Below are 115343 nucleotides of genomic sequence, written 5' to 3'. Positions count from 1 at the left end.
GCTCGGCGCGGATGCCGATAAATATCAAAAAGTGACTGATACTCTCGATGTATGGTTCGATTCCGGTGTGACCCATTACGCCGTGCTTGCACAGCGCGCCGGTCTGCGTTTTCCCGCCGATTTATATCTCGAAGGTTCAGACCAGCATCGCGGTTGGTTCCAATCATCGCTCAAAACCTCCATGGCGATGCATGCGGTTCCACCTTACAAAACCGTGTTGACCCATGGTTTTGTAGTGGATGCGCAGGGTCGCAAGATGTCCAAGTCGATTGGCAATGTAATCCCGCCGCAAAAAGTGATGAACGATTTGGGTGCAGATGTGTTGCGCCTGTGGGTTGCTGCTACAGATTTCAGCACCGAGATGAGTGTGTCGGATGAAATTCTGAAACGCACTGCCGATTCTTATCGACGTATCCGCAATACTGCGCGGTTTATTTTGTCCAATCTCACTGGATTTAATCCGGCAGCTGATACTGTGCCAGTTGGAAATATGCTGCAACTGGATCGCTGGATTGTGGCGCGCACTGCGCAGTTGCAGCAAGAAATTATCGCTGCTTACGATAGCTACCAATTACATTTGATCTACCAAAAATTGCACAATTTCTGTGTTGTAGAATTAGGTGGTTTCTATCTCGATATTATTAAAGATCGTCAGTACACCGTAAAAGGCGATGCGCTTGCGCGCCGTTCGGCGCAAACTGCTTTGCAATATGTAATTGAAGCAATGGTGCGCTGGATCGCGCCGATTTTAAGTTTCACTGCCGATGAAATCTGGAAAGAAATTGCGGGTGAGCGCGAAGCGAATGTGTTTGTTGCTGAGTGGTATCAGTTGCCCACAATGCCAGCGGACTCCTTTGCTGACAGCTACTGGGAATTGATCGCGCAAGTGAAAGATGCCGTAAACAAAGTGCTGGAAGCAAAACGTACTGCGGGTGAAGTGGGTGGTTCATTAGGCGCGGAAGTGATTTTGTATTGCGATGAAAAATTGCAAATCGAATTACAAAAACTCGCCAATGAATTGCGTTTTGTGTTGATCACCTCCACAGCGGTAATTCGTCCACTTGGCGAAGCGCATAATGCAGTTGCAACCGATGTTGTTGGTCTGCAGGTGGCAGTGAAAAAATCCGAACACGCGAAATGCGAACGCTGCTGGCATCATCGTGCAGATGTGGGTGCAAATACAACGCACCCAACTATTTGCTTGCGCTGTGTGGAAAACGTGGATGGTGCGGGCGAAACCCGCCAGTTCGCGTAATTACTTTTGCAGGGGCGCTGCTTGCCGCGCCCTGTCTGTGCAAATATTTTTATTGGATGTTTATTGGGCTCAGCAAGCGGGGCCCCATAGGTGTTGTCAATAATCAATCATGGTGAAACGAAAATAATGGCAGACAAAATCTACCAAAAATCTTGGTTCTGGTATCTCGTTGCACTGGTGATAGTGGCACTGGATCAAGCCAGTAAACATGCCATAGAAGCAGCGTTTGAATATGGCGAGACGAAAGTCTTTACCTCATTTTTTAATTTCACCTTGGCTTACAATCCTGGTGCAGCGTTTAGTTTTCTTGCCGGTGCGGGTGGTTGGCAGCGCTGGTTTTTTGCCGTTATCGCTATTGCCGCTAGCGTGCTGTTGAGTGTGTGGATTTCACGCACGGCGCAGCAAAAACCGCGCGAGGCTTTTGCGTTGGCATTTATTCTTGGTGGTGCATTAGGCAATCTCTATGATCGTATTGTGCTCGGCCATGTAGTGGATTTTATTGTGGTGCATTATCACGATAATTATTGGCCAGCATTCAATATCGCAGACTCAGCGATTACTTTGGGTGCGGCGGTATTGATTATCGATATGTTATTTAGCAAAGAGAAACCAGCGAATGCGTGAATTAGCAATTGGTCCCGGCACAAAAATCACCTTGCATTTTGCCTTGCAGTTGGACAATGGCGAATTGGTGGATACCAATTTCGAGCGCGACCCAGCGACCTTTACTGTTGGTGATGGCAATCTATTACCTGGTTTTGAGAAGGCATTGTTCGGCATGCTCGAAGGTGAGCATAAAACGGTGGTAATCAAACCGGAAGACGGATTTGGTCAACGCAATCCGAATAATATTCAAGAGATTGCACGCAGCCAGTTCAGCCCGGATTTAGAGTTGAGCGAAGGCCTAATGCTGTCTTTTGCTGACGCGCAAAAAACCGAGCTTCCCGGTGTCGTTGTACGCTTTGATGAAGATGTAGTGGTGGTTGATTTTAACCATCCCTTGGCGGGTCGCGATATCTTATTTGAAGTCGCTATTCTCAAAATCGAACCGGTTCAGGTGCACTGATCATGACTCAAATCAAACTCGCCAATCCCCGTGGTTTTTGTGCGGGTGTCGACCGCGCAATTGATATAGTGAACCGCGCGCTTGATGTTTTTGGTGCCCCAATTTATGTGCGTCATGAAGTTGTGCATAACAAATTTGTGGTGGATTCTCTGCGCGAGCGCGGTGCAATTTTTGTCGACGAAGTGGATCAAGTTCCTGATGATGTGATTCTTATTTTTAGCGCCCATGGTGTATCGCAAGCGGTACGGCAAGAAGCAGAGGCGCGCGGCTTGCAGGTGTTTGATGCGACCTGTCCACTGGTAACCAAGGTGCATATCGAAGTGACACGCTACAGTCGCGAAGGTCGCGAATGTATTTTGATTGGTCACGAAGGTCACCCGGAAGTTGAGGGCACCATGGGGCAGTACAGTACCAGTAACGGCGGTGCAATTTATTTGGTAGAAGATGAGGCTGATGTTGATGCACTTGTAGTGCATGACCCGGAAAACCTTGCCTACGTTACCCAGACCACGCTTTCTATGGATGACACTGCCAAGGTAATTGAAGCGCTACGCAATAAATTCCCCAAGATTCAGGGGCCGCGCCGCGATGATATTTGCTATGCAACTACCAATCGCCAGGATGCTGTGCGTCAGCTCGCGTTAGAGTGTGATTTGGTTCTTGTTGTTGGCTCACCTAACTCGTCCAACTCAAATCGTTTGCGCGAATTGGCCGAGCGCTGTGGAACGGAAGCTTATTTAATCGATGGACCTGAAGATATTAATCCGGAGTGGATTAAAAATCGCACCAGCATTGGTATTACCGCTGGTGCTTCTGCGCCAGAAATTTTGGTGAAACAGGTCATCGACAAATTAAAAGCCTGCGGCGCACAAGTGCCAATCGAAATGGACGGCACTCCTGAAAATATCAGCTTTTCTCTACCTAAAGCGCTGCGGCAATAAAACTGCAGCAGCGCAGTTATTTATTATTTAGTTAATTTCATCGCATTCTGTTTTTGTCAGCGTTTTAACTCTGGTTCTTCCTCCACGCGATAGTACCAGTGCATAACCACTACCCTCTGTGTATGGACAAATTTTGATGGTTCCCACCTGAAATGCGCCGGTGTTATTTATTCCCAGTTTCCTTCCTTCACCGGTGCCAATGAAGGATACATATTTTTCCACATGGGTATTGGCATCGATTTTTACTTTTGTCAGCGCGCTCTTCTCCTGCTTTAAGGTCTCTTCCCCGTTTAGCTCCCCGTCATCATTCTCATCAATAAATAGAGTCCACCCTTGTTTCCAATCTTCCTGGTTTGCAAGTAATACCGTACGTTTATTGCTGGTCACTGCGAGAGTTCGTGCTGACTCTATTGCGCGCAATAGATCGTGCATCGCTACTTTGGTTTTGATGTTTTTGAACTGCTCTGAAAAGCTGGGAATGCCCAGAGCGAGGATGATTGCTAACACTAGCAGGCAAATCATTAATTCAATCAGAGTAAAACCTTGCGGTTTCATGGGGGGACCCTCCGTGGTTGGTTGTCATGACTAAATAAACATAGCATGAGGTTGTAGCCGTTCATGCTTCCTTGTTGACCGGATATCGCACCCTTGCTCGAGGTATAGAGAGGATGTGATACCTTGAAAGGAATATAAAGTGGTAGAAGTTAATTGTCTAGAGCGACATCAGCCATGGGCGACAACTTTACTTTTGTCTCGGTATTTATCGTAAATAGGCATAGATGATGGGGAAAATAAAAGGTTTCACTCTTGTTGAGTTAATGGTCACCTTGGCTGTTGCTGCGATTGCCCTAGGTATAGCGATCCCAAGTTTTAATCAAACTATGCGCAACAATAGCTCCAGTGCTCTTGGTTCTGAATTGGCGGGCGCGCTTAACTATGCTCGATCTGAAGCAGTGAAGCGGGCCAAACGGGTTTCTATTTGCGCTTCTAATGATGGCGCCACTTGTTTGGCAGCGAACAATTGGAAAGAGGGATGGCTGGTATTTATTGATGATGCGGCGGCAGACAGTACAGCCGCAGTAACCGTGGGGACAGTTTTGCGTTATTGGAGCGATCTTAACCCCTTGGCGGTGATCAGTGCCCGGAAAACCGGTACCGCCACCGATGTCAGTTTTATTCGTTTTAACAGTACTGGGGCGCTCGCTCGGGTGGATCAACTGGGGCGTCGCTTTACCGCTCGGGTGACGGATTGCAAAGGTAATGCCGCTACCCAAATTGATGTAGGTTTGGCGGGAATGTTAAGCACCACCAAACAAGCATGCCCATAGGTGAGGAAGGGTTATGGTCAATAAAAAAATACAATCAGGCGCCACACTTATCGAAGTGGCTATTACTGTGCTAGTGCTTGCAACTTCACTGTTGGCAATGGCGACTTTGCAGACTCGCTCATTACAGTTTAATCAGAGCGCATTTATGCGCTCACAGGCCAACATTCACGCTTACGACATTATGGATCGTATGCGCATCAACCGCGGTACCGACGGCGATAACCGGTTATCCGCTTATACTGCTGATTATGAGGCTGATCCAGCCGGTAACGCTGTCGCGTCTGCAGACGTTGCAGATTGGCGCGCAAGGCTTGAGAAAGATTTGCCTGAAGGCAAAGGTAAGATTGCCTGTGTGCAGGCAACCCGTATTTGTACCGTCTCTATTAAATGGAAAGACTCTTCGTTATTCGATGAGAACGATGATGATGAGGATGTCGCTGCAGAGGCAACCAGTGAATTTGAATTTACGTCGGTTATTTGAGAGCTGATCTATGAAGAAGCAGAAAGGTTTATCACTGATTGAGCTCATGATTGCCATCACATTGGGTTTGATTTTGATCACCGGTGTGTTGCAAGTATTTATCTCCAGCAAAACGGTTTACACAACCCAGCAAGCGCTGTCCCGCATACAAGAAACTGGGCGCTTGGCTATCGATTTTTTGGCGCGCGATATTCGCATGGCCGGTTATATGGGATGTGCTACGCGCTCATCGGAAATGAAAGTAAGCAATATGCTCAATAACAGCTCCAGTTATAAATATGATTTCAATACGGCCATCATGGGCTACACCGCAGGGACTTTGCCTGTTGGCCATGGATTGGTTCCTGCACCAAAGGTGAATACCGATTTATTTGTGTTGCGCGGTGCTTATGGTTCGGGTGTTTCCGTTACTAAAAATAATATGTCTGGAACATTGTTTGCCAACAACACAGGCATAGAGGATGGTGCATGCTCTGACGGTGGTGATCGTGTGAGTGGTATTTGCGAAGGTGATATTTTGGTGGTCACTGATTGTACCAAGGCTCGTGTTTTCCAAGTGGTGAATCTTCAGACCGTTCAGGGGAGTACCGAAATGAATGTCGTTCACAGTGGGAATAATAGTTACTCACCCGGCAATGCTAATGCCAGTTGGGGGGGGAACTCCGGTAGTGACGACGAAAAGTTCAAACCGGGTTCAGAAATTTTATCTGCTACAAACGTTACCTATTTTATTGCCGATGGTACCTCGGGTCGCCCTAGTCTTTGGCAAAACATCAATGGTGTGAACCTTGAGTTGTTGGAAGGTGTAGAGGATATGAGTGTCCGCTACGGGGTAGATAGCAATGAAGACTATGTACCTGATAATTATCGATTGGCGGGTGAAATTATCAATGTGGCGGATTGGGAAAAAGTGGTTGCTTTGCGCGTTGAGCTATTGGTCGCCAGTATTGATGATGGTGTACTCCCGGAAATGCAGAAATATAGCTTTGAAGGTGTAGACAATATAGAGCCGGATCCAGCGGATAGACGTTTACGCCAAGTTTTTAGCACGACAATTGGTATTCGCAGTCGCTCTTTTTAAAACAAATTAGGTTCTGGACATGCTTATGAAACCGCAAACAATTGTTATCAAGCAGCAAACTGGTGCCGTGCTTATTGTCGGCTTGGTGCTCCTGCTGATCCTCACCGTGATTGGTCTTGCCTCAATTCGCGGCAGCGATTTACAAGAGCGTATGGCGGGCAATATGCGCGATAGAAATATTGCGTTCCAGTCTGCTGAGGCTGCCTTGCGGCGCGGTGAGGCCAAGCTTAGTTCGGGATTGTTGCCCAGTTTTACCGGGAGTGAAATCGGTTATTGGCCAGATTTAAATAAACAACCGGCGCTCAAGACGCGACCAACAACTTGGGATAAAGACGAATGGGAAGCTAACAGTGTGTTGTTGCCGGACGATACCGTGAGTGGTGTAGTTGAGCAGCCTCGCTATACCATCGAAAAGGTAATAGTTACCGGGCTTGCTGCTAGTCAAGGTAGTGCGGTCGATCACGAAAGCTTGGAAAAAATGAATGAGGCTGAATATTTCCGTATCACCTCCCGAGCGCTTGGTTTAACGGAAGACACCGAAGTGATTTTGCAAACTACTTTTGCTCGCTAACTATTTATTTATGCGTTGGAGAATATCATTCATGCGAATTTCTAATCTATTTGCCAAATTGCATAAACACGCTTTGATTGCTCTTTCGGCGGGCAGTGTGGCTTTGGCTGTTACACATTCTGCACAGGCTGAGCCTTTTCAGATGCCGCTCTTTCTTGTGTCACAAGTAAAGCCGGTAACCATGTTAAATATGTCGCGAGATCATCAATTATTTTTCAAGTTATATGATGATTATTCTGATATTACCGATAGCAGGGCAACCATAAATAACGTAGTGAATGCCAATTATGGTAAAGACCCTGATGGCGCCCCTGATACAACTTATGTACATGGCTTTGATTATTACGGCTACTTTGATAGCTATAAGTGTTATACATACAGCACAACGGATAACCGTTTTAATCCCGCCTCTTTTGCTGCTAACAAATATTGTAATTCCTCGGCGTCCAATCAGTGGAGTGGAAATTTCCTCAACTGGGCATCCATGACCCGAGTTGATGCAATTCGCAAGATGCTTTACGGCGGAATGCGTTTTATTGACACTACTTCGGCTACAGTATTAGAGCGTGCATATTTACCAACCGATGCGCACTCTTTTGCCAAATACTATGCAGGAGCTGATCTGCCACAGCTTACGCCTTTCGCGGTTAATACCGGCTCAACAGTGGCAAGGGAGCAAGGCATCACCATTTGTAATACTTCTGACCCCGGTACTGCGACCCTCTCACAGGCGGCAACAAGTACTGCTGGTGCTCGGCCTTTACTCCTCGTTGCACGTGGCAACTATAGTCTTTGGGCAAGTAACGAGCGCTGGCAGTGCCGTTGGCAATCTTCGATAAATGATACAAGTGTTGGCGTAAACGGAAACAGCTCCGCTCTTAGTGGAATAGATGCCTATTCCGACAGCCCAATTGATGCTCATAAGTTGGGCACAGGCTCTGCAGCGGGGGAATATGTGGCGAGAGTTTCAGTGTGCGTTACTAACCTCCTGGCGTTGAGCGCAGACAAAAATAATGAAAAGTGCCTTGGTTATGCGGGTGACACAGTCTACAAACCGACTGGCTTGCTGCAAGAGTATGCAAGTACCCAGCATTTTGGGTTAATTACGGGCTCTTACGGTAAAAATAAATCCGGCGGGGTGTTGCGCAAGCAGGTTGGTTCAATTACCGATGAAATCAATTCAAACGGTATTTTCCAGGTTCCTACCGGCGGCAAAAGCATTATTAAAACCTTGGACTCCTTGAGAATATATGGCTATCGCTATGGACAGGGGCTTGGTCTCTATCACAACAACAGCCACGTAGTGAATACGCCAGGTGCTTCCCAGAATGATGGTTGCTTATGGGGTACCAGCAGCTTCAGTAATGGTCAGTGTGTTAACTGGGGCAACCCTCAAGCTGAAATTTACCTTGAATCACTGCGCTATTTAAGCGGTACCGCCTCTCCGCAATTTGATTCGGATGACTCAGCGTTTATTCCTGGACTAGATAGGGTTGCTACCTGGGTAGACCCTATCACTCCAGCACCTGCCGGAAATTACTGTGCGCCAATTAATATTATCCAGTTTGATGCATCCATGACGTCTTATGATTCTGACAATCTGGATAATGTTCCTGCAACGATAGGCGACCTGGATACAGCAACTAACTTTATTGGTACATCGGAGAGTATTCATAACAATAGTTACTTTGTCGGTGAAAATGGAACCAATAATAATCAGTTGTGTACACCAAAATTGATCACCAGTCTGGCCTCTGTCAAAGGCTCATGCCCCGAGGCACCGCGGCTGGAAGGAAGCTATAAAATCGCAGGTTTGGCTCACAAAGCTCGCTCTGCTGGTATAGGTTCAGACCGCAAGAAACCAAAAACATATGGGGTATCACTGGCGGCAGCTGTACCAAACGTTGTCGTACCCGTGCCTGGCTCGACTCAGAAAATATCTATATTGCCTGCTTGTAGAAATATCGATTTTTCTCCAAACGGCAACTGTGCAATTGTTGATTTCAAAGTGGTTTCCCAGATTTCTGATTCAGCAACCGAAAACTCAGGAAAGCTTTATGTTAGCTGGGAGGATACGGAGCAAGGTGGTGATTATGATCAGGATATGTGGGGAGTAATTGATTATAAAATCACAGCAAATAAGGTTACTGTGACTACAGATGTAGTGGCTGAATCTACCATATACGACATGGGTTTCGGTTACATCATTGGCGGAACCACTAATGATGGCTTTCATGTTCACTCTGGGATTGAAGGTTTCTCAAGCGGTGATTGTGTAAATTGTCAAACCGGTGATACCGCGACATCTAAACAATTCACCGTTGGAACTTCCAATGCGAAGCTCCTGGAGCCGGCATTAAAATATGCAGCCAAGTGGGGTGGCTACAAAAACGATAACGCCACTGCTGCGAGTATTGCTACCTCAAATCCAGAAACTTATTTCAAAGCTGTTGACCCTCGCAAGTTAGAGGAGAGTCTTCGTGCAGTTTTTGATGCTCTTTCAAGAACAGGGTCCTCTACAACCGTAGCCTCCAACTCTACCCGTATCGATTCTGATACCAATATCTTTCAGGCGTTGTTTGATAGCCGTGATTGGAGTGGTAGTTTGCAGGCATTTCCAATAAAGGATGATGGCACTATAGACGCAGCCAATAAAGCCTGGGATACAAACGATACTCTGAAGCCAAGTGAAAATATTTCGCGGAATATCTATACCTACAATGGTACAGCTGCTGTAGCACTTACTGCTTCTGGTTTTGATACAGCCCCTACAGCTCTGCGCAATGCATTCAAGTTAGCCGCGGAAGCGGATTACACCAAAGCGACTTTGCGTTATCAGTGGTTAATTGGTAAGCCCATAGAGAGCTTGCGCCCTCGCACTTATTTATTGGGCGATATTATTAATTCTGATCCTGCTTACGCCGGCGCAAACAATCAGCGTTACAATCTATTACCCGCTGCTTATGGGGCATCTACATATGAAAATTATTTGTTGGGCACAGAAGATCCAAGTGATTCGCCAGGTAAAGCGGAGAGAACCAAAGCGGTATTTGTTGGCGCTAACGACGGTATGCTGCATGCTTTCAATGCAGCCAATGGGCAGGAATTGTTTGCATTCATTCCTCGCGGCGTTTACAGCAAGCTAGCGTCTCTCTCAAAGACAGACTACCAACATGCTTACACTGTTGATGGTCCTGTCTACGTTGGTGATGTCTTTATTGAGCACAATGGCGTCAAAACCTGGCGCACTCTGGTAGGCGGAACTCTGGGGGCTGGTGGGCGTGGTGCGTATTTGCTTGATGTTACTGATGTGCTGAATGGATCCAGTAACGCCCCGAGAGTGATCTTTGACATTTATGCTGGAGACTCCAATCCGCTACTCAGTAATGACTTGGGTTACAGCACGTCCAAAATGTTGATCGTACCAACGGCGGATGAAAGTTGGACGGCAATTTTTGGTAATGGCACCGAGAGTGTGAATGGTATTGCCAAGTTGATTGCTATCAATGTTCAAAATCCAAGTGTCTTCAACGCCATAACAACCAAAAATACTATTACTGGTAATGGCCTTTCGGGTGCAGCTTTACTGCCGAATGGTGATGGTGTGAGCACTTATGCGTATGCCGGTGACATAAAGGGAAATATGTGGAAATTTGATCTAACAAGTTCTAATCAAAGCCAGTGGAAAGCAAGTTTTAATGGAAATCCGTTGATCAAAGTAATCGATGGAAGTGGTAACCCGCAGCCCATTACCGGCACTCCAACGTTGGGTCGTAACGCTAAAAAAATGGTTGGTAATGGTGCTAATGCTGTTCCATCGGTAATGGTGTACTTTGGTACTGGTAGGTATTCGGAGTTGAATGACTTGAGTAGCCTTGCAGTGCAAAGTATCTACGCGATTGCTGATACGAATAACGCAATTTCGTTGACGGTGGCGAATCGCAATTCTGTTCTAGTTCGGAAAAGTATTGATACTGAATCAGCCACCCAGAGAACCGTTTCTCCTGATGCGACCACTGTGACAACATTAAACGGAGTAACCACTGAAACGCCAGCAGTTGATTGGACTTCATCGACTCCCTCACGGAGCGGTTGGTATTTGGATCTTATATTCTCAAATATAGCCAAGGGTGAGCGTGTAATTGCCAAACCGTTGTTATTATTTGATCGCTTGATTGTTAACACATTTATCCCAGAAGCTTACCAATGCTCCAATGGTGGCTCTGGATGGTTGATGGAATTAACGGGCGTTGGTGACAGATTTATTGGTTTAACGGTGCTAAAAAATAACAAGAATGGTCGTTTGCTCGAACCTATTGTAGGTGACCTGTTGCCGATCATGTCTGGAGAAAATGTATTTATTGTTGGTAGTAGCTTAACGTCAGAGGCTGAAAATCCAGGCTCCGCGCTTGAGGTTTTTGAGGGGCAGGCGGGCGCAGGCTCTCGCGGTCGCATGTCCTGGCGTCAAATAAAATAAGGGGTTTTTATGCGCAAAGATGTTAGTGGTTTTACCTTGATTGAGTTGATGATAGGGGTGGCGATTATTGGCATTCTTGCTGGTATTGCTTATCCCTCTTATTTGAAACAAGTGCAAAAAAGCAATCGCTCGGATGCAAAGGTCGCATTGAGTGATGTGGCCCAACGCCTGCAGCGCTGCTTCACTGCTCATGGTCGGTATAATCCTGCTCCTGGAACTTGCACCGTGGTAGATGAGATACAGGGCGCAGGAGGAATTACTTCTACAGAAGGTTTTTATTCTGTGCGCATCGCGGCTGCGGGAGATTTGGCTGCTGCGACTTATTTGCTGACGGCAACGCCAGTTGCCGGTGGGCGTCAAGATAGCGATGACGACTGCGACCGATTTACTCTTAATCAGCTTGGTGTAAGAGCGGCCTTTACATCAGGTAATGCGGATAATACAGATAATTGTTGGTAGCTTTAGTTATCCATTTAGCTTAAAACTACCTTTATAGAAGCGCTGCAGGTAAAACAGTGGCGCTTTTTATTGAATAATAGCTTCCTTCTCCCCCGCTTTTACTCATCATCCAATCCCAGCTTTTGCAGCCGGTACCTCAGCGAGCGAAAGCTGATTCCCAAATGTTTTGCCGCGAGTGTTTTGTTCCACTTGGCTTGTTCCAGGGCGTGACAGAGAATTTCTTTTTCAACATCTTGCAGATATTCATCCAGTGATGAGTACTCTGCGCAGCGAGCTGGATAGTCAACGCCTATGCGTTCCTGCTGATTGGTTTTGTTGCCGTTAAAGTTGCTGCTAAATGATTTTTCAGCCGCAAAGGATAAGCCTTGCGCTGCACTGCGCAGTTGCAAATCATCTGCATCAATCCGATTGCTTTCACACAGTGTAAATGCGCGCTCAAGAATATTTTCCAGCTCACGCACATTGCCGGGGAAGTGGTAATTGTTTAGTGCGTTTTGTGCTGCTGGTGAAATACTGGGGCTAGGCAAATTTATTTCGGTGGCGAGTTTTCGCAGCAAGTGTTGGGTGAGTAGGGGAATGTCTTCCCGTCGCTCACGCAGCGGGGCGACTGCTAATTGAATTACATTCAGGCGGTAAAATAAGTCCTGACGAAAACGTCCTTCTTTGACCTCTTCTTCAAGATTTTTATGAGTCGCACATAAAATACGAACATCGGTATTAATTTCTTCCGCCGCACCCACGGGGCGAACCGATTTCTCCTGAATGGCGCGCAGAAGTTTGACTTGCATGTCCAGCGGTAAATCGGCGACTTCATCGAAAAATAATGTGCCGCCCTCGGCTGCTTGGAACAAACCAATTTTGTCTTGATGCGCGCCGGTGAAGCTGCCTTTTTTGTGACCAAAAAATTCGCTCTCCATCAATTCGCGCGGTATCGCGCCGCAGTTGACGGCGATAAACGGATTGTTGGCGCGCGGCCCCAGGTCGTGAATAGAGTGGGCGACTAATTCCTTTCCTGAGCCTGATTCACCGCTGATATAAACCGGCGCTTGCGAGCGGGCTAATTTTTCAATACTGCGGATTAAATCCTGAATTGCTTTTGAGTCACCAATAATTGGTGTGAGTTTGGGGACTGGTTGTGGTGCTAACTGGCTGGCTTCAATTGCCGTATTCACCAGTTTGCGCAAGGTGGCGAGATTCACCGGTTTGGAAATGAAATCAAACGCCCCTGCTTTCATGGATTCTATCGCGGCATCCACACTGCCGTGAGCAGTAATCACCGCTACAGGGAGCTGTGGGTAACGCTGTTGAATGAGTTCAACAATCTCCAAGCCTTTGCCGTCGGGCAGGCGCATATCGGTCAAGCATAAATCATATTGGTGATTGGCCAACATTTGTTTGGCGTTGGCAACTGAGTCTGCGGTGTCGGTGCAAATTTGCATGCGACCGAGCGTAATTTCCAACAGTTCACGGATGTCCGGTTCGTCATCGATAATTAGAGCGCGTTTTTCTGTCATTTGTTATTGCTCGCAAACGGCATTCAAGAAAGTGTTATTCAAGTTAGGAAGCTTTATCAGGGTGGGCGAGTTGTAAGTGAAAACAACTTTCACCCTGCGGTGTGCGCTTGTAGGAAATGATTGCCTGATTGGCTTCGCATAGCTCTTTGCAAATATAAAGCCCTAAACCGGAGCCAGTGTTTTCGGTGGTAAAAAATGGCTCGAACAAATGCTTGATGTTTTCATCACTAATGCCAGGGCCATAATCAATCACACGAATATAGGGTTGGTGTTGGCTGATGTCCACCCCAATTTCCAGGCGTAAATCAGGGCGCCCGGTTTTTTTATTGCTATAGCGCAGTCCGTTGTCGCACAGGTTACTTAGCACTTGAGTCAATTGGCTGGTGTCGAACTTGGCTTCCAGCGCTCCATCACTATTTACAGTGCCTGTGCCATTGTTACGATTATTGCGCAGATTTTTCTCCAGTAACGCAATTTCCAATTGCGGGCCATTAGTCTTACTCGCCTTATAGTCGTTGATAAAAGTTGGAATCCATTCCCGCAAGTTAATCGGTAAGGTTTGTGTTGGCCGACGGCGGGAGAGCTGCAAAATATTTTCAATAATTTGGTTCACGCGCGTGCTGTGATTGTTGATGATATCGAGCAGTCGCACATCGCTCTGTGGCAGCTGCGGTGACTCTGCCAGTAATTGACTGGCGTGGCTAATGGCGCCGAGTGGATTGCGAATTTCATGGGCGATACTGGCGGTTAATCGCCCCAGCGATGCCAGTTTCAATTGTTGTGCCTGTTGATTGAGCGAGCGCACATCTTCCAAAAAGATTAATACTTCATTGGTTTTGTCGGCTTCAAGGTAGGCAAAGTTGACTTTAATTTCATTGCTGGTTTCACCTTCAATTTTTAAAAAAGGTGAGTGATCGCTGCTATTGCGCTGCCAGGATTGGTGTTTTTTATAGAGGTCGGGAAACTGACTGAGTGGAATATTCTCAACACTGTCGCTGTTGATGCCTAGCAGTTTGAGAGCTGCATGGTTGTGTAATTCAATAGTCAGTTGGTTGTTGAGTACCAATATCCCTGTGCGCATTCTTTCGACAATCAGCTGCGCCAGTTTTTGCAAATGCGCCGCCTGTTTGGCTTGGCTTTCAGCTTCGGCATAGGAGAGGCGGATTTTTTTCGTGAGATGTTGAAATAGGAGTGCGGTAAGAAAGGCGAGGGCACTGAGTGTGCCCGAGGTAAATACCGCTTTGTTGTCTTGCGTGAGAATAATAAATCGATAGGCTCCTTCGCTAATCACGACAATCGTGGTGATGGCTGCGAGGAAGAATGATATACGCTCGCGCAACATAATGCCGCCGGCCGCAATCGCAATCAGTAGCAAATAACCCAAACCGCTGGTCGCACCACCGCTGGCATGCATCAACAAACTGATAGCGATTACATCGATCAGCAGTGAGCTAAAGAGTTTGGTTTGTGAGGGCGCGTATTTAACCCGCCACATCACAATCAGGGTCATAAAGTTAATCGCGGTGTAACCGATGGAGCTGTAGAAAAAGAGCTGCGGATTGTCGTTCCCCAGAATTTTCGGGGCAAACTCGATTTGGAACATCAACAACAATACGCTACCGAGCAGGGTGCGGTAATAGGTATAGATACGCAGCAGGTCGTAGGGGTTATAGCCCTGTGGGCTGGCGAGCGGCGCGTGGGACATGATGTATGGAGGTTCCTTTTTCGGTAGCTGACAAAATCCGCTTGGCTTTAACGGTTTATTTCACGGACAATGCACGTCTGTAACAATTGAACCTGAATGAGCGTGTCATCTTGCTGGTGGCGCACAAGTGGATTGTCAGGTTCGGTGCGAGTGCGCTAATTCTGCCATTTTTCCATAACTTCTGCTGCCGCCCCTGACAGTTATTCGCACGATATTATCGCGTCAGTTTTTTTTACTCTTTGATAATCATGAATTCCTATGTCGCATTTATATTTGACGCTTGCCCAAATTAATACCTTGGTTGGGGATATTCCCGGTAATACCGCCAAGGTATTGGCCTCTGCCCGCGCTGCGCTGGCACAAGGACCGGTGGATGCGGTGATATTTCCCGAACTAACCCTCACGGGCTATCCACCTGAAGATTTACTGCTGCGCCCGAGTTTGGATTTGCGTATTGAGCGCGCACTTAACGAAATTATTGCTGCCAAGCTGCCTGTGGCGTTGATTGTGGGCTATCCGCGCAGCAAAAATGGCCAGCTATTCAATATGGCGGGTGTCATTGCTGATGGCCAGTTGATCGCGGAATATGCCAAGCAGCAGTTACCGAACTACCAGGTATTTGATGAAAAACGCTATTTTGCTGCGGGGGATTCCGCCGTTGTTTTCAACTTAAAAGGGGTCCCGACGGCGCTCAGTGTGTGTGAGGATATTTGGTATCCGCAACCTATGGCACAGGCCAAAGCCGCAGGTGCGCAGTTGATGATTAGTCTCAACGCATCACCTTACCATCAGCGTAAACAGCTTGAGCGCGAAGCCATAGTTGCGCAGCGCGCCCGCGAGGGGGCGATGCCGGTTGTTTACGCCAATTTGGTCGGTGGGCAGGACGAGTTAGTGTTTGATGGTGGCTCAGTGGTGGTGGACGCCAGTGGTGCAACCCAATTCCGTGCGCCAGCGTTTGATGAAGGTGATTTCCCGGTGGTGCTCGATTGCAGTAGCACTGGCGTTGCTGTATCTCCCCAATCGCTCGCACCTATTCCCGAGAATACAGCTGCTGTATATCAGGCGCTGGTGCTGGGTATGCGCGATTATGTCAATAAAAATCGCTTCCAAGGCGTGGTGCTGGGTTTATCCGGCGGTATCGATTCCGCATTAACCCTGGCGATGGCGGTGGATGCATTGGGCGCTGACCGTGTCGAAGCCGTGATGATGCCCTTTCGCTACACCTCTGACCTGAGTAAAAACGATGCAGCCGATGAAGCTGCTCGGCTCGGTGTGCGCTACAGCTCAATCAGTATTGAGCCCATGTACGAAGCCTTTATGGCAGCACTCAGTGATGAGTTTGCGGGCACCAAACGTGATACTACCGAGGAGAATCTGCAGGCGCGCTGTCGCGGTGTATTGTTGATGGCAATTTCCAACAAAAAAGGTTGCCTGGTACTGACTACCGGCAATAAAAGTGAAATGGCGGTGGGTTACTCCACACTGTACGGCGACATGGCTGGTGGTTTTGATGCGCTGAAAGATGTGCCTAAAACCCTGGTGTTTGCGCTGTCGCGCTATCGCAATACCCTTAGCCCGGTAATCCCCGAGACGGTGATCACCCGTCCACCCTCAGCGGAGTTGGCGCCTGATCAAAAAGACGAAGACAGCCTGCCACCCTACGATGTGCTCGACCGTATTCTGGAACTTTATGTGGAACAGGACTTTAGCGCGGAAGCGATTATCTGTGAGGGTTTTGTGCGTGAGCAGGTAGAGCGTGTAGTGCGCTTGGTGGATATCAACGAATACAAGCGTCGTCAGGCGCCGGTGGGAGTGCGTATTAGCCAGCGCGGTTTTGGTCGCGATCGCCGCTACCCGATCACCTCGGGCTGGAAATTGGGTGATTAGGTAATCATCGTTAATCGTAAAAACAATAAAGGCCGCAGTGCGGCCTTTATTATCTGGCTTTATGACTCTGGTGTGGCGCGTTAATTAGTTGGCGCGCGCAACACTAGTATCGGGTCTTTTGAATTGCGGGTCGTATAGGGCGCGGGTATCAAAACCGGTAATGTCATCTTTGCTGAATAGACCAAGAGTCAGGTAGGCGAGCCAGCGTGAACGACCATTGTTGAACATGTACTCCTGATCAAAGCGGCCGTTGTTATCCAGTGCCGGGTAATCTGCGTAGTTGAGCTTAAGGATTTCCAGCATTTCCTCTGCCTGGCTATCCATCTTCATCAGGTAATAACCCTGCACCATGACTGCCAATGCATCAGGAATGGCCGGGGTTTGCGGGAAATTTTCCAGTACATAGCGGCCGCGTGCTACCGCTGCCAGATAGGCACCGCGCTTGAAGTAATAGTTAGCGACGTGAATTTCATAGCGCGCCAAGTGGTTGCGCAGGTGTAACATGCGCTTCTTGGCATCGGCGGCGTAGGCGCTATCGGGAAAACGATTGAGTAATTGGGTAAAATTGGCGAGTGATTCCCGCGCCGCGCCCGGGTCACGTTTAGACGTATCCACCGGCATCACCCGCTCAAACATGCCTTTATCTTTGGTAAAGGAGCTCATGCCCAGCATGTAGTAGGCATAATCAACATTGCGATGTTGGGGGTGCAAGCGAATAAAACGGTTGGCGGTGGCGATGGCTGCATCGGGTTCACCCGAGCTGTACTGGGCGTAGATCAGCTCCAATTGCGCCTGTTCTGCATAGGTGCCAAAGGGAAAGTTTTCTTCGAGCGAGTTAAGGTTCCGAATGGCGGATTCCCACTGGCTGCGTTCAAGTTGCTGTTCGGCGGCATTGTACAAATCCGCTTCGGTGGTGTATTCGGGCTCTTTGGAGGAGCAGGCAGTCAGCAATACCAGGGTGCTGAGCATCAAACAGGGCAGGACGCGCATAGGGTTATAGACTCTTATCTCAATAAACAAAGGCCCCTTTGGCGGGGCAGGGTATTTAAACACAGAGCTTGGCGGATACCAATCTGGCAGCAAGAAAAGCTCCCAATTTCCGGTTTTTGGCAAATCATCAGTAGCCAGAAACACATCACTAGAGGTTTTTTAATGAAAGATGTTTTTGACCTGAGCGCACAGGTGCCGATCCAGATGAGCGGCATGCGCTTCGACCAGATCGCCTCCGAGTTGTTCCCTGACTTTTCCCGTTCGCGTTTGCAGAGCTGGATTAAAGACGGCCAACTCAAGGTGGATGGTCGCATCGCCAAGCCGAAAGACAAGTTGATCGGCGGCGAGCAGTTGGAATTAAAGGCGGAGCTTGAGGCTCAGGGCGAGTGGGAGCCGGAAGAGATTACGCTGGATATAGTTCATGAAGATGATGACCTGATTATCATCAATAAGCAGGCAGGCTTGGTGGTTCACCCGGCGGCGGGCAATTATACCGGTACGCTGGTGAATGCATTGCTCAACCATATTCCCGGGCTAATTAACCTGCCGCGCGCAGGCATAGTGCATCGTCTCGATAAAGAAACCACGGGTTTGATGGTGATTGCCAAAACCCTGGAAGCCCATACCGATCTGGTTGAGCAGTTGTCCGATCGCACTGTGAGCCGTGAATATGAAGCGGTGGCGGTAGGTGCGATGACCGGCGGAGGTACAGTGGATGCTCCCATGGGGCGTCACCCCATCCAGCGCAAGTTGATGGCTGTGCTCAGTGCTGGCGGTAAACGTGCAGTCACTCATTACCGTGTGGCCAAGCGCTACCCCCATCACACCCATATCCGCGTAAAACTGGAGACCGGGCGCACTCATCAAATTCGCGTTCACATGGCGCATATCGGCCACCCGCTGGTGGGCGATCAAACCTACGGCAACCGTTTTAAAATTCCCAAAGGCGCCAATCAGCATTTGATTGATACCCTCAAAGGTTTCCCGCGTCAGGCACTGCATGCGTTCAAGTTGGGGTTAGAGCACCCCGGCACCGGCGAGTACACCGAATGGACGGCGCCAATTCCGGAGGATTTCCGCAACCTCCTCGACGCGTTGAACAAGGGTTATATTCGCGACGATGAATAAACCGACGGGCAGCAACACGGAATCCTGGCATGCATTGGGGTGGATCGCACCGGATTGGCCAGCGCCAGCGAATGTGCGCAGCTGTATCACCACCCGTCATGGCGGAATTAGCCTGCCACCTTATGCGAGCAATAATCTCGGTTTGCATGTAGGTGATAATGCGCAGGCCGTCGCTCACAATCGCCAGCATTTGAGTGAACAGCTGGGCTTGTCGCAAAGCCCGCAATGGCTGGAGCAAATCCACGGCATAAAAGTGGTGGATGCGCAAAACGATGGTTTGGTGCGTACCGCCGACGGTAGCTATACCACCCAGCATGGGCTGACCTGTCTGGTGATGACGGCGGACTGTCTACCCATTTTGTTATGCGACAAGCAGGGCACTCAGGTAGCAGCCTTACATTGCGGTTGGCGCAGTTTGGCCGGCGGTATTTGTGAGCGTGGGTTGGATAAGTTCAGCGGTGCGCGCAGTGAGCTGCTTGCCTACCTCGGCCCGGCAATTTCACAGGCCCATTTTGAAGTAGGTATCGATGTGCTTGAGGCGTTTTTTACTGTAGCGCGTAATACCCTCCATGCCGATGAGATCGCCGCCGCATTTATTCCCGGTGCGCGCCCCTTACATTTTTATGCGGATATTTATGCACTGGCCCGCGCAGAACTCAACGCGTTGGGGGTGACCGCCATTTACGGTGGCGGCGACTGTACCTTTATTGAGGCGGAGCGTTTTTACTCCTATCGGCGCGACAAAACCACCGGACGCATGGCCAGCTTGATCTGGCTCGAATAAAAATAAGCATCTCGTGAATCTGTTTTGCTCCCTCGCTCGTCCAATGAGTTAATGGAGGATGTTTCAACCTGAGGCTATGCTGTTGACTCATCTGCCGTCCGCTTGTTCAACCAATTCATCATCAGGAGTTTTTTCATGGATCTCGAACAAATCGAAAAGCTGAATGACCTCAAACAAAAAGGATTAATCAGTGAAGAGGAGTATCAGCAAGCCAAAGCGCGAATTCTGGGTGGGCAAAACGACAAGGTTGTACAACCGCATACCATTTTGCAGACCAACAATTACGACTACGCCATGGTGTTACACCTCACCCAGTTTTGCTCCTGGTTGTTCCCCTTTTTGGGGTTGGTGGTACCGCTTATTATGTGGCAATCCAAAAAGGAAGATCCCTACGTGGATGAGCAGGGTAAGGTGGTCATGAACTGGGTATTCAGCTCGCTAATCTACGCCATCGTTTGTTTGATACTCTTTGTGGTGCTGATTGGCATCCCCATGCTGGCGGCACTGGCGATTTGTTCGGTGGTGTTCACTATTATGGGCGCGATGGATGCGAATAAAGGCGTTATTAAAAATTATCCACTTACCATCAAGTTTTTTGATGTGAATGAAACTCCGCGGGTGATTTCCCCTCCACTTTGATCCTCTGCACTGTTTGCTTAACACGCTTTTGAACTGATGTACTTTTGATTTAACGCAAATGGTTTCCATCTTGCCGCATTAAAACCTTCAAGCAGGTCGCCGCCTGCTTGAAATCACCTCGCTTGCCCCCACGTCTGCTTCAATCGAGTCACTGTCACGACCCGTTTTTTTATTCGCAGAGGTAAATCATGCGTATCGACCGTTTAACCAATCAATTGCAAGTTGCACTTTCCGATGCCCAGTCCATCGCGTTGGGGCAGGATCACAGCCAGCTGGATACCAGCCATTTACTGCTCGCCATGATCGACCAAAAAGGTGCGGCAAGTGTTCGTTCGCTACTCAGTCAAGCGGGTTTTGATGTCGCCGGTTTGCGTACCGCCTTAAATGAGTTGGTCGAGAATTTGCCGCAAATTAAAAACCCCACGGGCGAAGTGACTATGTCGCAAGATTTGATCAAGGTGCTCAACCTTGCCGATCGCCATGCGCAAAAAGTGGGTGATAAATTTGTCTCCAGCGATTCAGTACTACTGGTGTTAATGAGTGAAATGCAGGGCGCCGTTCCCGAGTTGCTGAAAAAATTCGGTAACGCCCAACGCTTGCAGCAGGCGATTCAGAAAGTACGCGGTGGTGAAAAAGTAGAGGACGCAGACTCCGAAGGCAATCGCCAAGCTTTGGAAAAATACACTGTGGATCTAACTGCACGCGCCGAAGAGGGCAAGCTCGATCCAGTCATTGGTCGCGACGATGAAATTCGCCGTACCATTCAAGTGCTGCAGCGCCGCACTAAAAATAATCCGGTGCTCATTGGTGAGCCGGGTGTGGGTAAAACTGCCATCGTAGAAGGCCTTGCCCAGCGCATCGTCAATGGCGAAGTGCCTGAAGGGTTGAAAAATAAACGCTTGCTGTCGCTCGACTTGGGTGGCTTGCTCGCCGGTGCAAAATTTCGCGGCGATTTTGAAGAGCGTTTGAAATCTGTCATCAATGAATTGAGCAAGCAAGAAGGGCGCGTCATTTTATTTATCGACGAAATCCATACCATGGTTGGCGCCGGTAAAGCCGAAGGTGCGATGGATGCGGGCAATATGTTAAAGCCAGCGCTGGCGCGCGGTGAATTGCATTGCGTGGGTGCAACTACGCTCGATGAATATCGCAAATACATTGAAAAAGATGCTGCACTTGAGCGTCGCTTTCAAAAAGTACAAGTGGATGAACCGAATGAGTCCGATACCATCGCCATTCTGCGCGGGTTGAAAGAGCGCTATGAAGTTCACCACGGTGTGGACATTACGGATTCCGCCATTATTGCCGCAGCAAAATTATCCCAGCGCTACATTACCGATCGTCAATTGCCCGATAAAGCCATCGATTTAATTGATGAAGCGGCGAGTCGTATCCGGATGGAAATTGATTCCAAACCGGAAGAAATGGATCGCCTTGAACGCCGCTTAATTCAATTTAAAATTGAACGCGAAGCGGTGAGAAAAGATGAAGATGAAGCGAGCAAAAAACGCTTGGCGAAACTCGATCAGGATATTGATAAGTTCGAGCGTGAGCTAAACGATTTGGAAGAAATATGGCGCGCCGAAAAAGCCGCGCTGCAGGGGTCGCAGGAAATAAAAAGTCAATTAGAGCAGGCGCGTCTGGAGTTGGAAGAAAAACGCCGCAAAGGCGATTTGGCGCGTATGTCAGAACTTCAATATGGCATTATTCCGCAGCTTGAAAAACAATTGGACATGGCCGGTCAAGCAGAAATGATGGAAATGAAACTGCTGCGCAATAAGGTTACCGAAGAAGAAATTGCCGAAGTGGTTTCCAAGTGGACCGGTATTCCCGTATCCAAAATGCTGGAGGGTGAGCGCGATAAATTATTGCGCATGGAGGAGGCATTACACAAACGTGTTATCGGTCAACACGAAGCGGTAGTTGCTGTTGCCAATGCCGTACGCCGCTCCCGCGCCGGGCTTTCGGATGCCAATCGTCCCAATGGTTCGTTTTTATTTTTAGGCCCAACCGGTGTGGGTAAAACCGAGTTGTGTAAATCGCTGGCGGAGTTTTTGTTTGACACGGCCGATGCCATGGTGCGGATTGATATGTCGGAATTCATGGAAAAACATTCGGTAGCGCGTTTAATTGGCGCGCCACCGGGTTATGTCGGTTATGAAGAGGGTGGCTATTTAACGGAAGCGGTGCGCCGCAAACCCTATTCGGTATTGTTGCTGGATGAGGTGGAAAAGGCGCATCCGGACGTATTTAATATTTTGTTGCAAGTATTGGATGACGGCCGCTTAACTGATGGTCAAGGGCGCACGGTAGACTTCCGCAATACGGTGATTGTGATGACCTCCAACTTGGGTTCTGATCGCATTCAGGAGCTGGCAGAAGACCGCTCGTTTGATACCGTGAGTTTTGATACCTCGGTGAGTGAAGACATGAATAACTCACTCAATAATGAAAATCGCTACAACGCCATGAAAGATGCAGTGATGGAGGTAGTGGGCAGCCATTTTCGCCCGGAATTTATCAACCGTATCGATGAAGTGGTGGTATTTCATCCGCTGGGTCGCGAACAAATTCGCGGCATTGCCGACATCCAATTGGAATTGTTGCGCAAACGTTTGGGGGAGCGCGAATTGAGTCTGGAGTTGGATGATGCAGTGATGAATAAACTTGCCAATGTCGGTTTCGATCCGGTCTATGGTGCACGCCCGCTAAAACGCGCTATCCAGCAGCTGATTGAAAACCCGCTAGCGCAGGATATTCTCAGTGGTAAATTTATGCCCGGCGCAATCATTCACGGTAAATTATTAGGCGATAAAATTGTGTTTGATCCAAAGCGTTTAAATTGATTTGGAATACTCTTGTGTCTGAATAAAAAAACGGCCATCAAATAATTGATGGCCGTTTTTTATGTCCAGCAGTCAATAAAAAATTATTTTGCTGCCTTGCGACGGCTCCAGCCCAGTGCCGCCAGCATCAAGCCCAGCAGGGTTAATGAGGATGGCTCAGATACGCCAACAGGAGTATCGGCAAACGATTTGGCTTCAATAAAAATCCAGGAATCCAGAATGCTGTCGCCAGCATCGGCAATTGCAAATTCCATGGTGTGCAGGCCCGCGCTCAAACCTTTCAGTGTGATCTGCAAGCTTTTGGTAAAACCATCCATTTGGGTGTTGTAAACAGCGGATGTGTTATCCACAAACAGACTGCTATTTTGTGAAGTGTTAATTGTGTTGATAGTGATTGGGTCGCCCGAGCCTGGTGTTAAAGCGACATTCACGCCGTCAACAAAAAAGCCAAATACATCGTTAAATTGGCTTCCAACATATTCCAGATATTCTTCTGAACCAAATACAAAGTTGAAGAACAGATCGCCACCATTGCCACCATTAAATTCAAAATCGAATTTGAGGACACTGGCATCAAAAGTGTTGAATCCGGCAATCGCGGTGAGAGGAGCGTAACCCGCAGTTCCATTGCTGCTTCCTGCGCCGCTGCTGTTGTTAGTGCCAAGCGCGTTGGTTGCCTGACCGGTAGAGAGCACAATTCCCTTGTCGATGCTGATGCCTGCACTATTGCCATTTGTGAAGGTACCTGAAGCGCCATTAGCACCGTTGTAATTTACATTGCTGATGCTAATACCGGAGCCCAGAATTGTGTTGGCCAGTGAGCTGCCATTATTTTCGGGGGTGATAACCAGTGCGTTAGCAGCACTGCTGAGTGCCATAGCGGCGATAAAACCTGCAGTAATCAATGAAGTTTTCATGGGTATTTTCCTTTAATAAACAAATTGTATGCTGGAGTTGTCCCTAGCAGCCGTGGCTTAGCAGTTTCTGTGCCTATCCGATTTTTTATTTATAAATCATGGGCTTAATCTATTTGTAATGTCGTGTAATTGTAAAAATATCCGACGAGTGCTAGCTCACCGGGCGGTGAGCGCTGGAGGTGGTTTTTTGGGGAGGAGGGAAGTGGCTGGGAGTGTTCCCAGCCTGAAAAAAATGAGTGGATTATTCGCAGGCTTGATTGATGACTGCTTGCATTGCGGTGCGTTGTGCTTCTTTTTCTTCTTCAGTTAGCAGTCGTTGAACACCGTCTTCACCGGCAATTTTGATACGTGCAACGGTATTGAGTAGTTCCAGATTTTTTTGTGCCATTGTGCAGCGTTCCGGATCTTTCAATGAATCCGCGACAGCATCTGTAGTTGTATTGGCTGGGGTAGTTGGTGCTGCAGGTGCAGGTGTCGGCTCGCTATGCCCGGTGCGTGTTTTAATTTGGCGAGCTTGTGAATCTTTGGGTGGGCGCTCCCCATAGTGAACTACCCCTTTTTCATCAGTCCAGGTAAAAACATTGTCTTTGGCTGCAAAGGTATTGCTGGCAGAGAAAGCCACAACCCAAGCACCAAGAATACTAATCAGGAGTTTTTGTTTCATTTGTCGCGCCCTTGTTTCAGCTATAGCCGAGAGATGCCTTCAACTATAGCGCTTATGGTCTGCGAGCGAAACCGCGGCCCCGAAAACTGTGAGCAAGCGCAAGCGGTTAGGGAAGTCTTCGCCAGAACTGGTTGGGCTAGTTAAAAAATGAACAAAAAGGTATCTAATTTCTTGACTTTGCTGGTTATCTTGGGAGAATTGCCACTCCGCTAGATGGCTGCAGATGCCCCTAAGCTTGGGCGTTACTCTGCTCCCCGCCAAGTCACCCTCTTGGCGACCCATCTACTGGCCGGGTTCCTACCAGAATCCCGCCTGAGAAAGCCGCTGTTTACCTGCACGGTTTTCGCTGATCCGATCTTGGCCTTGCCGGGTCTTGTTCGTGGATCATTCATTGCGCTTGTCCGCCTCTGTGCGCTGGCGCCTGTTTTGTGTGATGCCCCGTGTCTTGTTTCTGCTGAATACTGCGGCACACACTCGCTTTTGCGACTTACATATCCTAAAAGGGGAATTATTGTGGAAATGCTTTCAGGCGGAGATATGCTCATCCGCGCGCTGAAAGACGAAGGCGTTGAGTACGTTTTCGGCTATCCGGGCGGCGCGGCACTGCATATTTACGATGCCATCTTTCGTCAATCTGACGTTAAACACATTCTCGTTCGCCACGAACAAGCAGCCACCCATGCTGCCGACGGTTACGCGCGTGCGACCGGCAAAGTGGGTACAGTACTGGTGACTTCCGGCCCAGGTGCGACCAATGCCATAACCGGTATTGCGACGGCCTATATGGATTCTATTCCGATGGTGGTGATCTCCGGCCAGGTGCAAAGTCACTTGATCGGTGAAGACGCCTTTCAGGAAACCGACATGGTGGGTATCTCCCGCCCGATCGTAAAACACAGTTTTATGATCAAACACGCGAGCGAAATTCCTGAAGTCGTGAAAAAGGCCTATTACATCGCCGCGACCGGTCGCCCCGGCCCGGTAGTTATTGATGTGCCTAAAGACCTGACGCATCCGGCGTATACCTTTCCCTATGCTTACCCAGAGAAGGTAAAGCTGCGCTCTTACACGCCGGCGACACGCGGCCACTCAGGTCAGATCAAAAAAGCAGTGCAATTGCTGCTCGGCGCCAAGCGCCCGATGATCTATTCCGGCGGCGGTGTAGTGCAGGGCAACGCCTCGCATTTGCTGAAAGAGTTGGTTGATCTGCTCAACTATCCAGTGACTAATACCTTGATGGGCTTGGGTGCTTATCCCGGTACCGGCAAGAACTTCCTCGGTATGTTGGGCATGCACGGCACCTATGAAGCCAACACCGCAATGCATCACAGCGATGTGATTCTTGCTGTGGGCGCGCGTTTTGATGACCGCGTAACCAACACCGTTAGCAAGTTCTGCCCGAACGCCAAAATTATCCATATTGATATTGATCCCGCATCAATTTCCAAAACCGTTACTGCTGATGTGCCTATCGTTGGTGCGGTAGATAATGTGCTCAGCGAAATGCTCAGCCTGATTAAAGACAGCGATGAAAAACCCGATGCGCAAGCCATTGCCAGTTGGTGGGAGCAAATCAACGAATGGCGCGAGCGCCACGGTATTTACACCCAAAATCGTTTTGATACCTCTGGCGATAAAATCAAACCGCAAGAAGTTATCCAAGCAATTTGGGAAGTCACCAAAGGCGACGCTTATGTCACCTCTGATGTTGGTCAGCACCAAATGTTTACCGCCCAATATTATTTGTTCGACAAACCGCGTCGCTGGATCAACTCCGGTGGTCTCGGCACTATGGGCTTTGGTTTGCCGGCGGCGATGGGTGTGCAAATGGCAGAGCGCGATGCAACCGTGGTGTGTGTAACCGGTGAAGGCTCAATTCAAATGTGTATCCAGGAATTGTCCACCTGTACCCAATATCACTTACCCGTCAAAGTGATTTGTTTGAACAACCAGGCGCTCGGTATGGTTCGCCAGTGGCAAGACATGCAGTACTCCAGCCGCTACGCGGAAAGTTTGTATGAAGATTCGCTGCCGGATTTCATCAAACTCGCGGAAGCCTATGGTCATGTTGGTATTCGTGTCACCAAACGCGAAGAACTCAAGGCGAAACTGGAAGAGTGTTTTGCATTGAAAGATCGCGTGGTCTTTATGGATATCATGGTGGATCAATCCGAACACGTTTACCCCATGCAAGTTGCGCCCAACGGTTCCATGCGCGACATGTTGTTAAGCAAAACGGAGCGCACCTGATATGAGACGTATTATTTCTGTATTAGTTGAAAACGCTCCCGGTGCCTTGTCGCGTGTAGTAGGTTTGTTTTCCCAGCGCGGCTACAACATTGAGAGCCTCACTGTGGCACCAACCGAAGATGAAACCCTGTCGCGTTTGACCCTGACCACCATTGGCGATGATCACAAAATCGAACAAATCACCAAACACCTCAATAAATTAATTGATGTGGTTAAGTTGGTGGATTTAACCGAAGGTTCGCACATAGAGCGCGAACTTATGCTGATCAAAGTCAAAGCATCCGGTGCACAGCGCGCAGAAGTAAAACGCTGCGTGGATATTTTCCGCGGTCAAATCGTGGATGTCACCAGTACGCTCTACACCATCCAAATCACCGGCGCGAGCGATAAACTCGACGCGTTTTTACAAGCGGTGGGTGATGCAGCAATTATCGAAGTCGTGCGTACCGGTGTGTGCGGTATTTCACGCGGCGAGAAAGTGTTGAGTTTGTAAGTGTTTTTGTTTGTATGATGAAGGCCGATGCTTGCATGAGCATCGGCCTTTTTTATGAAAAATTATTTGCTGGATTCAGGTTGATGCGCGACTTTATTTTAAATTGCAATATTTTTGAGATTGCCGGTGCGGGGCTCGCATTTTTTGGTGGGATTTATCTGTTGTTTGGCATACTCAACCTGATTCTTACCCAACAGTTATTGCCGCGCTGGCGTTTGGGCGCCAAGCTTGATCCTCGCCCGATTGGCGATGGCCAGTTGGAGCGCGAATTATTATTGTCTGCCAGCTCTATCGGGATTTTTGGGGTAGGCATGATTTTTCCGTGGGGCTTGTTGCAGTTGGGGTGGGCGAAGCTCGCGGTAAATCCTTCAGTGCTGCAAACCTTGATCGAAATTTTGGTCTTGGTGGTGTGGAATGAAATCCATTTTTATGCCAATCATTGGTTGCTGCATACTCGCTGGTTGCGTCGCTTTCATTTGCCTCATCATCGCTCGGTGGTCACTACTCCTTGGTCGACCTATGCGTTTCATCCAGTAGAAGCATTAATGTTGGGCAATGTAATTTTATTGCCGATGTTGGTACATGATTTTAGTGTGTATGCACTTTTCTCTGTGCCGTTATTTAGCCTGTTGTTCAACAGTATTGGTCACTCCAATTACGATTGGAAAACCACCGGGCATAGCGTATTTCACAATGCAAGTCGCCGCCATCATTTGCATCACGCTTGTTTTAATGGCAATTACGGTTTTATGTTTCCATTTATGGATAAGCTTTTCAAAACTGCATTGCCTGCGGATGCCGCCGACAAACAAATTAATCGCTGGCGAGTGCGCTAAACGCTATGCGTAACTGGCGCGATTGGCAAAGCCTACTGTACTTGCTGGTTTTACCATTGTTGGTGTTATGGCAATGGCAACAGGGATTTAGTTGGCCACTCTATTTGCTGGAATTATTCTTAACCTTAGGCGTAGGCGTGATCCACCATAATCACACGCATTTGCGTATCTGGACTTCGCGTCGGTTAAATCGCCTTACCGATTTATGGATTACCCTGTTGCAGGGGCATCCCACCTTTGTGTTTTATCCTTCCCATATTGCTAATCATCACCGCTATCAACATGGTGAACAGGATATAACACGCACCTATCGCTTTAATACACCCGGTGCACGCGGCGACACTAATCATTTGCTGGGATATTTGTTGCATCCGCTACAGGCAATTTCAGTGTTATATCCGGAATTTATTGCTTACCTAAAACGTCGTTATAAATTCCAGCGCGCCTATTTTTATTATTGTGTATTGCAGTATCTTCTCGTTATTGGTTTGTGGCTGGTGCTGGCCGTGATCGATTGGGAGAAATGGTTAGTGCTGGTATTGATTCCGCAGCTACATGGTCTTCATTGGTTGTTGGCGACAAATTATCTTCAGCATGCGCATGCCGATGGCTCTGGCAAAAATTTACACTTTGCACGCAATTTTTATGGTTTGCTTAACCCGCTGTTATTTAATATCGGGTTACATACCGCGCATCACCAGCACCCGCGCGACCATTGGTCACAGTTGCCGGAATTGCATCAAGTCTATGCTTTCCAAGTTCATCCTGCGTTGCATGAAAAAAGTTTGTTGCGTTATATGCTGCGCACTTATCTATTGGCGTTGCTGCACCCGCGTTGGTGCAGCCGCTCGTTACATCACAAGGACTAATTTATGCCTACCCGTTTTAATCGTGTTTACATCCAATCCGCCGGTTATCACTTGCCGGGTGAACCGGTCAATAATCAGGAGATGGATGATTTTATTGCACCGATTAATCGCATATCGTTGCGCATAAAAAATAAAATTCTGGCGGAAAATGGTATTCAAACCCGCCATTATGCGATTGATAAAAATGGCGAGACAGTAACGTCGCATACACAGCTTGCGGCTAATGCCATTCACGATTGTTTGGCGCGCGCTAACGCGAGTTTACTTGATGTGAGTTTGCTCGCGGTTGGCTCATCGGGTAGCGATGCCTTAATTCCCGGTTTTGCGGCTATGGTGCAGGGTGAGCTGGGTGCGCCGCCGATGGAAACCTTGTCGAGCCTTGGTGTGTGTGCTGCTGGCATTTCTGCCTTGGCTTATGCAGCCCAATCGGTGGAGCTGGGGGCGCATCAGCAAGCATTGGTTGCAACCGCTGAAATGCCGTCGCGCATTTTCAAAAAAAGTCGCTTTGCACCGCGCGGTTACAGCAGCGATTTTGATGCACATTTTTTGCGTTGGATGTTATCTGACGGCGCTGGTGCAGTATTGCTTACCGATGCACCACAGGCAAAAAATGGTGTGCGCTTAAAAATAAACTGGATACACCAAAAAAGTTTTGCCGGAGATTATCCTGTTTGTATGCAGCTTGGTTTAACCGAAGATCGCAGCAAATCCTTTCTCGATTTTCCGTCATCCAGCGAGGCGGAAGCGGCGGGTGCGCTTTCGCTGCGACAGGATATTCGCTTGCTGCCGCATTTGTTTGATATAAGTATCCACGAATACGTAAAACTGGTGCGCGATGGTTGGGTGACCTCGGGCGAGATTGACCATTTTCTCTGCCATTACTCATCTGCCCGTTTTATTCCGGTGGTAGAGGAGTTGTTAGATAAAGCGGGCTTAACGATTCCGCGCGAGCGCTGGTACAGCAATTTAACCACGCGCGGCAATACCGGTTCGGCATCAATTTTTATTATGCTCGCTGAATTTCTCGATACGCATCAGGTTAAGCCGGGCGAGAAAATATTTTGTTTTATTCCCGAGTCAGGCCGTATGACCGCGGCCTATATGTTGATAGAAGTGGAAGCGGCCAATGCCCCTTTGGCTGCTAATCTTGCTCCCATAAATAATTCGATAACGTCAGAAAAAACCGCGCTGCCGGATATTGCAGCACCTCATGATCCACGCTCCGCTCCACAACATTTACAAAGCGTATTAACGACGCTTGCGGGTATCTGGCATGACTATCGTTCGCAAGTATGGCGTAGCCCGGTTATCCACAAATTGGTGAGCCAGCAATTTGCATTGGAAGATTATCGACATTGGACTGCGCAATGGGTGCCACAAGTGCGCGAGGGCAGTAAGTGGATGCGCGAAGCCGTTGCATCGCTCACGGGTAGCTATGCTGATCTGGCTGCGTTAATCGAAACCCACGCCGGCGAAGAACAAAACGATTTTAAAATTTTGTATAAAGATTATTGCGCGGCAGGTGGAACTGAAAAGCTGGATAATTTGCGCCGCAATCCCGGTGGCGAAGCCTTGAATAGCTATTTGCATTCGCTGGCAGCGACGAAAAACCCCATCGGATTATTGGGTGCGATTTATATTATTGAAGGTACTGGCCAGCGTATCGTGCCCGCGCTCTTGCCTTTGCTGCGCAAACAAGTGGATTTGCCCGCAAGTGCATTTCGCTTTTTGGAATACCACGGTGCGAATGATGAGCATCATCTCGCGCGTTGGTTGGCGGCGGTTGAACTGGTGTTGGCGATTGATCCAAAGGCTGCAAGCGCGATTATCGCTACGGCCAAACGCTCTGCCCAACTTTATCTCATGCAGTTTGAACATATTCTGGAGTCATAGCGGATGGACAATTTAGACAAGATAGAAAGGGAGCCAAAATTTTTGCAATCCGAATTTGATCCGCGCGATCCCAGCCCTTGGTTGGCGCTCTATCTGGATCAAAGCACGCCGCTGCCGGATCATGTTAAAAAAGCCTGGCTCGCTGATTCGGAAACACCATCACGCCAATTTCTATTGCCCTTTGTGCGCCCGATTGCGCGCACGCTGATTGTATTAATCCAGATTGTTAAAGTGGTGGTGCCGCGCAACTGGGCCGCCTCCAAACTGCTGCATTGGATTCTTGCTACGGGTTTGAAATATTTTGTGCGCCCTGAAGCCAACTGGTTAGTTCTGCGCCATTTCCACATGGGCGCGCAGATTCTGGAATTTATCGCCGCCAACGCGCCAGTGGCAGTGGAAACCTCTCCGCTCAAACCAATGAATCTGGATGATTTGAAAGATGAGCTGTTTTTAAAGCACGATTTGAATTTATTTAATTTTGTGATTCGCCTGGGCAAGGCACTGCGCGCTGCGGATAAAAAATTAGCGCCAGTCGCGAACCCTGATTTCAGTATGATCAAAGAGCCGGAGCTAGCATTGGATTCTATGCCGCGTGGAAAACTCAATGGAATCGACCTGCAAACCGCCATCGAAATGTTCACGCCTACTTATCAATTGTTTTTAACCGACAACGATTTCTGGCGCGCATCCAATTCTTTGCAGCTGGATGAAACTATCGGTTTGTATGTGGCGACCATTTTAAATTCGCCCCAGCATTTGGTATTGCTTAACAACAAACATCCACTAGTGCCGATGAGTACCTTGCGTGCTGGCTATCGTTTGGTGTTGCACGGTTTATCAACGGAAATGCTGCATGCCTTGTTAATGGATTTGAAAAAAGCACAAGCTGAACATCATGCACTTGATTACAGTATTAACCAATCCACCTCGGTTGTAGATGCAAACGAAACTGGAATCTAATGAGCGATATTTTTTCGATAATTGATTTTTCTGCTCCATCGCACGAAGTTGCGCCGCAGTTGATCGGTGCGCAATTTTTTGTGAATGGCGTAGGTGGAATTATTGTTGAAGTAGAAGCTTACGATCAGTCTGAGCCTGCATCCCACACATTTTCCGGCCCCAGTGCGCGTAATGCCTCTATGTTTGGTGCACCCGGTTGCGCCTATGTTTATCGCTCATACGGTATTCATTGGTGTTTGAATTTTGTTTGTTCTCCTGAAGGTCATGGTGCGGGTGTTTTAATTCGCGCGATCCAGCCGACACATGGGTTGGATATTATGCGCGCGCGTCGCGGTGTGGAATCTGAAAGGTTACTTTGCTCTGGGCCAGGGCGCGTGGGGCAGGCGTTGGGCATTATCCATACCTTTACTGGTCGCTCCCTTAGGAAAAGGCCTTTCAAGCTATTGCCTGCAGTTGCGTCGGTTGATGTTATTCATGGCCCACGCATTGGTATTTCCAAAGCCATGGATTTGCCATGGCGTTTTGGTTTGGCGGGCTCGCCTTTTCTCAGTAAACCTTTTCGTTAATCGATTAATTATTTGGCTCGCGTAGCTGGCTCCAAAACGCATTCACAATCGGGCTTTTCAATCGTTTCTCCATCACACAAATCCCCGTGTCGTAAGGGCCGAGATCCGGTTGTGGGTTAAAACGTTTTACCTTGTCAGCAAGCGGACTATTATCCACTACGATTTGCGGTGCAACGCCGACACCGAATCCCAGGCTCACCATGCTCACAATTGCCTCGTTGCCTTTTACTTCTGCATAAATATTGGGCTTGATGCCGAGTGAATCGAACCAGATATTTAATCGCTCACGCGCTAAACCTTCCTCGGGAATGATTACTGGAATTTCATCCCATCCTTTAGCTTGCCAGTCTTCATTATTCGCGGTGATAAAAATCAGTGGTGAACTGTTTATAGGTTTGAAGCTGATGCCTGCGGGAAGTTTGTCGGGTTTGGCGGCGATGGCGATATCCTCATCACCCGCCAGAATTTGCTCGATCGATTGTGCTGGGTCGCCGGTGTGGAGTTTGATCGCAATGCCGGGATGTTTAACGCGGAACTCGGTGAGGATTTCATAAAGGAAGCTGTAGCTTGCCGTTACCGAACAATAAATGCTGAGTTGGCCGCGCAGCTGATCGGCCTGCGCCAGTAGGGATTCTTGATATGTCTCCCACTGTTGGATCACTTCTTTGGCAAACCCCAGAAATTGTTCGCCTTCGTGAGTGAGGATCACCGAGCGGTTGTCGCGTACAAAGAGGCTCACGCCTAAATCGTCTTCAAGCTGCTTGATGTTGCGGCTTAGTGTCGATGGGCTGACATGACTGGCATTGGCGGCGCGACCAAAGTGGAGGCTATTGGCGAGATTGCAAAACAACCGGAGTTTGGTGATATCCATGATCGGGGATTAATAACCTCGTTGCATAAACTGAAATATTGAATTGCGAATATATCATTTTACGCGATGCGGGTGTTTCTCTACACTGGCGACCTTTTATCCAAGTCGCCTTGTGATTTCTCATCGGGCGGTAATCATCCCAACAGGAGTCTGTTATGCACGTTTATTACGATAAAGATGCCGATCTTTCTATTATCCAAGGCAAAAAAGTGGCCATCATTGGTTATGGTTCACAAGGTCACGCGCACGCTTGCAACCTGAAAGATTCAGGTGTTGATGTGGTTGTTGGTCTGCGCGCTGGCTCTGCCACCGTTAAGAAAGCTGAAGCTCACGGCCTGAAAGTGACTGACGTTGCGACTGCGGTTAAATCAGCTGACGTAGTGATGATCCTCACTCCGGATGAGTTCCAATCAAAACTCTATAAAGAAGAAATCGAGCCAAACATCAAGCAGGGCGCTACCTTGGCTTTCGCTCACGGCTTTGCGATTCACTACAACCAAGTAGTTCCGCGCAAAGATTTGGACGTGATCATGATCGCTCCAAAAGCACCAGGCCACACTGTGCGTTCTGAATTCGTGCGCGGCGGCGGCGTTCCTGACCTGATCGCGATTTTCCAAAACGCATCAGGTAAGGCGAAAGATACTGCTCTGTCATACGCATCAGGCGTAGGCGGTGGCCGTACCGGTATTATCGAAACCACTTTCAAAGACGAAACTGAAACCGATTTGTTTGGCGAGCAAGCTGTTCTTTGTGGCGGTGCGGTTGAGTTGGTAAAAATGGGTTACGAAACTCTGGTTGAAGCAGGCTACGAGCCTGAAATGGCTTACTTTGAGTGCTTGCATGAACTGAAGCTGATCGTTGACCTGATGTTCGAAGGCGGTATCGCCAACATGAACTACTCCATCTCTAACAACGCTGAATACGGCGAATACGTGACTGGTCCTAAAGTGATCAACGAAGAATCGCGCAAAGCTATGCGTCAAGCGCTGAAAGATATCCAAACTGGCGAATACGCCAAGAAGTTTATCCTTGAGGGTGCAACTAACTACTCATCAATGACTGCTGCGCGTCGTAACAACGCGGCGCACGGTATTGAAGTGGTTGGTGCCAAATTGCGTGCGATGATGCCTTGGATTCAAGCCAACAAAATCGTTGACCAAAGCAAAAACTAATTCCTGCAGTTAATAATGTAGTGAGTTATGTGTAAAAAACCCGCTTCGTGCGGGTTTTTTTATGCTGCGATTGTGCGTTCACCAGAGATTGAGCATTTCGGCGCAAGCTTCATCCATATCTGTGGAGAGTGCGGTATAGCGTGGATCTTTCAATTCGAGCGGCTCCTGCAGGTTTGGTAGGTCAAGTTTCTGTATTTCACTAAATCCCCCGGCAAACAGATTGGCGATATACACAATTTCAGACAAATTGCGTGGCTGGGTAATTTGCACCCTGGGGATGTCGATTTCCTGCACTGCATTAATAATCTCGGTGGGTAGGCCGAGAGCATCCAGCAAAATCGTTCCAATACTTTCATGCCACTGCGCAACCAGATAGCTAACGCTCTCCGGGCGCTCAACCAACTCCGGGTAACGAGTCACGCGATGCAGAATAAAAAACGCGCCAAGATCGTGGATCAATCCTGCCAACATGGCGGTTTCCGGTGCCACGCGCGTTAGCTTTAACGCCAGTACTTTGGCTATGGCTGCTGTTTTAAGGCTGTGTATAAGCAGCTGTTTTAGCTCGGGCGCAAAAATGCTTGTTTCGTGGGTTTGTGCAAGCTGGGTCAATGCGCAGGCAAGGGCTACAGACCGGGCAATTTCCAGTCCTGTGCGATTCAGGGCCTTTTCAATATCGGTAATACTGTGCCCGGATGGGTTATAGCTTGCTGAATTGGCAAGTTGCAGGATTTTGCTGGTGACTAGTGGATCGTGTTGTATTTCCTGAGCAATTTGTCGAAGGCTTGCAGAATCGCTGCGCATAATTTCCGAGATTCGCGCGGATACATCAAAACAGGTTGGAAATACAATATCGCCTTGCAGCTCCTTGGCAATATCTTCAAGTAGTTGAAAGCGTTTGTTTTTCAGTTCCGTGGCAGATATGTCGGTCATCTCATCCAACCCCACAATGCAAACTAGCAACCTTATCCTGAGTTGAAACTATATCGCAAAGCGCGTGTGCCTGCAGAATATTGCGAGGTGTGAGCATTGCTTTGATTGAGTGAAAATAGATGCGGGAATGATTTGATGTGTACAATGTCGCCCCCGGCTACTACCGATCTATGAGGTTGATCATGAACAATAAGCAGGAACAGCATAAGCCCAGCGAGGCGGCTGACCACGAAGGTCCTTTGCCTTTTGGTGACTTGGTTGAAGAGGTCTCCGAAGGGGGCGAAAAAGTTCGGCACCGTGGTGTTTATTTGCTGCCCAATCTATTTACCACCGGGGCACTTTTTTGTGGTTTCTATGCCATTGTTTCATCGATGAATGGAAATTTTTCTCACGCTGCCATCGCCATATTTGCCGCTATGTTTCTTGATGGAATGGATGGTCGCGTGGCGCGAATGACTAATACGCAGAGTGCATTCGGTGAGCAGTACGACAGCTTGGCAGATATGGTTTCTTTTGGGGTGGCACCGGCATTGGTGGTTTTTAGCTGGGTGTTGCAGGATCTGGGGCGTTGGGGTTGGGCAGCGGCCTTTATTTATATTGCCTGCGCCGCTTTGCGTCTTGCGCGGTTCAATACCCAAATTGGTGTGGTGGATAAAAAGTACTTTATGGGATTGGCGAGCCCTGCTGCTGCATCGATTATCGCTGCAACTGTCTGGGTTTGGTTTGATAGTGCACCTACCGGTATTTGGGCGGCGGGTATTGCATTGCTGACCGCGCTTGCTGGATTGCTGATGGTGTCGAATTTTCGTTATACCAGCTTCAAAGGTTTGAACTTCCGGGGGCGTGTTCCGTTTGCCTTCATGTTATTGGTGGTGCTGGTTTTTGCGTCCCTGATTATTTATCAGCAGCAAGGTGTGTTGGCTATTGCTGTTATTTATGGGTTGTCTGGGCCAGCGGCTTGGTTATATGGCCGCATCGTTAGTGCAGGAAAAGTGCAAAATCTGGATAAATAAAAGTCGAACTGATTGGCAAATATTCGGATTAATTGTTTTTGCGAAATAGCCCCAAAAAATGCTTGCTTCAATGGCTGTCGATTCGTATAGTGCGCGCCCTGTCGAGCAGTAGCTGATTCAAATAAGCGAAGCGCGAAAGAGTTGTAAATGATTAATAAAATTAATGGTTTACAAAGGTTAGAAGGTGCGTATAATGCGCCTCCCACGGTTGAGCCGAAGCGCCAACCGGTTTTTTAACAAGACAGATCAAGCAATGCGTGTGGGCACTTGCGGATGGTGATTGGCAACAAGCAAATTATCAGATGAAGTGAACACACAAACAGTAATGTATTTGTGTTTAATAATTCTGAGCACGTTTTAGTTGTTCTATTCGGTTCGCCGACTAGACGACACCTGATTTTAAACTGAAGAGTTTGATCATGGCTCAGATTGAACGCTGGCGGCAGGCCTAACACATGCAAGTCGAGCGCGAAAGTTCTTCGGAATGAGTAAAGCGGCGGACGGGTGAGTAATACATGGGAATCTGCCTGGTAGTGGGGGACAACGTTTCGAAAGGAACGCTAATACCGCATACGCCCTACGGGGGAAAGGGGGGGATCTTCGGACCTCTCGCTATCAGATGAGCCCATGTCGGATTAGCTAGTTGGTGGGGTAAAGGCTCACCAAGGCGACGATCCGTAACTGGTCTGAGAGGATGATCAGTCACACTGGAACTGAGACACGGTCCAGACTCCTACGGGAGGCAGCAGTGGGGAATATTGGACAATGGGCGCAAGCCTGATCCAGCCATGCCGCGTGTGTGAAGAAGGCCTTAGGGTTGTAAAGCACTTTCAGTGGGGAGAAAGGTCATTCACCTAATACGTGAGTGAATTGATGTTACCCACAGAAGAAGCACCGGCTAACTCCGTGCCAGCAGCCGCGGTAATACGGAGGGTGCAAGCGTTAATCGGAATTACTGGGCGTAAAGCGCACGTAGGTGGTTTGTTAAGCTAGCTGTGAAATCCCCGGGCTCAACCTGGGCACTGCAGTTAGAACTGGCAAGCTAGAGTAGGGTAGAGGGGTGTGGAATTCCAGGTGTAGCGGTGAAATGCGTAGATATCTGGAGGAACATCAGTGGCGAAGGCGACACCCTGGACTCATACTGACACTGAGGTGCGAAAGCGTGGGGAGCAAACAGGATTAGATACCCTGGTAGTCCACGCCGTAAACGATGTCTACTAGCCGTTGGGAGCCTTGAGCTCTTAGTGGCGCAGCTAACGCACTAAGTAGACCGCCTGGGGAGTACGGTCGCAAGATTAAAACTCAAATGAATTGACGGGGGCCCGCACAAGCGGTGGAGCATGTGGTTTAATTCGACGCAACGCGAAGAACCTTACCAGGTCTTGACATCCAGAGAACTTTCCAGAGATGGATTGGTGCCTTCGGGAGCTCTGAGACAGGTGCTGCATGGCTGTCGTCAGCTCGTGTCGTGAGATGTTGGGTTAAGTCCCGTAACGAGCGCAACCCTTGTCCTTAGTTGCCAGCGCGTAATGGCGGGAACTCTAAGGAGACTGCCGGTGACAAACCGGAGGAAGGTGGGGATGACGTCAAGTCATCATGGCCCTTACGACCTGGGCTACACACGTGCTACAATGGGCGGTACAAAGGGTTGCCAAACCGCGAGGTGGAGCTAATCCCGTAAAACCGTTCGTAGTCCGGATTGGAGTCTGCAACTCGACTCCATGAAGTCGGAATCGCTAGTAATCGTAAATCAGAACGTTACGGTGAATACGTTCCCGGGCCTTGTACACACCGCCCGTCACACCATGGGAGTGGGTTGCAAAAGAAGTAGCTAGTCTAACCGCAAGGGGGACGGTTACCACTTTGTGATTCATGACTGGGGTGAAGTCGTAACAAGGTAGCCCTAGGGGAACCTGGGGCTGGATCACCTCCTTAAACGATATGCCAACCCGTCTGTAAGTGCTCACACGCATTGCTTGATCGACTGGAATCAATAAAAGATTTGTTAGTCGCTAGTCCCCTAGTGCTTGTCGCTAGACGCCGCGAGTTACTTTGAAAGGTAAGCGGCCGACAACTAGTGTCTACAGACCAGGATATAGGCCTGTAGCTCAGCTGGTTAGAGCGCACCCCTGATAAGGGTGAGGTCGGCAGTTCGAGTCTGCCCAGGCCTACCAACTTCTGTGTTTTGAAGTTCCCTCGAAAAAGGGGCTATAGCTCAGCTGGGAGAGCGCCTGCCTTGCACGCAGGAGGTCAACGGTTCGATCCCGTTTAGCTCCACCACTCTTTTGTTGATTAAAGAAGAAGTCAGTCAATTAATGTCTGCTCTTTAAATGCTTTACATTCCTGCTTAAGGAATTAAAAAGCTTCTAAAAGAAAAGAAGTTAATTGACTGGTTTTTACGCCAGATGTTCTTTAACAAGGTGGAATGTAAAGTAATAAATTGCTGATTTATGGATGTCTTGTGTATCTCTACACAAAAGTCCGGCGAATCATACTCATACGATGCGCTTATTATCGTGAGCGTATCAATGTTGTAAATCGTTAAAGCAGTCGCTTGTGTTATATGGTCAAGCGACTAAGCGCACACGGTGGATGCCTAGGCAGTTGGAGGCGATGAAAGACGTAGGAGCCTGCGATAAGCTCAGGGGAGCTGGCAAACAAGCTGTGATCCTGAGATCTCTGAATGGGGGAACCCACTTACTTTTAGTAAGTATCCTGCAGTGAATACATAGCTGCTGGAAGCGAACCCGGGGAACTGAAACATCTAAGTACCCGGAGGAAAAGAAATCAACCGAGATTCCCTTAGTAGCGGCGAGCGAAAGGGGACCAGCCCTTAAGTGGCTTTGGTGTTAGTGGAAGGCTCTGGAAAGTGCCGCGATACAGGGTGATAGCCCCGTACACGAAAATGCCTTAGTCATGAAAACGAGTAGGACGGGACACGTGATATCCTGTTTGAATATGGGGGGACCATCCTCCAAGGCTAAATACTCCCAACTGACCGATAGTGAACCAGTACCGTGAGGGAAAGGCGAAAAGAACCCCTGTGAGGGGAGTGAAATAGATCCTGAAACCGTGTGCGTACAAGCAGTAGGAGCAGACTTGTTCTGTGACTGCGTACCTTTTGTATAATGGGTCAGCGACTTATTGTCAGTGGCAAGGTTAACCGTATAGGGGAGCCGTAGCGAAAGCGAGTCTTAATAGGGCGTCTAGTCGCTGGCAATAGACCCGAAACCCGGCGATCTATCCATGTGCAGGTTGAAGGTTGGGTAACACTAACTGGAGGACCGAACCCACAAATGTTGAAAAATTTGGGGATGACGTGTGGATAGGGGTGAAAGGCTAATCAAGCCGGGAGATATCTGGTTCTCCCCGAAAGCTATTTAGGTAGCGCGTCATGTCTCACCCAGGGGGGTAGAGCACTGTTTGGGCTAGGGGGTCATCCCGACTTACCAAACCCATGCAAACTACGAATACCCTGGAGTGCAATCATGGCAGACAGACAGCGGGTGCTAACGTCCGTTGTCAAGAGGGCAACAACCCAGACCGCCAGCTAAGGTCCCCAATGTTAGTTAAGTGGGAAACGATGTGGGAAGGCTTAGACAGCTAGGAGGTTGGCTTAGAAGCAGCCACCCTTTAAAGAAAGCGTAATAGCTCACTAGTCGAGTCGGCCTGCGCGGAAGATGTAACGGGGCTAAAACTAGCAACCGAAGCTGCGGCTGCATACTTTGTATGTGGGGTAGGGGAGCGTTCTGTAAGCCGTCGAAGGTGTGTTGAGAAGCATGCTGGAGGTATCAGAAGTGCGAATGCTGACATGAGTAACGATAAGGGGAGTGAAAAACTCCCCCGCCGGAAGATCAAGGGTTCCTGTCCAACGCTAATCGGGACAGGGTTAGTCGGCCCCTAAGGCGAGGCGGAAACGCGTAGTCGATGGGAAACAGGTTAATATTCCTGTACCTCTTTTTACTGCGATGGGGGGACGGAGAAGGCTAGAGCAGCACGGCGTTGGTTGTCCGTGTTTAAGGTCGTAGGCTGGTGTCTTAGGTAAATCCGGGATGCTAAGGCTGAGAACTGATGACGAGTGTTCCTCGGAACATGAAGTGCTTGATGCCATGCTTCCAAGAAAAGCCTCTAAGCTTCAGGTAAAAAGAGACCGTACTCCAAACCGACACAGGTGATCAGGTAGAGAATACCAAGGCGCTTGAGAGAACTCGGGTGAAGGAACTAGGCAAAATGGCACCGTAACTTCGGGAGAAGGTGCACTGCTGATGGTGAAGGGCTTGCCCCGTAAGCTATTGGCAGTCGAAGATACCAGGCCCCTGCAACTGTTTATTAAAAACACAGCACTCTGCAAACACGTAAGTGGACGTATAGGGTGTGACGCCTGCCCGGTGCCGGAAGGTTAATTGATGGGGTTAGCGCAAGCGAAGCTCTTGATCGAAGCCCCGGTAAACGGCGGCCGTAACTATAACGGTCCTAAGGTAGCGAAATTCCTTGTCGGGTAAGTTCCGACCTGCACGAATGGCGTAATGATGGGGGCGCTGTCTCCACCCGAGACTCAGTGAAATTGAAATCGCGGTTAAGATGCCGTGTTCCCGCGGCTAGACGGAAAGACCCCGTGAACCTTTACTATAGCTTTGCACTGAACTTTGAACCTATCTGTGTAGGATAGGTGGGAGGCTTTGAAGTCGAGACGCTAGTTTCGATGGAGCCGTCCTTGAAATACCACCCTGGTATGTTTGAGGTTCTAACGTCGGCCCCTTATCGGGGTTACGGACAGTGTATGGTGGGTAGTTTGACTGGGGCGGTCTCCTCCCAAAGAGTAACGGAGGAGCACGAAGGTGTGCTAATCATGGTCGGAAATCATGAGGTTAGTGTAAAGGCAAAAGCACGCTTGACTGCGAGACAGACATGTCGAGCAGGTACGAAAGTAGGTCTTAGTGATCCGGTGGTTCTGTATGGAAGGGCCATCGCTCAACGGATAAAAGGTACTCCGGGGATAACAGGCTGATACCGCCCAAGAGTTCACATCGACGGCGGTGTTTGGCACCTCGATGTCGGCTCATCACATCCTGGGGCTGAAGCCGGTCCCAAGGGTATGGCTGTTCGCCATTTAAAGTGGTACGCGAGCTGGGTTTAGAACGTCGTGAGACAGTTCGGTCCCTATCTGCCGTGGGCGTTGGAGATTTGAGAAGAGTTGTTCCTAGTACGAGAGGACCGGAATGAACGAACCTCTGGTGTTCGGGTTGTCATGCCAATGGCACTGCCCGGTAGCTATGTTCGGACGGGATAACCGCTGAAAGCATCTAAGCGGGAAGCCTCCTTCAAGACTAGATCTCCCTGGGGCTTTAAGCCCCCTAAAGAGCCGTTGAAGACTACGACGTTGATAGGTCAGGTGTGGAAGCGCTGCGAAGCGTTGAGCTAACTGATACTAATTGCTCGTGCGGCTTGACCATATAACAGAAACGACTGTTAGACGGTTTACGATTCAGGCAGAAAGTAAAACTTATCTGCAACCGGACTTGTACGATACGCAAGCATCCAAAAAATACATACAGCAAAACTTTGCATTCCATCGCCCTATTTGAGTCAATCGAGGCTGATGTACTACACATCCTAAGACCTCCGAACTCATACCGAATTGCTTGACGACCATAGCAAGTTGGAACCACCTGATCCCATTCCGAACTCAGAAGTGAAACGACTTAGCGCCGATGGTAGTGTGGGGTCTCCCCATGTGAGAGTAGGTCATCGTCAAGCTCTTAAATACAGAACGCCCTGCAGATATCTGCAGGGCGTTTTTTTTGCTGATTTTTTTCATGGTCTTTTGCCTCCAATAAAGCTTTTGCTAATGGCTTTTATCGTGCGGCTCTGCTTATATGCGCGATAAGTTTTTTGATCCTTGAGAGATTGTGCGTGTTAACTATTGATCTGAACGCTATTCAGCATAACTGGTTAAAGTTATCGTCTTTAACGCAGTCAAATGTGGCCGGAGTCATTAAAGCGAATGCTTACGGCTTAGGGGCAGCAGAAGTTGGTCTCGCCTTGCATGCTATTGGCTGTAGAGAGTTTTTTTTGGCGTCTGTAGATGAGGCGATTGCAGCCCGATCATACTTGCCTGGCGATGCGGTAGTTTATGTTTTGGGGGGGCTTCGAAACGTAGATGTTTCGGAGCTTTATGCGAGAAATATTATCCCTGTAATTTGTTCAGCCTATGATGTTGAGCGATGGCTGAAATTTAAGACTGATTGTGGAATAAATGCGGCTGCCGCACTGAAAATCAATACTGGGATGACGCGTTTTGGTCTTGATGAGCGTGATTTTTATTTACTCTGTGGCGATGAGTCCCGTTTAAAAGCTATTAATCCTCTGATGCTCATGAGTCATCTTGCTTGCGCGGATGACTTTGTGCATCTACAAAATAATTTGCAATTTGATCGTTTTTTAAAATCCTTTCAGTACATCAAAAAATTATTGCCTCAGATTAAGGCTAGTTTAGCTAACTCCTCAGGAATTTTTTTAGGCAAGCAATGGCATTTTGATTTGGTGCGTCCTGGTGCTGCACTTTATGGGATTAATCCCACACCTTTAGAAAAAAATCCAATGCTTCCTGTTGTTCGTCTCTCATTGCCAATATTGCAGATTCGCAGATTGGATGCGACTGAATTGATTGGTTATGGCGCCACAGTAAGTTTATCTGCTGGTGCAAAAGTAGCCGTAGTAGCTGGAGGTTATGCCGATGGGGTTAACAGAACTTTAGGGGCTCAGCCTGAAGGTATGTTATTAGGGCAGCGAGTAAAATCAATAGGCAGAATATCAATGGATTCAATGATATTTGATGTGTCCCATATCGCTGCATCAGATGAGGATTTGATGTGTTCTTCGATAGACGTTGTTGGCGAGCAGTTTCCGCTAGATAAGCTTATCAAAGATAATCAATCGCTGGGTTATGAGGTGCTTACTAGTATTGGCTCACGATACAAGCGCACATATTTGTCTGGAGTGATATGAGCCTTAATCTATTTGATTCAAATTCATTAGGCCAGGCGCTGAAATTATTGTCTGATGGAGAGTTTCATTCTGGAGAAGAGTTGGGCGCTTTACTTGGTGTTAGTCGTGCGGCAGTGTGGAAAACATTAAAAAAGTTTGAGTTGCTTGGCATTGATCTTATCTCGGTGAAAGGAAAAGGTTACTGTATTGGCGGTGGACTGGATTTACTCGATCAGTCCAAAATATTCTCGGGGCGATGTGAGTCCTTAAATATCAATGTGTTTGCGCAGGTGGATTCAACCAATTCTTATCTTTTGCGCCAAAATAAGCCGGAGCGTCATGTTTGTTTGGCTGAAAATCAGACGGCTGGCCGAGGAAGGAGAGGTCGAATTTGGGTTAGCCCTTTTGCGCAGAATCTTTACCTTTCAATTGGGTGGGGATTTGATGGCGGGGTCGCTGTCTTAGAGGGGCTTAGTTTGGCAATTGGTTTGGCTGTGGTCAGGTCTCTGCGTCATTACGGTATTTCCGGGCTGAAATTGAAGTGGCCAAACGACATATTATATAAAGACAAAAAACTGGGTGGTGTTCTAATTGAAATGAATGGCGACCCTTCTGGTTATTGTTTGGTGGTGGTTGGGGTCGGTCTTAATGTATCAATGCATGACGGTCATGCCTCTTCAATTAATCAGCCCTGGATTAATCTGAATGATATTTTAGCGGAGCAAGGCGCTCCTCTAATTACCAGGAATCAACTCGCATCATCCTTGCTGGATGAATTGGTGCTCATTCTATCTGATTACCATCGCATTGGTTTTGCGGCTTATAAAGAAGAGTGGGCACTGTCTGCGGCGCACATGAATCAGGCTGTTAGTATTCATAGCGGAAATACCGTGCGAACGGGTGTTATGCGTGGAGTTGATAGTACAGGAGCTCTCCGGCTTGATGTTGATGGCAAAGAGCAAATCTTTCATGGAGGAGAATTGTCCTTGAGGGGGGATTATGCGTCTTGAGGTCGATATTGGGAATACGCGAATTAAATGGAGGCTCAAGGAAGGGGACGATATGTTTGAACGAGGTTTTCTTGTCACTGGCTCCTCGTTAGCCTTGATGGAGCCGGCGCTTGATCGTTATTTGGGTAAGGTTAAGGCGATATGGGTTGCCAGTGTCGTGGATGAAGAGTTGGAGAGAGGTTTTGCCATATGGGCTAAGCGGGTTTTCTCGATAGAGCCGTTATTTGTAAAAAGTTGCGCATCGATCGGTGTGGTGAGAAATGCTTATATTTCCCCCGAGTCACTGGGCGTTGATCGCTGGTTGGGAATTTTAGCTGCATACCATTTAGAAAAAAGAGCGTGCATTGTTTTATCGCTGGGAACCGCGGCGACGGTTGATGTGGTTGATAAAAGTGGAGCTCATCTGGGTGGATTTATCGCCCCAGGTCTTTCTTTAATGATTGGCTCGCTCACTGCTGGTACTCGACGCCTATCTGTTGTGCCTGCAGAAATGGTTCAGTTGGATGACGGCTTGGGCGTGTCCACTTTTTCAGCTATTTGCGGTGGTTGCACATCTATGTTGATTGGTTTGGTTAATAATGCAATTGCTCAGTTGTGTAAGTGTATCGGAAATGATGATTTTGGGCTGGTGTTTGCTGGTGGTGATGCGATTCAGTTGATCCCCTATTTCCCCTCTGCGCGATTGATGAATGATCTGGTTTTGGATGGTCTTGTGTATGCAATGCAGGGCTTAGAGCCACTGGAGGAGTAAATGAGATCGATTTTTTTTCTGGTTCTTGCTGCAAATATATTTTTCTTTGTCCGGCAATACTTTTTTGTGAATGGCGTGACCAAAAGCGACGAGCAGTATGTTGCTCAATCAAGTGAGAATGCTGGTTCTTCGGGGGCACTATTATTGCTATCTGAGCGCTCCGGAGGGAAGGTAGATGCTGAAAAAGATTTTACTCAAGTGTCTTCGCTGAGTAATCAAGTAGAAGGTGTGCAAAAAGAAGGTGCGCCTCTTTGTACCATGATTGGTCCTTATGAGCAGCTGCTCCAGGCAGAGTACGCCGTTGAGCGCCTTGCAGCCTTGGGGGCTGATGTTCATGTGGTGCCAGTCGAAATCAAGGAGGGTGAGTCATTTTGGGTTTACCTTGTGCCAGAGGTTTCTGAGCGGGAGGCGCTGAATAGGCTCCATGAGCTGCAGAGGAAAAATATTGAGAGCCACATAATATCAAAAGGGGATCTCACCAACGGTATCTCGTTTGGTCGCTTCTCTCAATATGAGGATGCAGAGGCGTTGTCGTTAAAGATTAAAAATAACGGTTATGACGCGCAGATAAAAATTATGCCTAAAACAATTCAAGAGACGTGGGTTGTTATTGGAGAGGGTTTTGCTGAGAAAATAGACGATTCGGTGTGGGAAGAGCTTATAAGAAAACAAAAAGGGCTCGAAAAGAGACAAAATTATTGTTTGGGTGTTGCTTCTCATTAGAACTTTCAATAGAATTCCGCCTCCACAAACGGCGGTGGTCAAAAAGCTGGCGTAGCTCAGTAGGTAGAGCAGCTGACTTGTAATCAGCCGGTCGGGGGTTCGATTCCTCTCGCCAGCTCCAATTTGGAGTATGCTTTTTGACATAACTGTGTGAATTTATTGAAAAAATAGATTGACAGTTGCAAGTTTGGGCCGGAAAATGCCGGCGGTTTTCGGCAGGGGTTCCCGAGTGGCCAAAGGGATCAGACTGTAAATCTGACGCGCAAGCTTCGATGGTTCGAATCCATCCCCCTGCACCATATTCGCCTTAAGTGCGCTTAAGGTATTAAGTAAAGTGGCAAGCCCAGTATCTGATTAAAGCGGGTATGGTTCAATGGTAGAACCTCAGCCTTCCAAGCTGATGGCGCGGGTTCGATTCCCGCTACCCGCTCCAAATATTTTAGGTTAAGGCTCATATAGCTCAGTTGGTAGAGCACACCCTTGGTAAGGGTGAGGTCAGCAGTTCAAATCTGCTTATGAGCTCCAAAATAATGCTGCGAGAGAGTGCCTCTCGCAGCTTTTTTATCTGTGTGATTGTTATTAACGTCTGAGGAGGCGCTCGCAATGGCGAAGGAAAAGTTTGAACGTAACAAGCCCCACGTCAACGTGGGCACCATTGGTCACGTTGACCACGGTAAAACCACTCTGACTGCAGCGCTGACTCGCGTTTGTGCAGAAAGCTGGGGTGGCGCGTTTGTTGGTTATGATGGTATCGATAACGCACCTGAAGAAAAGGCGCGTGGTATTACCATTAATACCTCTCACGTGGAATATGACTCACCAACTCGCCACTATGCGCACGTTGACTGCCCAGGCCACGCCGACTATGTGAAGAACATGATCACCGGTGCTGCCCAGATGGATGGTGCAATCCTGGTGTGTGGTGCAACTGATGGTCCAATGCCACAAACTCGTGAGCACATCCTGCTGTCTCGTCAGGTAGGTGTTCCTTACATCGTGGTATTCCTGAACAAGGCTGACTTGTTGGCGGAAGACTGTGGTGGTGTAGGCACTGAAGAGTACAACGAAATGTTGGAGTTGGTAGAAATGGAGCTGCGTGAGCTGCTGTCTACCTATGACTTCCCCGGTGATGACACCCCAATTATTGCTGGTTCTGCGCTGATGGCGTTGAACGGTGAAGATGAAAACGGTTTGGGTACCTCTGCGGTACGTAAACTGGTTGAGTCATTGGATAGCTACATCCCTGAGCCAGTGCGTGCTATCGATCAACCATTCCTGATGCCAGTAGAAGATGTGTTCTCTATCTCTGGTCGCGGTACAGTAGTAACTGGTCGTGTAGAGCGTGGTGTTGTTAAAGTTGGTGAAGAGATCGCGATTGTTGGTCTGAAAGACACCGTTAAAACCACCTGTACTGGTGTTGAAATGTTCCGCAAATTGCTCGACGAAGGTCGTGCAGGTGAGAACGTTGGTGTTCTGTTGCGTGGTACCAAGCGTGATGACGTTGAGCGTGGTCAAGTTCTGTGTAAGCCAGGTTCAGTGACTCCACACACCAAGTTTGAATCAGAAGTGTACGTATTGTCTAAAGAAGAAGGTGGTCGTCACACTCCATTCTTTAAAGGTTACCGTCCACAGTTCTACTTCCGTACCACTGACGTAACTGGTGCGGTGGAATTGCCGGAAGGCGTAGAAATGGTAATGCCAGGCGACAACATTAAAATGGTTGTTACCTTGATTCACCCAATCGCGATGGAAGATGGTTTGCGTTTTGCTATCCGTGAAGGTGGTCGTACTGTTGGTGCTGGCGTTGTAGCCAAAATCATTCAGTAATTAATATGGAGGGCGGTTTCTCCGCCCTCTATTTGCTTCTGTTATGTTAGGCCAGTAGTTCAATTGGTAGAGCACCGGTCTCCAAAACCGGGTGTTGGGGGTTCGAGTCCCTCCTGGCCTGCCAAATTTCATGAAGGTTTCCTGCGATAATGAATGCAAATACCGAAGAAAAAGTTTATCGACTTGACGCATTAAAATGGCTCTTGGTTTTTGCAGTAATTGCTGTTGGTGTAGTTGGTAATTCTCATTTTTCTGCTGAATCGATTCTCTATCGTGCATTAGGTCTTATAGTGCTTGCAGCTATCGCTGTTGCAATTGCGTTGCAGACTGCAAAAGGTGCTGCGATATCAGATGTTGTGCGTGGTGCGCTTGTTGAGCTGCGTAAAGTTGTTTGGCCTACTCGCCAAGAAACCAATCAAACAACCCTTATTGTATTGGCTGTTGTTTTTGTAATGGCAATCATTCTCTGGTTGCTTGATACTCTATTTGGTTTTGTTGCCTCAAGTATCATAGGATAGATTGGTATGGCTAAGCGCTGGTATGTTGTTCATGCTTATTCTGGGTATGAGAAAAAAGTTGCGCTTTCCTTGCGTGAGCGCGTCGCGTTGTATGGCATGGAAGAAAGTTTCGGTGAGATTTTGGTTCCCACTGAAGAAGTAGTTGAAATGCGGGGCGGCCAAAAACGCAAAAGTGAGAGAAAGTTTTTCCCTGGTTATGTTTTGGTACAAATGGAATTGAACGATGATACTTGGCACTTGGTAAAAGATACGCCACGAGTCATGGGTTTTATTGGTGGTAAAGCTGACCAACCTGCACCTATTACTGAAAAAGAAGCGGAAGCCATCTTGCGTCGTGTAGACGATTCAATGGAGAAGCCGAAGCCAAAAACAATTTTCGAGCCGGGTGAAATGGTTCGTGTGATTGATGGGCCTTTTAATGATTTCAATGGCGTTGTCGAAGAAGTAAATTACGATAAAAACAAGCTTCGTGTTGCGGTGTTGATATTTGGCAGATCTACACCAGTTGAATTGGAGTTTGGTCAGGTAGAAAAAACTTAATGGTCTGAAGTTTTAATGCCCCTCTTCATCTTGTTGTGAAGAGGGGTTTTCGTGTCTCAGTCAAAGGCTGAGGCGGGGAGCCTGAGACGCTAGTTTTTGCCAAAAAGCTAGTCGAGGCGCTAATACCCATAGGGGAGTTATATCATGGCAAAGAAAGTAACCGCTTACGTTAAGCTGCAAGTTGCAGCTGGTAAGGCAAACCCAAGTCCTCCAGTAGGTCCGGCTCTTGGTCAACACGGCGTAAATATCATGGAGTTCTGTAAAGCATTTAATGCTCAGACTCAAGGTATGGAAGTTGGTTCTCCTGTCCCTGTGATTATCAGTGTGTACAGTGATCGTAGCTTCACGTTCGTAATGAAAACACCGCCAGCATCTTTCTTGTTGAAAAAAGCTGCAGGTATTACCAGTGGTAGTGGTCGTCCTAACACAAACAAAGTTGGCAAAGTAAATCGTGCTCAGCTCGAAGCTATTGCAACTACAAAACTGGCCGATTTGACTGCTGCTGATATGGATGCTGCTGTGCGTACTATCGCAGGTTCTGCGCGTTCAATGGGTCTGGAAGTGGAGGGCGTATAACATGGCAAAAATTACTAAGCGTCAACGTGCAATCAACGAGAAAGTTGATTCCAGCAAGCAGTATTCAATTGAAGATGCTGTTGCGCTGTTAAAAGAGTTGTCTACTGTGAAATTTGCAGAGACAGTAGATGTATCCATAAGCTTGGGCATTGATCCTCGTAAATCAGATCAGTCTGTGCGTGGTGCAACTACGCTGCCTCACGGTAACGGCAAGTCTGTGCGTGTTGCTGTATTTACTCAAGGTGCAAATGCTGAAGCGGCAAAAGCAGCTGGAGCAGAGTACGTAGGTATGGATGATTTGGCTGCAGAAATCAAAGCTGGCAAAATGGATTTTGATGTTGTTATTGCTAGCCCGGATGCAATGCGAGTTGTTGGTCAGCTTGGTCAGGTTTTGGGGCCACGTGGTCTGATGCCTAACCCAAAAACCGGCACAGTAACCCCGGACGTATTAACTGCTGTTAAAAATGCTAAGGCTGGTCAGGTTCGTTATCGCGCCGAGAAAGGCGGTATTGTACATGGTGGCTTGGGTAAAATTTCTTTTGATACTATCGCGATCAAAGAAAACCTTGAGGCATTGGTTGCTGATTTGAAAAAATCCAAACCAGCCACATCGAAAGGTATTTACCTGAAGAAAATTTACTTGAGTACGACTATGGGCCCAGGCTTGGTAATCGACCAAGCATCACTTGCCGTTTAATTTGCGAGTGGAAAGAACTTTGGGGTCCACTATTTTAGTGGGCCGTCAAAGACCGTAGGTGTCTGGACAACAAGTTCATACTTAATACCCTACGCAGATGGTGAGACCCTATTTGCTGCAATTAATTGCAATAAATGACATCACCGAATAGTGGTTCTGATGTGTTTATCAGGGCCGGTAGTTAACGATAATCAATGGCGCAACATCCGAGTTGCAATTGATTGTCCATGCAGGAGAAATCCCGTGGCATTAGGACTTGAAGGCAAAAAAGCGATTGTCGCTGAAGTCCAAGAAGCTGCAAAGAGCGCTCTGTCTGCTGTTATCGCTGATTCTCGTGGCGTAACCGTTGGCAAGATGACCGCTCTGCGCAAGCAGGCCCGTGAAGCTGGCGTCTGGGTAAAAGTCGTCCGCAACACATTGGCCCGTCGCGCTGTGCAAGGTACAGCTTACGAATGTCTTGCTGATAAATTCGTAGGGCCAACTTTGATTGCATTTTCCACCGAGCACCCAGGTGCTGGTGCGCGTATCCTTCAGGATTTCGCCAAAGAAAATGACAAATTTGAGTTGAAAGCTGCTGCCTTTGAAGGTGAGTTAGTGAACATCGCAATGTTGGCAACACTGCCAACTTACGACGAAGCTATTGCTCGCCTGATGAGTGTGATGAAAGAGGCTTCCGCTGGCAAACTGGTTCGCACTATTGCGGCCGTTCGCGATCAAAAAGAACAGCAAGCTGCTTAATCTTCGGATTGGCACTTACTTTAGATTTAACGAGCAAAGTTGCTCCATTAATTAGGAATTGAGACATGTCTCTGACTAAAGACGATATCATCAATGCCATCGCAGAAATGTCTGTAAAAGATGTTGTTGAGCTGATCACTGCAATGGAAGAAAAATTCGGTGTTAGCGCTGCTGCTGCTACTGTTGCTGTAGCTGCTGGCCCAGCTGCTGCTGCTGAAGAGCAAACTGAATTTGACGTTATCCTTTCTTCTGCTGGTGATAAGAAAGTTAACGTAATTAAAGCAGTTCGCGAACTGACTGGTCTTGGCTTGAAAGAAGCTAAAGACTTGGTGGAAAGTGCACCAAAAGCAGTTAAAGAAGCTGTTTCTAAAGCTGATGCCGATGCAGCCAAGGCTAAATTGGAAGAAGCTGGCGCACTCGTAGAAGTTAAATAATTCTACGCTTGTGTCACAGCGTCCATTTACAGTGTGGACACAGGGCTGGTGAGCAATATGCTCGCCAGCCTTTTTCTGTTTTCAGAAATCCTATTGCTCTACTGTGAATTGAGGCGTCAATGGCTGGCTTGAGCTATGCCATTGGGTTACTCCTGAAGTAATCGTAAAGTTATCGAATTTAAGCAAGTTTTTACAAAGAAACGCACGTGCGTTTTCATGGCTGCGATCAAGCCCGATCCGCGAACAAGCTGGGGAATACAGATGGCTTACTCATATACTGAGAAAAAACGTATCCGTAAGGATTTTGGCAAACTGCCACATGTAATGGATGTACCTTACCTCTTGGCGATTCAGTTAGATTCCTACAGAAAGTTTACCCAGGCAGATACTTTGCCTAGCAAGCGTGATGATATGGGTTTACACGCCGCTTTCCGTTCCGTTTTTCCAATCGTCAGCTACTCAGGTAATGCGGCCCTCGAATACGTGAGCTACAACCTTGGTAAAGCCGCTTTTGATGTGAACGAATGTATTCTGCGTGGTGTTACCTACGCAGTTCCCCTGCGCGTAAAAGTTCGGTTGATTATTTACGATCGCGAATCTTCCAATAAAGCCATTAAAGATATTAAAGAACAAGAAGTGTACATGGGTGAAATTCCACTCATGACCGACAATGGTACTTTTGTTATTAACGGTACCGAGCGCGTTATCGTATCGCAATTACACCGTTCTCCTGGTGTATTCTTTGACCACGATAAAGGTAAGACTCATTCATCCGGAAAGTTGCTCTTTTCTGCGCGTATTATTCCTTACCGCGGTTCATGGTTGGATTTCGAGTTCGATCCCAAAGACTTGCTTTATGTCCGTATTGATCGTCGTCGTAAACTGCCGGCAACCATTTTGCTGCGTGCACTTGGTTTCAGTTCTCAAGAAATGCTGGCAATGTTCTTTGAAACCAGTACGTTTATTCTTGGGAAAGATGGTCAGTTCAGCTATGAGGTTGTTCCATCTCGTCTGCGTGGTGATGTAGCTACGTTTGATATTAAAGATGACAAGGGCAATATTATTGTTGAAGAGGGGCGCCGTATTACTGCGCGTCATATTCGTCAATTAGAAAAAGCTGGCGTTAATCAAATGGATGTACCTGCAGAGTATCTGCTGGGGCGCTCGCTTGCTAAAGATATTATTGATACTCGCAGCGGTGAATTGCTGTTTGAATGCAATACCGAAATTACTGCCGATGTATTGTCAAAGCTTGGCGCCGCTGGCGTAGAGCAAATTGAAACGCTCTATACGAATGAATTGGATTGTGGTGCATTTATCTCTGATACTTTGCGCGTTGATCCAACTCGCACAGCACTGGAATCACTGGTAGAAATTTATCGCATGATGCGCCCCGGTGAGCCGCCAACCAAAGAGTCTGCGGAAGCGCTGTTCCAGAATTTATTCTTCTCACAAGAGCGCTACGATCTATCTGCAGTCGGTCGCATGAAGTTCAACCGTCGTCTTGGTCGTGAAGCCGAGACGGGCGAAGGTACTCTATCGAATGACGATATCGTTGATGTGATGAAGACATTGATCTCCATCCGCAATGGTAAAGGCGTTGTGGATGATATCGATCACTTGGGTAACCGCCGTGTGCGTTCCGTAGGTGAGATGGCCGAAAACCAATTCCGTGTTGGTTTGGTACGTGTAGAGCGCGCAGTAAAAGAACGTTTATCTATGGCAGAAAGCGAAGGTTTGATGCCGCAAGATTTAATCAATGCCAAGCCGGTTGCGGCTGCGGTCAAAGAGTTCTTTGGCTCATCTCAGCTTTCACAATTTATGGATCAAAACAACCCGCTGTCAGAGATCACGCACAAGCGTCGTGTTTCTGCGCTTGGCCCAGGTGGTTTGACTCGTGAGCGTGCAGGCTTTGAAGTGCGTGACGTACATCCGACTCACTATGGTCGTGTATGTCCTATCGAAACACCTGAAGGTCCAAACATTGGTTTGATTAACTCTTTGGCTACCTATGCCCGCACTAACAATTACGGTTTCCTTGAGAGTCCGTATCGCAAAGTGATTAATGGCAAGGTAACCAATGAAATTGATTTCCTTTCGGCAATCAATGAGTCTGATTATGTCATTGCACAGGCTTCTGCAACATTGGATGACAAAGGCAATCTAACTGAAGAGTTGGTGTCGGTTCGTCACCTGAACGAATTCACCTTGAAAGCACCTGCCGATGTTCAATATATGGACGTGTCTGCGCGTCAGGTGGTTTCTGTTGCAGCGTCATTGATTCCATTCCTCGAGCACGATGACGCCAACCGTGCGCTTATGGGTTCAAACATGCAGCGTCAAGCTGTACCAACTCTGCGCTCGCAAAAGCCGTTGGTTGGTACTGGCATGGAGCGGAATGTTGCTTCTGACTCTGGTGTGTGTGTGGTTGCCAAGCGTGGCGGCGTTATCGATAGCGTTGATGCTGGCCGTATAGTAGTTAAAGTACATGATGCAGAAGTTGAAGCTGGTGATGCCGGTGTAGATATCTACAACCTGATCAAATATACCCGTTCCAACCAAAATACCTGTATCAATCAGCGCCCTATTGTCAGCATGGGTGATTCAGTATCCCGTGGCGATATTCTGGCGGACGGTCCTTCCGTTGATATGGGTGAGTTGGCGCTTGGTCAAAACATGCGTATCGCCTTTATGCCGTGGAATGGTTACAACTTCGAAGATTCGATTCTGGTTTCAGAGCGCGTTGTACAAGAAGATCGCTTCACTACCATTCATATCCAGGAATTAACCTGTATCGCACGTGATACCAAGCTGGGCAGTGAAGAAATCACCGCCGATATTCCAAACGTGGGTGAGAGTGCGCTGAGCAAACTCGACGAATCCGGCATTGTGTATATCGGTGCTGAAGTAGGCGGCGGCGATATTTTGGTTGGTAAGGTTACTCCTAAAGGGGAAACCCAACTGACGCCTGAAGAAAAACTGTTACGTGCAATCTTTGGTGAAAAGGCTTCGGACGTTAAAGATACTTCTTTGCGCGTACCCTCAAGCACCAAAGGTACTGTAATTGACGTTCAGGTTTTCACTCGTGATGGTCTTGAAAAAGATCAACGTAGTTTGGAAATAGAAAAAGCGCAATTGGATGAAGTGCGCAAAGATTTGAACGAAGAATACCGTATCGTTGAGTCTGCCACTTTCGAGCGTTTGCGTTCAGCACTGGTCGGCCAAACTGTAGCATCAGGAAAAAATGTGAAAAAAGGCGAAGCCTTGACGCATGAAGTTCTTGATGGTTTGGAGAAAGATCAGTGGTTCAAGCTGCGTATGTCTGAAGATGTTCTCAATGAGCAGATCGACCGTGCAGAAGAGCAACTGGCTGAGCGCCGCAAGATTCTTGACGAGCGTTTTGAAGATAAGAAGCGCAAGCTCTCTACTGGCGATGATCTGGCTCCGGGTGTTCTCAAGATTGTTAAGGTTTATCTTGCTATCAAACGTCGTATTCAGCCGGGCGATAAGATGGCCGGCCGTCACGGTAACAAGGGTGTTATCTCGGTAATCATGCCGATCGAAGATATGCCTTACGACGAAAATGGTGAGACTGTTGATATCGTCCTCAACCCGCTCGGCGTACCTTCACGTATGAACGTGGGGCAGGTGCTGGAAATGCACTTAGGTATGGCGGCTAAAGGCTTGGGTGTGAAGATCAACAAAATGCTGCAAGAGCAAAAAGCGATTGCTGACATTCGCGCATTCCTGGAAGAGATCTACAACAAAACCGGTGATGTTGCTGCGAAAGAAGATCTGGCATCGTTTACCGATAAAGAGATTCTCGACCTGGCCAAAAACCTGGTGGACGGTGTGCCTATGGCAACACCGGTGTTTGATGGTGCCAAAGAGCATGAAATCAAGGCATTGCTGCGTTTAGCTGGCCTGTCAGATACCGGTCAATCCGTGCTTTATGACGGACGTACTGGCGACCAGTTTACCCGCCCGGTCACTGTTGGCTACATGTACATGCTGAAGTTGAACCACTTGGTCGACGACAAAATGCATGCCCGTTCAACCGGTTCTTACAGCCTTGTTACCCAGCAACCATTGGGTGGTAAAGCGCAATTCGGTGGACAGCGTTTCGGTGAGATGGAAGTGTGGGCACTGGAAGCATACGGTGCAGCTTACACCTTGCAAGAAATGTTGACTGTTAAGTCAGATGACGTTGCGGGTCGTACCAAGATGTATAAGAATATCGTGGATGGCGATCATCGTATGGAGCCTGGCATGCCGGAATCTTTCAACGTATTGGTTAAAGAGATTCGCTCTCTGGGTATCAACATCGAGCTTGAACAAGACGATTAATTTAATCGTTTGCTCCGGCAATAGGCACTGATGCCTGTTGCCGTGTTGTGTTCCCGGCAGCAGTGCCGACAAGAATTTGCCTAGAAGTTTAATGAAAGCTCCCTTGGAGCCAACAGGAGAAAGCGCCTTGAAAGACTTACTGAATTTACTCAAGTCCCAGGGACAGGTCGAAGAATTCGACTCTATTCGTATTAGCTTGGCATCACCTGAAATGATTCGTTCCTGGTCGTTTGGCGAAGTGAAAAAGCCAGAGACCATCAACTATCGTACCTTCAAGCCTGAGCGTGAAGGTCTATTCTGCGCCAAGATCTTTGGCCCGGTAAAAGATTACGAATGCTTGTGCGGCAAGTACAAGCGTATGAAGCACCGTGGCATTATCTGTGAGAAGTGCGGTGTTGAAGTGACCTTGGCTAAAGTGCGTCGTGAGCGTATGGGCCACATCGAACTGGCTAGCCCGGTTGCACATATTTGGTTCCTGAAATCACTGCCGAGCCGTATTGGTTTGTTGCTGGATATGACCCTGCGTGATATCGAGCGTGTATTGTATTTTGAATCCTACGTAGTGACCGAGCCAGGTATGACTACGCTGGAGCGCGGTCAATTGCTCTCTGACGAGCAATACTTCGAAGCCATGGAAGAGTTCGGTGACGAATTCGAAGCGCAAATGGGTGCTGAAGCGATTCAGACCTTGATGCGTGCTATTGATCTGGAATCAGAAATTCAACGCCTGCGCGAAGAAATTCCAAATACCACCAGCGAAACCAAAATCAAAAAATACTCCAAACGCCTGAAGCTGTTGGAGGCATTCTTCTTCTCTGGCAACAAGCCGGAGTGGATGGTGATGGAAGTGTTACCGGTATTGCCGCCAGATCTGCGTCCATTGGTTCCACTGGACGGCGGTCGCTTTGCGACTTCCGACCTGAACGATTTGTACCGTCGCGTAATCAACCGTAACAACCGTTTGAAGCGTCTGTTGGATCTGAATGCGCCGGACATTATCGTGCGCAACGAAAAGCGTATGCTGCAAGAAGCGGTAGATGCGTTGCTGGATAACGGTCGCCGTGGTCGTGCGATCACCGGTTCGAATAAGCGTCCGCTGAAATCGTTGGCAGACATGATCAAAGGTAAGCAAGGTCGTTTCCGTCAAAACCTGCTCGGTAAGCGTGTTGACTACTCCGGTCGTTCGGTAATCGTGGTAGGTCCAACCCTGCGTTTGCATCAGTGCGGCCTGCCGAAGAAAATGGCCTTGGAACTATTCAAGCCATTTATTTTCAGCAAGCTTGAATTGCGCGGTTTGGCGACCACCATTAAAGCTGCCAAGAAAATGGTTGAGCGTGAAGAAGCTGTCGTTTGGGATATCCTCGACGAAGTAATCCGCGAGCATCCGGTGCTCCTGAACCGTGCACCAACACTTCACCGTCTTGGTATCCAGGCGTTTGAGCCAGTACTGATTGAAGGTAAGGCAATCCAGCTGCACCCGCTCGTCTGTTCTGCGTACAACGCGGACTTCGACGGTGACCAAATGGCAGTTCACGTTCCGCTGACTATTGAAGCTCAGTTGGAAGCGCGTGCATTGATGATGTCTACCAACAACATCCTGTCACCCGCATCAGGTGAACCCATTATCGTTCCTTCGCAGGACGTGGTATTGGGCTTGTATTGGATGACCCGTGATCGTGTTAATGCCAAAGGCGAGAACATGATTTTTGCAGATACTGCAGAAGTGTCACGTGCCTATTACTCCAAACAAGTTGACCTGCAAGCACGCATCAAAGTGCGTTTGGTTGAAACCCTCATTGGTGCTGAAGGCGAAAGAACTAGCGAGACCAAATTGGTAGAAACTACCGTGGGTCGCGTATTGCTGTGGGAAATCGTTCCACCAGGTATTCCTCTGGAAATGATCAACCGCCCAATGGTTAAGAAAGCCATCTCTGCGGTTATCAACTACTGCTATCGCGTAGTGGGACTGAAGGCTACGGTTATTTTTGCTGACCGTTTGATGTACATGGGTTACGACTTCTCCACCAAGTCAGGCTCCTCTATTGGTGTTAACGACTTTACTATTCCTGCTGCCAAGGCTGAGATCATTGGTCGCGCTGATGCAGAAGTGAAAGAAATCGAAACTCAATACGCCTCTGGTCTGGTGACTCAGGGCGAGAAATACAACAAGGTCATCGATATTTGGTCTCGTGCTAACGATTTGGTTGCCAAATCGATGATGGAAGGTATTTCTAAAGAAGCCGTTATCAATCGTGATGGCGTGGAGGAGTTGCAACCTTCGTTCAACTCGGTATTTATGTACGCCGACTCAGGGGCGCGTGGTTCGCCTGCCCAGATCCGTCAGTTGGCTGGTATGCGTGGTTTGATGGCGCGTCCTGATGGTTCGATCATTGAGACCCCCATTAAGGCAAACTTCCGCGAAGGCTTGAACGTACTTCAGTACTTTATTTCTACGCACGGTGCGCGTAAAGGTTTGGCTGATACCGCATTGAAGACAGCCAACTCCGGTTACTTGACCCGTCGTTTGGTTGATGTGGCGCAGGATTTGGTGGTGACCATGCAGGATTGTGGTACCGATGAAGGTTTGACCATGTCACCAGTAATCGAAGGTGGTGATGTTATCGAATCGCTGGGTGATCGTATCCTCGGTCGTATTATCGCACGCGATGTGATTCGCCCTGGTACTGATGAGATCCTGGTTCCTGCTGGCACCATGATTGATGAAGCTTGGGTCGAGCGCGTTGAAGCAATGGGGATTGATGAGGTTCTTGTTCGCTCACCGATTACCTGTGAGGCGCGCAGTGGCATCTGTTCTATGTGTTATGGTCGCGACTTGGCTCGTGGTCATCGCGTCAATGTGGGTGAGGCGGTTGGTGTTATTGCTGCTCAGTCAATCGGTGAGCCAGGCACCCAGCTGACAATGCGTACATTCCACATTGGCGGTGCGGCATCGCGAGCGTCTGCTGCCGATAGCGTGCAGGTAAAACAAGAAGGTACTGTACGTTTACTCAACGTTAAAGTTGTTAGTAACCCTGCAGGCAACTTGGTTGCTGTATCTCGTTCGGGTGAGTTGGCAATTGCTGATAGCAGTGGCCGTGAGCGTGAGCGTTACAAGATTCCTTACGGTGCATTGATCACCGTTAAAGATGGAGAGGCAGTTAAAGGCGGTCAAATTATCGCTAAATGGGATCCGCATACTCACCCCATCGTATCGGAAGTGGCAGGTACTGTTGCCTTCTCTGGTATGGAAGATGGTCTTTCTATTCGTCGTCAGACTGATGAATTGACTGGTCTGAGTTCGATTGAGGTGTTGGATCCTGCTGAGCGTCCATCTGCGGGTAAGGATTTACGCCCTGCAGTAACCTTGGTTGATGGTAAAGGTAAAGAGTTGTTCTTGGCCAATACCAATGTGCCAGCGCATTACATGTTGCCAGCTAAGGCGATTTTGAGCATCAACAATCATGACATCATTAATGTTGGTGACATTATTGCTCGTATCCCGCAAGAAGGTTCCAAGACTCGCGACATCACCGGTGGTCTGCCGCGCGTTGCTGACCTGTTCGAAGCTCGTCGCCCGAAAGAGCCGTCAATCCTGGCGGAAATTTCCGGTACCGTGAGCTTCGGTAAAGAAACCAAGGGCAAGCGTCGCTTGATCATTACGCCTGTGGATGGACAGCTGTTGCCAGATGGTTCAACCCACTACGAAGTGTTGATCCCAAAACACCGTCAGCTGACTGTGTTTGAGGGGGAGATGGTGGCCAAGGGTGAAGTTGTATCTGATGGTCCAAGCAATCCGCACGATATTCTGCGCCTGCAAGGTGTTGAGGCTCTAGCTCGTTATATTACTAACGAAATTCAGGATGTTTACCGCTTGCAGGGGGTGAAAATCAACGACAAGCACATTGAGACCATTGTGCGTCAAATGTTGCGTAAAGTTGAAATTACCACCATGGGCGATTCAACCTTCGTTAAAGGCGAGCAAGTTGAATATAACCAACTGCTGGAAGAAAACGAAAAGCTGCGTGCTGAAGCTCGCCAGCCTGCAAATTACGAGCGTCAATTGCTCGGGATTACCAAGGCATCTCTGGCGACAGAATCGTTTATTTCGGCTGCCTCTTTCCAAGAGACAACACGTGTTCTTACCGAAGCAGCAGTAACCGGAAAGAAAGATGCGTTGCGCGGTTTGAAAGAGAACGTGGTGGTTGGTCGATTGATTCCGGCTGGTACAGGTTTGGCCTATCACTCAGATCGCAAACGCCGCCGCGAAGCTGCTCAAGTACACGATGTGGGCGTGAGTGCTGAAGATGTTGAAGCAGCATTAACCGAAGCATTGAAATCAAGCATCGGCTAATGCTTGATTAATGGGGCGCATCTTGTGCGCTCCGGGGCTCTATCCCAAGCAAGACTGACAATGTCAGTCTTGCTTTTTTATCGGCTAGATTTATGTGTTGGCCAGTAAATAAGCGGACTTTGCCTTGACGGTGGGGAAGTGCATCTTTACAATGCGCCACCCACTTTTTCCTGAGTGGGAAGCTGGGCTATGCCAATCGGGCTCGTCCGCTTTCTTAACCTTGCCTTTGTTAATAAAGGCGTTTTTTATCTATGGAGTTAGTTTTCATGCCGACGATCAATCAGTTGGTTCGTAAGCCAAGAAAACGTATCGTAGACAAGAGCGATGTTCCTGCTCTGCAAGGCAATCCGCAAAGACGCGGTGTTTGCACTCGCGTTTATACGACTACACCTAAAAAGCCAAACTCAGCATTGCGTAAAGTATGCCGTGTTCGTTTGACTAATGGCTTTGAGGTGTCTTCCTATATCGGCGGTGAAGGCCATAACTTGCAAGAGCACAGCGTGGTGCTGATCCGTGGCGGTCGTGTAAAAGACTTGCCAGGTGTGCGTTACCACACTGTACGCGGTTCACTGGATACTTCCGGTGTTGCCAAGCGTAGACAAGGTCGCTCCAAGTACGGTGCAAAACGTCCTAAGTAATGCTTGCGGGCGGGTGTTTTATCCGCCATTTGCATTTAGTGCGTTAATGTTTTCGGTTTACCACCGAGTAAGGCCAAGCAAACTTAAAACAATTGGGTTTTTAGTGTTGTCTTGGAAAATCCCTGAAGAGAGGCTTTTGATATGCCAAGAAGACGAGTCGTCGCCAAACGCGACACGCTGCCGGATCCAAAATACGGTAACGTGACTCTGGCGAAATTTATGAACCACGTAATGATTAGTGGTAAGAAATCGGTAGCAGAGCGCATTATTTATGGCGCGATGGATATCGTTAAAACCAAATTGAATCGTGATCCTCTGGAGGTTTTCTCCGAGGCCCTCGAAAATATCGCTCCGCTGGTTGAGGTTAAATCTCGCCGTGTGGGTGGTGCAACTTACCAAGTTCCAGTTGAGGTTCGTGCTTCTCGCCGTACCGCTCTGGCAATGCGTTGGTTGGTGGATTACTCGCGTAAGCGTGGTGAGAAATCAATGCCTGCGCGTTTGGCGGGTGAGTTGATGGATGCTGCACAGGGTAAAGGTGCTGCGGTTAAGAAGCGTGAAGATGTTCACCGCATGGCAGAGGCGAACAAGGCGTTCTCTCACTTCCGTTTCTAAGGCGGCGTGGCTTCAAACTTCCTGTGAAAAGCAAAGGCAGCAAGGCTGCCTTTGCTTTTATAGTGAATAGCTAATCGGGGAATAGAGTAGTGGCACGTAAAACTCCAATCACACGCTATCGTAATATTGGCATCTGCGCCCACGTTGATGCGGGTAAAACGACAACTACAGAGCGCGTATTATTTTATACCGGCTTGTCTCACAAAATTGGTGAGGTCCATGACGGTGCAGCAACTACCGACTGGATGGTGCAAGAGCAAGAGCGCGGCATCACTATTACTTCCGCTGCTGTGACTACATTCTGGAAAGGAATGGCGGGCCAATTTGATGAGCATCGCATTAATGTAATTGATACGCCTGGGCATGTTGACTTCACCATTGAGGTGGAGCGCTCTCTGCGTGTGTTGGATGGTGCTGTGGTGGTGCTGTGTGGTTCTTCCGGGGTGCAGCCGCAAACCGAAACCGTGTGGCGTCAAGCAAACAAATATGAAGTTCCGCGAATTGTATTCGTGAACAAAATGGATCGTACTGGTGCTGGCTACATGCGTGTGGTCGAGCAGCTGAAGACCCGGTTGGGGGCTAACCCGGTTCCGCTGCAGATGACTATTGGTGCAGAGGATGAGTTTCGTGGTGTGGTCGATCTAGTTAAGATGCGCGCTATTATCTGGAATGAAGAAGATCAGGGTATGACCTTCAGCTACGAGGAGATTCCCGCGGAGCTGCAGGCAACTTGCGAAAAAATGCGTGAGTTTTTAATTGAGTCCGCCGCTGAGTCCAGTGAAGAATTGATGGAAAAATATTTGGGCGGCGAAGAGCTGACTGAAGAGGAAATTAAAGCGGGAATCCGTGCGCGAACCTTGGCGAATGAGATTATTCCTGTTATTGGTGGTTCGGCCTTTAAAAATAAAGGCGTCCAAGCAATGCTTGATGCGGTTATTGATTATTTGCCGGCCCCAACCGAAGTTAAGGCTATTGAGGGTGTGTTAGAGGATGGTGAGACCATTGCTACTCGCAAGGCGAGTGATGATGAGCCCTTCTCTGCGTTGGCTTTTAAGATTGCTACAGATCCTTTTGTAGGGACGTTGACTTTCTTTCGTGTTTATTCCGGTACGCTGCAGTCAGGCGATATGGTCTTAAATTCGGTAAAAGGTAAAAAAGAGCGTGTTGGTCGTATGGTGCAAATGCATGCTAACCAGCGCCAAGAGATTAAAGAGGTGTTAGCAGGTGATATTGCTGCTGGCATAGGTTTTAAAGACTGTACTACTGGTGACACCTTATGTGCGCTGGATGATGTCATTATTCTTGAGCGTATGGACTTTCCGGAGCCTGTGATTCATGTCGCGGTTGAGCCGAAAACCAAAGCAGATCAGGAAAAAATGGGTGTCGCTCTGGGTAAGTTGGCGCAAGAAGATCCCTCCTTTCGTGTGCGTACTGATGAGGAGACGGGTCAAACAATCATTGGTGGGATGGGCGAGTTGCATCTCGACATTATTGTTGATCGTATGCGCCGCGAGTTTGGTGTCGAGGCCAATATAGGAAAGCCCCAGGTGGCTTATCGTGAGGCAATCCGTAACACCTGTGAGATTGAGGGCAAGTTTGTTCGTCAATCTGGTGGTCGTGGTCAATATGGGCACTGTTGGATTCGTTTCTCTCCTGGTGCTGATGAAAGTGCAGAAGGTTTGGAATTTGTTAATGAGGTAATTGGTGGTGTGGTTCCAAAGGAGTTTATACCGGCAATTCAAAAGGGAATCGCTGAGCAGATGCAAAACGGTGTGCTGGCTGGTTACCCTCTGTTAGGTTTAAAAGCGGTTGTGTTTGACGGCTCCTACCATGATGTTGATTCGTCAGAGATGGCATTTAAGATTGCTGCATCTATGGCGACCAAGAAACTGGCTCAAAAAGGTGGCGCGGTACTGCTAGAGCCAATTATGAAGGTTGAGGTGGTTACACCAGAGGCCAACATGGGTGATGTGGTTGGCGATCTCAATCGTCGTCGCGGCATGATTCTGGGTATGGATGAAAGTCCGATGGGTAAGGTAATTGATGCGGAGGTGCCGTTGGCTGAAATGTTTGGCTACGCCACCTCACTGCGCTCTGCCACCCAAGGGCGAGCAACCTATACCATGGAATTTTTGAAGTATCAGGAGGCTCCTCGCAATGTGGCTGAAGAGTTTATTGCGAGGGGCAGAGTGCAAAGAGACGAAGAATAGTTTCGATATTTCATCTACATAGAGGAATTGAAAAGTGGCTAAAGAGAAGTTTGAACGTAACAAGCCCCACGTCAACGTGGGCACCATTGGTCACGTTGACCACGGTAAAACCACTCTGACTGCAGCGCTGACTCGCGTTTGTGCAGAAAGCTGGGGTGGCGCGTTTGTTGGTTATGATGGTATCGATAACGCACCTGAAGAAAAGGCGCGTGGTATTACCATTAATACCTCTCACGTGGAATATGACTCACCAACTCGCCACTATGCGCACGTTGACTGCCCAGGCCACGCCGACTATGTGAAGAACATGATCACCGGTGCTGCCCAGATGGATGGTGCAATCCTGGTGTGTGGTGCAACTGATGGTCCAATGCCACAAACTCGTGAGCACATCCTGCTGTCTCGTCAGGTAGGTGTTCCTTACATCGTGGTATTCCTGAACAAGGCTGACTTGTTGGCGGAAGACTGTGGTGGTGTAGGCACTGAAGAGTACAACGAAATGTTGGAGTTGGTAGAAATGGAGCTGCGTGAGCTGCTGTCTACCTATGACTTCCCCGGTGATGACACCCCAATTATTGCTGGTTCTGCGCTGATGGCGTTGAACGGTGAAGATGAAAACGGTTTGGGTACCTCTGCGGTACGTAAACTGGTTGAGTCATTGGATAGCTACATCCCTGAGCCAGTGCGTGCTATCGATCAACCATTCCTGATGCCAGTAGAAGATGTGTTCTCTATCTCTGGTCGCGGTACAGTAGTAACTGGTCGTGTAGAGCGTGGTGTTGTTAAAGTTGGTGAAGAGATCGCGATTGTTGGTCTGAAAGACACCGTTAAAACCACCTGTACTGGTGTTGAAATGTTCCGCAAATTGCTCGACGAAGGTCGTGCAGGTGAGAACGTTGGTGTTCTGTTGCGTGGTACCAAGCGTGATGACGTTGAGCGTGGTCAAGTTCTGTGTAAGCCAGGTTCAGTGACTCCACACACCAAGTTTGAATCAGAAGTGTACGTATTGTCTAAAGAAGAAGGTGGTCGTCACACTCCATTCTTTAAAGGTTACCGTCCACAGTTCTACTTCCGTACCACTGACGTAACTGGTGCGGTGGAATTGCCGGAAGGCGTAGAAATGGTAATGCCAGGCGACAACATTAAAATGGTTGTTACCTTGATTCACCCAATCGCGATGGAAGATGGTTTGCGTTTTGCTATCCGTGAAGGTGGTCGTACTGTTGGTGCTGGCGTTGTAGCCAAAATCATTCAGTAATAAGTAGTTGGTAAAAAGCGGGCCCTTGTGGCCCGCTTTTTATTTTGGTGGGTAGTGGTTCTGATTGGTTGATCAATAAACAGGTCTTTTGTTGTTTACTTGTTGACAGGTTATAAATCCGCCCTTAGAATTGCGCCTCCTTTTGCCGGGGTACTTTATCCTAGCGCATTGGAAGTTCTTTAAAACAAACAATTGGAGTTTGGTTCACATGCAGAATCAACGCATTAGAATTCGCCTGAAGGCTTTTGATCACAAGCTTATTGACGCCTCTACTCAAGAGATCGTTGAAACAGCAAAGCGTACAGGTGCTCAAGTGCGCGGTCCGATTCCGCTGCCGACTCGTAAAGAGCGCTTCACTGTATTGATTTCTCCGCACGTTAATAAAGACGCGCGCGATCAATACGAGATCCGTACACATAAGCGTTTGCTGGATATTGTTGAGCCTACTGAAAAAACTGTTGATGCACTTATGAAGCTGGATTTGGCTGCTGGTGTTGAGGTTCAAATTAGTCTCGGCTAAGTAAATGTTTAAGGTTCGGGCGCACTGGGTGTCCGAACTGTGTAACGCTCTGAAATGGGCGGCCATAGCGGGTAAAAGCCCCGTACACTAAGAGGTTAGTAAAATGACGATTGGTATTGTCGGCCGCAAAAGCGGTATGACTCGTGTATTTACCGATGATGGTGTTTCCATTCCTGTGTCTGTGATCGAGGTTGAACCTAATCGCATTACCCAGGTTAAAAGCGTTGATACTGATGGCTACTCTGCTGTGCAGGTAACTATTGGTACTCGTCGTGCCTCCCGTGTTACCAAGTCCGAAGCCGGTCACTTCGCTAAAGCTAATGTTGAAGCGGGTCGTGGTGTTTGGGAATTGCGTAACGAAGCTCAAGAAGCTTTCGAAGTTGGTGCAACAATTACTGTCGAGTCTTTCTCTGCAGGTCAAATAATTGATGTAACCGGCACATCTAAAGGTAAAGGTTTTGCTGGCGGCATCAAGCGCTGGAATTTCGGTATGCAAGATGCGACTCACGGTAACTCCCGTTCGCACCGTGTGCTGGGTTCTATCGGCCAGTGTCAATCTCCAGGTCGCGTATTCAAAGGCAAGAAAATGGCTGGTCATATGGGTGCTGAGCGTGTAACCGTTCAAAATCTTGAGATCGTTCGTGTCGATGCTGAGCGCAATCTGCTTCTTGTTAAGGGTGCTATTCCTGGTGCTCCAGGTGGCGACGTTATTGTGCGTCCTGCTGTTAAAGCGCGCACTAACGGTTAAGTATCCGAGGGGAATCGACCATGGAATTAAAAATTGTTAGTCCCGGTGGTGCCCAGGGTACAGTTTCTGTATCTGAGGTTGCCTTCGGTAGAGAGTTTAATCAAGACCTGGTTCATCAAGCCGTTGTTGCTTACATGGCTGGTGCGCGTCAGGGTACCAAAGCGCAAAAAACTCGCGCTGAAGTTTCTGGTGGTGGTAAAAAGCCGTGGCGTCAAAAAGGCACTGGTCGCGCCCGTGCTGGTACCATTCGCAGCCCAATTTGGCGTGGTGGTGGTGCAACTTTTGCCGCTAAGCCACGCAATTTTGAGCAAAAGCTTAACAAGAAAATGTACCGTGCTGCGCTGCAGTGCATTCTGTCCGAATTGAATCGTCAGAATCGTTTGATTGTTGTTGAAAGCTTTGATGTTGATGCGCCCAAAACCAAGGCTCTGGTGCAAAAATTGGCTCAATTTGATCTGACTGATGCACTGATTGTTACCGAAGAAATGAGCGAGAATCTGTTCCTGGCTTCACGCAATCTGTATAAGGTTGGTGTGATTGATGTTCAGGGTGTGGATCCGGTCAGTTTGATTGGTTTCGATAAAGTTATTGTAACCGTGCCTGCTCTGAAAAAGTTTGAGGAGATCCTGGGATGAACCAAGAACGCATTTATAAAGTGTTGCTAGGTCCTGTGGTGTCTGAGAAGTCAGCTGCAGCCGGTGAAACTGGTAATCAAGTTGTTTTCAAAGTATTGGCTGATGCCAATAAAGTGGAAATTAAAGCCGCAGTTCAAGCGCTGTTCAACGCCAAAGTTGAATCAGTTCGCGTATTGAACGTTAAAGGCAAAACCAAGCGTACACGCTACGGAATCGGCAAGAGAAGCGATTGGAAAAAAGCGTATGTACGTCTTGAGCAAGGTCAAGAAATCGACTTTGCGGTAGCTGAGTAAGGGGATTGTTGCAATGCCAATTGTAAAATGTAAACCAACCTCTCCAGGTCGCCGCTTTGTAGTAAAAGTTGTCAATCCGGATTTGTACAAAGGTGATCCTTTTGCGCCACTGTTGGATAAAAAATCCAAATCAGGTGGTCGCAACAATACCGGTCGCATTACTACTCGCCATGTTGGTGGCGGCCATAAACAACATTACCGTGTAGTTGATTTCCGTCGCAATAAAGACGGCATCCCTGCAACAGTTGAGCGCATTGAGTACGATCCAAATCGTACTGCTTATATCGCGCTTGTATGTTATGCAGATGGTGAGCGTCGCTACATTATTGCGCCCAAAGGTCTGAGCGCTGGTGACAAAATTGAGTCGGGTAATGCCGCTGCTATTAAAGTCGGTAATGCTCTTCCAATCCGTAACATCCCGTTGGGTAGTGTAATTCACTGCGTCGAATTGAAGCCTGGTAAAGGTGCTCAAGTTGCTCGATCTGCTGGTGCTTCGGCTCAGTTGGTGGCGCGCGACGGTGCTTACGCAACTTTGCGTTTGCGCAGCGGTGAAATGCGTAAAGTGTTGAGCGATTGTCGCGCAACTCTGGGTGAAGTCTCTAACAGTGAACATAACTTGCGTTCATTGGGTAAGGCAGGTGCCAAACGCTGGCTTGGCATTCGTCCTACTGTTCGCGGTGTTGCGATGAACCCTGTAGATCACCCAATGGGTGGTGGTGAGGGTCGTACCTCTGGTGGTCGTCATCCAGTTTCGCCATGGGGCGTTCCAACCAAGGGTTACAAAACGCGCAGCAACAAGCGCACCGATAACATGATTGTTCGTCGTCGCGATAAGAAATAAGCGTCGACTTAACAGCTGAATAGAGGAAGAGACAGTGCCACGTTCACTGAAAAAAGGTCCTTTTATCGATCTTCACCTGATTAAGAAGGTCGAAGCTGCGATCGCGAGTAATGATCGTCGTCCAATTAAGACTTGGTCGCGCCGTTCCATGATTATGCCGGAAATGGTGGGTTTGACTTTGGCTGTGCACAATGGGCGTCAGCATGTTCCGGTCCTGGTTAACGAAGAAATGGTTGGCCATAAGCTTGGCGAATTTGCAGCAACCCGCACTTATCGTGGCCATGCCGCTGATAAGAAAGCGAAAAAACGCTAATCGAGGTATACGATGGAAGTAGCAGCAAAATTAAGCGGTGCTCGTCTGTCGGCGCAAAAAGCGCGTTTGGTTGCCGATCAAATTCGCGGTAAAGGCGTTGAAGACGCGCTTGATATCCTGGCCTTTAGCACAAAGAAAGGTGCAGAGATCATCAAGAAAGTACTCGAATCTGCAATTGCAAATGCCGAGCACAACGAAGGCGCTGATGTTGACGAGTTGAAAGTAAAAACGATTTTTGTAGACGAAGGTGTGAGCCTCAAGCGCATTAAGCCGCGTGCGAAGGGTCGTGCTGACCGAATTACAAAGCGTACTTGTCATATCACCGTTAAAGTAGCCGATAAGTAAGAGAGCGCGTTATGGGTCAGAAAGTACATCCAAACGGTATTCGTCTGGGGATCATCAAAAAGCATACTTCTATTTGGTATGCCGATGGCACCGATTACGCAGACAAACTCAACATTGACTTGAAAGTACGTGCGTACATTCAGGACAAACTCGCCAGTGCGTCAGTTAGCCGCGTTGATATCGAACGCCCCGCTAATACTGCGCGCATTACTATCCACACTGCCCGTCCAGGCATTGTGATTGGTAAGAAAGGTGAAGATGTTGATAAGTTGCGCGCTGAAGTAAGCAAGCAAATGGGCGTGCCTGTTCATATTAATATTGAAGAGATTCGCAAGCCCGATTTGGATGCAGCTTTAGTGGCACAAGGCGTGGCTCAGCAACTTGAGCGCCGTGTAATGTTCCGTCGTGCAATGAAGCGCGCGGTGCAAAATGCAATGCGTCAAGGTGCTGAAGGTATCAAGATCCAAGTGGGTGGCCGCTTGGGTGGTGCCGAAATCGCTCGTAGTGAGTGGTATCGCGAAGGTCGTGTACCTCTGCACACTTTGCGTGCAGATATCGATTATGCAACAGCAGAAGCGAGCACCACCTACGGTATCATTGGTGTGAAAGTGTGGATTTTCAAAGGCGAAGTTATCGGTGATGTTACTGAAACCGAAGCAACGTCCAAGAAAAAAGCCGCTAAATCCAAGTAAGGGGTACGCATCATGTTACAACCTAAGCGTACAAAGTTTCGCAAGCAGATGAAAGGCCGCAACCGCGGTCTGGCCCAGCGTGGCTCCAAAGTTAGCTTTGGTGATTTTGGCTTGAAAGCAACTGGTCGCGGTCGCATTACTGCGCGTCAAATCGAAGCAGCACGTCGTGCGATGACTCGTCACGTTAAGCGTGGCGGTAAAATCTGGATCCGTGTCTTCCCCGATAAGCCGATTACAGCTAAACCACTCGAAGTTCGTATGGGTAGCGGTAAAGGTGGCGTGGAGTACTGGGTAGCGCAAATTCGTCCTGGCAAAGTTCTCTATGAGATGGATGGTGTAAGCGAGGAATTAGCTCGTGAAGCCTTCGCACTTGCTGCGGCTAAATTGCCAATTACAACAACATTTGTTAAACGTTCGGTGATGTGATGAAAGCTTCAGAACTCCGCGAAAAATCCGTCGAAGAGCTGAATGGCGTCTTGTTGGAACAATTGAAAGAGCAGTTCAAGTTGCGTATGCAAGCTTCTACTGGTCAGTTGAACCAATCGCACTTGCTTACGCAAGCACGCAAAGACATCGCTCGCATCAAGACGGCGCTTAGTCAAAAGGCAGGTAAGTAACGATGACTCAAGAAACTAAAGTGGCTCGTACACTGACTGGCAAAGTTGTCAGCGACAAGATGGATAAAACCATCACCGTGTTGATTGAGCGTCGTGTTAAGCACGAGCTTTATGGTAAATACACCACTAAATCATCCAAGCTTCACGCTCACGATGAAAAGAATGAGTGCAAGATGGGTGACATTGTGACTGTATCTGAGTCGCGTCCCCTGTCGAAAACCAAGACCTGGTCTTTAGTGAAAATTGAAGAGCGCGCCTCAGAAGTCTAAGACTTCCGCGTTTTTGTAAGTCAGTTTCGGAGACGGACGATGATTCAAACAGAAAGCTACTTAGATGTTGCTGACAACAGCGGTGCTCGCCGTGTCATGTGCATCAAGGTTCTTGGCGGCTCTCACCGTCGCTATGCGGCGGTTGGTGACATCATCAAAGTGACCGTTAAGGAAGCAATTCCTCGCGGCAAGGTGAAGAAAGGCCAAGTAATGAAGGCAGTTGTTGTACGCACCAAAAAAGGCGTGCGTCGTCAAGACGGTTCATTAATCAAGTTTGACGATAATGCTGCCGTACTGCTGAATAACCAAGATGCTCCGATTGGTACCCGTATTTTCGGACCTGTAACTCGTGAGTTGCGTGGCGAGAAATTTATGAAAATCATTTCTTTGGCTCCAGAAGTGCTGTAAGCACTTCGAGCTAAAGAGTCGAGGGCAGATAAATGCGTAAAATTAAACGTGATGACGAAGTGATTGTTATCGCCGGACGTGACAAAGGCAAGCGCGGTAAAGTTGTACGTGTATTGGCTGAAGATCGTTTGATTGTAAGCGGCATTAACATGATCAAGAAGCACCAAAAACCAAACCCGCAATTGGGTGTGGCTGGTGGAATCGTTGAAAAAGAAGCTGCGATTCATGCTTCAAATGTTGCTATCTATAATCCAGCAACAAAGAAAGCTGACCGCGTAGGTTTCAAAGTGCTTGAAAATGGCGACAAAGTTCGTGTTTTCAAATCCAATGGCGAAACCCTAGGGGCGTAATGAAACATGGCTAGGCTAAAAGAACTTTACGTTAAAGAACTCGCCCCCAAACTCAAAGAAGAGTTGGGTTTGGCGAACGTGATGGAAGTGCCGCGCATTACTAAAATCACCCTCAATATGGGTGTGGGTGAAGCTACTGGCGATAAGAAAATTCTGGATAATGCAGTTAACGATCTGGTTAAAATTGCTGGTCAGAAAGTGGTTGTAACCAATTCGCGTAAATCAATTGCGGGCTTCAAAATCCGTGATGGTTGGCCGATTGGTTGCAAAGTAACTCTGCGCTCGGATCGTATGTACGAATTCCTGGATCGCCTTATCACTATTGCTATTCCTCGTATTCGCGATTTCCGCGGTATTAGTCCAAAGCAATTTGATGGTCGCGGTAACTTTTCAATGGGTGTTACTGAGCAAATTATTTTCCCCGAAATCGACTACGACAAAGTAGATCGTTTGCGCGGTCTTGATATTTGTATCACTACCACTGCTCGCACCGATGATGAAGGTCGCGCACTGTTGAAAGCATTTAACTTCCCTTTCAAAGGCTAAGGTGACGTCATGGCTAAAAAATCTATGATTGCACGCGAAGTTAAACGTGCAGAAACCGTGAAAAAATTTGCCGCCAAGCGCGCAGAATTGAAAGCGACAATCGTCAGCCCTTCATCTACTGAAGAGCAAGTATGGGAAGCGCAAATCAAACTGCAAAAAATGCCTCGCGATGCTAGTGCTTCACGTCAGCGTAACCGCTGCCGCGTGACTGGTCGTCCACATGGTGTTTACCGCAAATTCGGCCTGTGCCGTCACAAGTTGCGCGAAGCAGCCATGCGTGGTGATGTCCCCGGCTTGGTTAAGGCCAGCTGGTAAGCCTCGGCTTAATTTTAGGAGCAGAATCTGATGAGCATGCAAGATCCAATGGCAGATATGCTGACCCGCATTCGCAACGCGCAAAACGTGGGTAAAGCAGCTGTAACCATGCCTTCTTCAAAATTGAAAGTAAGCGTGGCAAAAGTACTCTCTGACGAGGGTTACATTAATGGTTTTTCAGTGAGCGAAGGCGCCAAGCAAGAGCTGACTGTTGACCTGAAATACTTTGAGGGCAAGCCAGTTATTGTTGAGCTTGACCGTGTGAGCCGTCCTGGCTTGCGTAATTATGCTGGTAAAGCTGGCCTGCCTACCGTTCGCGGTGGATTAGGTATTGCAATTGTCTCTACCAGTAAAGGTGTAATGACTGATCGTGCTGCACGCGCCGCTGGCGTGGGTGGCGAAGTCCTCTGCACAGTATTCTAATTGGGAAATCGTCATGTCACGAGTTGCAAAAAGTCCGGTTGAAGTACCTGCTGCAGTGACTGTCACTCTTAACGGACAGTCACTGTCTGTTAAAGGCAGCAATGGTACATTGGCGCTGCAAATTAACGCGAGCGTAGAAGTTAAGCACGAAAATAATGTGCTTACTTTTGCTCCGCGCGATGGCGCCAAGCAGTCTGATGCACTAGCAGGCACTACCCGTGCGCTAGTTAATAATATGGTTTTTGGTGTTAGCCAGGGTTTTGTAAAAAAACTGTCTCTGGTTGGTGTTGGTTACCGTGTTAAAGCTGAAGGCAATACTGTAAACCTGTCTTTGGGATATTCACATCCGGTTAACTACGTTCTTCCTCAAGGCGTATCGGTAGAAACCCCAAGCCAGACCGAAATTGTACTGAAGGCGGCTGACAAGCAATTGCTTGGTCAGGTTGCTGCAGAAATCCGCGCGTTCCGCGAGCCAGAGCCTTATAAAGGTAAAGGTGTTCGCTACTCGGATGAAACAGTACTGCGTAAAGAAGCTAAGAAGAAGTAGGGCTAGGATATGAGCGATAAGAAGCAAACTCGTCTTCGCCGTGCACGCCGTGCCCGCGCCAAGATCCGTGAATTAGGTGCAACTCGTTTAACGATCCACCGTTCTCCACGCCATATTTACGCACAATTGATTTCTGGTGACGGTGCTCGCGTTCTCGCGAGTGCCTCGACTCTGGATAAAGAGTTGCGCAGTGGTAAAACTGGTAACGCTGAAGCAGCTAAAGCTGTGGGTGCTCTGATTGCAGAGCGCGCTAAGGCAGCTGGTGTCACTCAGGTAGCTTTTGACCGCAGTGGTTTTAAATACCACGGTCGTGTGAAAGCTCTGGCTGACGCAGCGCGTGAAGGCGGATTGGAATTCTAAGGGTGAGATATGGCATACGCTAAGAAAGAAGAAGACAATAACGAAGGCTTGCAAGAAAAATTAGTTCAAGTTAATCGTGTTGCTAAAACTGTTAAAGGTGGTCGTATCTTTCAATTTACCGCACTGACTGTTGTTGGTGACGGTAATGGTAAAGTGGGCTTCGGTCGCGGTAAAGCGCGCGAAGTTCCGATTGCTATTCAAAAGGCGATGGAAGCAGCTCGCCGCAATATGATCACTGTTGAATTGAATGGCGATACCATTCAATACCCAACTAAAGGTGTTCATGGTGCGTCTAAAGTGTATATGCAACCAGCGTCACAAGGTACTGGTGTGATCGCTGGCGGCGCAATGCGTGCTGTACTCGAAATCGCCGGTATTCAGAACGTTCTGTCCAAGTGCTACGGTTCTACCAATCCGGTAAACGTAGTTCGTGCCACTTTTAATGCGCTGAAAGAAATGACTTCTCCGGAAGCTGTTGCTGCCAAACGCGGTAAAAGTGTTGAAGATATTCTGAACTAATCGATTATTTCGATTACAAGATGGCGGAATTCACCATGTCAAAGAAAATGATTAAAGTGACCCAGGTTAAGAGCACTGCTCATCGCCTGGAGAGCCATAAAGCCTGTGTAAGAGGCTTGGGCTTGCGTCGCATCCGTCACACTGTTGAAGTAGAAGATACTCCATCAGTTCGTGGCATGATTAACGTAGTTAACTATCTGGTTAAGGTAGAGGGAGAATAAGATGCGTCTGAATACCCTTAGCCCGGCACCGGGCAGTACTCATGCAAAAAAACGTGTAGGTCGTGGTATCGGTAGCGGTTTGGGTAAAACTGCTGGCCGTGGCCATAAAGGTTTGAAGTCCCGCTCTGGCGGTTCGGTCAGACCTGGATTTGAAGGCGGTCAAATGCCTTTGCAGATTCGCCTGCCAAAATACGGTTTTACTTCTCGTGTTGGTTTGGTTTCTGCTGAGATTCGTCTGTCAGAGCTGAATGCTGTTGAAGGTTCGGTTGTTGATATTGAGACATTAAAACAAGCTGGTTTGATTAGCTCTGTAATCAAACGCGCTAAAATTTTTGCCTCAGGCGAAGTTAAAAAAGCTGTCACTGTTAAGGGCCTGTCTGTATCTAAGGGTGCCAAAGCAGCGATTGAAGCCGCTGGCGGAACAGTAGAAGAGTAACGAGGCGCGAATGGCAACTCCAGGTAATCTGCCATTAGCAAATCAAAGAGGTTTAGGCGAGCTATGGGCTCGCCTACGCTTTTTGTTTCTGGCAATAGTGATTTATCGTATAGGTACTCATATACCTGTACCGGGTTTAGATCCAGAAAGAATTGCAAATCTGTTTAACCAGAATCAAGGCACTATCTTAGGCATGTTCAACATGTTCTCTGGTGGAGCGCTTGAGCGGATGAGTATTCTAGCTTTAGGTATCATGCCCTATATCTCTGCATCGATTATTATGCAGTTGCTTACGGCAGTTACTCCTTCGTTGGAACAGTTGAAGAAAGAAGGTGATGCTGGTCGTCGGAAGATTAATCAGTACACCCGTTATTTCACAGTAGTGCTTGCTACTGTTCAAGCTTTGGCGATGGCGGTAAGTTTTTCTTCCTATGCATTTGGCGGTGAACCTAGTTTTTCTTACTATTTTATTGCAGTAGTGTCTTTAGTTACAGGCGCTGTGTTTATGATGTGGTTGGGAGAGCAGGTAACTGAGCGAGGCATTGGTAATGGCATTTCAATGCTGATCTTTGCCGGTATTGTTGCTGGCATGCCGAGCGCAATTGGCCAAGCATTTGAAAGTGCAAGGCAGGGTGACTTACATATTATAGCGCTACTGATTATTAGTATCCTCGCTATAGCAGTTATCTGGTTTGTTGTTCGTATCGAACGTGGACAGCGCCGTATTACTGTAAATTATGCAAAGCGTCAGCAGGGGCGACAAGGGTATGCTGCACAAAGCAGCCATTTGCCTCTGAAGATCAACATGGCGGGCGTTATTCCTGCAATTTTTGCTAGTAGTATTTTGTTGTTTCCTGCATCAATCGCTCAATGGTTTGGCCAAGGCGGTGAAGGTGTGGTTAATGAAATGCTGCAAGAGTTGGCGCTTGCTATTGGCCCAGGACAGCCATTGTATATTTTGTTTTTCGCTGGGCTGATTACGTTTTTCTGTTTCTTCTACACGGCATTGATGTTCAACCCGAAAGAAGTCGCAGATAACTTGAAAAAATCGGGTGCTTATATTCCGGGTATTCGTCCTGGTGAGCATTCCGCTAAATATATCGATAGCGTACTCACGCGCCTAACGGTGGTTGGTGCTATCTATATGTCGGCAGTTTGTTTGTTGCCTGAGTTCCTTGTAGTTGCCACTGGTGTGCCATTCTACTTGGGCGGTACCTCACTGCTTATCGTAGTGGTTGTGGTAATGGACTTTATGTCTCAGGTGCAGGCTCACTTGATGTCTCATCAATATGAATCGTTGATGAAGAAGTCAAATTTGAAAGGATATGGCAGCGGTAACGCTCGCTAATCCGCGATATTGAGGTTGAATCATGAAAGTTCGTGCTTCTGTTAAAAAGATTTGTCGCAATTGCAAAATGGTGCGTCGTAACGGTGTCTTGCGGGTAATCTGCAACGTTGAGCCACGCCATAAGCAGCGTCAAGGCTAATATTTAAGTACTCCTTAAATATTTCAGGCTGGTATCCAATCGGATTACCAGCCTGATTCTTTATGTGGGTTTTGAATAAAGGCTATGGGGGCGCTGACTGTCGTTAGGTGAGAAATTGCCTAGCTATTGATTTATGGTGTATTAGCCGCTATCCTTCGCGCCTTTTGTTCAGGGGCGAAGATGGCGCTTACGCTGTCAGCGCTGCAATTTAAGCGTTACTGGAGTAATTTGAATGGCTCGTATTGCTGGTGTAAACATACCAGATAACAAACACGCCGTTATCTCGTTAACTTATGTATATGGGATTGGTCGTACCTCGGCTAAGCAAATCTGTGCTGCCACTGGCATTGCTGAAGATGTAAAAATCGGCACCTTGTCAGAAGAGCAAATGGATGCTATCCGTGCTGAGGTTGCTAAGCGCACCGTAGAGGGTGACTTGCGTCGTGTAATATCTATGAATATTAAGCGTCTGATGGATCTAGGTTGCTACCGTGGCTTACGTCACCGTCGTGGTCTACCGCTCCGTGGTCAGCGCACAAAAACGAACGCTCGTACCCGTAAAGGCCCACGTAAGCCTATTAAGAAGTAATTCTTGCTTACGTCTTTCATTCACTTACGGTAACAAATTAGTAGGAAGAAGTTGCTATGGCGAAGCCAAGTAATAAAACCACAACCAAGAAAAAAGTTAAAAAGACCGTGATCGATGGCGTTGCCCATATTCACGCTTCTTTTAACAACACCATCGTGACTATCACTGATCGTCAGGGTAATGCTCTTGCATGGGCTACCTCAGGTGGATCTGGATTCCGTGGTTCACGTAAAAGTACACCTTTTGCTGCACAGGTTGCTGCAGAGCGCGCTGGTGAAGCGGCAAAAGAGTATGGTTTAAAAAATCTCGACGTCGAAGTTAAGGGCCCTGGCCCAGGTCGCGAATCAGCTGTTCGCGCACTTAACAATGTTGGTTACAAAATCACTAACATTACTGACGTAACGCCGATTCCTCACAACGGCTGTCGTCCGCCGAAGAAACGTCGCGTGTAAGGGGATTAGAGAATGGCACGTTATATTGGACCTACCTGTAAGCTGTCTCGCCGTGAAGGCACTGATCTTTTTCTGAAGAGCGGTGCGCGTGCGTTAGACTCAAAATGTAAAATTGAAACTGCACCAGGACAGCACGGCCAACGCCGTGGTCGTTTGTCTGACTACGGTGTACAGCTGCGTGAAAAGCAAAAAGTTCGTCGTATATACGGCATTCTTGAAAAGCAATTCCGTGGTTATTATAAAGAAGCTGCTCGTCGTAAAGGCGCCAGTGGTGAAAACTTGCTGAAGTTGCTCGAGTGCCGCTTGGATAACGTTGTTTATCGCATGGGCTTTGGTTCAACTCGCGCAGAGTCGCGTCAACTTGTTTCTCACAAAGCAATTAGTGTAAATGGCAAAACTGTAAATGTTGCGTCTTTCCAAGTAGCTGCTGGTGATGTTGTTGCTGTTCGCGAAAAAGCTAAAAAGCAATTGCGTGTCCAAAACGCACTGAACTTGGCTGGCCAACGTAGTAATGTTGAGTGGGTAGATGTTAACAGCGAGAAAAAAGAAGGCGTATTCAAGCGCATTCCTGATCGCATTGATTTGCCTGCTGACATCAACGAGAACCTCATCGTCGAGCTTTACTCTAAGTAAGGGACGAACCGCTAACAGGTATTGCTATGCAGACTGCAGTAAACGAATTTTTAACTCCGCGTCATATCGATGTTTCAGAAAGTGGGCCAACCCGCGCACGCGTGGTTTTGGAACCCTTGGAGCGTGGCTTCGGGCATACTTTAGGCAATGCATTGCGTCGTATTTTGCTTTCTTCTATGGCCGGTTGTGCCATAACTGAAGTTGAAATCGAAGGCGTGTTGCATGAATACAGTGCAATTGAAGGTGTTCGCGAGGATGTTATTGAGATCCTGCTGAACCTGAAAGGTGTTGCTGTAATTATGCATGGTAAGGATCACGCGGTTCTTACTTTGACTAAAAAAGGCCCTGGCGTTGTGACTGCTGCTGATATTCAGTTAGATCATGATGTGGAGATTAAAAACCCTGATCATGTGATTGCTAATATTACTGGCAATACTGAATTGAAAATGCGCTTAACTATCGCGCGTGGCCGTGGCTACCAGCCAGCTGATAGCCGTCGTCGTGACGATGATGAGAGTCGTGCAATTGGTCGCTTGCAACTTGATGCTTCCTTCAGCCCTGTTAAGCGCTTGGCTTACAGTGTTGAAAGTGCTCGTGTTGAACAGCGTACTGATTTGGATAAGCTGATTTTAGATCTGGAAACCAACGGTACCATTGATCCAGAAGAAGCTATCCGTCGCGCAGCGACTATCCTGCAGCAGCAGCTTGCTGTGTTTGTTGATTTGGAAGGTGAAAAACAATCAGCTCCAGAGCAAAAAGAAGAGGCTATTGATCCAATTCTGTTGCGCCCTGTTGATGACTTGGAGCTTACTGTTCGCTCAGCAAACTGCTTGAAAGCGGAAAATATTTACTACATTGGTGATTTGATTCAGCGTACAGAAGTTGAGTTGCTGAAGACGCCAAACTTGGGTAAAAAATCTCTTACCGAAATTAAAGATGTTCTGGCCTCACGCGGTTTGTCTCTTGGTATGCGTTTGGAAAACTGGCCACCAGCCAGTTTGAGAAACGACTAAAAACCTGAAGCCACCTACCAACATTACTTAAGTGATGTTGGTAGGTGGTTTTTATTATTAGTTTGCCCGTTAACTCACTTCGGTGCGGGTGATTAACGAGATTGCTGTTAGCAATCCATTTTTGAAGGGTATTTGTTATGCGTCATAAATTAAGTGGTCGTCAATTAGGCCGTAATGCTTCTCACCGTAAAGCTATGTTTCGTAACATGGTTACCTCTTTGGTTGAGCATGAATTGATTAAAACTACTTTGCCAAAAGCAAAAGAGCTACGCCGTTTCGCGGAGCCTTTGATTACTTTGGCTAAAGTAGACAGCGTTGCTAACCGTCGTTTGGCATTTGCTCGTTTGAATAACAAAGAAGCCGTAGGTAAATTGTTCAGCCAATTAGGCCCACGCTACAATACTCGCCCAGGTGGCTACGTTCGCATTTTGAAATGTGGTTTCCGTTCTGGCGATAAAGCACCAATGGCTTATGTTGAATTGGTTGACCGTCCAGCTAAGGCGCTTGAGTCTGCAGTAGACGCTGAATAAGTTTTTTACTGTTGTACAAAAAAGCCAAGCAGCTCTGCTTGGCTTTTTTATTTTCTGTCAGTCGAAAATGGCAATGTGATTCTCTTTCTGGCTGCGAAATATAAACGGCGAATCATTATCTGATTCGCCGTTTTCTTTTGTGTGGCTAAATTATTTTTTAGCTTTTGCTGCAGTTGTTTTTGCTGGTTTTACTTTCGTTTTGGCAAGGGTGTTTTTCAGCATGGGCTTGAGGAAGCGGCCTGTGTGTGAGTGCTCAATGAGTGCGATTTCTTCCGGTGTGCCAGTGGCGATAATCTGACCGCCACCGCTGCCACCTTCAGGTCCTAAATCGACGACCCAGTCGGCCGTTTTGATTACATCCAAATTGTGTTCGATTACCACAACCGTATTGCCGTGATCGCGCAGGCGATGCAAAACATTGAGTAATTGTTGGATGTCGTAGAAGTGCAGGCCTGTTGTTGGTTCATCCAAAATATAAAGTGTTTTTCCTGTGTCGCGTTTGGATAGTTCTTTTGCGAGTTTTACGCGCTGCGCTTCACCGCCTGACAAGGTTGTGGCTGATTGCCCCAAACAAATATAGGACAGGCCCACATCAATTAATGTTTGTAACTTGTTGGCAATTGAAGGAATTGCATCAAAAAAGGCGCGAGCATCTTCGATGGTCATGCCCAGCACTTCATGAATATTTTTCCCCTTGTACTTAACGTCCAGTGTTTCGCGATTGTAGCGCTTGCCTTTGCACACATCGCAAGGTACGTAAACGTCAGGCAGAAAGTGCATTTCCACTTTGGTGACGCCATCACCTTGGCATGCTTCACAGCGACCGCCTTTCACGTTGAAGCTAAAGCGGCCGGGTTGATAGCCGCGCGAGCGTGACTCTTGCGTGCCCGCAAATAATTCGCGGATGGGGGTAAAAATTCCGGTGTAGGTGGCAGGGTTCGAGCGCGGCGTGCGGCCGATCGGGCTCTGGTCGATATCTACGCACTTATCAAATAAGTCCATGCCCTCAACGCTGTCGTGTGGCGCCGGGTCAAGCGTGGTGGCGCCATTGAGTGCAGTGGCAGCGAGTGGATAAAGCGTTGCATTAATCAGGGTGGACTTACCTGAGCCAGATACGCCAGTCACGCAAGTCATTAAGCCCACTGGAATCTCCAGGGTGACGTTTTGCAGGTTGTTGCCTTTGGCGCCAATCAGTCGCAGTTTGTTTTTGTCATCAAAAGGGTGACGCTGTTCTGGAATGGCGATGGAGCGTACACCGCTCAGGTACTGGCCGGTAATCGAGTCTTTATTTGCCATGATGGCTTTGACATTGCCCTGCGCGATTACTTGCCCGCCGTGCACGCCAGCGCCGGGGCCAATGTCGATCACATGGTCAGCAAGGCGAATGGCGTCTTCGTCGTGCTCCACCACAATCACCGTATTGCCGATATCGCGCAAGTGGGTGAGGGTTTTTAGCAATCGTTCATTGTCGCGCTGGTGCAGGCCGATTGACGGTTCGTCGAGGATATACATCACACCCACCAACCCTGCACCGATTTGACTGGCGAGGCGAATCCGCTGCGCTTCACCGCCCGAGAGGGTTTCCGCGCTGCGATTGAGGGTCAGATAATTCAAGCCAACATCCACCAGAAAGCGGAAGCGGTCGCGCAGCTCTTTGAGGATCTTATCGGCGATGCCCGCCTTGCGGCCGGTAAAGGCCAATTTCATGTAGTAATCGTAGGCATCGGCGACCGGCATTTCGGTAATTTTGGGCAGGGGGCGCTCGTCGATAAATACGTTGCGCGCCTCTATACGCAGGCGCGTGCCTTCGCAGTCCGGGCAGGGCTGGCTGGATAAAAATTTGGTCAGATCCTCGCGTACCGAGTTGGATTCGGTATCGCGATAGCGGCGCTCCATATTCGGCAATACGCCTTCAAAACTGTGACTGCGCTTGTACACATCGCCGCGATCATTGATGTAGTTGAATTCGATAACTTCATCACCCGAGCCGTACAGAACCGCTTCGCGCTGTTTGGCTTTGAGTTTTGACCAGGGCGTGTCGACGTTAAAACCATAGTGTTTGGCCAGCGAGGCCAGCATATGGAAATAGTAGACATTGCGCTTGTCCCAGCCGCGAATGGCGCCGTCAGACAGGCTTAGGCTGGTGTCCTGAATCACTTTGTCTTCATCAAAAAATTGATGCACACCTAACCCGTCACAGGTAGGGCAGGCGCCGGCGGGGTTGTTAAACGAGAACAGGCGCGGTTCGAGTTCGGTCAGGCTGTAATCGCAAATTGGGCAGGCGTGTTTGGACGAAAACAAACGGTCGGGCGCTTCGCCGTCCATATAGCTAACGCAAGCGATGCCTTCGGACAAGTTCAGAGCAGTCTCGAAGGATTCCGATAAGCGCAGCTTCAGGTCTTCACGCACTTTAAAACGGTCGATAACCACCTCTACCGTGTGTTTCTTTTTCTTGTCGAGTTTGGGGGTGTCGTCCAGATCACACAAAATCCCGTCGATACGGGCGCGGATAAAACCATCGCGCTTGAGCTGCTCGAAGATGTGCAGGTGCTCCCCTTTGCGCTCGCGAATCACCGGTGCCAGCAGCATCAGCTTGGTGCCTTCCGGTAAGGCGAGGGTGGTGTCCACCATTTCACTGATGGTCTGTGCGGCGAGTGGCACCTTGTGCTCCGGGCAGCGCGCTTCGCCCACCCGCGCATAGAGCAGGCGCAGGTAGTCGTAAATTTCGGTGATTGTGCCCACGGTTGAGCGCGGGTTGTGTGAGGTGGATTTCTGCTCGATGGAGATCGCCGGGCTCAAACCCTCCACGTGGTCCACATCGGGCTTTTCCATCATCGACAAAAATTGGCGCGCATAGGTAGAAAGCGATTCCACATAGCGGCGCTGGCCTTCGGCGTAGAGGGTGTCAAAGGCGAGGGAGGATTTGCCCGAGCCGGAGGGGCCGGTGATCACGACAAGTTTGTCGCGTGGGATATCCAGGTCAATATTTTTCAGGTTATGGGTGCGTGCACCCCTCACGATAATTTTGTCCATCTACTGCAATCCGCCCAGGCTACTGACAAGGAACAGGCGACGGTGGTGAATCGCCCAAAGGGGCAGATTATACGCCAATGCTTTGCTGACAGATGTCACCGATATGGATTATTCCGTAAGTCTTGGTAAAGCCCTGTAGCAGCGGTGCGAGTTTCTTTTGGCGATTGATGGTGTGTGCTTGGCGCTAGTTGGTACACTATCGCCCCTTTGCTGAAACCCTTTACGCGACACCCTTTGCCATGCAAGAACCTGCTGACTCCATTCAATTTTCCACACCCGCGCCTTTTGAGAAAAAAGTCGTCTGGTCGCTGGCGGCGCTTTATACCTTCCGTATGTTTGGTTTATTTATGCTGTTGCCGGTGCTCGCGTTATACGGCACAGAGTACGCGCATCACAGTCCATTTTTATTGGGCCTGGCGTTGGGCGCCTATGGTTTCAGCCAAGCTTTATTACAGATTCCGTTTGGCGTGCTGTCTGATCGTATTGGCCGCAAACCGCTGATTCTGGCGGGGTTGATTGTGTTTGTGCTCGGTAGTGTGGTGGCGGCTCTGGCCGATTCGGTTTACGGTTTAATCTTCGGGCGCTTCCTGCAGGGGGGCGGTGCTATTTCGGCGGTGGTCATGGCGCTGCTTACCGATCTCACCTCGGAAGAGAATCGCACCAAGGCGATGGCGACTATCGGTGCATCAATAGGCGTGTCCTTTTCATTGGCGATGACCGCCGGCCCGCTGTTGGCGGCTTGGGGTGGGGTATCCGCGATTTTCTGGCTCACTGCCGTATTAGGTATTGTGGGAGTTTATATCCTGCTGAAGTTGGTACCCAATGTTGCGCAGTCGCAGCGCCCCAAACGCGAAGCGGTGGCAGTGCCCGCACTGCTGGGTAAAACCCTGCGTCACCCGCAGTTATTGCGTTTAAATATCGGGATATTTGTCCTGCATTTTGTGTTGATGTCGAGCTTTGTGGTACTGCCGTTAATGCTGCAAAACCAGCTGGAAATCCCGCGCGATTATCACGGCCTGGTTTATTTCCCGCTGCTCGCTTTTGCCTTTGTATTGATGCTGCCGTTTGTGATCATTGCCGAAAAGCGCCGCAAGATTAAAGGTGTATTCCTGATTGCGGTTGTCCTGTTGCTGATTGCTGAACTGGCATTGATGGTGGTTGGCGCCAATCGTATTTTTGCCTTGTTTGTGCTGTTTGTATTTTTTATCGCCTTTAATGTGTTGGAGGCGACCCAGCCTTCCATGGTGAGCAAAATTGCACCGGCGGGTGCCAAGGGTACGGCGACCGGAATCTACTCTACCTGTCAGGTATTGGGTGTATTTGGCGGCGGTGCCCTGGGCGGTTGGTTGTTGCAGGAGCAGGGCGCCAATGCGGTGTTTTTAGTGAATGCGGTGTTAATTGCGATTTGGCTGATCGTTGCCTGGTCGATGCAACCGCCAAGTTTTTTGGCGAGTGTGCTGATTCCTCTCAAGGGGCAGGATCCGCAGGGCTTGGCCGATAAACTGCGCGCGGTCGATGGCGTTGCGGAGGTGGTAATTGTCGCCTCGGAAAATACGATTTATCTCAAAGTTGATCAGCGTAGAGTTAATCGTAAACAGCTTGCCGCAATTGTAGATGGCAGCGCAGACGTGTAGAGTGACCGACGCCCCGCAGGGGGCAATAACCCATCAACCTGAATGCCGCCCTCGCATAAAAACAGAAGGCGGATACTCGGACAATCAAGAGGAATGCAACATGGCTCGCGGAATCAACAAAGTAATTTTGATCGGCAATATCGGGCAGGACCCGGAAGTAAAATACATGCCTTCTGGCGGTGCCGTGACTAACGTCAGCGTAGCTACCTCCGAAACCTGGAAAGACAAAAACACCGGTCAACCGCAAGAGCGCACCGAGTGGCATCGTGTTGTATTTTTTAATCGCTTGGGGGAAATCGCGGGAGAGTATCTGAAAAAAGGCTCAAAGGTATATATCGAAGGTGCACTGCGCACGCGTAAATGGCAGGCGCAAGACGGCACTGATCGCTACACCACCGAGATTGTGGCGAGCGAAATGCAAATGCTGGACGGTCGCGGTGACGGCGCAGGTATGGGCAACAATATGGGCGCGGGCGGGTTTGATCAGACTCCGCAGTACAATAATCAACAGCACAATAACCAACAGCACAGCAATGCGCCTGCACAAAATGCCTATAACCAAGCTGCAGCTAAACCGGCAGCCAATAATCAGGGCGGTGGCAATCAAGGTGGTTTCGGCCAGCCCGCGAATCGCCCTGCACCACAACAAAACGTACCGCCGCAACCGGCGGGTTTTGACTCATTTGATGACGATATTCCATTCTGATAAAACAGCGATGTTTTGTTAGGCTTCAACAGGGCGCACTTGCTTCAAGTGCGCCCTGTTTTGTATCTGGCCTGTTGATTCGTTTGCGACAGGTAAATAATTAAAAATAACAGAGGCTTTCTTAATGACAACAAACACATTTTTATCGGCAACTTTTGCGTTAGCTTTTTTCACTTGGCGCCACTTCACACGCGGGTTATTGGTGAGCTGCTTGGGGATTTCACTCGCGGTTGCCGCAAGCCCACAGGCGGCGTCTGCCGGAGTTGCCGCTGACGCAACCATCAAGCTGTGGAACGGCAATAAAACAGCATCGCGCCAGCAATATGAGCGCGAAGTATTGGAATTAGCGTTGAAGGCGAGCAGTAAAAAGACGGGTGATTGGGCGCTAGTGGAAGATTTAACGGATTACCCGCGCGCGGAAGATGAAGCCAGTGTGTTTCGCAGCAAAGGCTTCGATATTTTTGGCACTGTTGCAGGCAATACCAAGTTGGCCAATGAGGAGAAAATCTTAATTCCACTGCCGCTGATGAAAGGATTACTAGGGCATCGCATTTTAATTATTCGTGCAACAGACAAAGAGAAGTTTGCGGCGATTAAAACTCCCGCGCAGTTGCAGCAATTTACGATGGGTATTCCCGCCACTTGGGCCGACGCCGAACTGTTTCGCCAAAATGGCTACCCGGTGGTAGAGAAGGGCAGTTTTGAAGAGCTGTTTACTCGCTTGGAAAATAAAGAGTTTGATTATGTGACCTTTGGTGCAAACGAAGTTACAAGTGTGTTCAAGGAGCGCGCTGCTAAATCTGGCCAATTGATGGTGGAATCTTCGCTGCTAGTGTTTTATCCATTTCCGCTGGTGTTTTATGTCAATCCCGACAACACAGCGCTTGCGGAGCGAGTAACCCAAGGGCTAAAAATCATCAGTGAAAATGGTGAATTGGATAAAATTTTTGACCGTTATTTTGCTGCCGATTTAACTGCAGTTAATTTGCACCGGCGCACAATGATCACCTTGAAAAACCCTATCCTGCCCACTGAGATGGCTGACTTTAAGCCCTCGCTGTAATTTTTATCTGCGCATGATAGAAAATGATGTGCGCTGATGTTTTTTGCTGTGTTTTGTTACGGCATGATTTTTTTACCATGCTTGTATTATCAATTTTAAACAGGATATATTTTCGCGCCCGATAGGTTTCGGGCGCTTTAAAGGAAACATCAATATCTACAACTATTTTCAAGGGAATAAGGAATGATGAAATTAATAACAAGTTTGTTAGTTGCCGCACTAAGCGTGCCTGTCTCTGCAGGCATTATCCGTCACGATACCCCCGATTCCTGGTATACCGGTTTTGCGAATGATCCTGCCTTTAATGGGGTGGGTTTAATTTTTGGTGATACCGGCGCCTCGCCCTACTCTTGCAGCGGAACGGTAATCAATAAAAATTGGGTGCTAACTGCGGGGCACTGCGTCAATAAAGCGCAGGCGATGCAATTTTATTTGCCGGGCGAAACGGGTTGGCGTTTTTACGAGGCAGATACCTGGGTCTCTCATGAAAACTTTAGTGATTATGGCCTTGTCGATGGTTGGGATATAGGCCTAATGCATTTCAAGACGGACTTTGATGTGGCCCCTGCACAACTCTATAACGGCAACAATGAATTTTTGCATTCATCGGCCAGTGTCGGTTTTGGTTATACCGGAAACGGAGAAACGGGAATAGAAGGTATCGATTATCAGCGCCGCGCAGGTACTAATATTGTTGACGACATTTGGTCATTGCAGGGTGATGGCGACCAAATTCTTTGGTCTGATTTTGATCATCCAACCGATCCATCTTTTAATTTTTTCGATTTTATCGGCGCGGATTTTGATGATCTGGCGACAGTGCTCGAGATCATGGTTGCCCCAGGTGATTCCGGTGGTGGTGTTTTTATTCAGGAAAATGGCCAAATTTATTTGGCGGGTGTGCATTCGTTTATCACCGATTTTACCAACAACGGTTTGGTCGATTATGGCGATGCCTATGGTTCAACGCGAGTCAGCAGTTTTATCGACTGGATCGATTTTCACATTGCGACCCATGAAGTACCCGAACCCGGCAGTGTGCTATTGCTAATGTTGGGTGGGCTAGGGCTGTTTATACAGCGTCGTCGCATGGTGTAAGTATTTCGCCATTTTCCCGGCAATCTGCACCGCGAGCGGACTACGCTGAAATATGCCCAAATTGCCCAGCACCCCTAGTGCACCTTTCCCCTCCGCTGTACGTAAAAAGGGGGTTGCTGTAGTATCAGCCCCCTAACGCAATGCGAACTTAAGCGTCTAAGAAAGTCCACCACAACAATTACAACAAATAATGGAATCACAGCGAGGGTACCCCAGTTGAAAGACGATAAACCCACATCCTTTGATATTGCCTACCGCGCGGGCGTATCCCAGTCGACCGTGTCGCGCGCATTACGCAATAGCCCGTTGGTCAATGAAGAGACACGGTTGAAAGTGCAGCAAATTGCACGCGAACTTAATTACAAAGTGGACAAAAATGCGAGCAGTTTGCGTTCACAACAAACCAAAACTATCGCCTTGTTATTGTGCGAACACCACGGCACCGGTAATTCCTTAATCAACCCTTTTTTCCTCTCGATGGTGGGCAGTATTACCCGTGCATCGGCCAACCGCGGCTTTGACTTATTGATTTCCTTCCAGCAATTTAGTGAGGACTGGCATGCAGATTACGAGGATGCCAATCGCGCTGATGGCATTATCTTTTTGGGTTATGGCGATTACGAAACCTTTGTAAAAAAACTGACTTATCTCACTGAAGTCGGCGCGCATTTTATTACTTGGGGGCCAGTACTTGAAGGGCAACCCGGCGTCTCCATTGGCTGCGATAATTTCAACAGCGCCTATAATGCCGCCCAACATTTAATTGCACTCGGGCATAAAAATATCGCTTTTCTCGGCGACGTATCCGAGCACAGCCCTGAATTTGCTGACCGCTATCACGGCTTTTGTAAAGCGTTGCAGGAAGCCGGTATTGCGGTAGATCCGAAACTGCAAGTCGCCGCTGAAACCTCGGAAGCGGAAGGCTACAAAGCGACCATGAGTTTACTGCAGCGTCGCGTACCCTTTGATGCGGTATTTGGTGCGAGCGACTTGATTGCCATTGGTGCCATGACGGCATTGGAAGAAGCGGGCATGCATGTGCCGCAGGATGTTGCGCTTATGGGTTTTGATGATATTCCCATGGCCGCCTACACCCATCCGGCACTCACCACTGTGCAACAGGATACGCAATTGGCGGGTGAGTTATTGGTAGAGAATTTATTAAAGCTGGTGAGTGGTGAGCGGCCGGAATCTATGTTATTGCCGGCAAAATTAATGGTACGCAGTTCCTGTGGTGCAAAACCATTTAAGAAATAACGGTTCTGATGGATAACTGATTAGTCCCAACAAGAAAAACCCGCTGCAGCTTTCACTACAGCGGGTTTTTTATTGCTCTGCTTGTCATTCAGTTTTTTGTTGCGTAGTCGCTCAATATTAATGACCCTGAGGAACTGCAGCCGCGTCGCTTGCGGCATTGTTGTCCTGCACAAAATAAACCGACAGCGCACCGAGAATCATAAATACACCCGCCAGCATCACGATATAAATCGCTTCGTTGTGGAATACATATTTTAAAATTTGCCCCGCAACCAAACCGGACACAATTTGCGGCGCGGCGATGGTGAAGTTGAAAATGCCCATGTACACACCGGTTTTATCGGCGGGCAGTGAGCCGGCCAGAATCGCGTAGGGCATGGCGAGAATTGCCGCCCATGCGATGCCGATGCCAATCATCGGAATTAATAAATCCAGCGCGCCTTGAGGAATATCCACTTGGGTGATCCATAAGTCCACATGCACAATTTCTGCATTTTGAAACAGCACAAAACTCAAATAACCCAAGCCGCCCGCCAGTAGTGAGAGCGAGTAGGTCAGCTTGCGACCAAAACGATTGGCGATGCGTGTGAGCACAATAGAAAACAATGCAGCAAAAAGTGAGTAAGCGGCGAAAATAATACCTACCCAGTCACCGGCAGCGCCTTTGGCGGCGGCGATTTCCGGGGGAATGGTTTCCAGTGAATGCAGGTAATCCGAATCAAACCATTTGGCGTCTATGCCCCAAATATATTGGGTGATTGCCGGGGTGGTATAGACCCACATAATGAACAGGGAGAACCAGGAAAAGAACTGCACTATCGCCAGTTGGCGCATGGTTTTGGGCATATGGATAAACAGCTGCCAGAAATCCCCCAGGCGTTTCAACAGGGAAGGTTTCACCGCAGGCGCAACGGCGGCGATCAGGCCCTTGTAGCGATTGTATTCCGCAGGTGCGTATTCCTTGGTGCGGATAACAGTCCAAAGCACCGTGAGGAACAAGGCGCTGGCACCGATATAAAAGGCCCAGGTGACGGTGGGGGCAACTTCACCCTTGGGGGCAGTATTTTCCAGCCCGATCACATTGGTGAGCACAAACGGCAGGATGGAGCCAATCACTGCGCCGATATTAATCAGCAGTGCCTGAATGGAGTAGCCGAGAGTACGCTGCTCATTGGGCACCATATCCGCTACCAGCGCGCGGAAGGGCTGCATGGTGACGTTAAAGGCGCCGTCCATCAGCGCCAGCATCAAGCCGCCAAATAACATGGGGGTGATAAAGGCGACAAAGAGCGAGGCATTGGGCATCAATAACATGCCAGCGGCGGCGGCAATCGCACCGCCTAAAATATAAGGACGACGGCGGCCCACACGGTTCCAGGTGCGATCAGACGCAGCACCCACAATCGGCTGTACCAACAAACCCATAATGGGCGCAGCAAGCCAGAAGAGTGAGAGTGAATGTAAATCTGCCCCCAAATCCGAAAGCACGCGGCTGACGTTGGCGTTCTGTAGCGCAAAACCGAGTTGAACTCCCAGAAAGCCGAAACTGACGTTCCAGACCTGCCAAAAGGGAAGGGTGGGCTGTTTCATTGTGTACTGCCTTTGTTATTGGTTTAGTTGAGTGTAGTTGTCGATTCTTATTAACCAAAGCCCGCGTACCGATCCGGTCGGTACGCGGGCTTGGCGGCACTTGGCGCGTTACTTCACGTAGCGCGCTTCAGTGCTATCGTTTCTGTCCCACACCTTGCCGTCGCTGTAGCTGCGCAGCAGTTTGATGTATTCAGCGTGAGTCCAGGCCAGTGGGGTTGCGCCATTGGTACCTTCGCCCAGCGGGTAGTTGTAGGTGTCGTTACCGCCTACACCGTCCCACACTTGCTCAGGCAACATCATGCCTTCGTTGGCAAACAGCTCCATGGCTTTCACATAGGTGTTGCGCAGTGAGTCTATATCGACACTGGCATTGGCTTTTGCCAGTTCCAGCTCGTAGTGACCACGCTCACCGGTGAAGAAGGGCCAAACGCGACCACGGCCATCACTGGAGTTATTGGCCTCCACATAGCCTTTGCCTGCGCTGATCTCTTCGCCGTAGCCGTCAATGCCATAGCGGCGCCAGCCGGGGAATGTGCCCTCCACGCCGGGGAAGGTGAATTCGTATTTGGTGCGCAGCAAGTCTGGCAGGTTCAGGTTGTCGTACTCGGGGATGGTTTCCAGTACGTGCTTGTCCGTTGCCGCGCGCACACCGTAGCGCACCAGTTCCAGAAAGCCGCCATCGATCACCTGCGATTCATCGTTGATCACCTGCGCGTTGCTGGTGCCCAGTGCCGAGCGATCATTGGGGTCTTCGTTGGCGTTAATGCGCAGGTAGTACTGGCCGTTACCCAAATCGCCGGTGAGCGAGCCATTGGTGGTAAAGGTTTTGGCCTCCAGCTCGCTGGAATACTTGTCGGCCGCTGCGAGGTATTTGGCCGCACCTGCGCTGTCGCCTGCCTGGGTGGCGATATCCGCCGCCGACACCAGCCCGGCGATAATCGCTGCGGTGGTTGAGGGTGAATAACCTTGTTGCTCTTCCCAACGCTCTTGTTGGGTATAAGGTGGTTTGATGAGGGTATCGTTCCAGAGGATTTTCACCTGGCCGCCGCTCACGAGGAAATCAGCCGCCGGTTTGAGCATTTTGGTGTACCACTGGGCGATTTCCGCATCGCTAAAAATGCCTTCTTTCCACAAACGCCAGCCGAGCATTAGCGGCATGCCGGTTTGATCCAGCTGGACACCCACCCATTCCACTTCGCCATCCACATGGGTTTTTTGCAGGAACCAGCCAGGAATGCCGCTGTAGCCGGCAATTTTTTCACTCGCCTGGATTTTTTCCAGATATTCAAATGCGATACGCGGTGACTCGCGGTCACCCAAGGCGAGCATCGCCATGGCGACTTGATAAAAATCGCGTGGCCATACGGCCTTGTAACCGGTGGCAGATTTCTCCGCCGATTTGGTATCGCCCCAAGGGTTGGAGAGTGAGGCGATAAACGCACCGGCGTGAGTTTTGTCTTCCTGCGCTTTTAACACCATGGCGCTGGTGTAGGCCAACTTGCCGCCGTCGGTCGCCGTGGCAGAAAGTTTTTCCAGTGCGGGCAGGGTTTGTAAAAAGTCTTGCCAGCCGATGGCGTCGCCATCGCCGTTGTAATGGGCGAGCACTTTATCGTAGCCCTTACCCAATGTTTGCTCGGCAGCAGCGGAACTTTCACTGGCGCTTTTGCCAAACCCAAGTACCAAATCCCACTGCGCACTTGCGCCGTTTTTAACCTCGGCGAGTTGCAATGTCAGCGCCACATTGCCGGGTGTGTCACCGGTACTGGTGTAAAGCTGGGTGAGGCTGCCGTTTTGTTTTAGGTCGGCAATGCCGTCAGATACCCCTTCAAAACCCACGGTGCTTTGTGCAACCGGTGCAGTGGTTTTTACCGTCATGCTGCTATTGCCATCGGTCGCGACCCACACGCCATCGGCGTAGCGCACACTGTCATTGCTGCCGGTATTGGCAATGGATGGGTTTACATACACATAAGGTGTCACATCGGCAGTTAGCGCGCGAAAGACCACACGCATCATCAATGCTTGTGAATCCGGGTCGGTGAAAATGTGTTTTTCAATTTCGTATTTGCCTTCCTTATCGCGATTCACAATTTTGTAGGCAAGGGATTGCGGGCGCCCTTGGGCATCCGTTGTTAAATATTCGATGGTAGAAATGGTGTCTTTCTTTTCTTCGTCGAGGAAGCCGTCGCCTTTCACCAGTAATTGCAGCTCTTGCAGTTGTGCTTCATGAATCAGGCCGTACATGGTTTCGGTCAACACGCCTTGGGCGATGGAAAACCACACTTTGGAAATGGTGCCGCTGGCGCCGGTGTCTTGGTAGGCGCCGTCGGTGTATTGTTCATAGGAGGTGCCAATACCGGTTTTGCCGGCATAAGCCCACACGGCGGCATTGCCGGGCGCACCGGGCGCTACCGCAGTTTGGGTAGCGGGTGCCGAGGTTGTCGATGAGTTATCGGAGCAGGCGCCCAGTAATAGGCTGCCGCTCACCAACAGGGCGAGTAGGTTTTTTTTCATGACAAAATCCTCGTATCAAAATCACTATTATTTATTGGTGTCATTTTGTGTGGTGATCTTTGCTGTAAGATCGACCAGCCATAACAGATATGACAACCAAGTCACATTAGGTGTTGGCAGGATTCAACTCAAGCAGGTGCATACGTATTCACCTTGCATACGTATGCAGAAAAGACTAGCCCAGATTTTTCAGGCGCGTTAAAACGCAGGGCAAAAAAGTGGCCTGCCGGTTTTATCCGGAAGCGCAACGGGTTTGGTTGCGTTTATGAATACGTATTCTATGGTTTTTGTAACGATAAATATCATCACAGCGATCTGCATACGTATGTAGTCACTTGGCGAAAAAACAGTGCTGGCGTATGTTGATATCACGCAATACAAACACTTCACGGGTGTTTGTGAAATCAATATAAAAACTGAGACTTCTGTAATGACAACAACTCCCTGGTGGCGCGGTGCAGTGGTATACCAGGTATACCCACGCAGTTTGATGGATGCCAATAACGATGGCATTGGTGATATTCCCGGCATTATCAGCAAGCTCGATTACATTGCGAGTTTGGGGGTAGATGCGATTTGGGTATCACCCTTTTTCAAATCGCCCATGAAGGATTTTGGTTACGATATTTCTGACTATCGCGATATAGATCCGATTTTCGGTACGCTTGCAGACTTTGATGAATTAATTGCCAAGGCGCATGAGCGCAACATCAAAATTATTATCGATCAGGTACTCAGTCACACCTCGGATCAGCACGCCTGGTTTACTGAAAGCCGCGAATCGCGCGATAACCCCAAAGCCGATTGGTATGTGTGGGCAGATCCACTGCCCGATGGCACACCGCCCAATAACTGGCTCGCTATTTTTGGCGGCTCTGCCTGGGAGTGGGAGCCACGTCGCTGCCAATATTATTTGCACAACTTTTTAAAAACCCAGCCCGATTTGAATTACCACTGTGATGCAGTGCGCGAACAAATTTTGCAGGAAGTAGAATTTTGGTTGAAGCGCGGTGTTGATGGCTTGCGTCTGGATGCCATTATCTTTTGTTTCCACGATAAACTGCTGCGCAGCAACCCCGCCAAGCCGGAAGCAGAGCGCCGTGGTCGTGGTTTCCGCGAAGATAATCCCTATGCGTTTCAGCGTCACGTATACGACTGTGATCGCCCGGAAAATTTGCAGTTTTTAGAATCGCTGCGCACATTAATGGATCGCTACCCAGGCACTGTTACCCTGGGTGAAATTGCCTCGGAAGATTCGCTCAAAACCATGGCCGAATACACCGCCGGTAATTCGCGCTTGCACATGGCTTACAGTTTTGAATTGTTGGTGGATACCTTATCCGGCTCTTACATTCGCGAAACCGTAGAAACCCTGGAGCAGAATTTAGCGGAAGGTTGGCCCTGCTGGGCGATTGGCAACCATGACGTGGTACGTTTTATGTCGCGCTGGGGTGGAAAAGAACAATCTCCGCAGTTAGCAAAAACCTTGAATGTCATGCTGTTCTCACTGCGCGGCAGCGTGTGCAGTTATCAAGGTGAAGAGTTGGGTTTAATTGAAGCGCCCATTCAACAGCACGAATTGCAAGATCCTTACGGCATCACCTTCTGGCCGCGCTTTAAAGGTCGCGATGGTTGTCGCACACCTATGCCCTGGAATCACACAGAAACCTACGCCGGTTTCTCGCAAGTAAAAACCTGGCTACCGGTTCCCTCGGCGCATAAAGAGCAAGCGGTGAGCCTGCAAGAATCTGATCCGGCTTCTATTCTCAATGCGTACCGCCAATTTATGAATTGGCGCAAGGGCCAGCCTGCATTGCGTTTGGGTGATATCCAATTTATTGCTGACGGTGTGAATTATTTGGTATTTACCCGCAGCTATGGTGATGACACTTTGCTATGTGCGTTTAATTTTTCCGCACAAGAAAATCTCATCCATTTAGATGCGGCGTATCAACTAAACGCCATAGAAGGGCACGGTTGTACAACGCTTGCCGGGCAATATGAACGTTTGCCAGTGCCTGCCTATGGCACGGTGATCGCGCGCTTGGCGAAATAAGGTTTTCATTCCAATATTCTGCTCCGGTTTTCTTTTAAAACGCTCTTCAAACATCAGTGTTCGGTCAATGCAGAGGGCTTCGGCCCTCTTTTTTTATCTTAAAAATTAATCACCGCCTTACGCTGTATTCAAAAACTGCAAAAAGGTTTCATAAAGAATGTGAATGCATACGTATGCGGTGGTTTGAATACGTATGCATTCTATTGTGAGTGTCATCCCCCTGCGCCTACTATCGCCGCAACGACAAGTTTGTATCGCTTTACGTGTATAGCGTAAGGACGCTGTTGTTATTACACACAATCTTAAAAATAAGAGTAGTTTTCCGCGGAGAGAATTCATGAAGAAACAAACCTTTAATCACGTACTCGCGATGGCGGCCACTATGGCGCTGGTGTCGGGTTCACAAGTTGTTTATGCACAACAAGGTGCTAATTCACAAAGCAACGCTACTGAAAAAGACATTGAAGAGGTAGTAGTAACCGGTTTCCGTCAAAGCGTGCTTAATGCCCTCGATGCAAAGCGCAGCTCCGATACGGTTATTGAAGCAATTTCAGCAGACGATATTGGCGGCTTGCCCGATGTTTCGATTGCCGACTCTCTCTCCCGCTTGCCTGGTGTCACTTCTGTACGTACTGGTGGCCAAGCAAGTGAGTTAAATATTCGCGGCATGAGTGGTGATTTTGTATTTGCAACCATGAATGGTCGCGAACAAGTCAGCACCAGCACCGGCCCAATTGCCGGTCGTAAAATTGAGTTTGATGTATATCCATCAGAATTGATTTCACAAGCGGCAGTATACAAATCACCAAAAGCGTCCTTAATTGAAGGTGGTGTGGCTGGTTCGATTGAGTTAACTACAGTAAACCCGCTCAAAAACTCAAAAGAACATTCATTTAATGTGGGTGTACGCGGTAGTTCAAATAGCCGCACCTCTGAAGTTGAAGACGCGATTGATTTTGGCCATCGTTTCAACGCTTCTTATCAAGGTAAGTTTGCAGATGAAACTATCGGTTTTGCGCTTGGTTACGCTAAGTTAAGTGCTCCCAGTGTTGCAAACCAATATATTGGTTTGAATTACAATGGCCAACGTAATATTGATGCCGATGCTGACAACGAATTTGTTAGTGAAGGTATGGAAATGCAGCAGCGCGGTGGTGAAGAGCAGCGTGATAGTTATTTAGCGACTGTTGTTTGGGAGCCTAATGAAAGCTTCACATTGAAGGGCGATGTATTTAATACTAAAGCTGACTCAGAAGCATTTGCTCGTGGCTTCCGTGTAAAAACGTTGCACTCTGAAAATACAGTTATCACTAACCCGGTAATTGTCGATAACAATATGATTGGCGGTACTGTCTCGGGTGATGGCACTAGCAATTTTGCAGTGTTTACCGTTAACGACAATGACTCACGTGAAGCTGAAGTGTTGTCTTATGGTTTGAATGCTGAATGGCGTCTCAATCAGTGGACTATCAACGCTGACGTTTCTTTCTCTGAGTCAGATGGCGACTTCCAAAATGGCGGCACTCGCGCGTTGTTATATAACGATACCAGCGTTGCCAATCCAGTGCGCTCGGCAGAATCGATCACCTATATCAACAAAGGTTTAAAGCCCGCCGATTTCTTTGCTAGTCAGGATTATACTAATCTGAATCGAATTGCATTGACTGAGGTTGGTCAGTGGCCGTTCATCACTCACAATGAAATCAATGCCCAGAAAATTGATGTGAAGTACGAAATGGATACACCATTCATTACTTCTGTTGAAGCGGGTATTCGTAACTCTTCGCGTGAGTACACTGGTGCACGTGGGCAAGATGGTTACGGCTCTGAGTTCGGCAATCATCCATCACAATTCCCTATCGCTTTGACTGACGATATGGTTAAAGTTGTTGAGTTCGGTGGTGACCTGAAAGGTATGCCAAACTTCTTCGCAATTGACTTCGATGACGCTGTTGCAGCTGTAGAGGCCGCACGTGGCCGCGATTGGAATCCGGTTGCAAACTGGGAAAACAACTGGACTATGATTCAGTCTGGCACTGTGACTGAAGACGTACTTGCCGCCTACGTAATGGCTAATTTTGCAACTGAATTGGGCGCTACACCTGTTACCGGTAATTTAGGTGTACGTGTTGTAGAGTCGGATCAGTCCAGCGATGGTTATTTGCAAATTGGTGCCGGTGCTGGTCAGCCTATTACCGACGAACGCGGCGTGGTTAGTAATGATTATGTGACCAACACAATGGGTCAAAAATATACTGATTACTTACCATCTTTGAACTTGAATTTCCAAATTACAGATCAAGATAACATTCGTTTTGCTGCGGCAAAAGTAATGTCTCGCCCACCCGTTAGCCAATTAAAATCAGGCGCAGGCTCGTGGATTGATGGTGAGGACAGATTTAATGCGTGGGGCAATACCAGTCCTTTGCTTGATCCGTTTTATGCAAATCAATATGACTTGTCTTATGAACATTATTTTTCTGAAACCGAAGGCGCAATCGTTGTAGCGTTGTTCCGTAAAGACATCGAATCTTTTATTGAGCAAATTACGTTGCGTGGCGTTGACTTCGAAGCCTTAGGTTTTAACGTGCCGGACATCAATCCTAATACTGGCAACCCATTGCAGCCAGGTGGTGAATATCAAACTGCATACAACAATACTAAAGGCGGTTACATCCAAGGTATTGAGTTGGGTTATACACAGACGTTTGATTTCTTGCCTGGACTTTGGTCTGGCTTGGGTCTAAGCAGCAGCTATTCTTATACAGAAAGCGATGTAGAACGCATAAATAATCTTGGTGGTGAGGAAAAAGACATTGGCATGCCCGGTCTTTCTCCAAGCAACCTAAGTACTACATTGTTCTATGATTATGAGGGATTCTCTACTCGTTTGAACTATCGCTATCGTGAAGCGTTTGTTGCGAACCAGGTCGCTGTCGAAACTCAGGAAGTTTTCTATGCCGATGAATCAGTTGTTGACTATCAAGCCTCTTACGAATTTGAAAGTGGTCTTGAATTGGTATTCCAGGTTAATAACTTGACGGATGAACCTTCCAAAACCTATTTCGGATCAGAGGCTCAGACTGGCTCTATTCAATACTTCGGTCGTCAATACTTCTTTGGTGTGAACTACAAGATGTAAAGGTCAAATGACTTTGTATTGACGAATCACCCACATGGCCTTCCATGTGGGTGATTTTTTATTTGGTTCACCCTTTTCATGCATCGTTATAAAAAGGATAAATAAAATGAAAAAACTCATCCTATTCATATCACTCCTTTGTGTATTGCCAGTAATGGCACAGGAAGCCGGGTTAAAACGCATAGAACCCGCCAACTGGTGGGTTGGCATGAAATACAATCAAGTCGAATTACTGGTGCATGGCGATAATCTCGGTGCAACTACCCCTGCCGTGAACTACCCTGGCGTAAATATTATCAATATAAAAAAATCCGATAGCCCGAATTATTTATTTGTCACTATCGATATAGCAGCAACTACAAAGCCGGGAAAATTCCCCATTGAATTTATGCGCGATGGGAAAATACACCGCCGTGTTGATTATCAATTATTGGCGCGTGAAAAAAATTCCGCGCAACGTCAGGGATTTTCACCCAAAGATGCCATCTATTTAATTACTCCGGATCGTTTTGCCAATGGCAATACCGGCAACGATGCTATGCCTGGTATGTTGGAGCAACCTAACCGTGCCTACAAAGGCGGGCGCCATGGAGGTGATATTGCGGGGATGGAAAAACATCTGGATTACATCGCTGCGATGGGTTTTACCCAAATTTGGCCCAACCCGCTTACCGAAAACAATATGGAAAAATATTCCTACCACGGTTATGCCGCAACGGATTTATACAAAATTGATGCACGTTACGGCACTAACGAAGAATTCAAAAATTTTGTACAAAAGGCACAGAAAAAAGGTATTGGGGTTATTCAGGATATAGTGCTGAACCACATTGGCTCCAACCACTGGTGGATGAAAGATCTGCCTGCAAAAGATTGGTTAAATTTCCCCGCGGAATATAAAGAAACCAATCACCGCCGCACCACGGTGCAAGACCCTTACGCCGCACCAGCCGATAAAGAATTATTTGTGAGTGGTTGGTTTGTGCCCACCATGCCGGATTTAAATCAGCGCAATCCACAGCTCGCCAATTATTTAATTCAAAATAGTTTGTGGTGGATTGAATACGCCGGGTTGAGCGGGATTCGTGAAGACACCTATGGTTATGCTGATCAGGAGTTTTTGTCGCGCTGGGCAAAAACCATTATGGATGAATATCCCAATTTTAATATTGTCGGTGAAGAGTGGAGCCCGAATCCTGCGGTGGTTGCGCACTGGCAGCGCGGTAAAGTGAATGCCAGCGGCCATGTGCCGCACATGCCAAGTGTGATGGATTTTCCCATTCATGAAACCTTGCGCGAGGTGTTGCATGAGGAGGAGTCATGGGATAAAGGTTGGGTGCGTCTGTATGAAATGCTGGCCAATGATTTTGTATATGCCGATCCCTCGAATCTAGTGATCTTTCCTGAAAACCATGACACCTCCCGCCTTTACTCTTACCTGAATGAAGATGTTGATTTGTTTAAAACGGCAATGGTGTATATGGCCACTATGCGTGGTATTCCGCAATTTTATTATGGTTCGGAAGTGCTGATGACCAGCCCCCGTGAACGCGACGATGGCGCTGTGCGTGCCGATATGCCCGGCGGCTGGCAAGGCGATACTAAAAATGCGTTCACCGGCAAGGGCTTAACTGCCCAAGAGCGCGACATGCAGGAGTATGTAAAAACCCTGCTGAATTGGCGCAAAAAGTCGGCGGTGATTCATCACGGAAAACTGCAGCACTTTTCACCGGGAGATGGTTTTTATGCATATGTTCGCTATTCGGATAACCAAGCCGTCTTGGTGGTGCTGAATAAAAATGCGCAGGAAAACCTGTTGGACTTACAGCCCTACCAAACGTTTATCGCGGGTAAAAAAAGCGCGCGCAATGTGCTGACTGGCAAAAAAATAGCGCTGGATAAGCCGATAGTTATGCCCGCAAAAACGTCGCTAATAATTGAACTGCAATAAAAATATTTTTATTAACAATAGCTCGCTGTTGTGGCGAGCCATTTATTCAGGTTGTATGGCTATGAGTGAATATAAAAAAATACTGTTGACCGGCGCCGCTATGCTGGCATTAAGTTTGGCAATTGTAGGGCTGGTAGCCTGCAATCAATCCACTGATCGCGCGGAACAAACTCCCACACCAGTAGTGCACGGCAAGCCGGTGGTGTATCAAATATTTACTCGCCTTTATGGCAACACCAACTCCACCAATAAACCCTGGGGAACCCTGGAAGAAAATGGTGTTGGTAAATTTAACGATATCAGCGAAACCGCACTTAAATCGATAAAAGAATTAGGTGTTACTCACGTGTGGTACACCGGTGTACCGCATCACGCCGTGATTCGCGACTACACCGCTTACGGCATTAGCAACGATGATCCTGACGTAGTAAAAGGCCGCGCCGGTTCACCTTATGCGGTCAAGGATTATTACAACGTTAACCCGGATTTAGCTGTTGACCCAGCAAAACGCTTGCAAGAATTTGAAGCGCTAATCGCCCGCACCCACGCGCAGGGCATGCGAGTTATTATCGACATAGTGCCTAACCATGTCGCGCGTCGCTATGAATCATTGAGTAACCCGCCAGGAGTGGAGAGCTTTGGTGCGCGCGATGATGTGAGTGTGGAATACCGACGGGACAATAATTTTTATTACGTGGAAGGCGAAGACTTCCGTGTGCCAGAAGCGCAAGGCAATTATCAGCCGCTGGGTGGCGATGCACATCCCCTAAGTGATGGCCAGTTTGATGAGAAACCGGCGAAATGGACCGGCAATGGTTCGCGCTTGGCGCAACCAAAATTTGATGACTGGTATGAAACCGTAAAAATCAATTACGGTGTGCGCCCCGATGGCACCAAAGATTTTCCTGAATTACCCGCAGACTATGCGCAAAAAGATTTACTCGCCCACGCCCAATTCTGGCAGGGTAAGGATGTGCCGGATTCATGGATTAAGTTCCGCCAAATTGCGGAATATTGGTTGGCAAAAGGGGTAGATGGTTTTCGTTACGACATGGCCGAAATGGTGCCAGTCGAATTCTGGAGTTATTTAAATTCCGCGATTAAACAAAAAAATCCCCAGGCATTTTTATTGGCTGAAGTGTATAACCCGGCCGAGTATCGCAATTATATTCGCATGGGAAAAATGGATTACCTCTATGACAAAGTGGAAATGTATGACGGCTTAAAAGCGATAATGCAAGGTAAAAGCGGCACCGACGTTATTGCGCAGGTGCAAGCGGGCATGAGCGATATTGAAGAACACATGCTGCACTTTTTGGAAAACCACGATGAACAGCGTATTGCCAGCCCCGAGTTTGCGGGCAGCGCCGAAAAAGCCAAGCCGGCGATGGTGGTATCCACGCTGATTAGTCGCTCGCCGACCATGTTGTATTTCGCGCAGGAAGTAGGTGAGGCTGGCGAGCTGGATTCCGGTTTTGGCGACCCGTCGCGTACTACGATTTTTGATTATGCCGGTGTGCCAGCACATCAACGCTATATGAATGGCGGGAAGTTCGATGGTGGGCAATCTACTGCGAGCGAAAAAACGCTGCGGGAATTTTATCGTGAGTTATTAAATTTATCGCATCACAGCGCCGTAGCCGAAGGGGAGTATCGCGAGTTACACAGCCACAATATTTCAGCAGCAGGCGGTTACACCAATAAATTATTTGCATTTACCCGTGCCACCCAAACACAGAAATGGATTGTGATAAGCAATTTTTCAGGCGAACAAAGTGGCCTGGTAAAATTATTATTGCCGGCCACTTATAGTAAGGACTGGGCACTGAGCGAATCCTCATACAAATTATCAGCCAAGCTGGCTCATGGGTCACAATTTTCATCGCTGATAGTGAATGATGGCATTGCCACTGTTGAGCTTGAATTGGCCGCCTATGATTCGTTGGTTTTGGAAGTGGGTGGCGAAAAATAAAATACATCTGGCTTGTTATAGTCAGGAGTACTGTTATCAACTATTGCACAGGAAGTGTTGCTTAATAACAGTTTTTGTAAGCGCTTTTTAATAATTGTAAGGCCTCTTCCTGAATACGTATGTAGTGGATTGGTGGTGATTGGTTGGTTAAGTATTCTGCGTCGCGCACGTGCATAACAATAACCAATCAACCACCAGGATGTCTTTATGAGTCAGTCCACTGTATCGTCTATGTTTGTTCCCGTTCGTTTTGTTTTTATTTTTCCCTTTCTCTTTATTTTGTTGTGCTTCGGTATTGCCATTAGCAGTTTAGCCAATGCTAATCCCGCTAACTATCATCTCAAACATATAGAGCCCATGCATTGGTGGGTAGGGATGCATAATCCTGAATTACAAATTATGGTGCATGGAGAGGCAATTGCCGAGCTACATCCCAGTGTGAATTATTCTGGCGTAACAATAGAAACTGTCGAGCGAACCACGAATAAAAATTATCTGTTTATCAATCTGCATATCGCAACTAATGCAAAGCCGGGCAAGTTGGAGCTGCAGTTTAGCGATAAATCCGGTGTGCAATTGCGGGTTCCCTATGAACTGCAAAAACGTCGTGCTGACTCTGCGTTGCGTGATAGTTTTTCTGCGAAAGATGTTATCTATTTAATTACCCCGGATCGTTTTGCCAATGGTAATCCCGCTAACGACAATCATTCATCGATGGTGGAAGTTGCGGATCGCACCAGCCCGATTGGGCGTCACGGTGGTGATATGAAAGGGATTCAAAACAATCTGGATTATATCGCGCGTATGGGTTTTACCATGATTTGGCCGACGCCGATGATTGAGAATAACCAAGCGGAATATTCTTACCATGGTTATTCACCTACCAATCTTTACCAGATGGACCCGCGTATGGGTTCCAATGAGGATTATAAAAACCTGGTAGCGGCCGCCCGTAAAAAAGGCGTGGGTTTTATTCAGGATATAGTGTTGAACCATATTGGCAGCGGCCACTGGTGGATGCAGGATTTACCTGCTGCGGATTGGTTGAATTTTCAATCCGGCTTTGTGCCCACCAACAACCAACACACCACCGTACTGGATATTCATGCTGCGCCGGAGGACATTAAAAACTTTACCGATGGCTGGTTTGTGGAATCCATGCCGGATTTGAATCAGCGCAATCCGTTGCTTGCAAGCTATTTAATTCAAAATACCATTTGGTGGATTGAATATGCTGATTTAAGTGGTATCCGCGAGGATACTTACGCCTATTCTGACAAAGTGTTTTTGGCACGTTGGAGCAAGGCATTGTTGGATGAATACCCCAACCTGAATATTGTGGGCGAGGAAATAAATTCCAATCCGCATATTTTGGCTTACTGGCAAAAGGGGGTGGTTAATCGCGATGGTTATGTATCGCACCTGCCCACGCTTATGGATTTTCCGGTAGTGTTTTTAATGCCGGAAGTACTAAACGCCGAGGAGACCGGCAACAGCGGCTTGATCAAACTCTATGAAATGATCGCCAATGATTATGTTTATGCCGACCCGATGAAGTTAATGTTGTTTCCGGATAATCACGATATGTCGCGTATTTATTCGCTGCTGCATGAAAATCTGGAATTATTAAAGACCTCATTGTTATTCACGGCGACTACACGCGGCATTCCCCAGTTTTATTACGGCACTGAAGTGCTAACCAAAAGCCCGCTCGTACGCAACGATGGTTTACTGCGCGCTGATTTCCCCGGCGGTTGGGCTGGCGACAAGGTGAATGGTTTTAGTGCCCAAGGTTTGAGTGCCGATCAGCGTGAAGTACAAAATTATTTGCGTGCTCTGCTCAGTTGGCGCAAAACCAGTCGCGCTATTGCCGAGGGAAAACTCACCCATTACATCCCAGAAAATGGTCACTATGTGTATTTCCGTAGCTACGAGGGTACGCAGGAGCAAGAGCGGGTGATGGTGGTCATTAATAAAAATAAAATCGCTTCCACCTTGGACTTAACCCGTTTTCAACAAATGTTGATGGGGCACAAAAAAGGAGTAGAGGTTATTAGCGGTAAAACGTTGGATTTAACCAAACCTTTGGTATTAAAACCGTTGGAGTCACTGGCGATTTATTTCTAAGAGAATTGTTTGGTTCCTGAATTTACAGCGATTCACCACCCTGTAGCCTGAGTGCACAGCGGTGGGGCGCTGTGATCAACCCGCATGCTCAAGTGTCGAGCCCCGCACAAAGTGTTACTTTTCTTCATGTTTTTTGCTTTTGCATACGTATGCAATTTGCGTTTTTTTATTCCTCATTTTTTGCATACGTATGTAGTTTGCGAATTAAATTTCCCGCTCATAGACTGATTAATAACACCCAGCAGTGTTTTTTCTGTTGGTTACATAACTATAAACAAACCTTTTTTCTTATGTCTCTGGCCTTGGTTTTTTGCCAGTCAGTCTTGCCTGATTTATCGATTTTTAAGTTCGTAACATTTGTAAAAAATAATTAAACGGGGGATACCAAATGAAGTTCAATTCGCGAAATGAATCCGCGCGGAAAGCTCTGGGGCTAGCTGCTCTATTGCTCGGCGTATTCGCACTCAGCTCTTGTGGCGGTGGTGGCAGCGGTACAGACAATAATGCGGCGGAATTGCCGACGTGTCGCGACCCGCAAGTACTGCTCGATAACGGTGTATGCGGTGACCCGCGCCCGCCCTTTGAATTACCCGCTTGCCCTGAGGGAACTATTCGTTCCGGTGCGGAATGCGTGGTGCCTGACTTCCCGGTTCCTGAAAAATTAGCGGGCCCGAATGAAGCGGTTATTTTCGTTAACGTTGAAGGCACTGCTGACGAGAAAAATGCAGCGTTTGCCAAATATAACTTACACCTATGGCAGTCCTGCGGTAACGGCTGGGCGGATTCAGTCACCGATGGCAGCAACACTACTTATGCAATTCCAACTACTTGGCCAAACGGCCCGGGGATTGCGAGTAAGAATGAAGGCGAAGCGGGCGTTCGCCACGATCCATACTATGGTGCTTATTTTGTAATTCCCGTGAGTGAAGCAGGTACTTGCGGTAATTTCATTGTTAAAACGCCGAATACCCCCAATCAAACTACTGACTTGTCGCTCAATATTAAGCGTGATGGCGGCGATTACGATCGCATGGCTTGGGTGATTGTTAATACAGACAATATGCGCAATAGCCGCGTCAGTAATGTGCCCATTTGTATCAACGATGTGTGCAGCCTTGAGCGTCCAATGTTGGCAATTAGCGATGTGGAAGCGCATTGGATTAGCCCGCATACCATTATTTGGAGCCGCTCGTTTGCTGCCGGTAAATCAGTTGAGCTATACCGCTCTACTGCGGGTGGTATGACTGGCGATGATGCCGGTGCTGTTGTTGGCGGAGAGCGTTTTGCCGTGTTGGGTGCAGGGCGTGCGATGACGGATGAGGAAAAAGCATTAGTTCCCCATATGTCCGACTACATTGCCTACGACTTACCTGCGGAGATCAGCCTCGATAGCATCAAGTCAGCGCTAAAAGATGAGCTGCTGGTTGTGGGCCGTTTTGATTCTGTCGAGGAAGGTGAAAACGAACAGACAGTGACCATTGAGCGTGGCCGCGGCACTCGCGTGCAAGTCCCTCATGTACTGGATGCTCTTTATGCCGACAATGCTGCAGATGCCACTTTGGGTGTTAGCTACGCCAATGGTGTAACGGCATCGGTATGGGCGCCAACTGCACAAAACGTTGAGCTGCGTGTGTTCTCTGGTGACCCACTGCGTGTATCTGCCACTATGCCTATGACCTTCAATGCCGAAACTGGTGTGTGGAGCGTGACTGGCACTGCTACTGAGTTGGATCGCAAATTCTACCGCTATCGTGTCACCGCCTATCACCCCCTGCAGAAGGCTGTGCGTCGCCTTGAGGTGACTGACCCCTATTCTATTTCCCTGTCTACCAATGGTCGTCACTCACAGTTTGTGAACCTGGATGATGCCGATACCAAGCCCGCTGGCTGGGAAGGCCATTCAATTCCAGAAGTGGTGGCGCCGGAAAATATGGCAATTTACCAAGCGCACGTTCGCGACTTCAGTATTGATGATGCCAGCACCTCAGCGAGCTATCGCGGTAAGTACCTGGCATTTACCGAGAACTCCTTGCCCGTACAACACTTGCGTTCACTGGCGGACGCGGGGCTGACCCATGTGCACCTGTTGCCCAGCAATGACTTCTCTAATATGAAAGAGGATTTTGAAGGCCAGGTGAATCTGGACAGCTACATCCTTGAGCTTTGCCAGCGGGTATCAAACCGCGATTCAGTCAGTGTGTGTGACGGCTCAGTGCCTAATAACTCTACTGTGCGCCAAGTGTTGGAAAGCTACGATCCACAAACCTCGGCGGCACGCACCTTAATTGCGGCTATCGCTGATTTGGATGGCTTTAACTGGGGTTATGACCCTCAGCATTTCAACGCACCAGAAGGTACTTACTCAACTGACCCTGAAGGTTTCACGCGTATCAAAGAAATGCGTGCGATGAACATGGCGCTGCACGAAATGGGGCTGCGTGTGGTAATGGATGTGGTCTACCCGCACACAGTGTCTTCCGGTATTGAAGCCGCTAACTCGGTATTCGATAAAGTAGTTCCTGGTTATTACTACCGTGTGAATCCGGCTACTGCGGTTGTGGAAACTGGCACTGGTGCCGGCCCCGACACTGCAACTGAACACCGCATGATGGGCAAGTTTGTTGCTGACTCTGTTGCGCAATGGGCTGAGCATTACAAGGTGGATGGCTTCCGTTTTGACCAATCCGGTTATATGCCCAAGTCAGTACTGGTGGATGCCTATGAAGCTACCAAAGCCGTTGATCCAGATACTTATTTCTACGCCGAAGCCTGGACTCCCGGTGGTGGCACCTCGGGTGATCGCATTGCCGTACGCGCAACCCAGGAAGCGCTGAACGACACTGAAATGGGTACTTTCAATGACCGTATCCGCAACCCGCTGCAACAAATGGCGCTGGTTAAGGGCGACAATCTGGATGCTATCCGCGCTGGTTTGGCGGGCAACCTGAAAGATTTCAAACTGAAAACCAAATCCGGCGCAGTGATCACAGCTGCTACCGTGGGTGCTTACGGTACCGACCCACAACAAGCTATCAACTATGTAGAGAAGCACGATAACGAAACCCTGTGGGACTGGATGCATCGCCCAGGTGCAGTGCCAACTGATATGTCTATTGCCAACCGTACCCGTGTTAGCAGTTTGACCTTGTCGGTACCGGTATTGAGCCAAGGTGTGCCTTTCATCCAAATGGGTACCGAGTTGCTGCGCTCCAAGTCTATGTCGCCCAACAGCTACAACGCTGGCGATTGGTTTAACAAGGTGGACTTCACCAAACAAAGCAACAACTGGGGTGTAGGTCTGCCACCAGAGCTGCGCGATGGTATTACCGACGAGTATGTTGCCGGTCTGTTTGCCAATACCCAAACCAAACCTGAGCCAAGCCATATTGAGCAGGCTTCCTCGGTGTTCACCGAGTTTATGAGCATTGCCAGCGGCAGCCCGCTGTTCAGCCTGCAAACGGCCGAGCAGGTAATGGACCGTGTTGGTTTCCACGACGGTGGCAAAACCCAGGTGTCTGGTTTGATTGTGATGAGCATTGATGATGGTGCAGGTGTGGTTGCCGGTACTGAATCAACACAACGTGCCGACCTGGATTCAGCGGTAGATGCGATTGTGGTGGTGATCAACGCCACTGGCATGACCCAGTCACCCAAAGTGAAAACTGCAGCTGGTTTCACCTTGCATCAAACCCAGCAAAATTCGGTAGATGCCATTGTAAAAACCGCCAGCTTTGCGGCTGATGGTGAAGACGGAGTATTCACTGTGCCTGCCTACACCACTGCCGTGTTTGTGAAAGCGCAAGCTGGTGCGCAGGGTATGGGGCTGTCGGCAACAGCAACTCTTGGGTCGAGCGTGGCAGTGCCTTACGGCGATACGGCTGTGTATGTGCGCGGTGATATCTCTGCCTCTGGTTGGGCTAATACCACCGCTGCCAACCGCTTCACCTATGAAGGCGACGGTATCTACTCGCTGTTGTTGGAGATTGTTGCCGGTACCGAAGTTAACTTCAAAGTGGCAGAAGCGGGTTGGAGCTCGCCAAACCTGGGTACGAATGAAGTGATGGAAATTGGTGAAGCCATCACTCTTACTCAAGGCAGCAACGACAATATCCGTATCAATATTCCCACTGCAGGCACTTATCGCTTTGTGTTGGATGCGTCTGCCAGCACCACTTCACCAACCCTGAAAGTTGAAAATCCGGATGTGTATGGTGCGACCTCTGTTTACCTGCGCGGCACTGTAACGGCGTCGGGCTGGGAAAATACCAATAGCGGTAATCAACTGGTTCATGAAGGCAATAGCGTTTACGCCCTGAGTGTGCCGATGGTGGCGGGAGAGGATTATGTGTTCAAAGTGGCTTCAGCCGACTGGAGCACAGTAAACCTCGGTTCCGCAACACCAGTGGTGCTAGGCGAGGGTGTTGTTCTGGCGCAAGGCAGCAACGACAACCTGATGCTGGACATTGCCGAAGCGGGTAACTATCGCTTTGAAGTAGATGCCCGCAACCCCGATGCACCGGTGGTGAAGGTTTATCGCGAAGACTTGTTCGCCAGTACACCGATTTACCTGCGCGGCACTGTGTCAGCGGCTGGCTGGGCTGACGCCAACAGCATTAACCAGATGATCTATACCAGCAAAGGGCTGTACACCAAAAGTCTCACCCTGGCCGTGGGTTCCTACGAGTTTAAAGTGGCCGAGGCAAACTGGAGCAACCCCAACCTTGGTGGTTCCGCTGTTGTCCTGGGTGAGCCGAGCGAGGTAACTCAGGGTTCCAATGACAACATAGGCCTGTCCATTACCACCGCCGGGGATTATCGCTTCACACTCGATACCACCAATCCAAACGCACTGACTATTCGCGTGGATGCCGTCAACTAAATCGAGCCAGCTATCGCTCCCCCCTTGGTGGGGGGAGTGTTAAGCGATAGTAAAAACAGATAACGAGCTGAGATAAAGCACATGAAAACATTTACTTTAAAGCCGCTGGCTGCTGTTGTTTCTGCATTGGCAATGGCGTCCCTGTCTCCCGCGTTGCTGGCTCAGGAAACTGACGCCGATGCCGGGCCACAAAACCCCTCGCTGGTTGAAGAAGTGAAGGTGACGGGTTATGCCCGCTCCATCCAGAACAGTATTGAAACCAAACGTAACGCCGACACTGTGGTGCAGGCGATTTCTGCCGCCGACCTGGGCGGCCTGCCCGATGTGTCCATCGCCGACGCCCTTGGTCGTGTACCTGGTATTACCGTGACCCGCTCGGGCGGTCAGGCCGGTACCATCCAGGTGCGCGGTATGGGTGAAGGTTTTGTCTTCTCCACCCTGAATGGCCGCGAGCAGGTATCGCCCAACGGTACCCGCGCCATGGAGTTCAGCCAGTTTCCGTCGGAGCTGATCCAATCGGTACAGGTTTATATGTCGCCCAAGGCATCACTGATTGAGGGTGGTGTCGCCGGTTCGGTCGAATTGAAAACCGCCAATCCCCTGGAAATGACGGAAGATCAAAAAGTTGTTGTGGGTGTGCGCGGCAGCTACAACGATCAGGCTGACGATATTTACGGCGCAGAGCCTTACGGCCAGCGTCTGTCGCTCTCGTTCCAGAAAAAACTGTTTGATGACAAACTCGGTGTGGCACTGGGCTACGCCCGTTTGGTGCAGCCGCGTTCCGCAACCCGTTTTGAACAGTACAACTACGAAGCCAACCCCTATTCTTTAGTTGATGAAAAGGGATTGGATACCACGATTGTGGATGAAAATTTCAATGCAGTACCCACCGCCAATCGTCCATCAGAAGTGTTTATGGCTGAAGGTTTTGAATTATTCCAAACCGGTGGTGAAGAGACTCGCGATGGTTACGTGGCGGCAATCCAGTTTGAACCTACCGACAACTTGTCGATCCAGTCGGATGTGTTCTATTCCAAATTTGAGTCCGACAGTTACTCGCGGGGTTTCCGTATCCAGCCGCTGCGCAACGCACTGACAAACAGCCTGGTGCTGTGGGAAAACCAGGCGGTGATTGGTGGTGAATTCGCGGTGGACGACGCTGCGCCAGACTCTTTGAATTTGCAGGTCAATAGCAACGACGTTACCCAAACGAACGAATTGCTCTCCGGCGGTTTGAACCTTGAATGGCAACAGGATGCGTTGACTGTTGCGCTTGACCTGTCGCACTCGGATGCCTCTGGCGTTCAAGCGGACGGGGTAGTGCGTGCGCACCTCTATCGCCCCATTGAAAACCCGGTTCCCGGCGGCGCGACTTTTGAGCGCGACCCGGATCAGTCGATGACCTACTTGCTCGATGGCATCAATGTACCCAGTGTTAGCTTGAGCCGTGATTATGCGTCTTACGGTGCCGATGGCGTCAGTACTCTGCGCATGACCAACTACGAGCGCTACCCGCGCATCAACGATGACAAGATCAGTGCGGTTCGCCTGGATGTTAAATACGAAGTGGAGCTGCCGTTAATCAAGTCGGTAGAAGCTGGTGTGCGCCGTTCAGAACGCAACCATAAAGATCGTCGTCAAGTGTTTGTTTATGGTGATCTCGCGCAATACGACCGCGATTTCCCCTTGGAAATCAACACCGGCAATTCGGATGTAGTGAATTGGAAAGGTGACTTCTCCCATTTCCCATCATTCCTCGCAATCGATGGCGACAAGATTATCCAGGAAGCGGTGAGCCAAGGGCTGGTTTTGGACGATGGTGTAGAAGTGCTCGGCCAAAATGGCAAGGTCTATTCCCCGCGTTCTATCGACCCCAAAGCGCGTTGGACCGAAGGTCGTGATTGGTCGATGAAACAACGCTCGGACATCGATGAAAATGTGGATGCAATTTATCTGCAGACCAATTTGGAAACGACGCTGTTTGATCGCGACTTGGTGGGTAATATAGGTTTACGTCACGTGCGCACTGAGCAGTCAAGCGTCGCTCTTGTGAATGTAAATGGTAACCCTGATGCGGGTGCAATCACCATTTTTGATGAGCTGGGTAATCCTGAAGATGATTATGCTTATCAGACGCTTGGCGCTGAATACAGCCACAACCTGCCATCGCTCAACCTGAATTACAGCGTGGCTGAGGATAACCAGCTGCGTCTGGCGTTGGCGCGTGTACTTTCCCGTCCACCGATCAATCGCTTGGCTGCCCCGGATTCCGAAGGTTCGGTTACGGTAGAAAACGACACTACGCCGGTGTTCAACTACGGTAGTAATACGTCGCCATTCCTGACACCTTTCATCGCTGATCAGGTTGACTTGTCCTACGAATACTACATGCCGGATACCAACGGTGCCTTTGTGGTGGCCGTGTATCACCGTGAAATCAAATCATTCATTCAGGATATTACTTACGAAAACTTTGATTTCCGTGCAGCAGGATTCGATGTGCCGGATACCTGGGTAGTGAATATTGGCGGTTTGGATACTGAAGTTGAAGTGAAAAACGGTGACTACTCCACCTCTATCAACAACCTGGACGGCGGCTTCATTCGCGGTCTGGAAGTGTCTTATACCCAAACCTTCAACTTCCTGCCTGACCTCTGGCAAGGGCTGGGGGTGAGTGCAAGTTACTCGCTGACCGACTCGGAGATCTCCGTGGCCAACCCGGTAGAGGGTGTAAATACCGGCGCTACTTTGCCATTCCCTGGCTTGGTAGAGAAATCCGCGAACTTCACGGTGTTCTACAGCTACGGCGGCTTCGAAACTCGCTTGTCCACCACCTTCCAGGATTCGTTTGTGGGGGAGACGCGCAACATCAACCTGCAACCGATTATCTATGCACCAGAAACGCTGCTGGATTATCAAGCGGCTTACAAGTTCGATAATGGTTTGGATCTGGTGTTCTCCATCAGCAACCTCACCAACGAACCTAACCGCAGCTACATGTTTGACGAAGAGTTGACGCGTACCCTGCAATGGTTTGGTCGCACCTTCTACATGGGGGCTAACTACACCTTCTAACATCTGACGGTGAAAACGTATCGGCCGCACATGAAAATGTGCGGCTTTTTTTTGCATAAAAAATGACTACATACGTATGTAGCCTGTAGTGGCGCATGAATACGTATGTAGTCCATTGAGCGCTGCGGCGATAACCCCTAGGATGGCCTCATTGCAATGATTTACCAGAGTATTGCTGTTGGTGACTTTGGGTTCTGGCAATGACATTGATCTCCATCTTTTTTGTTGTATATCGTCGCTGTTGATGATTCGGCGCAGTCGCAAGACTGCGCCATTTTTTTATTCCCGCTATCCGTTATTCCTCTCGTTTTTTACCACTCACTGCCCGGTGTTAGTATGTGTGTCCCTTTCACATCTGCAGGCAAACCCTATGGCAATTGAAATTGAACGCAAGTTTTTAGTAGTGGGGGATGCCTGGCGTGAGGCTAACGCCGTGTTTTACAGCCAGGGATATCTCTCTAGTGATAAAGCGCGCACGGTGCGGGTGCGTATCGCTGGCGAACAGGCATTTCTGACGATTAAGGGCGTAACCCAAGGTATGAGTCGGGCGGAGTTTGAATATGAAATTCCGCTGGCAGATGCACACGAGTTACTGCAGTTATGTGAACAACCCTTGATTGAAAAGTATCGCCGTAAAATTACTTCTGCGGGTTTTGTGTGGGAAGTCGATGAATTCCTCGGCGAGAATCAGGGCTTGGTGGTGGCAGAGATAGAGTTACCGTCAGAGGATACTCTGTTCACCAAACCCGAGTGGGTAGGAGCGGAGGTGACTGCGGACGTACGCTACTTCAATTCTAATTTGGTGCGGTTACCGTTTAAGCAATGGTAAACCTCGGTGCACTCTTTAAATAGTCAGTTGCTATCGGTTGGTTAAAATCAATTTTCTTTGTTAATGGTTATGGTTTGCCTAGTATAGCTTCATGGGCGATTGAGACCGGCGCCCGCCTACTAGCTTACGAGGAATCTACCATGGCCAAGACAGCAACATTCGCCGCCGTTCACTTTACCGTCGCTTTTTCAGTTGGCTACGCCCTCACCGGCAGTGTATTGATTGGCGGCACCATGGCGCTGGTGGAGCCGGCGATCAACACCGTGGCCTTCTACTTTCATGAATTGGGGTGGAAAAAGTTTGCCGAGCACAAAGCTGTTATTGCCGAAGCCATGGCCCAACGGGTGATGTAAATGGTTGGTGCGTTACAGCTGGAAGTGACTCAGGGTCGCGCGTTTGGCCTTTGCGCGCCCTGATTGGAAATGGGGTTTAGTCTGGCGGATTGTCCGCTGCTTCACGTGCCTGACTGCGTTTCTTGATTTGGCGGCCAAAGAATAATCCCGCCTCAAATAGCATCCACATAGGGATGGCCAGCATGGCCTGGGAGAAAACATCCGGTGGGGTGAGCAACATTCCCACGACAAAACAGCCGACAATGATATAGCGTCGCTTCTCGGCAAGGCCTTCTGGCGTCACGACTCCGGCATGAATAAGTAGCACAGTCGCGACGGGTATCTCAAAGGCGAAACCAAACGCAAAAAACATATGCAGCACCAAATCCAGATATTTGGTGATGTCAGTCATGGCGCTCACGCCTTCCAGCTGTATACCCATGGTGAAGTTGAACAGCATGGGCAAGACCAGAAAGTACGCAAACGCCATACCGGTAAAAAATAACAGCACGCTGGAGACCAACAGCGGTGCAGCCAATTGTTTCTCGTGCTGGTACAGCCCCGGTGCAATAAACGCCCACACTTGATACAGAATAAAGGGCACCGCCAATAGCAGTGCCAAATAAAAGGTGAGTTTCAGCGGTGTTAAAAAGGGCGAGATAACATCGGTCGCGATCATATTGCTGCCTTCGGGCAAAACAGCAATCAAAGGGGCAGAGACAATCCCGTAGATATCTGTCGCGAAGGGAAACAGGCACACAAACACGGCCAGTAAAAAATAAACCACATGCAGCAAGCGGGTGCGCAGTTCAATCAGGTGCTGCACCAGCGGCTGTTCTTTGTCGTTCAAGGATGGATTCATACGGATTTAGGATCTGTGCCCGCAGCACTGGCAGGCTTGGTGGCTATGTCGGTTGCGGGCGTAGTTTTGGCCTCCACTACTGCCGATGGCGTATTAGTGACCGCTTCAGCCGTGTGGGCGTGATTCGGTAGCTCATCGGGTGGGCCGTACTGGCCACTGCGTTCACGGCGCGCTTGCTCGTCAGCCTTATCCGCCTCATTCAAGCTGGATTGGATGGCGTTGGCCGATTCGTCGATAGAGTTTTGAAACTGCCGGCGCGTGGCTTCAATGTTTTGCAGAATCTCTTCATTGTGCAACTGGCGGCGAATGTCATCCGCGCCGATTTGCCGCTCAATTTCGCTGCGGGTTTCGCGTAGGCTGCGTTTGAGTCGGCCAATCCACAGGCCAACAGTGCGCACAGTGCCGGGCAGTTGCTCTGGCCCTATTACCACCAGTGCAACCACCAAACATACAACAAGCTCGGTAAAACCTATATCAAACACAATTAAACCTTGGTGTTGTTTTGTTCGGTTTTTTCCGCACTGGTGCTATTCGCTACGGTTTTTTGCTCCAGATTTTTCTGGGCTTCCTCTTCGTCTTTTTTGGCGGCCTCTTCACTGCTCATAGAGCTTTTAAAGCCCTTGATCATGCTGCCCAGGTCGCTGCCCAAACTGCGCAAACGTTTGGTACCAAACAACATAACCACAATTGCCAGAACAATAAGCAGTTGCCAAATACTGATTCCACTAATACCCATGATGATTCCCCAGTTAAATGAAGGTGTGATTAGGTGTTGGCGCGCGCGGCCTTTTCGTCGTGACCGGACATATTAAAACGGCGCGCCAGTTCGTTTAAAACAGAATCTGCGTTCTCGCCCAAATGGGAGAGCATAACCAGACTGTGAAACCAGAGGTCAGCGGTTTCATAGATGAGGTCGCTATTGTCGCCACTGGTCTGTGCGTCTTTCGCGGCTAGAATCGTTTCGGTGCATTCCTCGCCGACCTTTTCCAGAATTTTGTTCAGGCCTTTTTGATGCAGGCTGGCAACGTAGGATGACTCTGCGTCGGCGTTATTTTTGCGCGCTTCCAGAATGTCCGTCAGTTGCTTGAGAATATCGTTGTTCATAACTTTCTCTATCGGGTTTGCCGGGTGCGGTTAGTAAATCTCTGCCGGATCTTTGATAACCGGGTCAATAGTCTGCCAAGTGCCATCTTTCAGAATCCGGTAAAAGCACGATTCCCGTCCGGTATGGCAGGCAATGCCGCCCAGTTGTTCCACTTGCAGCACTATTACATCTTCATCGCAATCCAGGCGGATTTCATGCAACTTTTGGATATGGCCAGAGGTTTCGCCTTTGTGCCAGAGTTTGCCGCGAGAGCGCGACCAATAAACCGCTTCGCCCCGCTCGGCCGAAAGCTGCAGCGACTCGCGGTTCATCCAGGCCATCATCAAAATACGACCGGTTTGTGCATCCTGGGCAATCGCAGGAACCAATCCATCGCTATTCCAGTTCACAGCGTCTAACCAATTACTCATAGTTTACTCGTTTGTGCTTACTGCTGAATCTTGCGCGCGTATCGCTTTGAACAAATTATCGCGCAAGTGGCGTTCATTAAGGGTGCCAATAATCGCACTGGTGACACCTTGCGCTGCATAGGCAAAATCCAGTGCTTGCTGAATTGGGTCTATTTCAGCCTTTACCTTGTGTACAACTGCACCCGGTGCGGGCGCATCATGGCAGATATGGCCGCTGGCGAGAACCTTTTTCAGGAGCACGGCCGCACCATGTTGCGCAGATTTTGCGATTACCGGCGCCTCGTCCTGTTGGCTGGCGTTGTAAGTCACCATCACCACATCGCAGATTTCGGCGGCGAGCAACCCGCCTTCCAGAGTTTTACTGGAAATGCCAAAGGCGCGAATCCAGCCCTCCTGCTTGAGTTGCTGCAGTGTGGGGAGCACCTCGGTTTGTTGCAGGATGTTAAGGTCATTGCCATCCGAGTGGATCAGTACCAGATCCAGATAATCCGTGCGTAAGCGGCGCAGTGAGCGCTCTACACTCGTACGGGTGTGTGTGGCGCTGAAGTCAAAGCGCGAGTGCCCCTGATCGGAAAACTTGTCGGGAGTGAACTCTTCGCCCACTTTGGTGGAGATCACCCAGTCCTTGCGCGATTTGCGCAGTGCATCGCCAATACGTTCTTCGCTGTAACCATAGGCGGGGGCGGTATCGATCAGGTTTACGCCCATGGAGTGGGCGCAGTCGATCAGGCGCCGGACTTGTTCATCGCTGGGCAAATCAAAGGGTGTCGGGTACTTGAGACTCTGGTTGCGGCCGAATTTAA

The 115343-nt window shown here is 48.7% G+C and carries 100 protein-coding genes, 7 tRNA genes and 3 rRNA genes (2 of these 110 only partly in view); 93 read left to right on the top strand and 17 right to left on the bottom strand.

Annotation, left to right across the window (positions count from 1 at the left end; translation table 11 throughout):
* The 4 genes from ileS to ispH all read left to right on the top strand — a co-directional run.
* Window positions 1-1255, top strand: the final stretch of a protein-coding gene (gene ileS / locus NNX04_RS11520; RefSeq protein WP_261945833.1) for an isoleucine--tRNA ligase. 1544 nt of this gene lie to the left of the window's left edge; only the last 1255 of its 2799 coding nucleotides appear in the window; its start codon lies off the left edge, out of view; its stop codon occupies window positions 1253-1255.
* A gap of 126 nt (window positions 1256-1381) precedes the next feature.
* Window positions 1382-1879, top strand: coding sequence for a signal peptidase II (gene lspA, locus NNX04_RS11515; RefSeq protein WP_007640192.1), 498 nt, complete (start codon window positions 1382-1384; stop codon window positions 1877-1879).
* Complete coding sequence (locus NNX04_RS11510) at window positions 1872-2321, top strand: FKBP-type peptidyl-prolyl cis-trans isomerase (RefSeq protein WP_151054425.1); 450 nt, start codon at window positions 1872-1874, stop codon at window positions 2319-2321. The genes lspA and NNX04_RS11510 overlap by 8 nt, the downstream gene beginning before the upstream one ends.
* A 2-nt stretch (window positions 2322-2323) precedes the next feature.
* Window positions 2324-3262 (top strand): 4-hydroxy-3-methylbut-2-enyl diphosphate reductase, encoded by a 939-nt coding sequence (gene ispH / locus NNX04_RS11505; protein ID WP_261945832.1) that lies wholly within the window; start codon window positions 2324-2326, stop codon window positions 3260-3262.
* A 27-nt stretch (window positions 3263-3289) separates the two neighbouring features.
* Here ispH and NNX04_RS11500 read toward each other — a convergent pair whose 3' ends face one another.
* Window positions 3290-3817, bottom strand: coding sequence for a GspH/FimT family pseudopilin (locus NNX04_RS11500; RefSeq protein WP_261945831.1), 528 nt, complete (start codon window positions 3815-3817; stop codon window positions 3290-3292).
* 224 nt (window positions 3818-4041) lie between these two features.
* On the opposite strand from NNX04_RS11500, the gene NNX04_RS11495 reads away from it, so the two are divergent.
* The 6 genes from NNX04_RS11495 to NNX04_RS11470 are packed head-to-tail and all read left to right on the top strand — an operon-like array spanning window position 4042 to window position 11659.
* Window positions 4042-4590 (top strand): GspH/FimT family pseudopilin, encoded by a 549-nt coding sequence (locus NNX04_RS11495; RefSeq protein ID WP_261945830.1) that lies wholly within the window; start codon window positions 4042-4044, stop codon window positions 4588-4590.
* A gap of 13 nt (window positions 4591-4603) precedes the next feature.
* Window positions 4604-5071: a type IV pilus modification protein PilV gene (gene pilV, locus NNX04_RS11490; protein ID WP_007640198.1), complete on the top strand. Its 468-nt coding sequence runs from the start codon at window positions 4604-4606 to the stop codon at window positions 5069-5071.
* A 10-nt stretch (window positions 5072-5081) separates the two neighbouring features.
* Window positions 5082-6152 (top strand): PilW family protein, encoded by a 1071-nt coding sequence (locus NNX04_RS11485; RefSeq protein ID WP_261945829.1) that lies wholly within the window; start codon window positions 5082-5084, stop codon window positions 6150-6152.
* 25 nt (window positions 6153-6177) lie between these two features.
* Window positions 6178-6723 (top strand): pilus assembly PilX family protein, encoded by a 546-nt coding sequence (locus tag NNX04_RS11480; protein WP_261945828.1) that lies wholly within the window; start codon window positions 6178-6180, stop codon window positions 6721-6723.
* Window positions 6713-11200 (top strand): pilus assembly protein, encoded by a 4488-nt coding sequence (locus NNX04_RS11475; protein WP_261945827.1) that lies wholly within the window; start codon window positions 6713-6715, stop codon window positions 11198-11200. The genes NNX04_RS11480 and NNX04_RS11475 overlap by 11 nt, the downstream gene beginning before the upstream one ends.
* A gap of 9 nt (window positions 11201-11209) precedes the next feature.
* Window positions 11210-11659: a type IV pilin protein gene (locus tag NNX04_RS11470; protein ID WP_261945826.1), complete on the top strand. Its 450-nt coding sequence runs from the start codon at window positions 11210-11212 to the stop codon at window positions 11657-11659.
* Window positions 11660-11757: 98 nt separating this feature from the next.
* Here the strand turns inward: NNX04_RS11470 and NNX04_RS11465 are convergent, their stop codons facing one another.
* Both NNX04_RS11465 and NNX04_RS11460 read right to left on the bottom strand, forming a co-directional pair.
* On the bottom strand, window positions 11758-13173 hold the full coding sequence (locus NNX04_RS11465; protein WP_261945825.1) for a sigma-54-dependent transcriptional regulator: 1416 nt from the start codon (window positions 13171-13173) through the stop codon (window positions 11758-11760).
* 43 nt (window positions 13174-13216) lie between these two features.
* Entirely contained in the window at window positions 13217-14878 is a 1662-nt protein-coding gene (locus NNX04_RS11460) for a sensor histidine kinase (RefSeq protein WP_261945824.1), read from the bottom strand.
* A 258-nt stretch (window positions 14879-15136) separates the two neighbouring features.
* On the opposite strand from NNX04_RS11460, the gene NNX04_RS11455 reads away from it, so the two are divergent.
* Entirely contained in the window at window positions 15137-16765 is a 1629-nt protein-coding gene (locus NNX04_RS11455) for an NAD+ synthase (protein ID WP_261945823.1), read from the top strand.
* Between the two features lie 84 nt (window positions 16766-16849).
* Here the strand turns inward: NNX04_RS11455 and NNX04_RS11450 are convergent, their stop codons facing one another.
* Window positions 16850-17755 (bottom strand): outer membrane protein assembly factor BamD, encoded by a 906-nt coding sequence (locus tag NNX04_RS11450; protein ID WP_261945822.1) that lies wholly within the window; start codon window positions 17753-17755, stop codon window positions 16850-16852.
* A 162-nt stretch (window positions 17756-17917) separates the two neighbouring features.
* Between NNX04_RS11450 and rluD the strand changes: the two genes are divergently transcribed.
* The 4 genes from rluD (at window position 17918) to clpB (ending at window position 23152) form a co-directional block, all read left to right on the top strand.
* Window positions 17918-18883, top strand: coding sequence for a 23S rRNA pseudouridine(1911/1915/1917) synthase RluD (rluD, locus tag NNX04_RS11445; protein WP_151054400.1), 966 nt, complete (start codon window positions 17918-17920; stop codon window positions 18881-18883).
* Window positions 18876-19667, top strand: a complete 792-nt coding sequence (gene pgeF, locus NNX04_RS11440) for a peptidoglycan editing factor PgeF (protein WP_151054398.1) — start codon at window positions 18876-18878, stop codon at window positions 19665-19667. Before rluD ends, pgeF begins: the two co-directional genes overlap by 8 nt.
* Window positions 19668-19802: 135 nt before the next feature.
* Entirely contained in the window at window positions 19803-20306 is a 504-nt protein-coding gene (locus NNX04_RS11435; RefSeq protein ID WP_007640219.1) for a DUF4870 domain-containing protein, read from the top strand.
* A gap of 188 nt (window positions 20307-20494) precedes the next feature.
* Entirely contained in the window at window positions 20495-23152 is a 2658-nt protein-coding gene (gene clpB / locus NNX04_RS11430; protein WP_007640221.1) for an ATP-dependent chaperone ClpB, read from the top strand.
* 83 nt (window positions 23153-23235) lie between these two features.
* Here the strand turns inward: clpB and NNX04_RS11425 are convergent, their stop codons facing one another.
* Together NNX04_RS11425 and NNX04_RS11420 are read right to left on the bottom strand one after the other, a co-directional pair.
* Window positions 23236-24069: a choice-of-anchor L domain-containing protein gene (locus tag NNX04_RS11425; protein ID WP_007640223.1), complete on the bottom strand. Its 834-nt coding sequence runs from the start codon at window positions 24067-24069 to the stop codon at window positions 23236-23238.
* A 241-nt stretch (window positions 24070-24310) separates the two neighbouring features.
* Window positions 24311-24733, bottom strand: a complete 423-nt coding sequence (locus NNX04_RS11420) for a DUF4124 domain-containing protein (protein WP_007640226.1) — start codon at window positions 24731-24733, stop codon at window positions 24311-24313.
* Between the two features lie 513 nt (window positions 24734-25246).
* Here NNX04_RS11420 and NNX04_RS11415 point away from each other — a divergent pair.
* The 7 genes from NNX04_RS11415 to NNX04_RS11385 are packed head-to-tail and all read left to right on the top strand — an operon-like array spanning window position 25247 to window position 32600.
* Complete coding sequence (locus NNX04_RS11415; protein WP_040391207.1) at window positions 25247-26983, top strand: acetolactate synthase 3 large subunit; 1737 nt, start codon at window positions 25247-25249, stop codon at window positions 26981-26983.
* Window position 26984: 1 nt separating this feature from the next.
* Complete coding sequence (gene ilvN, locus NNX04_RS11410; RefSeq protein WP_007640230.1) at window positions 26985-27476, top strand: acetolactate synthase small subunit; 492 nt, start codon at window positions 26985-26987, stop codon at window positions 27474-27476.
* A 35-nt stretch (window positions 27477-27511) separates the two neighbouring features.
* Window positions 27512-28312 (top strand): sterol desaturase family protein, encoded by an 801-nt coding sequence (locus NNX04_RS11405; RefSeq protein WP_198284739.1) that lies wholly within the window; start codon window positions 27512-27514, stop codon window positions 28310-28312.
* Window positions 28313-28317: 5 nt separating this feature from the next.
* Window positions 28318-29181, top strand: a complete 864-nt coding sequence (locus tag NNX04_RS11400) for a fatty acid desaturase (protein ID WP_261945821.1) — start codon at window positions 28318-28320, stop codon at window positions 29179-29181.
* 3 nt (window positions 29182-29184) lie between these two features.
* Window positions 29185-31074, top strand: coding sequence for an iron-containing redox enzyme family protein (locus NNX04_RS11395; protein ID WP_261945820.1), 1890 nt, complete (start codon window positions 29185-29187; stop codon window positions 31072-31074).
* Between the two features lie 42 nt (window positions 31075-31116).
* Window positions 31117-32034: a DUF6999 family protein gene (locus NNX04_RS11390; protein ID WP_261945819.1), complete on the top strand. Its 918-nt coding sequence runs from the start codon at window positions 31117-31119 to the stop codon at window positions 32032-32034.
* The gene (locus NNX04_RS11385; protein WP_261945818.1) at window positions 32034-32600 is read left to right on the top strand and encodes a DNA-3-methyladenine glycosylase; all 567 of its coding nucleotides are present in this window, start codon (window positions 32034-32036) and stop codon (window positions 32598-32600) included. Before NNX04_RS11390 ends, NNX04_RS11385 begins: the two co-directional genes overlap by 1 nt.
* A gap of 4 nt (window positions 32601-32604) precedes the next feature.
* Here NNX04_RS11385 and ilvY read toward each other — a convergent pair whose 3' ends face one another.
* Window positions 32605-33471 (bottom strand): HTH-type transcriptional activator IlvY, encoded by an 867-nt coding sequence (gene ilvY / locus NNX04_RS11380; protein WP_261945817.1) that lies wholly within the window; start codon window positions 33469-33471, stop codon window positions 32605-32607.
* Between the two features lie 155 nt (window positions 33472-33626).
* Between ilvY and ilvC the strand changes: the two genes are divergently transcribed.
* The gene (gene ilvC, locus NNX04_RS11375; protein WP_007640245.1) at window positions 33627-34643 is read left to right on the top strand and encodes a ketol-acid reductoisomerase; all 1017 of its coding nucleotides are present in this window, start codon (window positions 33627-33629) and stop codon (window positions 34641-34643) included.
* A gap of 78 nt (window positions 34644-34721) precedes the next feature.
* Here the strand turns inward: ilvC and NNX04_RS11370 are convergent, their stop codons facing one another.
* A complete protein-coding gene (locus tag NNX04_RS11370; protein ID WP_261945816.1) occupies window positions 34722-35573 on the bottom strand; it encodes an HDOD domain-containing protein in 852 nt (283 codons plus the stop codon).
* A 182-nt stretch (window positions 35574-35755) separates the two neighbouring features.
* Between NNX04_RS11370 and pssA the strand changes: the two genes are divergently transcribed.
* From pssA to rplQ, 56 genes are all read left to right on the top strand, one after another.
* On the top strand, window positions 35756-36586 hold the full coding sequence (gene pssA / locus NNX04_RS11365; RefSeq protein WP_261945815.1) for a CDP-diacylglycerol--serine O-phosphatidyltransferase: 831 nt from the start codon (window positions 35756-35758) through the stop codon (window positions 36584-36586).
* A 401-nt stretch (window positions 36587-36987) separates the two neighbouring features.
* Window positions 36988-38521 (top strand): 16S ribosomal RNA (locus tag NNX04_RS11360).
* A gap of 162 nt (window positions 38522-38683) precedes the next feature.
* A tRNA-Ile gene (locus NNX04_RS11355) sits at window positions 38684-38760 on the top strand.
* 30 nt (window positions 38761-38790) lie between these two features.
* Window positions 38791-38866: transfer RNA gene (locus NNX04_RS11350), tRNA-Ala, on the top strand.
* 285 nt (window positions 38867-39151) lie between these two features.
* Window positions 39152-42039: ribosomal RNA gene (locus tag NNX04_RS11345) — 23S ribosomal RNA — on the top strand.
* A gap of 188 nt (window positions 42040-42227) precedes the next feature.
* A 5S ribosomal RNA gene (gene rrf / locus NNX04_RS11340) occupies window positions 42228-42343 on the top strand.
* Together the 16S, 23S and 5S rRNA genes with 2 tRNA genes alongside form the textbook arrangement of a ribosomal RNA operon.
* Window positions 42344-42499: 156 nt before the next feature.
* Entirely contained in the window at window positions 42500-43594 is a 1095-nt protein-coding gene (alr, locus tag NNX04_RS11335) for an alanine racemase (RefSeq protein WP_261945814.1), read from the top strand.
* A complete protein-coding gene (birA, locus tag NNX04_RS11330) occupies window positions 43591-44583 on the top strand; it encodes a bifunctional biotin--[acetyl-CoA-carboxylase] ligase/biotin operon repressor BirA (protein WP_261945813.1) in 993 nt (330 codons plus the stop codon). The genes alr and birA overlap by 4 nt, the downstream gene beginning before the upstream one ends.
* On the top strand, window positions 44573-45334 hold the full coding sequence (locus tag NNX04_RS11325; RefSeq protein WP_261945812.1) for a type III pantothenate kinase: 762 nt from the start codon (window positions 44573-44575) through the stop codon (window positions 45332-45334). The genes birA and NNX04_RS11325 overlap by 11 nt, the downstream gene beginning before the upstream one ends.
* Window positions 45335-46057 (top strand): SPOR domain-containing protein, encoded by a 723-nt coding sequence (locus NNX04_RS11320; RefSeq protein WP_261945811.1) that lies wholly within the window; start codon window positions 45335-45337, stop codon window positions 46055-46057.
* A gap of 45 nt (window positions 46058-46102) precedes the next feature.
* Window positions 46103-46178, top strand: a tRNA-Thr gene (locus tag NNX04_RS11315).
* 94 nt (window positions 46179-46272) lie between these two features.
* Window positions 46273-46356: transfer RNA gene (locus NNX04_RS11310), tRNA-Tyr, on the top strand.
* Between the two features lie 60 nt (window positions 46357-46416).
* Window positions 46417-46490 (top strand) — tRNA-Gly (locus NNX04_RS11305).
* Window positions 46491-46506: 16 nt separating this feature from the next.
* Window positions 46507-46582, top strand: a tRNA-Thr gene (locus tag NNX04_RS11300).
* A gap of 78 nt (window positions 46583-46660) precedes the next feature.
* Entirely contained in the window at window positions 46661-47884 is a 1224-nt protein-coding gene (tuf, locus tag NNX04_RS11295) for an elongation factor Tu (RefSeq protein ID WP_007644455.1), read from the top strand.
* Window positions 47885-47932: 48 nt separating this feature from the next.
* Window positions 47933-48008: transfer RNA gene (locus NNX04_RS11290), tRNA-Trp, on the top strand.
* 25 nt (window positions 48009-48033) lie between these two features.
* Window positions 48034-48402, top strand: coding sequence for a preprotein translocase subunit SecE (gene secE / locus NNX04_RS11285; RefSeq protein ID WP_007644444.1), 369 nt, complete (start codon window positions 48034-48036; stop codon window positions 48400-48402).
* Window positions 48403-48408: 6 nt separating this feature from the next.
* On the top strand, window positions 48409-48942 hold the full coding sequence (gene nusG / locus NNX04_RS11280) for a transcription termination/antitermination protein NusG (protein ID WP_040393155.1): 534 nt from the start codon (window positions 48409-48411) through the stop codon (window positions 48940-48942).
* A gap of 144 nt (window positions 48943-49086) precedes the next feature.
* Window positions 49087-49518, top strand: a complete 432-nt coding sequence (gene rplK, locus NNX04_RS11275) for a 50S ribosomal protein L11 (RefSeq protein WP_040393157.1) — start codon at window positions 49087-49089, stop codon at window positions 49516-49518.
* A gap of 1 nt (window position 49519) precedes the next feature.
* On the top strand, window positions 49520-50215 hold the full coding sequence (gene rplA, locus NNX04_RS11270; RefSeq protein ID WP_261945810.1) for a 50S ribosomal protein L1: 696 nt from the start codon (window positions 49520-49522) through the stop codon (window positions 50213-50215).
* Window positions 50216-50458: 243 nt separating this feature from the next.
* Window positions 50459-50953: a 50S ribosomal protein L10 gene (gene rplJ, locus NNX04_RS11265; protein WP_007644448.1), complete on the top strand. Its 495-nt coding sequence runs from the start codon at window positions 50459-50461 to the stop codon at window positions 50951-50953.
* Between the two features lie 65 nt (window positions 50954-51018).
* Window positions 51019-51387 carry a 50S ribosomal protein L7/L12 gene (gene rplL, locus NNX04_RS11260; protein WP_007644449.1) on the top strand — a complete coding sequence of 123 codons (369 nt, stop codon included), beginning with the start codon at window positions 51019-51021 and terminating at the stop codon, window positions 51385-51387.
* Window positions 51388-51648: 261 nt separating this feature from the next.
* The gene (gene rpoB, locus NNX04_RS11255; protein WP_261945809.1) at window positions 51649-55734 is read left to right on the top strand and encodes a DNA-directed RNA polymerase subunit beta; all 4086 of its coding nucleotides are present in this window, start codon (window positions 51649-51651) and stop codon (window positions 55732-55734) included.
* 127 nt (window positions 55735-55861) lie between these two features.
* Window positions 55862-60085 (top strand): DNA-directed RNA polymerase subunit beta', encoded by a 4224-nt coding sequence (gene rpoC, locus NNX04_RS11250; protein WP_261948408.1) that lies wholly within the window; start codon window positions 55862-55864, stop codon window positions 60083-60085.
* A 266-nt stretch (window positions 60086-60351) separates the two neighbouring features.
* On the top strand, window positions 60352-60723 hold the full coding sequence (rpsL, locus tag NNX04_RS11245) for a 30S ribosomal protein S12 (protein WP_040393161.1): 372 nt from the start codon (window positions 60352-60354) through the stop codon (window positions 60721-60723).
* A gap of 141 nt (window positions 60724-60864) precedes the next feature.
* Window positions 60865-61335, top strand: coding sequence for a 30S ribosomal protein S7 (gene rpsG, locus NNX04_RS11240; protein ID WP_007644453.1), 471 nt, complete (start codon window positions 60865-60867; stop codon window positions 61333-61335).
* A gap of 89 nt (window positions 61336-61424) precedes the next feature.
* On the top strand, window positions 61425-63545 hold the full coding sequence (gene fusA / locus NNX04_RS11235) for an elongation factor G (protein WP_261945808.1): 2121 nt from the start codon (window positions 61425-61427) through the stop codon (window positions 63543-63545).
* Between the two features lie 34 nt (window positions 63546-63579).
* Window positions 63580-64803, top strand: a complete 1224-nt coding sequence (gene tuf / locus NNX04_RS11230) for an elongation factor Tu (protein WP_007644455.1) — start codon at window positions 63580-63582, stop codon at window positions 64801-64803.
* A gap of 208 nt (window positions 64804-65011) precedes the next feature.
* Window positions 65012-65323 (top strand): 30S ribosomal protein S10, encoded by a 312-nt coding sequence (gene rpsJ / locus NNX04_RS11225; RefSeq protein ID WP_007644456.1) that lies wholly within the window; start codon window positions 65012-65014, stop codon window positions 65321-65323.
* A 103-nt stretch (window positions 65324-65426) separates the two neighbouring features.
* Window positions 65427-66071, top strand: a complete 645-nt coding sequence (gene rplC, locus NNX04_RS11220; protein ID WP_007644457.1) for a 50S ribosomal protein L3 — start codon at window positions 65427-65429, stop codon at window positions 66069-66071.
* 20 nt (window positions 66072-66091) lie between these two features.
* Window positions 66092-66706 (top strand): 50S ribosomal protein L4, encoded by a 615-nt coding sequence (rplD, locus tag NNX04_RS11215; protein ID WP_007644458.1) that lies wholly within the window; start codon window positions 66092-66094, stop codon window positions 66704-66706.
* A complete protein-coding gene (rplW, locus tag NNX04_RS11210; protein ID WP_040393166.1) occupies window positions 66703-66999 on the top strand; it encodes a 50S ribosomal protein L23 in 297 nt (98 codons plus the stop codon). Before rplD ends, rplW begins: the two co-directional genes overlap by 4 nt.
* 13 nt (window positions 67000-67012) lie before the next feature.
* Window positions 67013-67840, top strand: coding sequence for a 50S ribosomal protein L2 (gene rplB, locus NNX04_RS11205; protein ID WP_007644461.1), 828 nt, complete (start codon window positions 67013-67015; stop codon window positions 67838-67840).
* A gap of 34 nt (window positions 67841-67874) precedes the next feature.
* Window positions 67875-68153, top strand: coding sequence for a 30S ribosomal protein S19 (rpsS, locus tag NNX04_RS11200; protein ID WP_039912567.1), 279 nt, complete (start codon window positions 67875-67877; stop codon window positions 68151-68153).
* A gap of 12 nt (window positions 68154-68165) precedes the next feature.
* Window positions 68166-68498, top strand: coding sequence for a 50S ribosomal protein L22 (gene rplV, locus NNX04_RS11195; RefSeq protein WP_007644463.1), 333 nt, complete (start codon window positions 68166-68168; stop codon window positions 68496-68498).
* 11 nt (window positions 68499-68509) lie between these two features.
* Window positions 68510-69190: a 30S ribosomal protein S3 gene (gene rpsC, locus NNX04_RS11190; RefSeq protein WP_007644464.1), complete on the top strand. Its 681-nt coding sequence runs from the start codon at window positions 68510-68512 to the stop codon at window positions 69188-69190.
* A 12-nt stretch (window positions 69191-69202) separates the two neighbouring features.
* Window positions 69203-69616, top strand: a complete 414-nt coding sequence (gene rplP / locus NNX04_RS11185) for a 50S ribosomal protein L16 (protein ID WP_039912571.1) — start codon at window positions 69203-69205, stop codon at window positions 69614-69616.
* On the top strand, window positions 69616-69807 hold the full coding sequence (gene rpmC / locus NNX04_RS11180) for a 50S ribosomal protein L29 (RefSeq protein WP_007644466.1): 192 nt from the start codon (window positions 69616-69618) through the stop codon (window positions 69805-69807). Before rplP ends, rpmC begins: the two co-directional genes overlap by 1 nt.
* 2 nt (window positions 69808-69809) lie before the next feature.
* On the top strand, window positions 69810-70076 hold the full coding sequence (gene rpsQ, locus NNX04_RS11175) for a 30S ribosomal protein S17 (protein WP_007644469.1): 267 nt from the start codon (window positions 69810-69812) through the stop codon (window positions 70074-70076).
* A gap of 39 nt (window positions 70077-70115) precedes the next feature.
* The gene (gene rplN, locus NNX04_RS11170; protein WP_007644480.1) at window positions 70116-70484 is read left to right on the top strand and encodes a 50S ribosomal protein L14; all 369 of its coding nucleotides are present in this window, start codon (window positions 70116-70118) and stop codon (window positions 70482-70484) included.
* 32 nt (window positions 70485-70516) lie between these two features.
* Complete coding sequence (gene rplX, locus NNX04_RS11165; protein ID WP_007644482.1) at window positions 70517-70834, top strand: 50S ribosomal protein L24; 318 nt, start codon at window positions 70517-70519, stop codon at window positions 70832-70834.
* Window positions 70835-70840: 6 nt separating this feature from the next.
* Window positions 70841-71380, top strand: a complete 540-nt coding sequence (gene rplE / locus NNX04_RS11160; protein WP_078045163.1) for a 50S ribosomal protein L5 — start codon at window positions 70841-70843, stop codon at window positions 71378-71380.
* A 9-nt stretch (window positions 71381-71389) separates the two neighbouring features.
* A complete protein-coding gene (gene rpsN, locus NNX04_RS11155; protein ID WP_007644484.1) occupies window positions 71390-71695 on the top strand; it encodes a 30S ribosomal protein S14 in 306 nt (101 codons plus the stop codon).
* A gap of 30 nt (window positions 71696-71725) precedes the next feature.
* Window positions 71726-72118 carry a 30S ribosomal protein S8 gene (gene rpsH / locus NNX04_RS11150; protein ID WP_007644485.1) on the top strand — a complete coding sequence of 131 codons (393 nt, stop codon included), beginning with the start codon at window positions 71726-71728 and terminating at the stop codon, window positions 72116-72118.
* 13 nt (window positions 72119-72131) lie between these two features.
* Window positions 72132-72665, top strand: coding sequence for a 50S ribosomal protein L6 (gene rplF, locus NNX04_RS11145; RefSeq protein ID WP_007644487.1), 534 nt, complete (start codon window positions 72132-72134; stop codon window positions 72663-72665).
* Window positions 72666-72674: 9 nt separating this feature from the next.
* Window positions 72675-73025 (top strand): 50S ribosomal protein L18, encoded by a 351-nt coding sequence (gene rplR, locus NNX04_RS11140; RefSeq protein ID WP_007644488.1) that lies wholly within the window; start codon window positions 72675-72677, stop codon window positions 73023-73025.
* Between the two features lie 9 nt (window positions 73026-73034).
* On the top strand, window positions 73035-73544 hold the full coding sequence (gene rpsE, locus NNX04_RS11135; protein WP_007644490.1) for a 30S ribosomal protein S5: 510 nt from the start codon (window positions 73035-73037) through the stop codon (window positions 73542-73544).
* A 35-nt stretch (window positions 73545-73579) separates the two neighbouring features.
* Window positions 73580-73765 carry a 50S ribosomal protein L30 gene (gene rpmD / locus NNX04_RS11130; RefSeq protein ID WP_040393171.1) on the top strand — a complete coding sequence of 62 codons (186 nt, stop codon included), beginning with the start codon at window positions 73580-73582 and terminating at the stop codon, window positions 73763-73765.
* A 1-nt stretch (window position 73766) separates the two neighbouring features.
* Complete coding sequence (gene rplO, locus NNX04_RS11125; protein WP_007644492.1) at window positions 73767-74201, top strand: 50S ribosomal protein L15; 435 nt, start codon at window positions 73767-73769, stop codon at window positions 74199-74201.
* Window positions 74202-74211: 10 nt separating this feature from the next.
* Complete coding sequence (gene secY, locus NNX04_RS11120) at window positions 74212-75549, top strand: preprotein translocase subunit SecY (protein WP_040393173.1); 1338 nt, start codon at window positions 74212-74214, stop codon at window positions 75547-75549.
* Window positions 75550-75571: 22 nt separating this feature from the next.
* Complete coding sequence (gene rpmJ, locus NNX04_RS11115; protein WP_039912586.1) at window positions 75572-75688, top strand: 50S ribosomal protein L36; 117 nt, start codon at window positions 75572-75574, stop codon at window positions 75686-75688.
* 232 nt (window positions 75689-75920) lie between these two features.
* Window positions 75921-76277, top strand: coding sequence for a 30S ribosomal protein S13 (rpsM, locus tag NNX04_RS11110; protein ID WP_040393175.1), 357 nt, complete (start codon window positions 75921-75923; stop codon window positions 76275-76277).
* Window positions 76278-76333: 56 nt separating this feature from the next.
* Window positions 76334-76729 carry a 30S ribosomal protein S11 gene (rpsK, locus tag NNX04_RS11105; protein ID WP_007644497.1) on the top strand — a complete coding sequence of 132 codons (396 nt, stop codon included), beginning with the start codon at window positions 76334-76336 and terminating at the stop codon, window positions 76727-76729.
* A 12-nt stretch (window positions 76730-76741) separates the two neighbouring features.
* Window positions 76742-77362: a 30S ribosomal protein S4 gene (gene rpsD, locus NNX04_RS11100; protein ID WP_007644498.1), complete on the top strand. Its 621-nt coding sequence runs from the start codon at window positions 76742-76744 to the stop codon at window positions 77360-77362.
* 26 nt (window positions 77363-77388) lie between these two features.
* Window positions 77389-78375, top strand: coding sequence for a DNA-directed RNA polymerase subunit alpha (locus tag NNX04_RS11095; RefSeq protein ID WP_007644499.1), 987 nt, complete (start codon window positions 77389-77391; stop codon window positions 78373-78375).
* Window positions 78376-78512: 137 nt separating this feature from the next.
* Window positions 78513-78905, top strand: coding sequence for a 50S ribosomal protein L17 (rplQ, locus tag NNX04_RS11090; protein WP_040393178.1), 393 nt, complete (start codon window positions 78513-78515; stop codon window positions 78903-78905).
* Between the two features lie 150 nt (window positions 78906-79055).
* Here the strand turns inward: rplQ and uvrA are convergent, their stop codons facing one another.
* Window positions 79056-81938 carry an excinuclease ABC subunit UvrA gene (gene uvrA / locus NNX04_RS11085; RefSeq protein WP_261945807.1) on the bottom strand — a complete coding sequence of 961 codons (2883 nt, stop codon included), beginning with the start codon at window positions 81936-81938 and terminating at the stop codon, window positions 79056-79058.
* 188 nt (window positions 81939-82126) lie between these two features.
* Between uvrA and NNX04_RS11080 the strand changes: the two genes are divergently transcribed.
* The 5 genes from NNX04_RS11080 to NNX04_RS11060 all read left to right on the top strand — a co-directional run bounded on the left by NNX04_RS11080 (window position 82127) and on the right by NNX04_RS11060 (window position 87696).
* A complete protein-coding gene (locus tag NNX04_RS11080; RefSeq protein WP_261945806.1) occupies window positions 82127-83572 on the top strand; it encodes an MFS transporter in 1446 nt (481 codons plus the stop codon).
* A gap of 100 nt (window positions 83573-83672) precedes the next feature.
* A complete protein-coding gene (gene ssb / locus NNX04_RS11075) occupies window positions 83673-84278 on the top strand; it encodes a single-stranded DNA-binding protein (RefSeq protein ID WP_261945805.1) in 606 nt (201 codons plus the stop codon).
* Window positions 84279-84402: 124 nt separating this feature from the next.
* Window positions 84403-85341: a substrate-binding periplasmic protein gene (locus tag NNX04_RS11070; RefSeq protein ID WP_261945804.1), complete on the top strand. Its 939-nt coding sequence runs from the start codon at window positions 84403-84405 to the stop codon at window positions 85339-85341.
* Window positions 85342-85524: 183 nt separating this feature from the next.
* The gene (locus tag NNX04_RS11065; RefSeq protein ID WP_261945803.1) at window positions 85525-86439 is read left to right on the top strand and encodes a S1 family peptidase; all 915 of its coding nucleotides are present in this window, start codon (window positions 85525-85527) and stop codon (window positions 86437-86439) included.
* Between the two features lie 216 nt (window positions 86440-86655).
* Window positions 86656-87696, top strand: coding sequence for a LacI family DNA-binding transcriptional regulator (locus tag NNX04_RS11060; RefSeq protein ID WP_007644508.1), 1041 nt, complete (start codon window positions 86656-86658; stop codon window positions 87694-87696).
* A gap of 117 nt (window positions 87697-87813) precedes the next feature.
* Here NNX04_RS11060 and NNX04_RS11055 read toward each other — a convergent pair whose 3' ends face one another.
* A complete protein-coding gene (locus NNX04_RS11055) occupies window positions 87814-89286 on the bottom strand; it encodes an MFS transporter (protein ID WP_261945802.1) in 1473 nt (490 codons plus the stop codon).
* 108 nt (window positions 89287-89394) lie between these two features.
* On the bottom strand, window positions 89395-91800 hold the full coding sequence (locus tag NNX04_RS11050; protein WP_261945801.1) for a glucan 1,4-alpha-glucosidase: 2406 nt from the start codon (window positions 91798-91800) through the stop codon (window positions 89395-89397).
* A 430-nt stretch (window positions 91801-92230) separates the two neighbouring features.
* Between NNX04_RS11050 and NNX04_RS11045 the strand changes: the two genes are divergently transcribed.
* The 9 genes from NNX04_RS11045 to NNX04_RS11005 all read left to right on the top strand — a co-directional run bounded on the left by NNX04_RS11045 (window position 92231) and on the right by NNX04_RS11005 (window position 112184).
* Window positions 92231-93856 carry an alpha-glucosidase family protein gene (locus NNX04_RS11045; protein ID WP_261945800.1) on the top strand — a complete coding sequence of 542 codons (1626 nt, stop codon included), beginning with the start codon at window positions 92231-92233 and terminating at the stop codon, window positions 93854-93856.
* 337 nt (window positions 93857-94193) lie between these two features.
* A complete protein-coding gene (locus NNX04_RS11040; protein ID WP_151054354.1) occupies window positions 94194-96998 on the top strand; it encodes a TonB-dependent receptor in 2805 nt (934 codons plus the stop codon).
* 106 nt (window positions 96999-97104) lie between these two features.
* Window positions 97105-98949, top strand: coding sequence for a glycoside hydrolase family 13 protein (locus NNX04_RS11035; RefSeq protein ID WP_261945799.1), 1845 nt, complete (start codon window positions 97105-97107; stop codon window positions 98947-98949).
* 61 nt (window positions 98950-99010) lie between these two features.
* Complete coding sequence (locus NNX04_RS11030) at window positions 99011-100921, top strand: alpha-amylase family protein (RefSeq protein WP_261945798.1); 1911 nt, start codon at window positions 99011-99013, stop codon at window positions 100919-100921.
* Between the two features lie 207 nt (window positions 100922-101128).
* Complete coding sequence (locus tag NNX04_RS11025; protein WP_261945797.1) at window positions 101129-103048, top strand: glycoside hydrolase family 13 protein; 1920 nt, start codon at window positions 101129-101131, stop codon at window positions 103046-103048.
* Window positions 103049-103436: 388 nt separating this feature from the next.
* Window positions 103437-107927: an alpha-1,6-glucosidase domain-containing protein gene (locus NNX04_RS11020; protein ID WP_261945796.1), complete on the top strand. Its 4491-nt coding sequence runs from the start codon at window positions 103437-103439 to the stop codon at window positions 107925-107927.
* 81 nt (window positions 107928-108008) lie between these two features.
* Window positions 108009-111002, top strand: a complete 2994-nt coding sequence (locus tag NNX04_RS11015) for a TonB-dependent receptor (RefSeq protein ID WP_261945795.1) — start codon at window positions 108009-108011, stop codon at window positions 111000-111002.
* Window positions 111003-111372: 370 nt separating this feature from the next.
* Entirely contained in the window at window positions 111373-111831 is a 459-nt protein-coding gene (locus NNX04_RS11010) for a CYTH domain-containing protein (RefSeq protein WP_261945794.1), read from the top strand.
* A gap of 140 nt (window positions 111832-111971) precedes the next feature.
* Window positions 111972-112184 carry a DUF2061 domain-containing protein gene (locus NNX04_RS11005; RefSeq protein WP_007644537.1) on the top strand — a complete coding sequence of 71 codons (213 nt, stop codon included), beginning with the start codon at window positions 111972-111974 and terminating at the stop codon, window positions 112182-112184.
* Window positions 112185-112260: 76 nt separating this feature from the next.
* On the opposite strand, the gene tatC is transcribed toward NNX04_RS11005, so the two are convergent.
* The 6 genes in view from tatC to NNX04_RS10975 are tightly spaced (at most 30 nt apart) and all read right to left on the bottom strand, a layout consistent with a single transcriptional unit that may run on beyond the window.
* The gene (tatC, locus tag NNX04_RS11000; protein WP_007644538.1) at window positions 112261-113025 is read right to left on the bottom strand and encodes a twin-arginine translocase subunit TatC; all 765 of its coding nucleotides are present in this window, start codon (window positions 113023-113025) and stop codon (window positions 112261-112263) included.
* On the bottom strand, window positions 113022-113507 hold the full coding sequence (tatB, locus tag NNX04_RS10995; protein WP_261945793.1) for a Sec-independent protein translocase protein TatB: 486 nt from the start codon (window positions 113505-113507) through the stop codon (window positions 113022-113024). Before tatB ends, tatC begins: the two co-directional genes overlap by 4 nt.
* Before the next feature lie 2 nt (window positions 113508-113509).
* Window positions 113510-113761: a twin-arginine translocase TatA/TatE family subunit gene (tatA, locus tag NNX04_RS10990; protein WP_007644540.1), complete on the bottom strand. Its 252-nt coding sequence runs from the start codon at window positions 113759-113761 to the stop codon at window positions 113510-113512.
* Window positions 113762-113790: 29 nt separating this feature from the next.
* A complete protein-coding gene (locus NNX04_RS10985; protein WP_007644541.1) occupies window positions 113791-114129 on the bottom strand; it encodes a phosphoribosyl-ATP diphosphatase in 339 nt (112 codons plus the stop codon).
* Between the two features lie 30 nt (window positions 114130-114159).
* Window positions 114160-114540 carry a phosphoribosyl-AMP cyclohydrolase gene (hisI, locus tag NNX04_RS10980; RefSeq protein WP_261945792.1) on the bottom strand — a complete coding sequence of 127 codons (381 nt, stop codon included), beginning with the start codon at window positions 114538-114540 and terminating at the stop codon, window positions 114160-114162.
* 3 nt (window positions 114541-114543) lie between these two features.
* On the bottom strand, window positions 114544-115343 hold the 3' portion of the coding sequence (locus tag NNX04_RS10975) for an aldo/keto reductase (RefSeq protein WP_261945791.1). Its footprint extends 64 nt past the window's final position; 800 of the gene's 864 nt are visible here — the last part of the coding sequence; its start codon lies beyond the right edge, outside the window — the gene reads right to left on this strand; its stop codon occupies window positions 114544-114546.

The sequence above is a fragment of the Cellvibrio sp. QJXJ genome (assembly GCF_024452345.1).
Taxonomy (GTDB): domain Bacteria; phylum Pseudomonadota; class Gammaproteobacteria; order Pseudomonadales; family Cellvibrionaceae; genus Cellvibrio.
The sequence above is the reverse complement of the archived record's forward strand: the minus strand, read 5'-3'. Positions and strand labels throughout refer to the sequence as shown.

Bases quoted from the DNA above. Each gene is read 5' to 3' on its own strand.
- lspA (WP_007640192.1), top strand. From the start codon at position 1,382: ATGGCAGACAAAATCTACCAAAAATCTTGGTTCTGGTATCTCGTTGCA.
- NNX04_RS11510 (WP_151054425.1), top strand. From the start codon at position 1,872: ATGCGTGAATTAGCAATTGGTCCCGGCACAAAAATCACCTTGCATTTT.
- ispH (WP_261945832.1), top strand. From the start codon at position 2,324: ATGACTCAAATCAAACTCGCCAATCCCCGTGGTTTTTGTGCGGGTGTC.
- NNX04_RS11500 (WP_261945831.1), bottom strand. From the start codon at position 3,817: ATGAAACCGCAAGGTTTTACTCTGATTGAATTAATGATTTGCCTGCTA.
- NNX04_RS11495 (WP_261945830.1), top strand. From the start codon at position 4,042: ATGATGGGGAAAATAAAAGGTTTCACTCTTGTTGAGTTAATGGTCACC.
- pilV (WP_007640198.1), top strand. From the start codon at position 4,604: ATGGTCAATAAAAAAATACAATCAGGCGCCACACTTATCGAAGTGGCT.
- NNX04_RS11485 (WP_261945829.1), top strand. From the start codon at position 5,082: ATGAAGAAGCAGAAAGGTTTATCACTGATTGAGCTCATGATTGCCATC.
- NNX04_RS11480 (WP_261945828.1), top strand. From the start codon at position 6,178: ATGAAACCGCAAACAATTGTTATCAAGCAGCAAACTGGTGCCGTGCTT.
- NNX04_RS11470 (WP_261945826.1), top strand. From the start codon at position 11,210: ATGCGCAAAGATGTTAGTGGTTTTACCTTGATTGAGTTGATGATAGGG.
- NNX04_RS11465 (WP_261945825.1), bottom strand. From the start codon at position 13,173: ATGACAGAAAAACGCGCTCTAATTATCGATGACGAACCGGACATCCGT.
- NNX04_RS11460 (WP_261945824.1), bottom strand. From the start codon at position 14,878: ATGTCCCACGCGCCGCTCGCCAGCCCACAGGGCTATAACCCCTACGAC.
- NNX04_RS11455 (WP_261945823.1), top strand. From the start codon at position 15,137: ATGTCGCATTTATATTTGACGCTTGCCCAAATTAATACCTTGGTTGGG.
- NNX04_RS11450 (WP_261945822.1), bottom strand. From the start codon at position 17,755: ATGCGCGTCCTGCCCTGTTTGATGCTCAGCACCCTGGTATTGCTGACT.
- rluD (WP_151054400.1), top strand. From the start codon at position 17,918: ATGAAAGATGTTTTTGACCTGAGCGCACAGGTGCCGATCCAGATGAGC.
- pgeF (WP_151054398.1), top strand. From the start codon at position 18,876: ATGAATAAACCGACGGGCAGCAACACGGAATCCTGGCATGCATTGGGG.
- NNX04_RS11435 (WP_007640219.1), top strand. From the start codon at position 19,803: ATGGATCTCGAACAAATCGAAAAGCTGAATGACCTCAAACAAAAAGGA.
- clpB (WP_007640221.1), top strand. From the start codon at position 20,495: ATGCGTATCGACCGTTTAACCAATCAATTGCAAGTTGCACTTTCCGAT.
- NNX04_RS11425 (WP_007640223.1), bottom strand. From the start codon at position 24,069: ATGAAAACTTCATTGATTACTGCAGGTTTTATCGCCGCTATGGCACTC.
- NNX04_RS11420 (WP_007640226.1), bottom strand. From the start codon at position 24,733: ATGAAACAAAAACTCCTGATTAGTATTCTTGGTGCTTGGGTTGTGGCT.
- ilvN (WP_007640230.1), top strand. From the start codon at position 26,985: ATGAGACGTATTATTTCTGTATTAGTTGAAAACGCTCCCGGTGCCTTG.
- NNX04_RS11405 (WP_198284739.1), top strand. From the start codon at position 27,512: ATGAGCATCGGCCTTTTTTATGAAAAATTATTTGCTGGATTCAGGTTG.
- NNX04_RS11400 (WP_261945821.1), top strand. From the start codon at position 28,318: ATGCGTAACTGGCGCGATTGGCAAAGCCTACTGTACTTGCTGGTTTTA.
- NNX04_RS11395 (WP_261945820.1), top strand. From the start codon at position 29,185: ATGCCTACCCGTTTTAATCGTGTTTACATCCAATCCGCCGGTTATCAC.
- NNX04_RS11385 (WP_261945818.1), top strand. From the start codon at position 32,034: ATGAGCGATATTTTTTCGATAATTGATTTTTCTGCTCCATCGCACGAA.
- ilvY (WP_261945817.1), bottom strand. From the start codon at position 33,471: ATGGATATCACCAAACTCCGGTTGTTTTGCAATCTCGCCAATAGCCTC.
- ilvC (WP_007640245.1), top strand. From the start codon at position 33,627: ATGCACGTTTATTACGATAAAGATGCCGATCTTTCTATTATCCAAGGC.
- NNX04_RS11370 (WP_261945816.1), bottom strand. From the start codon at position 35,573: ATGACCGACATATCTGCCACGGAACTGAAAAACAAACGCTTTCAACTA.
- pssA (WP_261945815.1), top strand. From the start codon at position 35,756: ATGAACAATAAGCAGGAACAGCATAAGCCCAGCGAGGCGGCTGACCAC.
- birA (WP_261945813.1), top strand. From the start codon at position 43,591: ATGAGCCTTAATCTATTTGATTCAAATTCATTAGGCCAGGCGCTGAAA.
- NNX04_RS11325 (WP_261945812.1), top strand. From the start codon at position 44,573: ATGCGTCTTGAGGTCGATATTGGGAATACGCGAATTAAATGGAGGCTC.
- NNX04_RS11320 (WP_261945811.1), top strand. From the start codon at position 45,335: ATGAGATCGATTTTTTTTCTGGTTCTTGCTGCAAATATATTTTTCTTT.
- tuf (WP_007644455.1), top strand. From the start codon at position 46,661: ATGGCGAAGGAAAAGTTTGAACGTAACAAGCCCCACGTCAACGTGGGC.
- secE (WP_007644444.1), top strand. From the start codon at position 48,034: ATGAATGCAAATACCGAAGAAAAAGTTTATCGACTTGACGCATTAAAA.
- nusG (WP_040393155.1), top strand. From the start codon at position 48,409: ATGGCTAAGCGCTGGTATGTTGTTCATGCTTATTCTGGGTATGAGAAA.
- rplK (WP_040393157.1), top strand. From the start codon at position 49,087: ATGGCAAAGAAAGTAACCGCTTACGTTAAGCTGCAAGTTGCAGCTGGT.
- rplA (WP_261945810.1), top strand. From the start codon at position 49,520: ATGGCAAAAATTACTAAGCGTCAACGTGCAATCAACGAGAAAGTTGAT.
- rplL (WP_007644449.1), top strand. From the start codon at position 51,019: ATGTCTCTGACTAAAGACGATATCATCAATGCCATCGCAGAAATGTCT.
- rpoB (WP_261945809.1), top strand. From the start codon at position 51,649: ATGGCTTACTCATATACTGAGAAAAAACGTATCCGTAAGGATTTTGGC.
- rpsL (WP_040393161.1), top strand. From the start codon at position 60,352: ATGCCGACGATCAATCAGTTGGTTCGTAAGCCAAGAAAACGTATCGTA.
- rpsG (WP_007644453.1), top strand. From the start codon at position 60,865: ATGCCAAGAAGACGAGTCGTCGCCAAACGCGACACGCTGCCGGATCCA.
- rpsJ (WP_007644456.1), top strand. From the start codon at position 65,012: ATGCAGAATCAACGCATTAGAATTCGCCTGAAGGCTTTTGATCACAAG.
- rplC (WP_007644457.1), top strand. From the start codon at position 65,427: ATGACGATTGGTATTGTCGGCCGCAAAAGCGGTATGACTCGTGTATTT.
- rplD (WP_007644458.1), top strand. From the start codon at position 66,092: ATGGAATTAAAAATTGTTAGTCCCGGTGGTGCCCAGGGTACAGTTTCT.
- rplW (WP_040393166.1), top strand. From the start codon at position 66,703: ATGAACCAAGAACGCATTTATAAAGTGTTGCTAGGTCCTGTGGTGTCT.
- rplB (WP_007644461.1), top strand. From the start codon at position 67,013: ATGCCAATTGTAAAATGTAAACCAACCTCTCCAGGTCGCCGCTTTGTA.
- rplV (WP_007644463.1), top strand. From the start codon at position 68,166: ATGGAAGTAGCAGCAAAATTAAGCGGTGCTCGTCTGTCGGCGCAAAAA.
- rpsC (WP_007644464.1), top strand. From the start codon at position 68,510: ATGGGTCAGAAAGTACATCCAAACGGTATTCGTCTGGGGATCATCAAA.
- rplP (WP_039912571.1), top strand. From the start codon at position 69,203: ATGTTACAACCTAAGCGTACAAAGTTTCGCAAGCAGATGAAAGGCCGC.
- rpmC (WP_007644466.1), top strand. From the start codon at position 69,616: ATGAAAGCTTCAGAACTCCGCGAAAAATCCGTCGAAGAGCTGAATGGC.
- rpsQ (WP_007644469.1), top strand. From the start codon at position 69,810: ATGACTCAAGAAACTAAAGTGGCTCGTACACTGACTGGCAAAGTTGTC.
- rplN (WP_007644480.1), top strand. From the start codon at position 70,116: ATGATTCAAACAGAAAGCTACTTAGATGTTGCTGACAACAGCGGTGCT.
- rplX (WP_007644482.1), top strand. From the start codon at position 70,517: ATGCGTAAAATTAAACGTGATGACGAAGTGATTGTTATCGCCGGACGT.
- rplE (WP_078045163.1), top strand. From the start codon at position 70,841: ATGGCTAGGCTAAAAGAACTTTACGTTAAAGAACTCGCCCCCAAACTC.
- rpsN (WP_007644484.1), top strand. From the start codon at position 71,390: ATGGCTAAAAAATCTATGATTGCACGCGAAGTTAAACGTGCAGAAACC.
- rpsH (WP_007644485.1), top strand. From the start codon at position 71,726: ATGAGCATGCAAGATCCAATGGCAGATATGCTGACCCGCATTCGCAAC.
- rplF (WP_007644487.1), top strand. From the start codon at position 72,132: ATGTCACGAGTTGCAAAAAGTCCGGTTGAAGTACCTGCTGCAGTGACT.
- rplR (WP_007644488.1), top strand. From the start codon at position 72,675: ATGAGCGATAAGAAGCAAACTCGTCTTCGCCGTGCACGCCGTGCCCGC.
- rpsE (WP_007644490.1), top strand. From the start codon at position 73,035: ATGGCATACGCTAAGAAAGAAGAAGACAATAACGAAGGCTTGCAAGAA.
- rpmD (WP_040393171.1), top strand. From the start codon at position 73,580: ATGTCAAAGAAAATGATTAAAGTGACCCAGGTTAAGAGCACTGCTCAT.
- rplO (WP_007644492.1), top strand. From the start codon at position 73,767: ATGCGTCTGAATACCCTTAGCCCGGCACCGGGCAGTACTCATGCAAAA.
- secY (WP_040393173.1), top strand. From the start codon at position 74,212: ATGGCAACTCCAGGTAATCTGCCATTAGCAAATCAAAGAGGTTTAGGC.
- rpmJ (WP_039912586.1), top strand. From the start codon at position 75,572: ATGAAAGTTCGTGCTTCTGTTAAAAAGATTTGTCGCAATTGCAAAATG.
- rpsM (WP_040393175.1), top strand. From the start codon at position 75,921: ATGGCTCGTATTGCTGGTGTAAACATACCAGATAACAAACACGCCGTT.
- rpsK (WP_007644497.1), top strand. From the start codon at position 76,334: ATGGCGAAGCCAAGTAATAAAACCACAACCAAGAAAAAAGTTAAAAAG.
- rpsD (WP_007644498.1), top strand. From the start codon at position 76,742: ATGGCACGTTATATTGGACCTACCTGTAAGCTGTCTCGCCGTGAAGGC.
- NNX04_RS11095 (WP_007644499.1), top strand. From the start codon at position 77,389: ATGCAGACTGCAGTAAACGAATTTTTAACTCCGCGTCATATCGATGTT.
- rplQ (WP_040393178.1), top strand. From the start codon at position 78,513: ATGCGTCATAAATTAAGTGGTCGTCAATTAGGCCGTAATGCTTCTCAC.
- uvrA (WP_261945807.1), bottom strand. From the start codon at position 81,938: ATGGACAAAATTATCGTGAGGGGTGCACGCACCCATAACCTGAAAAAT.
- ssb (WP_261945805.1), top strand. From the start codon at position 83,673: ATGGCTCGCGGAATCAACAAAGTAATTTTGATCGGCAATATCGGGCAG.
- NNX04_RS11070 (WP_261945804.1), top strand. From the start codon at position 84,403: ATGACAACAAACACATTTTTATCGGCAACTTTTGCGTTAGCTTTTTTC.
- NNX04_RS11065 (WP_261945803.1), top strand. From the start codon at position 85,525: ATGATGAAATTAATAACAAGTTTGTTAGTTGCCGCACTAAGCGTGCCT.
- NNX04_RS11055 (WP_261945802.1), bottom strand. From the start codon at position 89,286: ATGAAACAGCCCACCCTTCCCTTTTGGCAGGTCTGGAACGTCAGTTTC.
- NNX04_RS11050 (WP_261945801.1), bottom strand. From the start codon at position 91,800: ATGAAAAAAAACCTACTCGCCCTGTTGGTGAGCGGCAGCCTATTACTG.
- NNX04_RS11045 (WP_261945800.1), top strand. From the start codon at position 92,231: ATGACAACAACTCCCTGGTGGCGCGGTGCAGTGGTATACCAGGTATAC.
- NNX04_RS11040 (WP_151054354.1), top strand. From the start codon at position 94,194: ATGAAGAAACAAACCTTTAATCACGTACTCGCGATGGCGGCCACTATG.
- NNX04_RS11035 (WP_261945799.1), top strand. From the start codon at position 97,105: ATGAAAAAACTCATCCTATTCATATCACTCCTTTGTGTATTGCCAGTA.
- NNX04_RS11030 (WP_261945798.1), top strand. From the start codon at position 99,011: ATGAGTGAATATAAAAAAATACTGTTGACCGGCGCCGCTATGCTGGCA.
- NNX04_RS11025 (WP_261945797.1), top strand. From the start codon at position 101,129: ATGAGTCAGTCCACTGTATCGTCTATGTTTGTTCCCGTTCGTTTTGTT.
- NNX04_RS11020 (WP_261945796.1), top strand. From the start codon at position 103,437: ATGAAGTTCAATTCGCGAAATGAATCCGCGCGGAAAGCTCTGGGGCTA.
- NNX04_RS11015 (WP_261945795.1), top strand. From the start codon at position 108,009: ATGAAAACATTTACTTTAAAGCCGCTGGCTGCTGTTGTTTCTGCATTG.
- NNX04_RS11010 (WP_261945794.1), top strand. From the start codon at position 111,373: ATGGCAATTGAAATTGAACGCAAGTTTTTAGTAGTGGGGGATGCCTGG.
- NNX04_RS11005 (WP_007644537.1), top strand. From the start codon at position 111,972: ATGGCCAAGACAGCAACATTCGCCGCCGTTCACTTTACCGTCGCTTTT.
- tatC (WP_007644538.1), bottom strand. From the start codon at position 113,025: ATGAATCCATCCTTGAACGACAAAGAACAGCCGCTGGTGCAGCACCTG.
- tatA (WP_007644540.1), bottom strand. From the start codon at position 113,761: ATGGGTATTAGTGGAATCAGTATTTGGCAACTGCTTATTGTTCTGGCA.
- NNX04_RS10985 (WP_007644541.1), bottom strand. From the start codon at position 114,129: ATGAACAACGATATTCTCAAGCAACTGACGGACATTCTGGAAGCGCGC.
- hisI (WP_261945792.1), bottom strand. From the start codon at position 114,540: ATGAGTAATTGGTTAGACGCTGTGAACTGGAATAGCGATGGATTGGTT.